We start from the raw sequence: 90651 nt of genomic DNA, 5'->3' as shown, positions 1-90651 counted from the left end.
TTACTTTATAAGAAGAAGTTCCATACTACTCCGAAACGCACAGTAAAGTCTCGATATGGATTGTTTGGTGCTGCGAAATAATTGTAACCTGTAAATGCTGAATTGAAATGCTCGGCTTTTATATAAATTCTTGTTTGACGAATTTTTGCATTTACAAAGAAATCTAATCGTGGGAATCCGCCATATTCTTTATCGGTTTGTACATAGAATTCTGCCAACAATGGATCGTAGCTATTCATATTATACTTTGTGAAGTAATTGAATGTTACACCTGTTTGTAAGTACATGGCTTTTTTAAATACGTGACTGGAATAATACAATGTATTGCGCGTAGTAAGCTGCGGAACGTTTAATATATTATTATCGTCTTGTACGTTTTGATATAATAAGGTATTCTGCAGTGCAAATTTGCCAACTTTTATTTCTTTGTCTAATTTAACTCTTAAATAACTTATTGTTTCGGTATTTTGAAATGGTTTGATTGGAACAAATTCGCCATCTGGAATTCCTGTTGCATCTCTTTTAAAATAGGTATAGTCGTTTATTGTTGAATAATCGACAGAAATATCAGCTATTTTTTTTGATTTTAACTGAAATGCTAATTGTTGGGTTTCTGTATTATTAAAATTGTTTCGCCAATTATAGTTTGTGTAGTTACTTTGATATAACAGCACATTATAATTTGGTGCTTTGGAACTGTGATTTATTGATGCTGTTGCTGATAAATCGCTATTTAGTTTAAATGTAGCATGTGCCTTTAAAAAATTTCCATCGAAATCTCCTGAAACATTTATTCCTAGCTCACCAAATAATTCAAACTTTTTAAATTGCTTGCGGTATTTTCCTCCAGCTGAAAACACATCGCCTTTTAATCTATTGGTTATTGTATTACCATTTAATACTACCACCTTGTTGTAACCATAATTATAATTATTACTGCTTACATTAAATTGTAAATCGCCAATAATATTGTTACTATAATTTAGTTGAAGTTGATTATAAAAATTTTCGAGTGTTACACGGTCTCTTTGGTTCGAACTTGCAAAAGCACTTCCAAAATAACTTGTACTTACACTAGTTTGATCGTATTGGTACGATTTATCTTTTAAAGATATAATATGACCTATGCTTAATTTATTTTTTGAAAGCGAGTCTTTTTTTCTGATAATACTATAATTATGCTCTAAATGAAACCGCTTTCCTCTTAATATATTTTCAGCATTTTCGAAATTTACTTCTAAAATTGAGCGATCTAAAAATTCCTCGACTCCATTTTCAAAATTCTCAATCATATCATCTCTTAGCCCCCCATTTTCTTGATTCAACAAGTCTTGCATTACTATATGCGCTCTTGCTAAGTAGCGATTGTTTTTAGTTTGATAGTTTGTTGTAAAACGAAAATTCCCTGTACTTGTTAACAAGTGCTGGTATTTACCTAAGGACCGAAGGCCTTTGTAAGCTATTGAAAAATTTAATTGAGGCGATGTGTTAACTGTGAAAAAAGAATCGGCAAGTTGCCCTTGCTCAAAAGCAGATTTATACAATAGCTCTGTTAATGGTGTTGGCACGCGATAGTAATTAACATCTTCTATCTCCATATAATTAAAGTGCCTTGCTCTTGCACCAAAACTCGGCATTAGGCTAGTGTTTTCAAAATTATACGTTAGGCTATTGTAGGTTTGCCCTAAGTTTGAAAAAGGTATTAAACCAAAATTGTCTTTTCGTAAATAATTAAACTTGTATTCTTTTCGAATGGTTAAGGTAGTATCTACAAATGTTGTATCGTTTTTATGGGAGATAATTAAATAGTCTGATATTTTAGCTTTTTCTTGCTTAGCTCCTCTATTATTTAAATCTGGATTTAGAGAGTCTTGCTTTCTTAAGCGCTCCATTTGTTCTTTTGATAGTTTAGGTTTTGTTTGTGCACTTACATTATTAAACAAAAACACCAAAAAAAATACTAAAATTAATCTTATCATAACTTAATTTTCCACAGCAAAAGTAATTATTTGAACGCTAATTTTAAGTAAATATTTTAAATAAAGAAAGCCAGCTAAAATAGCTGGCTTTCTTTATTGCTTTATATTCGATAAATATACCAAACAAAAGTAACTTGTAATTTTGAAGAAACTATTGTTTAACTATTTTTTTACTTATTGATTTGTCTTTAAAATTAATTTTCACAAAATAAATGCCTTTAGATAAATAACTAATATCAATCTTATTAGAATTATAGTTGCTTTGTATTTTTTTACCAATTACATTATATACTTCGATTCTATCTATATTGTGTTTGGACTTGATATTTAAAATATTTTTCACTGGATTAGGAAATATTTTAAGGTCAGCAAATTCAGCATCTTTAGTACTTAAAATTGAACAAGGCTGTAAACTAGCTCCAGTTTCTATTGTTCCTTGTGGTGTTAAATCTCTCCCTGTAAACGCGGGATAACTAAGTTCGTATTTAAAAGCTCTAAATGTTAAGTTACCTAATGGTGTATCTCCTTGAGCTATTATATCTCCATTATTTCTTTGAGGATTAATATATTCCCAAACTTTATTTTTTAGATTATCTATTTCAAATAAATAACCAGAATCTGAATCACAAATCAAAGTATTTCCATTGGGAAGTCTTTGAGCACTAGACATTATCCTTGAAAAAAAGTCAGTGAGAGTAGTTGGATCTTGATAAGACCAATCCAAATTTGTTGGTCCATAAGGGGCGCCAGTATAAGTATAGTTTCCACTCATATCCTTTTCAGGACTTATTATTTCTACTGTAGAATACTCGGTAGACCTACCGAAACCGTTATTAAATAATAAAATCTTACCTCCATCATTGTAAGTACTCGGAATCCAATGTGGCGTATGTTGTCCAAATAATTTTTGATCTGATTCTAATCCTTTTCCATAAGCAAATGGGTTCCCCCATCTGTAAAGTATGTCTCCTCCTTTATTTCTATTTCCTCCAGAATGTAAAGAAGCTTCTAATGTTGTTGTTGAATGATCTATTATATATATTTCATTCATTTGTCGTGCGCTAATTATAATTTCGTCTAGGTCTTCGTTATATTGAATTGAATTACAATGCAACCAATTAGCTTTTTTATCAGAGGTCCCCAAATAATTAATATCTAACAATTGCGGGCTATTAGAGACTACTCCAAAATTATCTTTGGTATTATCAAAGTCTTGGATTAAATGGTCCCAGATGTTCCATTCCCATACAATACTAGCTCCTCCATTTATTAAATCTGGCGCAATCTCAATAACTTGTTCATTGTATAAATCTGCATCATCTAACAATGCAGGATCTCTTCCTGCTTGTATAGCTTCAGCTGCAGTTTTTTTTGTTAAAGCGAGTATTAAAATATTTCCGTTAGACATAGGGTATATATCATGATGCTGAGTCAAGCTACTTGAAGAGTATGTGTAGCTCCAAATTACATTATCATCCCAATCTATTTTTTCAATAATTCCACCTATACCAGGAATTGATATATCGGTATTTTCTATAACCCCTGTTCTTAAGATACTCCCATCTTCTAAAAGGTATACAGATTTTCCATCAATGTAATTACTAGTCCACTTATTAATTATTTCTCCACAATTATTAATTAAATAAGTAGACTTATGACTTGTAAATAAGGTATAGCCATTATAAGCTTCAGCAGAATTGCTAATTATGCCAACCGTATTTTGAGAGTATAAATTAGCAATAATTGAAACAATAGCGAAAAAGATATAATACTTCTTCATAGCAGTTTAAAGTATTAAGTTAAACAGTATTATAAAAATACTGATGTAAATAAAAAAGTTCAACAATTATATTGCTGAACTTTTTATATAATAAAATTGTTTATTCTTATTAATTACTTAAAGTAAATTCTGTTGCTTCAGATGCACCAAAACTTCCTCCAGTTTTTATAACGTTTCCATTATTTGTAAGCGTATAAGAACCATTTCCGTAAGTACAGCAAATACCATCAGAATACACATCATAAATAGTAAATGTATATGTACCGTTTGGTAAACAGAATTTATGAGAAGCATCTGTTTGACCACCAGCATATGCTGCTGAGTAAAGTACTGTTCCAGATGAATCTTTAATATCCCATGATGTTTCAGCAGAATAAGAATCAAAAACTATGTCTAAAAAAGTTTCTGGATTTGGGCATACCTGCTCTAAATTTAATGTAATAGGATCTCCTACAAATAAACCTTCAGAATCCATAAACTCTAAAGTTAATGTGTCTCCGTTAGGATCAATACTCGCTCCATCAACATCAACATTAAACACTCCAGCATTACTATTTGCAGGCACTGTTACTGAAGCAGGCACTGTGTAAGTTGAAGCACTAGCCGATGTTTGATCAGCTACAACACTAATTGTAAATGATCTATCTGCACTTGCTACTTGAGATGTAAATATTTTTACTTCTTGTGATGCAGTTCCTGTCGGGTCAACGCCAATATTGAATCCAGTCTCAAAAGAAACATAATCAATATTAGAAATGGCAATAACATCTTCATTTTTCTCACAGCTTACAAAAGCAATTAGAGAAACAAACAGAAAGAATAAGTTAATTTTTTTCATAATGTAATTTTTTAATTATTTATTGAGTTAGTCAAGCCAAATATAATATTTATTTTATAAATATCATATTCAGAATCGTTTATATATGCAGTATCTGCACAGTTTTTAGTTATAAAATTTATTCGATAACAACTTTCTTATTAAAAATTGCGTTACCGTTCTGGATATTTAAAAAATATACTCCAGAATAAAATGCTTTTGTATCAATTGAATGATTAATCTTTGACGATGCTTCTTTTAAGCTTTTCTTATATACTTCACGTCCTTGTAAATCATACAAACGAATTGTAGATTTTTCACTTTTAGAATCAAAGTTTAAATTTAACTTATCATTTGTTGGATTAGGCCAAACCGTTACATTAGATATTAATTTATCTGATACGCCTAATGTTAAATTAGCTCCTGTTAAAATTAAAGAAAATGCTTGAGAACCATTAGTTAACGTTCCTTTATGAGTTACCGTTAATGTATAATTTCCAGCTACAGAAGTGGCAATATCAATTCTTTCAATATTATCAACATTATTATCTCCTTTAATGGCAGCAGCAGCTACATTAGTATTATCTAACTTCCATGGAGTAAAAGTTGTAGCGCCTGAATCTTCTATTCTTAAATCTAAATCATTAACTAATCTAGGTGTTAAAACATTACCTGGGCTTGAAGATGTATCTCCTGCAGGGTCTGTCCAACAAATGGTAGCACTAATTGGTCCTGTTCCTGCTGAAGAGAATTGGTATGTATATGTACCACTATTATTTAAGGTTAGCTCATCTATTTTAGCTGTTCCATCATTATCATCTTTAATTGCATTAGCTGCATCTTCAGCGTTAAGTAAACCCCAGCCAAAAACAGGATCTGGTCCTACTTTATTTCCGCCATCAATTGCTGTATGACAAACCAAGCCTTTTAATGTTGCAGCTCTCATATAATTTGAGTTTAGCTGATTATAATACTCTTGTAGTAATAAACAAGTTCCAGCTACATTAGGTGATGCCATTGATGTGCCTGAAAAAGTTGAGTACTCTGTGTTCGACCCAGATGTTGGTGAGTATACATTAGTTCCATCACCTGCAATATCTGGTTTAATTCTAAAATCATCAGTAGGCCCTTGGCTACTTCCTGAATTTATTGCTAAAACTGTTATTTCTCCAGTCGTTGCATTAAAAAATGGGTTTGCATTTGCAACTACCAAATTATTTTTAGCGGTTTTATTTCCTGTTAATTTATCATAACCTGTACCCAAACCTCCAGTATATGTATCAGTTCCTTCATTACCAGCAGATTTTACAGCTAAATAGAATGGAGAAGAGAAGGCTACTTGATCCCATGTTCTAGCATTAGCTGTATAAGCTCCAATATTAGCAGCTGTGATTTGCTGTGTCCCTCCGTTTGTAAATATAGGAACACCGTAAGAATGATTGGAAATCAGTAAGCCGTTTGAAGCTTCATTAAGAGCTTCAGTATCATCTATAGTCCAATCAAAAGATCTCAAAGTTGCTTTAGGGGCCATTCCTTTAGCACTTGCATCTGCTCCTTTACCCATTAGAGTACCAGCTACATGTGTTGCATGATCACTTATTGGTCCAAAAAAACCTCCAGGAAATTCAGGATATTCAACTCTAGATTGTGGAACTATTTGATCGTCCTTAAATTCATCATGAGTACCACGCACGCTTTCTTCATCCCATACCCCAATATTCATATTTTCTCCTTCCAAACTTAACCCCAAGCTTCCTCCAGGTTGTATTCTATTAGTTTTCGTACCAATGGCACTATTTACATTGTGGGTTGTTCTATAAATAGGGTTCCCATCTACAATATCATAAATATCGTAAGTTTTACCTTTATTTTTATACTTTCTACCAAGTGCTTTATATGATTTCAAATAATTTTCAATCCTGCTTTCTCTTTCTAAATACTTATTAAGTAACTCAGCTTTAAGGTCATCTATATTTTCTTTATTATAAGTTTCAGTAATTTTTTTTATTTCAGCATCTGTTTGCGCCGCTACTATAAAACCAAATAATAACAATAAACTAAAAAGTAGTTTTCTTTTCATTTCTTATTTATATAATTCATTAATAAAATAATTTTTAATGGTTGGTAAAAAATTAGTTAATTATTAATCTATAAAAAAAATGGAGTAGTTTTTAGTGCTTAAAAACTACTCCATACTATATAATTTATAAATTAAGACTAGTCCTTAGTTATTGATAGACTCATCAATATTAGGATTAGCATCAATTTCTTTTTCTGGAATTTTTAAGTAAAATAATTCGCTATCAGCTGGTACAGTAAGTACAACTCTATGCTCAGGATCTCTTACAATAGCACTTCTTGTTCTTTTAGCATCAAACCATTCAACTCCAAATTCTCCATATAACTCTTTACGTCTTTCAAGTAAAATCTCATCCATAAGAGCCGCTCCAGTACTTGTAGATTTTACAGCACTACCATCTCTAGCAGATTGTAAAGCAAATAATAAATCTTGTGCAGGACCGTCATTACCCATTCTTGCTTGAGCTTCAGCATCAATTAATACCATTTCAGATTTTCTCATAATTGGTAAATCAGTATCAAAAGTAAATGCAAACTTTGTTGTAATAAATTCTCTGTAAGGAGTAGAAGAACCATAAATATCGAAAAATAATCTTCTAACATCTGTAGCAGCAAACTCAGAAACAAAATTTGTATTTACATAAGTTGCTTGATAAGATAGTGTTAAGTGATCTGTCATTACGTGTGGTGCCGCATAAAAGAAATTAGTTTCATTAGCATCTTGGTACATACCCCATAACCATTCTTGATCTCCTAAATCAGTAAAACCTGCGCCCCAGTTTGTAGATACAACAGCTGATGCTGCATTACCTCCGTAAGCTGCTCTAGCAGACGAAGAAGCTAATGCCCAATCATCTTGAGTCACTAAAAGCACACGAGATAAGATACCTTGCGCTACAGCTTTATTAATATAACTTTTTCCTAAACGTGAATCTGGTAAATCAGCGATTGCCGCTTTTAAATCAGATAATATTAAAGCATATACTTCGCTAGTAGGACTTGTTGGATTACCTTCAGAAGCTCCAGTTGCTGGCTCAGTATAAATTGGTAACCTAGAAGCCGAAGGATCTGTAGTATAATTAGGTGCGAACTCTAATGCTAACTGAAAATAATGGAACGCTCTTAACGTTTTTCCAACTGCAATAAACTCTCTTTTAGATACATCATCTAAAGTACTGTTTTCAACACCTTGAATAAGAACATTCGCTTGGTTAACATTATCATAGTTATAATCCCAGTTAAAGATTGTACGTCTATAATTTGGCTCTCTATTTTCATGTCCATAATCAAAACGATACCAGTTTGGTGATTGGATAATATCATTACCTTTTACTGTTCTAGCAAAATACATCGCATATAAACCTCCAGTATCAACTGTAGTATACTGCGCTCTAAAGTTTCTTAGAATACCAGTAATATAAGACTCTACAACAGCACGATCAGCAAATACTACATCAGCAGTAACACCATTTGTGTTTTTTGGTTCTTCTAAAAATTCTTTTTGACAGCTCGTCATCAATGCGAAAGCTGTAAACATAAGGAGGAAACCTCTCTTTATATTTTTTAAGTTAAAATTACTTTTCATCTTTTTCTTTTTTTTTAAAATTGTAAAATAGCACCAGTTGTAATAGTTTTAGCTAACGGAGATCTGTTATTTGTTAAACCATTAAAAGCCTGTTCTGGATCAATTCCTTTATGCGATTGCCAAGTTAAAATGTTATCAGCTTGCAAGAATAATCTTACTTGACTGAATCCTATTTTTTCTAATACTGACTCAGGTAAGTTGTAACCAAAAGTTAAACTTTTCAATCTTATATAATCATTTTTAAATAAAAATCTTGTAGATCTAGATGAATGATTATTGTTTCCTGTTAATAATAAAGGATAATCTGTTATATCTCCAGGGTTCTGCCATCTATTAACTACATCTACATGATGATTAGATCCTGGATTTTGGAATTGATTAATCAATCCTGAATAATCAGAATCTAATAAATATCCACCAAAGCTAAAGTTAGCTAAAATACTCAAGTCAAATTGCTTATATCTAATTGTGTTAGTAAAACCACCATAAATATCTGGCAATGAAGACCCTTGTTGGTAACGTGTTGCTTGGTCATTATCTTTAGTCGTAACTTTATCAATAACATTACCATTTGCATCTAAAACATCCATATACCACATACCGAATCCGTCAGCAGGATCAACTCCAGCCCACTCATCAATATAAAAATCAAAAATAGAATTACCAACTTTCCAAAGTTTAGACCCATTGATAAATTCATCTTGAGTTAACTCTGTAATCTCATTTTTATCTAAAGAGAAGTTAATTCCAGAAGACCAGCTAAAGTCATCAGTACTAACGTTTATAGAATTAAGCGTTACTTCCCATCCTGAATTCTTGATACTACCAATATTAGTAGTAATTTCAGAAACACCTGTAGATGAAGGAATTGGTTTATCATAAATTAAGTCAACCGATTCTTTGCTATAATAATCTACAGTACCCGAAATTGTTCCGTTAAACAATTCAAAGTCCACACCTATATTTGTAGAAGATGTTTTTTCCCAGCTAATAGTAGGATCTGCAACACCACCTAGTAATACACCAGTATTACCTTCGTTATTCCATCCTAAATTAAACACAGATTGGTATGGGAAATAATCTTGCGCAAGAGGGTTAGAACCAGAAATGAATATTTGATTATTTCCTAATTCACCATATGATCCTCTAAACTTTAAATACGTTAACGTATTACTATCACTTAAAAAACCTTCATTAGATACTATCCAAGAACCACCGACAGAGAAAAAGTTACCCCATCTAGTTTCTTCAGAAAATCTTGTAGATCCATCACGTCTAAAAGATCCTTCTAAGTAATACTTCTCATTAAAGTTGTAAGTTAATCTTCCTAAATAACTATTTAATCTTTCCATAACTGTATTACCTTCAACACTTTCTGGGCTTGTTGCACCGTCTAGCACTTCTACATTAGGTAAAAATCCAGTTCCTTGAGCTCCTAAATCGTCAAATTCAAAAGTGTAGGCTTCAGTTATAAGGTCTGCAGAAAAATTATGATTTCCAAAAGACTTAGTGAAATTTAAAGATTGAACTGCATTTAAAGTAGTTGTAATATCTCTATCTTGATCTACTCTACCACCAAGGTTTGTAGCAAAACTAAATAAATCATCATCAAAACTAAATGAATCAAATAAGTAGTTTTCGTAACTAAGATTAGTTCTAAAAGTTAATCCTTCAAATAATTTTATCTCTGCAAAAGCGTTACCTAAATAACTTGTACGTCTTCTATTTTCTCTACCCAAGAAAATACTAGCTAATATGTTTTCACCACCATTTGAAGGTCTAACATTATTAACTGATTGCCCTGGAGTAAATCCATTACCTAAATCGTAAAAAACATCACCAGCAGTATCTCTTAACAGCTGACCATTACCATCTCTTGCATATACAGGATATACGTCTGATACATTATATATCCAAGAAATAGCTTGTGTTGTACTTCCAGAAGTTTGATCTGGAGTTCCAGAAGTTGAACGAGAAAAACTTGTATTAAAACCTACTTTGAATCTTTCACTTACTTGTGATTCTAAATTAACACGAGCTGAAATTCTTTCAAAATTAGACTTAATCACTGGTCCTTCATCATTTAAATAATCAAAAGACATAAAGTAAGTAGATTTATCATCACCACCAGATAAGCTAATGTTATGATTTACTCTTAATACATCATTTCTAATCACTTCATCTTCCCAACTATTTTCCCATAATTTATTAGCCGTAGTTAAGTTACCATTAGCATCTACAGGGTTTGCAACGTTGTAAGGGTTATATCCAAAATAATCTACAAGACCATTTGATGCATTTTGAGCCGCATCAGTTGCAGATTGACCTAATACAAATTGATTAGTATTTTTTAAAGCCTCCCATGTATATCTGAACTGGTCATCAACACTTGCCAAATCATGCAAACCTACCGTTGGGTTAGATAAACCAATTTGAGATCTGATTGTAACCTTAGGTGCAGAATTCTTTCTACCTTTCTTTGTTGTAATTACAATTACACCATTAGCACCTCTAGATCCATAAAGTGATGTAGAAGATGCATCTTTAAGAACAGACATTGATTCTATTTGGTCCTGACTTATAGCGTTAATGTTTCCATTATACGCAGCCCCATCTAAAATAATAAGTGGCGCAGCAGATGCGTTAAGACTACCAAAACCTCTAATACGTATAGTAGGGTTAGTACCAGGTTGTCCACCAGCGGTTATAAGACTTACACCAGGAACAGCTCCTTGTAATGCTCTTAATGGCGACGTTACTTGTTGATTTTCAATTGTAGTACTTGATACAACACCAACAGAACCTACAATTGATTGCTTAGTTTGTGTACCATAAGCAACAACTACAACTTCATCTAAAGCAGCTACATCTTCATCTAAAGACATATTAATTGTATTGCTTGCTCCGATAGTCGCTTCAGCATTCTTCATTCCTATAAATGAAAAAACAAGAACTTCACCAGCAGATCCACTAATGGTATACTTACCATCAAAATCTGTTTGTGCTCCCCTTGTCGTTCCTTTTACTATTACGCTTACTCCAGGCAATGGTAAACCATCAATAGATGATGTTACTTCTCCCGAAATAGATTTCTCTTGTGCATTAGAGAATTGAATTGAAAACGCCATTATTAGCGTTAACAACCATGTCAACTTTAATTTCATATAACAATTATTTTGAGTTAGTCAACCACAAACATCTTAATAATATATTAAATAAACAAAGAAATACCTTAAAAAAATGTTAAGAGAAGTAAGAATTAACATTTAGCATAATACGCATTTAACAAAAAAACAAACAAAATATTTAATATTACATCAAAATACATGGTAAAAATTCCGAATTTAACAACAAGCACTGTGATTTTCGCAAAAAACAACATAAATATATTATGTGTGCATAATAATTACCCATAAAAATTATAGATTTGACAATATTTATATATAAATGTTGCTAAATAATTACTCAAGCAAGGTGTTGGAGTGTGGAACTGACGAAGCGGGACGAGGCTGTCTTGCTGGACCTGTAACTGCTGCTGCGGTTATCCTTCCTCAAAATTTTTCTAACCATATTCTAAATGATTCTAAGCAACTTAGCGAAACAAAAAGAGATAAATTAAAACCTATTATAGAAACCGATGCCTTAACCTTTGGAGTTGCTCATGTTTTTCAAGAAGATATTGATACCATTAATATTCTTAATGCTTCAATTTTAGCTATGCACAAATCAATTGACAAACTTAAACAAGTTCCAGAATTTATAATAGTTGATGGTAATAAGTTTAAACCTTATAATAATGTATCATACAAAACTATTATTAAAGGAGATAGTAAATACTTAAGCATTGCCGCTGCTTCTGTTTTAGCAAAAACATATCGTGATATTTATATGAATAAAATTCATGAAGAATTCCCTATGTATAACTGGAAAAAAAATAAAGGATACCCAACTAAAGAGCACAGAGAAGCCATTAAAAAATATGGTATAACAAAATATCACAGAAAATCGTTTAGATTATTACCCAATCAATTAAAATTAGATATTTAGGTTTATTGTAATAATCCTAGTTTACTTTATAAGACTTTCTATATTTTTTAAAATGAAAAATATGTAGGTTTGTAAAAATTAATTACTTGCATGAGATTCTTTTGCCTAGCCCTCTTATTAATTACACTTAGTTGCTCGAACAACAAAAAAAACCGAACCAAGTTAATTCACTTTATCCCAAATGAAACATCGGTAATTATAAAAACTTCAAATATTGAAAGTTTAAAAAGCGATATTCAAAATAGTGACTTTATCCAAAAATTGGCAAAAGCAAATACTTTTAATCATACAGAAAGTAAATTAGAATCTCTATCTCTTCTCTTTCCAAAAGACGAAATGCTAATTTGTTTTTCAAATGGAGAAAACGACAGTCTTCAATATTCAATAATTACAAAATACCACAAAAATTTATTTAAAAGAGATTCTTTATCAAACTACATTGAAGAAACAATTACCTATAAAAATAAATCTATCATAAAATCTAAACTAAACAACAACACGTTTTATAGTACAGTAATTGATAGTATGTTTTTCGCATCGTCTTCAAAAAAAATAGTGGACGACGCTTTTTTAAATTCTGACACAACTATTGAATTAGAAAAAATTTATAATACAATAAGTAAAGACAAATCCTTATCTATTATAATTGAATCTGAAAATAAATTTATAAAATCATTTTTTATTGAAGATTCCATCAGCTTTAATAATTTTTCAAATTACTTAGCCATAGATACTGATATCAGTCAGGATGAAATTCTAATAAACGGTATAACAAAAGCAAAGGATTCTTCAAAAAGTTTAATTAACATTTTTAAAAACAACATTCCGCAAGAAAATCAAATTCAAAATATAACACCATCAAACAGTGATGGTTTTATGAGTTTTACATTTAGTGATTATAACCTTTTTAAAACCAACTTAAAAAAATTCAATAGAAAAGACTCTATCGTTTCTTCTACTCTTTTTGATAACATTACAGAAGTTGGAGTGATTTACGAAGACGAAAAGCATGCCGTAATATTAAATTCAATAGATGTTATTGCAACCAAAGACGCTTTACTAAGTGAGCTAAGTACTATTGATAGCTACAGACAAATTGATATTTTTAATTTTAGCGAACCTGATTTGTTTTCAAACACTTTCTTTCCTTTAATTACATCTAATAATGCTACAAAATATTGTGTATTAGATAACTTTTTTGTGTTTGCTGATAATTTAGAAATGCTTCAAAATATTATTGCTAATTATCAAAACAAAACTACTTTAAGCGAACAATCATATTTTAAAGACATTAAAGAAAACTTAAGTGACGAATCTTCATTATTAACAATAGTAAATCCATCGATTTTAAAAACCATTCTAAATAAAAATCTTCAAGATAATTCTAACTACAATTTAAATAAATATAATGCTTCGGCTTTACAATTTATTTATGACACTAATTTTGCTCATGTTAATGGCATTATTAAAAAAGCTAAGACTAGAGGTTACCAAAACTCTATTTCAGAAGTATTTAATATTAAATTAGATGCAGATTTATTAAACCAACCTCAATTTGTTACCAATCATATTACCAAACAAAAAGAAATTGTTGTTCAAGACGTAAATAATAGACTGTATTTAATTTCAAATAAAGGAAAGGTTCTATGGAAAAAACAATTGCAAGGGGCTGTTATAGGAAACATTGAACAAATAGACATATACAAAAACGGTAGGCTTCAGCTTGCATTTGCAACACCAAACAGAGTTTATGTAATAGATAGAAACGGTAAAGATGTAGCTCCATTTCCTGCAAAATTTAATGACAAAATCACACAACCGCTATCTGTTTTTGATTATGACAAAAAGAAAAACTATAGATTACTTATCACTCAAGGTAAAAATGTTTTAATGTACGATGTTAAAGCGAAAATTGTAAATGGCTTTACCTTTAAATCTGCCAACAAAAATATTTTAACCCAACCCAACCATTTTAGAATGAGTGGTAAAGATTATTTAACTTTTAAAACTGAAGACAAGCTTTATATTTTAGACCGCACAGGAAAAAATAGAGTAATACCAAAAACCTCAAATAGATTTTCAAACCAAAGCGTCTATCTATATAAAAATAAATTTACCACCACTACTCAAAATGGCAATTTAGTAACGATCGACACAAGAGGTAATACATCAATTCAAAATTTAAGGCTTTCAAATGATCATCATTTACAAACTACAAGCAAAACACTTGTTACATTAACAGATAACAAATTAGGTATTAAAAATAGAACTATTGAACTTGATTTCGGGAACTATACTCATCCAAAAATATTTTATTTAAATGATAAAATATATGTTTCAGTTACCGATTTACAATCTCAAAAAATACACCTCTACGATAGTCAAGCAAAACCTATAGTAAACTTTCCTGTTTACGGAAATTCTTTAATTGATTTAGATAATGTTGATAAAGACAGAAATCTTGAATTTGTCACAAAAGGAGATAGCAACTCTATTATTTTGTATCAAATGAACTAAATTATTATTAAATAGCACTTAAGGTTTTGCATTTGCAAACTAATTTTTATCTTTAAGGCAGCTATTAATCAAATAATTACAATGAAACCACATAAAAATGCATTACGCATTTCCTTTATTGGGATTGCTTTGGTATTTTTTATATCTAATACTTACGCACAAACTAAACAATTAAAACGACCAAAAAGTTCGGTTGGCATTTCTAGCGTTGATAACTTTGTAACACAATCTTTTGATATATATGATAAAGTATATAAATATGACGGTTACGCCGCAGCAGGGACACCACTTGACGATGATGATATTGATGTTTTAGAAGATGCATTGGACGATTTACAGGGTTTAAGTGATAGCGCTCCAGATATTTTAGGAGATATTGACGGCACAAGTGTTTTAAAACAAGCCAAAGCTACATTACAAATAAACAAAGCCAAAAAAGCACTAAAATACAGTATCAAAACCGCTAAAGAATTACTTCTAGGTCAGCGCGAACGTGATAAAAAAGAAGATGATTCTGGCAATACATCTACAAGCGAAGAAGGTTCAAGTAATTCTTCAGGAACTACTAATGGGAATAATGACACAGCTGAAGAGGTTAATACTAACATATCTGACAATTTAGAAATCTATAGCAAGTTTGATTATGTCCCAGGAGATAAATTATTATTTTTTGATAATTTTTCTCAAGATTTTGTTGGCGACTTTCCTAGCAAATGGAATACTAATGCCTCAGGCGAAGTTGTAAAAATTAGCAACAAAGGCAATTGGTTCGAATTAAAAACTGGATATGGTGTTTTTTATATCCCTGACGTAAAAGATTTACCTGAAGACTTTACCATAGAGTTCGACTTACTTACCAAAGGAATTAATCAACAAACATCTTCTACAGCTAGATTTTATGTAATTTTAAGTGACAATGATCAATTTAAAGACGGTGTAGAGCATTACGCCAAAATCTCTATTCCTTTAGGGCAGTATGCCGCTTTTGCATTTAGAGCTCGAAACTATTTTAATAGAAACGGAGGCTCAATAAATACAGATATAAAAGCAGATGTTAGAAAAGCTGTTCTTAACCAACCGCATATAGCTATTTCGGTTACTAAAAAACGCTTTAGGCTATGGGTAAACGAAACTAAATACATTGATATACCGAGGTTTATAGAACAAGAAAATGTACTTAAATATTTAAAATTTCATCTTAACAATCTCAAAGACGGACAAGAACATTTATATATAAGTAATTTAAAGGTGGCTAAAGGCGGTGTAGATTTAAGGCGCGAATTAATAAGTAAAGGAAAAATATCTACCAACGGCATTTTATTCGATTCTGGTTCTGCAAATATCAAACCTCAATCTTATGGAATTATTCGCCAAATTTCTCAAGTACTAATACAAGATGAAAATATCAAATTAAATATTATTGGCCATACAGATTCTGACGGTAATGATGATACAAACTTAAAACTATCAAAAAGCAGAGCTAATGCTGTAAAAGAAGCTTTAATTAAGGTTTATAAAATATCTGGTGATAGATTGCAAACAGAAGGAAAAGGAGATACTGAACCTGTTGATGATAATAATACCACTAACGGCAAAGCAAAAAATAGACGTGTTGAATTTGTGAAAATATAGATGATTATGAAAGCAAAAATTATAGGTTTTTTCTGTTTATTATTTATTAGTTACTCTTCAATTAGTCAAAATACTTGTAGTGCTTATTATCCTTTTGAGGAAGGTGCTAAATTTGAAATTACAAGCTTTAACAAAAAAGGTAAAAAAGAAAGCGTAGTTAATTACGAAATAACTACTATAGATAATAATGTTGCCACCATAAAGGCAAAAATATCTGATGCTAAGGGCAAAGAAGTAACCACTACAGAATACAACATAACCTGCAACGGTAATAGTGTTTCAATTGATTTTAAATCTTTAATGAATCCAGATTTATTTAAACAATACAAAGACATGGAAATGGAAATGTCTGGAACCAATATAGAATTTCCAAACAATTTAGATGTGGGGCAAACCTTAAAAGATGCTAACCTCAAAATGACGATGAATATGAGTGGTATTAAAATGAATATGAGCATAAACATGCTTAACAGAAAAGTAGATGCCAAAGAATCTCTTACAACAGTCGCAGGAACATTTGATTGTTTTGCTATAAGCTATAATACCGAAATGAAAATGGGCATGAAAATGAACTATAAAATTAAAGAATGGATTGCCAAAGGTGTTGGTGTTGTAAAAAGTGAAACTTATAATAAGAAAGGCAAATTAATGGGGTATTCTGAACTTACAAGTATAACTAAATAAATATTTAAAATATAACGATAACCAAATCTGAAGTCCTCGAATCTTGAACGTCAAAACTATATGTTTTGGCGTTCTTTTTTGGTGCTTATTTGCTTTGAAATTATTACTATTGTAGTCTTAATATTTTATACATGATTTCACGAAAAAACGCTTCAATATCAAAATTCATCATTCATAAAGTCGGTAATAAATTTAATGATACAAAAAATGCTTTTTCAGATAAAACAGTTGATTTTGATGAAGCGAGTTACGATTTAATGTTACCCTTCTTATTAAGGTCATTTGGTAGCGTGGTACAAAGCTATCGGTTTAACCATCATGCTAATATTTCTCTAAACGAAATTAACAGTTATGCAACACAACTTTTTAATGATGATGAAGCATTTGTTGATATTTCTAAACATGTAGTTACTCACTTATATGAGCAATCTACTTCAGCTCAAATAAAAACTGGCGACGTATTAGTCGTTATGTTTGAAGGCATAGAGTTTAGAGACATGACAACTAACGCTATTGGTATTTTTAAAATTGAAAGTAAGGTTAGTTTTTTTCAAACTTATTTAGAAAACAATAGTTACGATGTCTTAGTACAAAAAGGAATCAACTCAAAAAAAGTAGATAAAGGATGCTTAATTTTAAATCAATCTGACACTGAAGGTAACATTATTTTAAGTGTAGATAATAATGGATATGATGCACAATATTGGACGAATCAGTTCTTAAATATTAAATATGCCGATGATGCCAATAACCATACACAACAGTACATTGAGCTTTGTAAAGACTTCTCTACCGAAATTTTAAAAACCAGTTACGGTGCACAAGAGCAAAACACATTTTTAGCAAAAACCATCGACTTTTTTAAAGAAAATGAAATTGTAAATATAGAACGCTTTAAAGAAGAGCTTTTTGAAGATGAAAAACAAATAAGACAATTTGAAGATTATAAAAAAGAGTTTGAAGGCGAACAAAATATTGTTATTAGAAATCAGTTTGATGTCGCTGAACGTGTTGTGACTAAAGAAAAAAGAAAGATTAAAACAGACATAAAACTAGATACCAATATTCAAATAAAACTCGATATTGATGCTCCTGATGCATCTGCTGAATATTTAGAGCGTGGTTATGACGATGATAAAAAAATGCACTATTATAAAGTGTTTTTTAATGCTGAAGCTTAATTTCTTGGCTTTTTAATAAAAATAAACGACCTTGTAAAGGTTACAATTCATTCAATCATTATCATGAAAAAAATTCTTTTTTTATTAGCCTTAAGCTCATCTATTCATTCAATTACAGCTAGCACAAATACTACTTTTCTTTTAACTGAAATTAGTCAAGATTCACTTAGAATAACTGAACTTGACAAGTATTGGTCAGAACTTTCAAAAACTGTTAGAGAAGGTGAATTTGAAGCTTATGAGGCAGGTTATCATCCGGATGCTGTTGTAGTTTTTGCAACTGGTAAAAACAAAACCTCTGTACCTCTAGCCAAAGCACTTGCTGGCTGGAAACAAGGTTTTATTGACACTAAAGAAGGTAAAAATAAAAGTGATGTAGAGTTTCGTTTTTCGCAACGTATTGGCGATGCTACCACAGCTCACGAAACAGGGATCTTTAATTACTGGTCATCAGACAGCAATGGTAAAAATAAGGTACAGCATATTATACACTTTGAAATGTTGTTAGTAAAACAAAATGGTAAATGGGTTGGCATAATGGAACATCAAAAACACCGAGCTACTCAAGAAGAATGGGATAATTTAAACAAGCAAAATTCCAAATATTAAATCATCTCTAACAAATCATTCATGCTACCAAAGGTTTTAGTAGCTAATGCATCTAATTCGTTATCTAAATCGTGTGCTGTAAATCCGAAGACATCAAAGCCTCCATTAACCGCTGCTTTTATGCCAGACAAACTATCTTCAATCACTACACATTCATTAGGTTTATACCCCATGGTTTTTGCTGCTAATAAAAAAACTCCCGGATCTGGTTTCCATTTTTGGATGGTATAAGAACTAAAAATGTTATTCTCAAAATATGGTAATAATCCTGTTAATTCTAAATTAAGCCTAATTTTGTTTTCAGGCCCACTGGATGCTACACAAAAGGGAAGTTTTATATTTTGTAATACTCCTAAAACTCCTTGAATGGGTTTTATATTTGCTTTAAAAGCATCAAAACTACGCTTACGATACTCATCTTCAAAAGATTGAGGGATTTCAGAATCTATTAATTTTGAAACATGATTAACACAGTCCTTAAGAAAGCTTCCTTTAAAATGTTTTATGGCATAATGCAAATCGATGTTAGCTCCCAATTCGTTAGCCATATCTACAAATACTGCATTACTTATGGTTTCACTATCGACTAAAACACCATCACAATCAAAAATTACACATTTGTATTTTGACATAAACTACGGCGTAGAATTAGAAACCTGTAACAGTTTTCCATTATAATATTTGTTTCCGTTAAGCGAAAAATCAAAAATATACTTTGCCATTTCTAAAGCAGTAGTAGGTGCTTGATAACCAGGAAATGCTTCTTCTAGCATTTCAGTTTGCACTGCTCCTAAAGCAAGGACATTAAAAGCAACACCTTGCTCTTTGTATTCTTCGGCTAATAATTCGGTTAAGGTAATTACAGCCCCTTTACTAGAACTATACGCAGCTAATCCAGGGAATTTCATACTACCTTGTACGCCTCCCATAGAACTAATAGTTACAACATGACTACTCTTTTTCATAAATGGTAAAACAACGCGAGTCATTTCAGCTACCCCAAAAACATTGGTTTTATAAACTTGTTCAAAATCTACCATAGATGTTTCGGGAAAAGGTTTATTAAGTAATGTCCCTGCATTATTTATTAAAACATCAACCTGCTCCCACTCACCTTTAATATAATCCTCAACTTTAGCATATTCATTAGCATTAGATAAGTCAAAAGGCATTGAAACTACATTGTCTAACTGTAACCTTTTTATTGGTTTTTCATTTCGAGAAAGCGCCAGCACATTGTGCCCTGTTTTAGAAAATAACTTTACTAACTCGTAACCTATACCTCTACTTGTTCCTGTAATTATAATATTACTCATCGTTCATTTTTATTTCCTGAGTTGGTGCGTTAATCATTCCTTCTAATGCAGGAATCATTACATTCATAAAATCAGTCATGTGCTTATAATCCATTTTATCAGCTTCATCATCTACGTGATGGTAATAATCAAAATTGGTAAAATCAAATGTAGAAATAGCATGAGATGGCTTTTTAAAAGCTTTATAAAACGGATAATTATCAGACCTCATAAACAATTGAAATTCTTTAGCTTTTGGAAAAAAGCCAATAACTTCCTTTCCTCCATATTCATTTAATTTTGCTCCCATATTAGATTTTTCGTAACCCGACATGTAAGCCATAATTTCTTCTTTCGCTCTTGGTACACCAATCATTTCAAAATTAATCATAGTATACAAATCGAGGTTTTCTTTTTTAAGCCTTTTTGCTAAATGACTAGACCCCTTTAACCCCATTTCTTCAGCTGAATATAAAGTAAAGAGGATGCTTCGTTTATTACTTTTACTCTTTGAAAAATAATTCGCCCATTCTAAAACAGCTACAGTTCCAGAGGCATCATCATTAGCGCCATTTGCAATAACATCTCCATTAACTTCTTTTCCATTTCCAATATGATCATAATGAGCCCCAAGAATAACAAATTCATTCTTTAATTCTGGATCGTTCCCTTCAATATACCCTACAATATTATAACCAACAATATCTTTTAAATTAAAACTATCTCTATACGTCTTAAAATAAGGTTTTATATTATTTTTTTTGAAGTAGTTCTCAATAAACACAGCGGCTTTCTCAATTCCTTTACTACCTGTATTTCTTCCTTCTAATTCATCTGAGGCTAAATACTCCATACTTCTTTTAATAGATTCTAAAAAAATAAAATCGTTATTCTTTTTAAGTAGTGTAGCTTGCATTTCAGAATTTGAAGGAGTTGCTGATGTTCCATCAACTCCAGATTTACCATCAGCTGCTTTACGACTTATTGAGCATGAAACTAATATTAAAGTTAGAACAATTAAAAGTGTGTTTCTCATATTATTTTTATTTGAGCTTAAAGATAAAAAAAACCTGCTTCAAACAAACGAAACAGGTTTTTACTTTTGGGGACTTAACTTTTACCCTAACTAAAAGCCCAAAACAACAAAAGAAATGAAGTGCTATAAAAAAATACTAAAAACAATTCTAGCCTATATTTTTCAATCAAAAATTTAGATTTATCAAACATTCTCAATAATATTAATGGTTAATTGCATTGTTACATCTACAGTGCCATCATTTATTTTTATAATGACTGTAATTCTTTGATTGTTGTCATAATCAAAAGCTGAGGCATTAGCCACAAAAACTTCACCTGTAGTTTCTCCAATAGTTACACTATTTGCTGGGTTTTGAGAAACAATTGAATAGGTTAACTTATCTCCATCAACATCAGTAGCATTTAATGTTGTTATTAGATCTGAACTAATGTTTTCTCTAACATCTAACACCATATCTTCTAAAACTGGTGCATTGTTTTTTGGAGCGTCATCATTACTACATGCGCAAATTGTAGCTATTACCAATAATAGCATAAAGGTTTTAATTGTATTCATAATATTTAAATTTGGGGGTTAATATTTTTTATTCTTTTATAAGTTTTTTTGTTACTTGTCCTTTTTCTGTTTTAATATTTATAAAATAAAGTCCAGATGTTAAATTTTCAACATTATACTCCTCTATATTTTCATCAAATACTTTAATTGTTTTTCCCTGCATATCTAAAACAGATATTTTGCTAAATTTAAGCTTGCTTTCTATTGAAAACCGCTTTAAAGTTGGATTTGGATATAAGGCAATTTTGTTTTCTAATTCTAAATCGTTGATTGACAATAAAGGGTCTTGATATTTCCAAAGTTCAACACCTTGAGATCCATTGTTGGCTGAAAAAAACAATAAATCATTAGCAACAATCAAATCCCTTGGACTACTACTTCCAGAAGGATTAATATTGCTTACCATGCTAGTTCCTACACTAGTTCCGTCTGTCACCCAAAGTTCTACCCCATTAGTGCCGTCAGTTGCAGAAAAATATACTTTGCCATTATATTCTGTAAAACCATTAGGATTACTATCTGGAAAAGAAGGAGATGTATTTATATTCTTTACCATATTTGTTGTCGCAGAAAATCCAGTTGAAGACCATAACTCTATTCCATTAACATTATCATTGGCTGAAAAATAAAGCCTGCTTCCTGATACAAATAAATTTGAAGGATTACTATGGTTACTACCAGAAGCTATATTTTTTAAATTAGTAATAGATGTTCCTCCCAGTTTAAATATTTCTATCCCCAAACTTGGATGATTTGCAGTAAAATAAAGTGCATTATTAAATACAGTAAGATTTTCTGGATTATCTAAGTCTCCTGCTATAGAGTTTAAATCATTCATTCGTTGTGTACCAGCAGATGTCCCATCTGAAATCCAAAGCTCTCTTCCTCCATTTACTCCGTCATCAGCAGTAAAATATAACTTATTATTTAAAACAATTAAGTCTTCTGGGTTGGAGTCTGCTTGACCAGAGTTAACATCAAGCAATAAGTTAGTACCTGCATTTGTACCATCGCTTACCCATATCTCTCTTCCGTTTGTTATATTATCGGCAGAAAAAAATAGAAGATTATTTAAAACCGTATAATTTTCGGGTGAGCTACCTCCAGATGGGCTTATATCTTTTATCATTATTTGATCACCGCCCCCTGTCCAAGGGTTTCCATCAAAACCTAAAACTTCTTCGCCGTAAAAAGGAGTTGGTTGATTAAAAGCAGATGGTCTAGCACTAAAAACTAGTGTATTACCAAAAGTTGTTAATAGCCTTGGAGATGCAGATCCATTACCGTTTCTAATCTCTGGGTAATTAATAGTTCCGCTAGGAGTTCCATCTGTAGAATATAATTCATATTTAGTAAGAGAAAGATTTCTAATTGCTGAAAAATATACCTTGTTGTTGAATATATGAAATCCGTTAGGATTGGAATCACTTGGTCCTGATATAAAATCTCCTATTAAGCTTGTTCCTGCACTTGTTCCATCAGTCTCCCATAGCTCCATCCCATTTGTAATATCTTTTGCAGCAAAAATTAACTTACCTCCAAAAGCTATTCTGTTTTTTACAACATAAGTTGGCATTCCATCCGCAAAACCAAAATTAATATCCTTAACGATACTTTGAGCATAAATAAATGGGCACGCCAGCAATAACATAAAAAGTAGTGTTTTCTTCATAATAAATAGGTTTAAAAGTTTACTGTAAAAGTAGAATAGAGAATGTACGGGTGTACTACCCAAAAGGGTAGAAGTAAAAAACTGGCATATTTAAGAGATTAAATCAGGTTTTCCTTATTTGCTTTCTGAACAGCTTCAATATTAGAGTTAACCTGAAGCTTTATATAGATATTCTTTAAATGAAATTTAATAGTATTTTTACTGATAAACAATTGATCCGCTATACTATCATAAGTATTTCCTTTAACTAGTTGAGATAGCACTTCCTTTTCTCTAGGCGATAATTCTATTTTACTAGGTTGCCTTTGAAAAGAGCTAACAACCATTTTAGCTATTTTAATACTCATTGGTGCACCACCTGAAACGGATTCATTGAGAGCCCCAATAAGCTCATCAGGGCTAATATTTTTTGTTAAATACCCTGATGCTCCAGCACATAAAGCCTCAAAAACAATATCTGAATTTTCAAAAACTGTAACCATAATAATATTGGCTTTAGGCAATGCCTTTTTAATAAGCCTTGTTCCTTCAACACCATCAATACCTGGCAATTCTATATCCATTAAAAAAATATCAGCATTATCGTATTGTAAACGATCAATAGCCTCTTCGCAGTTATCATAACAATTAGTAAGCTCAAAACTTTCAGTAGCCTTTATTACCTCTGCAAAGCCCTCTCTTAAAGGCACATTATCTTCAATCAATACGACTTTATATTTCATTATTCAATTGAATTTTCTTTTAATTTACCTTTGAATATTATAGTAGTACCTTTTCCAATACTAGAATTAATAGTAAGTTGACAATCTATTTTATTTGCCCTAGCTTTCATGTGAGACAACCCATTTAAAGATTCTAAATCGCTCTCTAAAACTCCCATACCATCATCTTCACAAATAATTACTAGTTCTTGGTCATTATAATTAAATGAAAGCGCAACCATACGACTCTTTGAATGTTTTAAGGCATTAGTAAGTGCTTCTTTAAAAATAAAAATAAGCTGTTTACTCCAATGGTAAGGTAATTTTATATTATTTGAGATATTTTTATTTACAACAAACTTAACCTTGGTCTTATCAAACATATCTCCACCAAAATCCGATAAGTATGTGGTAACTTCTTCTAAATAATTACTATTAGATTTTAAAGAAAATATAAAATCTCTAGTTCCCTTATAAAGCCCATTCGCGTCTTCGCTAATTTGCTGAATCTTTGATTTTACTTTTGGGTTTCTTATTGAAACTTCACCGCTTATTAAATTTGACAACAATGAAATTCTTGCTAGTTTGTTTCCAAGATCGTCATGGAAGTCTTGAGCAATTTCGTCTCTAACATCAGATAGTTCTTTCTCTAATTTTATCTGTTTTTCAAAGGCCAGCTTTAGTTCATGATTTTTTTGTTTTGTTTTTCTCAATTGGATCATACTTCCAACTAAAACAATGCAAACTATAACAAGTGATGCAATTACTAATAAAACAATAAGTTTTTTAATTTGAGCTTCTTTAAGTTCTGTTTTATATTTTGTTTCTAATTCATTTATAACTTCTACTCTCTCTGTATTAAAGATACTGTCTTTCATTTTTGTATATATCCTAAAACTCTTATAGGCTTTATCCAATCTACCAGCCTGTTCATAAAGATCTGAAGCATCTAGATGCTGCATCATTAAACCAGCAACATCGTTAGAAACAATTTTTGCAAAAGAGGTATCCATCCATTTAACAGCTAATTCATTTTCACCTAAATCTAAATGATCCCATGACTTTGATAAATAGAGGCCGCTTAGATTTTTTGACCCCTTAATTCTTTCAGCAAAATATATTGCCGAATCTATAAACCTCAAAGCATTCCTAGCTTCTCCTTTATGATATGAATAAGCTTCCAAAGCACGATATGATTGTGCTAATTCATCATGCATTTTTAATTTTAAAGCGCCTCTTTTAGATTGCTCTGCAAAGATAAATACAGAATCAAGTAGTGATTTTCGCCCTGTGCTTGTATATTTTTTTTCATACTCATAAGCCAACCATCGATAATTTTTAATAGACTGGATAAACTCTTGCTCTTTAAAGATTAGTTTTTGAGCTCGCTTAATATAATCCCAATTTTTGGCGTCCTCATTCATCCTTGTGAATAAATACACAACTTTTTTTATAGCTTCAATTTCTTTATCAGAATCTTTTAGCTCTTCAGCTTTCTTCAAGGCTTTAAAAGCAAAATCTGATAGCCTTTCGTAGTCATTAGTTAACTTAAAATATCTTACTTTGTTTAAATAAATACTAAACTTAAATTGATTTTCACATTTAGTTTTAGCTGAAAATTCTTCAAGTTTATTTAAAGCTTCATGGGACTTCTCTAATTTCAATTGAGCCAAATAAAGCTTAAACTCTAACTCTAAGCTTTTAAATATACATGCTGGTATTTTTGTACTTTTTAGTTGATCTGCTAGCTTTGAAACCTCTAAAGAATCCCTATTGTTTATTATATTTATTTTCTCTTTATAATCCTCAAAATTACAATCGCAATCATTTTGTGCAACGGCAAAACCTGTAAAAAAACAAAAAAGAGGTAGTGCTATTATTAAAACGATTTTCATATATGACTTACTATTTCGAAAAACCTAAATGTACAAAAACAAAAAAAAGAAATCACCTACCCCTTTGGGTAGTTAAATCGCTTATTTAAAAACAAAAAACCTGTTTCAAATTAATGAAACAGGTTTTTAATTTTTTTATAAAATTCTGAATTAAATTCAGGATGGTATATATTATACTAACATAGTAACTGGGTTTTCAATGTACCCTTTTAATGTTTGGAGAAATTGAGCTCCAGTAGCACCATCAACTGTTCTGTGGTCACAAGCTAAAGATAATTTCATAGTATTTCCAACCACAATTTGCCCATTTTTAACTACTGGCTTTTCTACAATATTCCCAACAGAAAGAATAGCCGAGTTTGGTTGGTTAATAATAGATGTGAATGTGTCTATACCAAACATCCCTAAGTTAGAAACTGTAAATGTACTACCTTCCATTTCTGCAGGTGTTAATTTTTTGTTTCTAGCTTTTCCTGCAAGGTCTTTAACCGCTGCCCCAATTTGAGGTAAACTTTGTTCGTTAGCAAACCTAACAACCGGTACAACTAAACCATCTGGCACAGCAACTGCAACACCAATGTGTACGTGGTTGTTTAAGCGCATTTTATCTGCAAACCACTGAGAGTTTACTTGTGGATGTTGTTTTAAAGCTAAAGCACAGGCCTTAACAACAATATCGTTGTATGAGATTTTAGTATCTGGTATTGAGTTGAATTGTGCACGGAACGCTATAGCATTCTCCATATCAAACTCCACACTTAAATAATAATGCGGTGCCGTGAATTTAGAGTTTGTTAATGCTTTAGCTATGGCTTTACGCATTTGCGAATTAGTAACATCATCAAAATCTTCTTGACCTGTAGGGACAAATTTACCAACTGATGCTCCAGAAGCTGCTGGTTCGTAATTTTCAATATCTCGCTTAACTATACGTCCGTTTTCACCAGTACCTTTTACTTTAGTTAAGTTAATTCCTTTTTCTTCAGCTAATTTCTTAGCAAGAGGTGATACATATAAACGCCCGTTCTCTGTAATTGGAGTTGGAGTTGGAGCTTTTGATTCAGTTGTAGTAGTAACTTTAGGTGTTTCCTTTTCAGCTTCAGTCTTGGGAGCTTCATCTTTTTTATCAGCAGAAGATGTTGTCGAGAAATTGGCAGCCACACCAGAAACATCTGTTCCTGCTGGACCTATAATTGCTAATAGAGCATCTACTTTCGCAGATTCTCCTTCTTGTAATCCAACTTCCAATAAAGTACCAGATTGGAAAGATTCAAATTCCATAGTGGCTTTATCAGTTTCTATTTCGGCTAAAATATCGCCTTCTTCAACAGTATCACCTACCTTTTTTAACCAAGTTGCTACGGTTCCTTCTTCCATGGTATCACTTAATCGTGGCATGGTTACAACTATAACACCTTCTGGCAAGTCTTGCTTTACTTCTTCAGTAAAGTCAACATCTGAAACGTCCTTAGGCTCATCTTTTACTTCTGGAATTACATCAGATTTAGCAACTTCTGTATTCCCGTTTAATAGCCCAGAAATATCTTCATCTTTATCTCCAATTATTGCTAATAGCTCATCAACCTTAGTAGTTTCACCTTCTTGTACACCAATATGAAGTAAAGTTCCTTCGTTGAATGACTCAAACTCCATAGTGGCTTTATCGGTTTCTATTTCGGCTAAAATATCGCCTTCTTCAACTTTATCACCAACTTTTTTTAACCAAGCCGCTACGGTTCCTTCTTCCATGGTATCGCTTAAACGCGGCATATTTACTACTATTGCCATAGCTTATATTTTATGTTGAATAAATGGATAATCTTCTTGTTCGTAAACAACATCATACATCACATTCTTGTCAGGGAATGGAGATTCTTCTGCAAACTTTTCGCATTCAGAAACTAAGTCTTTAACACGTTTATCAATTACTTTGATGTCTGCTTCTGTAGCATATTTCTTTTCAAGAATAATATCTTTCACTTGTGTAATAGGGTCTATTTTCTTGTATTCTTCAACTTCATCCTTAGTTCTATAATGCTGTGCATCACTCATTGAATGCCCTCTATAGCGATATGTTTTAAGTTCTAAAAATGTTGGCCCTCCACCTTTACGCGCTCTTTGAATAGCTTCATCAAAAGCTTCAGCAACTTTTATAGGATTCATTCCATCAACTGGCCCACAAGGCATTTCGTAACCTTTACCTAGTTTCCAAACATCGGTATGATTTGCTGTACGCTCAACTGATGTACCCATGGCATAGCCGTTATTTTCGCAAACAAACACTACTGGTAAATTCCAAAGCATTGCTAAATTAAAAGTTTCATGTAACGAGCCTTGTCTCGCAGCACCATCACCAAAACAGCATAATGTTACAGCATCACTATCATGATATTTATCTCCAAAAGCAATACCAGCTCCTAAAGGAATTTGTCCGCCTACAATACCATGCCCTCCATAAAAGCGATGCTCTTTAGAGAATATATGCATTGAACCTCCTAAACCTTGAGATGTTCCTGTAGCTTTCCCGTAAAGTTCTGCCATAACACGTTTAGGATCTACCCCCATACCAATAGGTTGTACGTGGTTACGATAAGCCGTAATCATTTTATCTTTAGTCAAATCCATAGCATGTAAAGCACCTGCTAAAACAGCCTCTTGACCATTATATAAATGAAGAAACCCTCTTACTTTTTGTTGAATATATACTGCAGCTAATTTGTCCTCAAACTTTCTCCAGAACAACATATCTTCATACCATTTGAGGTATACTTCCTTAGTTATTTTTTGCATTGCTAGCGTTAATTTAATAAACGAATAACAAAAGTAATACTTTAGTCATTAATGAAAAAGCTGAAAATAGTAAATTTTAAACGAAAACGTTATAGCACAGATTTATCGAACACTAATGGCAACAAATTTGCCAATGAATTAGATTTTGCTACTTTGCCTGTTTCTCCCATAAAATAAATTTCAATTGGTGTGTCTTGCTTTACTTCATATTCGGCAATAGTTTGTCGACAGGCACCACATGGCGGAATAGGGTTTGTTGTTTTATTTTTTTTAGAACCGGCAGTAATAGCCATTCTTATTATTTTTGCTTTTGGGTATTTTGCTCCTGCATAGTAAATAGCTGTTCGTTCTGCACATAACCCTGATGGGTAAGAAGCATTTTCTTGATTGCTTCCTGTAATTATTTCATTATTATCTAAAAGAATTGCTGCACCAACGTGAAAACTTGAATATGGCGCATAGGCTTTTTCTCTTGCCTCTATGGCTTTATGCATTAACTTTATAACATCTTGTGGCAACTCACTTAAGTCTTCAAAGACATAAAGTGTTGATTCAATTTTTACTTCCTTCATAAACTACACAATGTTGAATAAAATCATGATACCAATATAAACAAAAAAACTATTGCTTTATGACAATAGTTTTTTATAAAATTATTTAACTTTTGATTAAAACTCGTTATAAGTCTCGGCACCAATATTAAATGTTAACGAAAAACGTAACGTGTTCTCCAAAGGGCTTTGCACTTTAGATGCTGAAAATAGGTATGATAAATCTATATTAACAACATTGTATTTAAACCCTGCACCGAGTGCTAAAAATTTTCTCGCACCCTTTTCTTCACTTTCATTAAAATAACCCGCTCTAAAGGCAAAAGAATCTTGATATAAATACTCTGCACCTAGAGACCAAGTAAACTCTTTTAATTCTTCACTAAACCCACCTGGAGCGTCTCCAAAAGATTGAAACATGCCAGATAAAAAGCTAACATCTTGAGATTGTCCGCTAATTATAACATCATCTTGAGTTTTGCTACCTAAAGTATCAACACCATCATCATAAACTCCATTACCATTAGTATCTGTATAATTATACTCATCTCCTAACATTGGTGGTGTTGGCACCAATAACTTCCCAACCTCAGCGGTTACAGCAATTTTATTGTAATCATCAAATATAAAATCGAACCCAGCTCCTAAACGTAACATAGTTGGCTGAAAATTTTCTTGTCCGCCTTCATCATATTTAAACTTTGGTCCAATATTTTGAATAGCAAAGCCCATTCTCCAACGTCCGTTAAAATCGTTATAAGCTTCCTCTTCTCCTTGATAAAATCCAGAAATATCTACTCCGAATGTGTTTGCAGCAGCTGTATCATTATTTCCTGTATCTAGTCTTAAATCAGAACGTAAATAACGCATAGCTACAGACATAGCAAACTGATCTGCTAATCTTAAAGCATATGATACATCAATTGTTAACTCATTTGGTCTTTGAATTAAAGCGTCGGAAAACTCATCTTGAACAAACTCAATATCTCCTAACGAAAAATATTTAAAACTAGCTGCAAATGAACTTTTTTCATCCAATCGATTAAAATAGGTGACATTTCCTAAAAAGATATCGTTAACCAATTTACTTAAGTACGGTGTATAGCTTACTCCAATACCAGATTGAGTTTCTGAAAACACATATTTTGATGGGTTCCATTGTTGTGAAAATGCATCAACTGATGTTGCTACACCCATATCTCCCATGGATGCTGCGCGTGCATCAGGGGCTATTAAAACAAATGGAAGTCCGGTTGTTATAACTCTAGAATCATCATTCGGTATTATTGTTGTTTGAGCATCAACTTTAAAAAAAACGGCAAACCCTATTAATAGCAATATTCCTTTCTTCATGAATTAGTTTTTATTTAACAAATATAATTTTTTCTTAGAGGATTACAAGTTTCTCTATTTTTTGTACTTTTTTATTTAGCAAGCTAGACCGTACTGTTAGCTTATATATATATACACCTTTTCCTATTTTATCTCCAAAATCGTCTCTTCCATCCCAAACAATATCTCGAGATAATGAGCTAGTTGTTTTTGTCCCTGCATTGGTTTGACCATTAAGTGTTTTTACCAATTTTCCTGAAACGGTGAATATCTGTATAGAAACGTCTAAAGGGTCTGAACTATTGTGATTAAACCAAAATTCTGTGTAATTTACAAAAGGGTTTGGGTAATTAAGAACATTGTTTATAACCAACCCTTCATCTTTATCGTGTACAATAAACTGAATTTCAGTAACTGACGAATTATTATAAACATCCCAAGCTTTTAAAGTTAAAGTATGAAGTCCTGGTTCTAAATCTCTAAAAGGAAATGAAACAACGCCTTTTTTATAATCATCAACTTCGGTTTGATAGTAATCGTTTAATATAAATGGGTTGGTTTCATCTCCATCTATAATGGCCACAATATCGTGACCGATACCACTTGCCGTATTAATACCATTATCATCTTCCAATTTAGCTAATAATGTTGGTGATTCGTTTGTAATTCCTCCTGACACAAAGTTTTCATCGTTCATATAAAGCGTAATTACTGGCCCTATATTATCTTCAGCCGCATTTTCGTTTAAACCTCCTATTCTAACAGTATTAAGGCTAACACCTGATTGATCTTGAAGCAGCTCTTCGTTTTTTGAATAGAAGCTAACTTTCCCAAAACCGACAGGAATACCAATATCTTTTGGTACCACAAAATCAAATTCGAATTGACCATTAGTAACTGAAGCTTGTCCTCTGAAAATAATTTCTCCTAAAGTTTCAAAGTCTAATTGTACTAATTGCCCATTTAATCTAGTACCATCATTTGCCAATGTTTGTCTATTTATATTCTTATCATAAATAGTTGTTGAAAGTGTTCCGCTATAATTGCTTAAAATAGCACCTGAAACATCTGTAACTTCTCCTGCTAGTTTTACATAACTTAGAGCTTTTAAAGTATCTGTAGCTTGAGTAACAGGCACATCGTTAATTCTTGTTAACCTAATGTTTGGCTTAGGAAATGCTAATTTCATAGCAGGGTCTCCAATAAAAAACACTAAGCGCCTTTGACTTTGATTTGAAATTGATGGTAAATTTTTTGTTAACCTTAAAGCTTCTGCCATTGATGGATACTCATAATCCTCAAAATTATCAGTATCATTAAACGAAAATAAGTATTGCTCTAATTCATTATTAAAGGTGATTCCAAAATTGACAAACACTTGCCTTGTAGTTGTAATTAAACCAATCGCTCCTGCTTTTTTATTCCAATAGGTAAACTCTCCAGCAGTATCTCTAAAAGGGTTATCAAATTTAGTAAACTCACAAGTTACCGTAACAAAACAATTGAGTTTACAAAAATTTCTAAAGCCTTCTACATCAGGTTTCGTTAGAATACGTTCTTGCGCCAATCCTTCCTCTCCACCATGCCCAAAATAATTAACCACTAATGCACCATTGTCTATAGCATTAGTTAAAGATTCTGTAACTTGTGGGTACCTGTTCCCTCCTGCTGAGGCTTCTTGTTTAAAAGCATCAGTATGAATTTTAATTACGTTCATAAATTGCTTTTCTTGATTAACAGTGTTCCCTACATTATCTGTAGTTTCTTGTAAAATGCCTTCCCAATCTTGATCAACATCATCTGAAATGACTACAAAATTATTACGCCAACTTCCGAAAGCTTCTTTTACGTAGTAACTTTCTATTTTATCAACCATTTCTTTGGCTCGTTGTGGAGTCTCGGCTAGTATTCTACCTACTGCCACATCTAATTTATCGCTTGTAGCCATCGTTCCTTCATTTGCATCCATCATCCCATAAAAGTCGTCTGAAACAAACGAATTGGTTAGATTAAAACTATTGTACGAATACCATGAAGGCATAATATTGGTATTATTAGCAATTCTATCTTTATAATCAAATGAGCCATCTCCAAATAAGCACAAATACTTTATTCTATTTTCTGGTGTACTGGCATTATCGTAAACATACTTTACTAAATTCCTTATTGCTCCAACATCTTGATTTCCTGTGCTAAACTCATTATATATTTCACTCAATCTTAAAACTTTAACATTCAAGTCATATTGATTCCTATTTATTTGAGCTAATCGTTCGGCTTGATTATACATATTATTTGGCGCAATAATAATATAATCGATATCCTGAAATTGGCCACTACTGTTCTGGAAAATAGTACCTTTTATATTTTGATTACTTATTCTTTTGTCATCACCTACTTTTGGTTCAAAATAATCTAATGGTGTTACAGCAACATAGGTTTTAAGTGATCCTAAGGTTGACATAAAAGACAGGTTATTACTTGCATCATCATTAGCATAACTTGTTACGTTATACAAATCGGTTACATCCCAAACCTCAGAAACTTGTGATGCATTTGAGATATTATATTGCCCAATGCCTGAAGCTGATACAACTGCACTATTTTTAAATTGAAATTGTTTATCTGTAAAACTTAAGGCTCTAGTCGCTTCAATTGAAATATAATCCAAATACCCTAAACCACTTGGGTTTCCTTGGTTGTCATAATTAAGATCTACACTTATATTAGATGAAGCTACATTTACGTTACCAATAAAAGACGATTCACTAGCTAAACTCGGGCTTGACGACCCTCCAATTGATAGTGTTGAAACGGCACTCCCATTAACACTAATTTGCATACTACTTTGTGTTGAAGATGCCGATGCTACATATACTTTAAGATTTATCGGACTAGACGTAACTAAATTAGGAAAATCGAACTCGAAAGTTTTAGCGTTTTCAATATCAAATCGATCTCCAAACCATCTCCTACCTAAAAAAGCAATATTATATTCATCTATTTCATGAAATTTGTAATCCTCAAAAGTATCAATAACCAAATCAGCATTCCCTATAGGCTGAATCATAGGCTGTATACGTTTACCAGAACCAGAACTTACATTTATATAATAATAAGTTTTATCGGTATAGCAATTAATATTGGTATTACTTTCTGAATTAAATTCTTTTGGTCCTTGGGCATAAAATAAAATATGATCTTCATTATTAAAAACACCATCTTCTTCTCCAATAAACCTTATAGCATTCTCGGTAATATCGAAAGGATAGGGTACGCCATTAGAATACGGAATCATGCATCCACCATTTCCGTATAACTTTATAGTTCTTGGATCTATACTATTTACGTTTACTCCTAAATCTTGTAAAAAACTTTTAGAAATTTTAAATACACCTGTTGTATCTACATAAAACTTAAACCATTCTCCAGAGCTTAATACTGAGTTTGTTATTACTCCAGATACACCATTACCCTTACTAAACAAAGATACATTACTAGTATTTGTATTATAATTTATTTGAAAAGATTGTACTTTTTTATAATTACCATTGGCATCCTTTATAATAGGGGTTAATTGAAAGTAAGCAAATTGTTGCGTCCTTGCTTTTGAATTTTTTAAAGCAAATTTTATTTCGCTACCAATAGTATTGATTTTTAAATCCTTTAATTCTTCTTTTGAAATTGTAGCATAACTAACATTACTAATAGATATTGAAGATTCGTTTATTGCATTTGAAATTTCCCATTGTGCAACAAATAGCAAACCTTCATTAAAATCAAAACTAAAATTATCAGTGTTAAAAGCTGGTATTTTTAATTCATAGTTTCCGCCAGAAATGGTTTGGTAACCATCCCAATTAACGGTAAACCTTTTTTGCTGCGAAAACATTGTTGCAGAAATAATTAAAAATAAAAGTAAAATTCTTTCTTTCATCGCTAGAATAACGGCTTTTGTAACATGTTATTATTAAAAAAAATAACAAATTTAAAAACCATAGCAAAAATACAATAATAAATTAGTAAAACACGCGTTTATTAAACACAAAACAATGATGAAAAACACCAAAAACATCGTTGTAATGTTAAAAAAATAGGGTGAAATGCATATTTTTTTGGTTAAAATGCAAAAAATTGCTTGTGTTATTCGGTTTAATTCTTATATTGCAGCACCAAAAATATTATTAGCTTACTTAAACGTATGGATATGAAAAAAGTAGTAGCACTAAAGGTTATGGTAGTTTTAGCACTATCTGTAACCGCTATTGGTTGTAAAAAATCTTCGAGCTCAAAGAATAGTTCTAGAGCAACAGGGTGGCAAATCAACGACAGAGAAGGTGGTTTTCAATACAATACCAATTTTAAAGAACAAGAAACTGCCCCAGGTTTAGTCTTCATAGAAGGAGGAACTTTTACAAAAGGAAAAGTACAAGATGATGTCATGCATGATTGGAATAATACTCCAACGCAACAGCATGTTCAATCTTTTTACATGGATGAAACTGAGGTTACCAATGTAATGTATTTAGAATACTTAGATTGGATTAAACGTGTTTATCCGCCAACAGACGATAATTTTAGAGCTATTTACCATGGTGCTTTACCAGACACTTTAGTTTGGAGAAATCGTTTAGGTTTTAATGAAATTATGACTGAAAACTATTTACGTCACCCAGGTTATGCTGAATACCCTGTTGTTGGTGTAAGTTGGATTCAAGCTGTTGAGTTTGCTAATTGGAGATCAGACCGTGTTAACGAATTTTACTTAGAAAAAGCTGGGTATTTAAAAAGAGATGCTAAAACTTTGGATGTAAATGCTGATGCTACTTTTAGTACAGATACATATATTAACGCGCCTACTTTAACTTATGGTGGAAATGAAGAAGTCATAAATGGTGACGGGCGTAATAAAAGAAATGTAAGAACTGATGCCGATGGTAACGAAACTGGTGTTTATGCTACTCGCGAAACTGGTATCATTTCTCCAAAATACAGGCTACCAACCGAAACTGAATGGGAATATGCTGCTCTAGGATTAGGCGAACTTAGAAGCTACAACCTTTATCGAGGTAGAAAAAAATATCCATGGGATGGTCAATACACACGCTCAGGAAAACGTAAAGTTCGTGGTGATCAATTAGCTAACTTCAAACAAGGAAAAGGAGATTACGGCGGAATTCAAGGTTGGTCAGACGATGGTGCTGATATTACTAATGCTGTTAAATCATACGATCCTAACGATTTTGGATTATATGATATGGCTGGTAACGTAGCCGAATGGGTAGCAGATGTATACAGACCTATTGTTGATGATGAGTTTAACGACTTTAACTATTACCGTGGTAATGTTTATACAAAAAATGCTATTAACGAAGATGGCTCTGTAAAAGTAGTTACTTCTGATGATATTGTTTACGATACGCTTTCTAACGGAAAAGTAGTTGCTAGAAATTTACCTGGTGAAATTCTACAAGTTCCAGTTGATGAAAACGAAACTTATTTAAGAACTAACTTTGATAAGAGTAATGCTATAAACTTTAGAGATGGAGATAGACGTTCTTCTCGTAACTTTGAAAGTTTTAACGATGATGAAGATTTAGAATCAGGAGACAAATCTGATACTGAAACTCGTCTAATGTATAATTCTCCAAAACACTCAATTTCTAGAGATTCATTAGGAAATATTATTAGAGAATACGATAAAAACGATAATAGATCTTCTTTAATTAATGATGAGGTTAGAGTTTACAAAGGAGGCTCATGGAAAGACAGAGAATACTGGCTAGATCCAGCTCAAAGACGTTATTTCCCGCAAGATATGGCTACAGACTATATTGGATTTAGATGTGCTATGTCTCGTGTAGGCTCAAAAAGCAAGTCTAAAAACAAAACAAAAAATTAAAAAGTTTCAAATAAATATATTTAAAAGTCCTAGCATTTGTTAGGACTTTTTTAATACTTTTAATTTATATAATTTATTAAGATACTACATATTGAAAATAGATCAAATACATAGTCTTTTCTTAGAGTGCAATTCGGTTTGCACTGATACTAGGAAAATTCAAAAAAACGATATTTTTTTCGCTCTTAAAGGCGATAATTTTAATGGAAACGTTTATGCAGAACAAGCCTTAAGTAAAGGTGCAAAATATGTAGTTATAGATGAAGCAAAATACAACACCTCAACTCATACTATTGTTGTAAATAATGTGCTTGAAACGCTTCAAGAGTTAGCTTCTTATCATAGAACATTTTTAAATGTTCCCATTATAGCTTTAACTGGCAGCAATGGAAAAACCACAACCAAAGAGCTAATAAACGCAGTACTATCTCAAAAAAATAGCACAACTGCCACTATTGGTAATTTAAACAATCATATAGGGGTACCTTTAACCCTACTTTCTATGAATTCAAATACTAAAATTGGAATTGTAGAAATGGGAGCAAATCATTTAAAAGAAATTGCATTTTTATGCAATATTGCCAAACCAGACTATGGTTATATAACCAATTTTGGAAAAGCACACTTAGAAGGTTTTGGAAGCGTTGAAGGCGTCATTAAGGGTAAAAGCGAAATGTATGATTATTTAATTGCTAATGATAAAACTATTTTTGTTAATGGGAATGATGCCATTCAACTTGAAAAAACAAATGATGCTAAAAGAGTTATTTTTGGGAATAATACTTTAGCAAATACTACTATTGATTTTATTGATGCGCAACCATTTGTTAAATGCAGATATAATGGCATAACCATAAAAAGTAAACTTATAGGAGATTACAACTTTAATAACATTGCAGCAGCCATTGCAATAGGGGAATATTTTGAAGTAGAAACTGAATCCATAAAAATAGCTATTGAAAACTACACCCCAACTAACAACCGTTCGCAAATAATTAATAAAGGGGATTACAAAATTATCTTGGACGCATACAATGCTAACCCTACAAGTATGCGTGCAGCGTTACTTAATTTTGAAAAGCAAACAGGATACAAAATAGCCATACTTGGAGATATGTTTGAGCTTGGTAATGATGCAGAACAAGAGCATCAAAATATTACAGATTTGGCTGTTTCTTTAAATATTGATAAAATTATTCTTATTGGCGAAAACTTTTATAAATCAGAAAGTAATTCTGCCAAAGTCCAACAGTATAAAGTATATGAAAACTTTAAAGATGACTTTAGCTTTTCTCAAATAGTACATGCTACACTATTAATTAAAGGATCTCGTGGTATGGCTTTAGAAAGAGTTTTAGAATTAATCTAACATCTATATATTAAAAAAAAGGTATCTGATTATTGGTTTATAGTCAGATACCTAAAATAATTCTCCTTAAGAATTAATTAATAGCATTACAAAGATGTATGAATATTAAATACTATGCAATACTCAATTTGAGTAATTACTGTATTTATACAAAATTCTTATTCATTTTAAGCATCCCAACTAACTCTCCTGTTGAAGATATATTTAATTTTTTAAGAATGTTTCTACGGTGAGTATCAACTGTGTTAGAACTTATATTAAGCCGTTCCCCAATCTCTTTACTTGAATGGCTTAAGACCAATAATCTAATAATATCACGCTCTCTGTTGCTAATACCATTAGTAAGTAGTTTCTGCGAAAAGTTATTAAAATATACCGTTTCGTATTCATTATTTTTGTTTAATAATTTAGCTGTAGCGGTAATATCTAGTTTTATTTTAGAATCTAGTACGGTGTAATGAGCTAGTCCAATTATAGGTTTTTCATCACTATCAAACTCAAGAGGTGTTGTATTTTGTACCACGTTAACATAGTTATCCTTTGCATCTTTAATCCGATAATTCCAAGTATAACACATTTTACTTCTTTCAGTAATATTAATATCGTTTAAAGTAAAATTCATAAGTTCATTTAAAGCCTTAAGCCATAAATCTAAATCTTCTGGATGCATTCTACTCCAAAAGTATCTCATACCACGGGTTTTTAATTCATTAATATCAAAACCCAAACAGGCATTCATATTTTTACTTATAAATTCAAAACTTAAATCTTGAGTATTAGTAATGCAAAAAAAAGTGGAGCTATATGGCAGATAAACATCTAGTTCTTTAATCTTTTCAATATGCTTTTCTAAGGATGGGTTTTCGTAGGATTTAAATATTTCTTTGTATACATTTTTAATGCTACTACTATCCATAAATGAGAGATTTTAATAAAAATAATGAAATTATTTTTATTGGCGAAAGCTTTTATGAAGTTACTCTCACCATTAAAATAAATATTACAAAAACATCAAACGTTTTATAATAATTATTCTTTTGCTATCTGATTTTTCAAATCATCTAACAGCACTTCTATTTTATTAATGATTTGCTCATTATTTAATACAGCTTTGTAAGATTCGCTTTGTTCTTGCACTCTATTATCATTAATATTGTCATCTCTTAATAACCAATTAAGATCTGCTTCAGGAAACTCTTCTATTATTTTATTTAAAAAATCTAAGGATACCTTTTTACCATTAATATACTGAGAAAGCTGGGAATAATTCATATCAAATTTTTCAGCTAAATCACTCAATTTATTATACTTAGTCTTAACTAATTGTCTTAGTTTATCTTCAAAACTCATAATTTAGAATCAATATGAATTATACAAATAATTAAATTTTTACTATTTTATTTAATTATTTGTATATATTTGTATAAATCTACTCATGTTTCACTCAAGTTATGACAAATTTAAACAAATTATACACATTATATGATGTGCATTCTAAGAAAGAACAGGACGCTTTAAAAGATTTACTCATAAATCATCTACCTAAAGAATATACAGCAAAAGTAATTCTTAAACTTTCTACTAATAATATAAATGTTGACTCTCAAACCGTCAGAAATACTAAAAACGGATTCAGCAAAAATATTTTAGTTTTTAATGCCATTATAGAAATAGCAAAAGATTATAAAGATATCTCAAACCGCTTAAGAGAGAACCTCCAAAAAACGAGTTAATGAATTAACAAAGCGTGCTTTGTTATAATATAAACACAACTTTTTAATAGCAGGGATTAATTTGCCAAAGATAAAAGGCTTAAGTGTGTTTTAAATACCAAACCTAAACTGTATACCCTACAGTTTAGGCGAGGTATACTTATTATTAGTATTATTTACTGGAAAAAACAAAACTTATACAAAAAAGTCCCGATGCAAATGTATCGGGACTTTTTTAATGTGGGCGCGAAGGGATTCGAACCCCTGACACTCCCGATGTAAAATCGGGATGCCCTGAACCAATCTATATACTATTGTTGATTAATTTTTCAATCATTTTTCTACTCTTCCAATTTTTAATTTGTAATTCTCTTTTTAAAGAATCTGAATTGGAATAAAAAACTTCTTGATATTTCAATACCCAATCTTTAGCTTTTGAAGTAAACCCTTTATGGTTTGATAAATGTTTTTCTAAACGAACATCGATATCTTTAGTTGAACCTATATAATATTTATCCAAAGTTTTTGAATATAATATATAGACGTAATAATTCATAAATATCAGTGTATAAAAAAAGCTTCCAGTAATGGAAGCTTTTTGTGGGCGCGAAGGGATTCGAACCCCTGACCCCTTGGGTGTAAACCAAGTGCTCTGAACCAACTGAGCTACGCGCCCTCTAAATTGGACTGCAAATATAACCTAGTTTTTAATATTGCAAAAACTTTTTCAATAAAAATTAAATAAATTTTCACTCTTAAACTAACTATTCATTTAAAGCGCTATTACTCTACTTCTTTCATCCCTATAACAACTTTAGTAACAACCTTTTGCCCCATCATTTCAAAATTCATATCAATAGTAGATAAAGTAGGTACTCCTGAAACTTTATCAATATTCATAACACCCGTTAAGCTTCCTGTAGAGGAACCAGAGATATCGCCTTTAACATCTATTACTACTTCTTTATCATTAATAGATTTAACAGTATAAGTACTATTAATTTTCATTCCGTTATTATCTTTTTCTGCTGTCCACGAATACCCAACGGTTACGGCCTCTTTAGGATAAACCACACTTTCAGCTTGACTGGTAAACTGGTCTGCATTTCCTGTTCCTTCTAACATCTTCATTTCTAAGACTTCTCCATAGATATTAGTTTTAGAAGATAAAACTGTTTCGAGCATAGGTTTCATTTGCGTACTCATCATTTTAGCCATTTCATCTAAATCTTCTTCCTTAAGATTCGAATCGTAACTTACTTTCATACCGGCTTGTTCCATATACATTTTAATACTCTTAAAGCCTATTTCTGAACTATAGACTCCATCATTAACATCAATGATTTCCATAGGCATTTCCATGGCCATATCCATAATCATAGCTCCTTCACCCATATTTTGCTTCATATCCATCTCCATTATATACTTATCACCTTTATTATAGTTTAGCCTTAAAAGTGTTGATTCTTGAGCAAATGATACAGTAGTTACAACTAGTAATAAAAGTGTAAAGAGATTCTTCATAATGTTTGTTTTGTTTTTATTTTTTGTTTTCAAATATAGTCTAAAAAAGGAATTGTACTAAATTACTTCTGCTACCACAAAAGTGCTGCCTCCTACGAATACAAAATCGTTTGAATTGACATGCTTTAATGCTTCTTTATAGGCTTCTTTTACAGAGTTGTAGGCTTTACCTTTTAAATTAAGTTTATCGAATATAGATTTAAGTTTATTGGCATCCAACCCTCTAGGTATATCTGGTTTACACAAATAATAAGTGGCCTTTTGAGGTAATAAATCTAGAATTGAATTTAAATCTTTATCATTTACAACACCAAAAACAATATGAAGCTGCTCAAATTTTTCATTTAAAAGCTGTCGCATTACGTATTGCAGCCCTTCTCTGTTATGTCCTGTATCGCAAACTACTTTAGGCTTTTTATTTAAAACTTGCCATCGTCCTAGCAATCCTGTATTTTTAATAACACTCAGTAAACCCTTTTTTATATTTTCTTCAGATATATTATACCCATTTCTATTGAGTTCCTTTATTGATTGGATAACTGTTTTAATGTTTTTTATTTGGTAACTTCCTAATAAATCTGATTTATATACTTCAGTTATCTCTTTATCTGCGAAAGCTATGTTTGATTTACTCTTTTTTGCTAAATCTTTAAAAACAGATTGAGTTTCTTTTTGAGTTTCGCCAATAACAACTGGAATATTTGGTTTTATGATTCCTCCCTTTTCAAAAGCAATAGCCTTTAGTGTATTTCCTAAAAACTGGGTGTGATCTATCCCAATATTTGTAATGACTGATACTTCTGGTGTAATAATATTAGTAGAGTCTAATCGTCCTCCTAAACCCACTTCAACAACGGCAATATCTACTTTCTTTTTTGAAAAATATTCGAATGCCATACCAACAGTCATTTCAAAAAACGATAATTGATTTGCTTCGAAAAAAGCTTTGTTTCGCTTTATAAAACCAATAACATATGACTTACTAACTTCTTTGCCATTTATTTTGATACGTTCTCTAAAGTCTTTTAAATGAGGAGATGTATACAAACCAACATTATAGCCTGCTTCTTGTAAAACAGAAGCTAGCATATGGCTAGTTGACCCTTTGCCATTTGTTCCTGCTACATGAATAGATTTAAAATCATTATGTGGTTGCCGTAAGTGATTAACCAGTAAAATAGTATTACTTAAATCTGTTTTGTAAGCCGATTTACCTTGTTTTTGATACATTGGCAGTTGAGAAAACATCCAATTTAATGTATCTTGATACGTCATTATTTATTGGCCAAGTTTAAAGTTTACCTTAACAAAACCGATTTGTTTTGCTGGCGCTTTAGAATCTGCTGGCCATTTATGAGACATGGCTATTTTTTTTGCAGGAACTAGCAAACATTGGGCTGTATTTGTTGTGCCTTTTACTCCAGGAGTAGCCTCAACTACATTGCCACTTCTGTTTACAACAATTCTAACGATAACCATTCCAGATTCGTTACAATCTTGCTTAAGTGTTTTGTATGTTGCTCGTCCTCTACCGTTTAAACCGTAACCTACGCCACCACTACCAGATCCAGAACCTGGTCCAAAATAACTTGGTGCATAAGGGTCGCCATTTAGTTGTCCTTTATCGCCTGCTTTATTATCGTTGCCTTCACTACCAGTTTCACTGCCTTCAGATTTACTAACACCTCCTATTAAAGCATCTAGTTTTTTCCTCTTTTCATCTTCCTCTCGCTTTTTTTTAGCAATTCTATCGGCTTCCGCTTTTGCTTTAGCATCAGCGATGGCTTTTGCTTTTGCTTCAGCTTCTTTCTGTTTTTTTATGGCTATGGCTTCCGAATTATCTTCAGTTAAAACCTCTTCTTTAGTGTCAGATGATTTTGTAGGTTCTGCTTTTGAAACATCTGGTTGCGGCGGCTCTTCTACTTTTCGAGGCTCAGATTTCACAGGTTTTTTAGGCTGTACATTCCCTTTACCAAAATCTGTTGTTCCAAAATTTACTGCAACACCGTACTCTTCTGGAGGGTCCATATGAGCACATCCTTTAACTACAAACAATAACAAAAGCAAAATCAGCACAATCAGCAATGTGATTCTAGCAGAATTCTTTTCATGTATTGTTTCAAAATATTTCATCTCTAATTAGGCTTTACAGCTAAAATGACTTTAAATTTATTTCTATTGGCGATGTCCATTACTTTCACAACATTCTCAACTGGCACCGATTTTTCGGCTCTTAAAACTATGGTTGGTTTTTCTTGAGAAGATAATGCTGCCAATAATTCATTCTCCAAAACACTTACGCCTACTCGTTTTTGATCGATATAATAGGTCAAATCTTTTTTAATACTTACCGCCACCGATCTTTTATTTTCGGTTTTACCACTTGCTTTGGGTAATATGATATCAATAGCATTTGTGGTAACCAAAGTGGAGGCTATCATAAAAAATATAAGTAACAGAAATACAATATCTGTCATGGACGACATATTGAACTCTGGCGTAACTTTATTTCTTCCTCTAAAATTCATCTATTCTAAATTTTTAATCATTTATTTCACACTACGTTGGTTCGTTTAAATGATCTAAAAACTCTAATGAGTTAGCTTCCATTTGATACACTACTTTATCTGTTCTAACTACCAAATGATTGTAAGCAATGTATCCAATAATTCCAACTATTAAACCTGCTACTGTGGTTGTCATTGCAGTATATAATCCGCCTGCTAAAACATCCATTTCAATGGTTCCTCCTGCATTAGCCAATTCAAATATTGCTAATATCATTCCAACTACCGTACCAAGAAATCCAATCATAGGTGCTGCACCAGATATTGTTGCTAGAATACTCACGTTTTTTTCTAAGCCATATATCTCTAATCGTCCAGCGTTTTCTATTGCTGTATTAATATCAGCAAGCGGCTTTCCTATTCTAGAAATACCTTTACCTATTAATCTTGATACAGGTGAATTTACTTGCGCACAAAGCATTTGTGCCGAGTCAATTTTACCGTTACTTACGTGGTCTTTAATTTGATTCATAAAATTGGCATCTATTTTTGATGCTGCTTTTATAGCAAATAATCTTTCAAAATAAATGTAAGAAGCCACAATAAGCAGTAAAAATAAGAGTGCAATTATAACTTGTCCTGCAGCGCCACCGCTACTTATTAATTCTATGATCGAAAGTGTTTTTTCAACCGATTCATCAGTAAGCACTTCTGCTTCATCTTGTGTGTTTAGTAATAAAATATTTAGCATATAATTCAATTTATTGCAACTGTATAACGTATCTTTTATTGTTAAAGTATAGCAAAAATGCTTTTTGCTAGATTCTCACTATTGAGAGAATGATCTGTTTATTTGAAATCTCGATAAAAAATCGAAACCTATTTTTTCAATTAAAATAAAGTTCTAGTAAACATAAAGGCTACTGAACCTACTAAAAAGCCAACTGCAGCTAACCAAGCAATCTTTTTTAAATACCAGAAAAAGTCAATTTTCTCCATTCCCATTGCCACAACACCTGCTGCCGAACCAATAATTAACATACTACCACCTGTACCCGCAGAAAAGGCTATAAAGTGCCAAAGTTCATGATCTATAGGCTCAGAAAACATACCTAAACTAGCCGCAACTAAAGGCACATTATCAATAACTGCAGATCCTATACCTAAAAATAAAACGACTAAATCTGACACTCCTCCTTCATGCAATTCAGTTCCCAGTTGTGGAGTATTTCCTCTTAACCAATCTGCAGCACCAAATAAAATTCCTAAAGATTCTAAAGCGGCAACCGCCATTAAAATTCCTAAGAAGAATAAAATACTTGGCAATTCAATTTTTGATAATGAATGGTGTACAGGACTGTGCATAGCATGAGCATCACTTTCCTCTGAATCAACTTCAGTCATACTAAACTTAGAATTACTGTAAATTTCAGCAAAAATTGCCACTACACCTAGAGATAGCATCATACCAACGTATGGTGGCAAATGTGTAATCACTTTAAAAACTGGTACAAAAACAATAGCTCCTAAACCAAGATATAGCATCGTTCCGCTAAACTTAGATTTTTTCTTAGTTGTAGTTTCTTTTTCAAGTTCCAAATCGCCTTTAAAGGCTGGTAAAAATGATGCGATAAATGTTGGTACAGCCATACATAAAAAAGATGGTAATAATAAATACCCAATTAAATGACCTGTAGTTACTTTTTTACCAATCCATAACATGGTTGTTGTTACATCGCCTATAGGAGACCAAGCACCACCCGCATTTGCAGCAATAATAATTAAGCCTGCATACCAAATACGAACACTTCTATCTTTTACAATTTTTTGAAGGATAGAAATAAGTACAATAGTTGCAGTAAGATTATCTATAATAGCCGATAAAATGAATGCTAAAATGGCGAAAATCCAAAGTATTTTACTTTTCTTTTTTGTTTTTATAAAGTCTTTAATTGTAGAAAAACCATCAAAATAATCAATGATTTCAACAATGGTCATGGCTCCTAAAAGGAATACTAATATTTCTGAAGTTTTACCTAAATGATGTAAAAGTGTTTCTTCCATAAGATGCATCTTATCTTCAGAAGCAAAATCTCCAAACCCTTCTAACAATGAATGTTTGGAAGAATCAAACCATTGGGGGAAGCTATCTATACCTAAAGCAATTAACGCCCAACAAATAGCCATCATGACCAATGCAGGAATTAGTTTATCAATTTTTATATTATGCTCAAGGGTAATGGCTAAATAGCCCATTACAAATACTAAAATAATCGCAGCTTCCATATATATTTGGTTTTTATATTAGTTGGTTTAAGGCAATCTCAAAAGCTGTTGCACTTATTCCTGTTTTACTTTGGTTTTTATTATAAACTTTTTCTATAGCTTCTTTAATTTTATTTGAGGTATCGTTAAATATCGCTTCATCTGTCATTTGTACACGGCGTTCCATAAAATATGCAAAAACACGTGCCATTCCGCAATTAGAAATAAAATCTGGTATTAAACTTACTCTATAATCTGTATGCTCCATTATAGGACCAAAGAAAATCTCTTTATCTGCAAAAGGCACATTAGCTCCACAAGATATAACTTCTAAGCCACTATCTATCATTTCATCAATTTGGTGAATCGTAATTAATCGTGATGCCGCACATGGTGCAAAAATCTCAGTGTTAATAGACCAAATTTTTTCGTTAACTTCTTCAAAAGGAATTAAATTTTCAGCAACAAGTGTGTTTCCATTTTTTGCTAAGAACAAGTTAGTAATTTCTTCGAAAGTAAAACCATCTTCATTAATTAATCCTCCTGCTATATCAATTATGCCAACTACTTTGGCTCCCATTTGCGATAAATAAAATGCTGCCGCTGCTCCTACATTACCAAAACCTTGTACTACGGCACGTTTACCTTTAATGTCTCCACCATAAATAGCATAATATTGTTTCACTGCTTCGGCAACACCAAAGCCAGTTATCATGTCTGCTACAGTATATTTTCTTGAAACACTTGGTGAGTATATTGCGTTTTCTATAACCTTAATAACCCCTTGTCTTAACTGTCCAATTCTATTAATTTTATCAGCTTCAGTAGGTTTAAAATGTCCATTAAAAACACCTTCTTGTGGGTGCCAAACACCGCTTTCTTCTGTAATAGGAATAACTTCGTGAATTTCATCAACATTCAAATCGCCGCCTGTACCATAATAACTTTTAAGTAATGGCGACACTGCGGCATACCAACGTTCTAATACACCTGTTTTACGAGGGTCTTTAGGGTCGAAATTAATACCCGATTTTGCACCTCCAATAGATGGACCAGATACGGTAAACTTAATTTCCATGGTTTTTGCTAAAGACAAAACCTCATTCATATCCAAACCTTTTCGCATTCTTGTTCCGCCTCCTGCAGCGCCTCCGCGAAGCGAATTTATAACCGTCCAACCCTCTGCATCCGTTTCAGGGTCTTTCCAATTAAAAACAATTTCTGGTTCTTTATTTTCGTATTTTTTTAATAATTCTTTCATTTCTTAATAATAATCATTTAATTTTTTGCTTAATCTTTTTAGTGTTTTTAGTATTTCTTCTTAAGCAAAGCTAAAGCTGATTCATATGAAAGGTGTTAAAATTATTAATTTAACAAATATAAAAAACTAAAAGTCCTTTAATATTAAATTTTAATAAATTTTAGGGAAGATATATTTTACCAGAACTATGGTCTTTATTCGCGCCTGTTACACTTTGTAAACAATTGGTCTCGTTTCTTAATTTTAGCACGCCTAAAAAACCAAAAATAATGGCTTCTTTAAATTCAATAATGTCGTTTGATGGGGTTACTATTTGATTACTAGAGCGTGATTTTATACTTTCAATAAGAAAGGTGTTATACGCGCCACCACCCGTTATAAGCAAGCTAGCATTAGCATCACCGTTTGTTACTTTTAAAATTTGAATAGCAACATGTTCAACAAAAGTTCTTAAAACATTTTTCATGTCTAATTCAAACGAATCTATTAAGGGGAATATATTAGTATTAACCCATTCTAAGCCTAAAGATTTTGGTGGGCTCTCTTTGTAAAAATCAAGAGCATTTAGTTGTTCTAATAGTTCATTATTTACAGTTCCTGTTGACGCTATTTTACCTTCATCATCAAAGTTAAAACCAAGTTGCTTTACATAATAATTTAGCACAATGTTTACAGGACAAATATCGTAGGCTATTCTTTTGCTTTTATGATCAAAAGATATATTAGCAAAGCCTCCTAAATTAATACAGTAGTTGTATTCTGAAAACAATAACTGGTCACCAATTGGAACTAAAGGCGCACCTTGGCCACCAAATTCAACATCCTGCACTCTAAAATCGCAAACTACTTTGTTGTTTACCAATCTCGCCATATTTGGCAAATTACCAATTTGATAGGTTAGTTTGTTTTCTGGTTGATGTAAAGCGGTATGACCATGAGAGCATATCGCATCTACATCGTTTATATTATTCTTTTCAATAAAGCTGTTGATAATATTGGACAAGTAAACTGTATAATCTTCATCAATTTGTTGCAATTCCTTTAAAGAATATGAGACTAAATTTTTAAGGATTTCATGCCAATAATTATTGTAAGCAACTGTTTCTGTATGAATTATTTTAAACTGCCATGTTTGCTCAAATTCAAACGTAACATATACCAAATCTATACCATCTAACGATGTTCCAGACATCACTCCGATAACATTATATTTCGATTTCATCATATTAAGTAGCTGTTAAACAATAACTAATTGAAGTTTGACTGTTACTTAGGTAAAAGTAATCATCTTAAATAAAATGATGAAAGAATTTACAAGCGAAAACTAAGCTATAATTTTTAAGAATTCACAATTAAAAGCTATATTTGTAAACATTTTTTACCAAAACAAGATTTTAATTACGAATTATGGATTTTAACCTTTCTGAAGAACATTTAATGATACGCGATGCTGCTCGCGAATTTGCACAAACCGAATTGCTTCCAGGAGTTATTGAACGCGATAATAAACAAGAATTTCCTGCAGAATTAGTTCAAAAAATGAGCGATTTAGGTTTTATGGGAATCATGGTCGATCCTAAATACGGCGGAAGCGGTATGGACGCCATATCTTATGTTCTTATTATGGAAGAACTATCAAAAATTGATGCCTCTGCTTCTGTAATTGTATCGGTTAATAATTCGTTGGTTTGTTATGGTCTTGAAGCTTATGGAACTGAAGCTCAAAAAGAAAAATATTTAACCAAACTAGCTACAGGAGAAAATATTGGTGCGTTTTGTTTAAGCGAACCCGAAGCTGGTAGTGACGCTACGTCGCAAAAAACAACAGCTATAGATAAAGGCGACCATTATATTATTAATGGCACAAAAAACTGGATTACAAGTGGCGGACGTGCCGATGTGTATTTGGTTATTGCGCAAACCGATCGTGATAAAGGATCTCATGGTATTAATGCTTTTATTGTTGAAAAAGGCATGGAAGGGTTTCATGTAGGGCCAAAAGAAGATAAATTAGGCATTCGCGGAAGCGACACACATACGCTGCAATTTAATGATGTAAAAGTGCCTAAAGAAAATAGAATTGGAGATGATGGTTTTGGTTTTCGTTTTGCTATGAAAACCTTATCTGGTGGACGTATAGGTATTGCTTCTCAAGCACTTGGTATTGCTCAAGGTGCTTATGAGTTGGCTTTAAAATATTCTAAAGAGCGTAAAGCCTTTGGCACCGAAATTTGTAACCATCAAGCCATTGCTTTTAAACTTGCCGATATGCATACCGAAATTGCTGCTGCCAGACATTTAGTTATGAAAGCAGCTTGGGATAAAGACCAAGGAAACAATTACGATATGTCTAGTGCGATGGCAAAATTATACGCTTCAAAAGTGGCTATGGAACACACCGTTGAAGCGGTGCAAATTCATGGTGGTAACGGCTTTGTAAAAGAGTACCATGTGGAGCGTTTAATGCGTGATGCTAAAATTACGCAGATTTATGAAGGCACTTCAGAAATCCAGAAAATTGTGATTTCTAGGAGTTTAATTAGGGGGTAGATTTTGCCTTATATTATTTGCTTTAAGTATTTTAGTGATTTTTCACTCTCCTACTGTTTTAGCACTTATTTCATATGGTCAAGTCACAAGATTTCTACTTTAATTTAATAGTTTTCTTTTTTTCATTGTTTTAAGAATAAAGTAAATCATTAATGAAACTAAAGCAGAATAAAACCAAAAGTCGTATTCCATAACGATTTTTCTGTTTTCAACTGTTTCGCCTATAAATTCAAAGAACCAAAATAATAGAAAAATTGCGGTTAACCCATTCTTTTCCTTTTTTAGAACCTTCTTTATTCTAAATGAGTGTCTGTGCCTCTTATAGTTCTTAAATGTGGGAATAAAAGCAGGAACATTGTTTGCCCAATCTAAATAATGCTTACCAAATTTATTTCTCAAAAAACTTTCTTCCGCGTACATAATCCGTTCATAGTAAAACGCATAGAATAATATAAATGCAATAATAAACCAAGAATTCTCGGTAAGCATAGCAACACCTAACCAAATAAAGAAATTACCAACATACAAAGGATGTCTTACCAATGAATATAGTCCAGTTGTATTTAGAACATCAGCTATTTGTCCTTCTTTTGTGTTTCTACCTGAGGTGTTTTTGGGAGAATGTCCCACTGTAATTATTCTAATTAACAATCCGAAAAGACAAATCCCTAAACATATAAACTTATAAGATTTGGTAAACCAAGTTTCAGTTGCTTCTTCAATTCCTAAATATTCTGTATTAATGTAAACTCCTAATCCAATTAATAAAATAATTAACGGTAAATAGCTTCTATTTTTGAATAAAAAATCGCCTTGTTTTTTAAGTTCTTCTTGTAATGCCATTATTAAAATTTAAATGTTAATCCCACTTGATATGAGTTATTTTCGCTTGAAAACGATAATTGAAAACGCTCTTTTTGATATTCTGATGTAAATAAATAAGTACTGCCAATACCGACTACAATACCACCAAGTACATCCCATGCGTCATGTCTATCGTTAAAACCTTCTGTTCTACTGTAAGCCACAAAACCTGCTAAAGCATAAGCAGGAATGCCATACTCCCAACCATATCTCCTTTGAATAAAAGCAGCACTTTGAAAAGCCACAGATGTATGACCAGACGGAAAGGCATGACCATCGGTAGCACCATCAGGTCTTGGTTTGTTAATTGCGTATTTTAAAGCATATGTAACTGCTAAGTTTGTACTAAATGCTTTTACAAATTGCCAACTCCCTTTTTTATCGCCTTTAATGAGTGTTCCTAAAAATGCAGTTGCAGGCAATGCCAATTGAATAACATCTCCTGCGTCTTGTATATCTTTTTCAAATCTTAATTCACTGGGACTATCATCCTGAGCTCTTATAGCTTTGAAAGAAAACAGAAGTAAAAAAATAAATAAATACAATTTGATATTTTGCATTGTGTATTAGAATTTATAGGTAAAACCAATTAAAAAGATGTCCCTCGTGCCACTGAAAGAGAGTTGAAAATGTGCTCTTTGATATTCTGTAATAAAAATTAAGTTACTCCCTAAACCAATAGCAGCTCCAGCCAGAATATCCAAAACATCATGTTTCTTTGCATCTACTCTACTTGCAGCAGTAAAACCAGCCAAGAGATAAGCAGGAATACTATATTTAAAGCCATAACGTCTGTGTATAAAACCAGCGCTATGAAAAGTAGTTGATGTATGACCAGAAGGGAATGAATTATTGTTACTTAAGTCTGGTCGTGGTTTGTTAATACTCCATTTTAAACTATAGGTAACTGCTTCTGTTAAAAGTAATCCTTTAGTAAATTGCCAGGGGCCTTCTTTATCTCCTAAAATATACGTAGAACCAATTGTAGCTACAGGAAGTGCTATCAATACTACATCACCAATTTTTTCTGTTATATGCGATTTAGTTGAATTGCTAGTATCTTGTGCTTCGAATTGAGAAACTATAGATAAGAATAAAACAAAAAAGACAGTTTTGAAAAATGAAATGTACATAAGTTGGGAATACTGATATTTCCCAAATAAACGCCTCTTTAAACACTTAATTTACATACTGTTAGTCCAGAATAAGTATTTAGGACATAATAGTATAAATTAAATTAATGTTTTTTTAAACTGTGATGGCGTTAACCCTTTGTGTTTCTTGAAGATAGCATTAAAATTTGATTTAGAATTAAAGCCAACTTCATTAGCTAAGCCAAAAAGTGTAAACTGCTCATTTTGGTCTTTTTTGAGGCTTGTAACGAAAGCTTCAACTCTATATTCGTTAACAAAATCTTGAAAACTTTTACCTAAATGGATATTTAAAACTTCCGAAATATACTGTCGTGGAATGTTGATTTCTTGAGATAATTTATGAATGGATAGTTTTGGATCTATATACAATTCTTTTGTTTTCATTGCATCTAATATGGTAATTTTATAGCTTTCAATTTGTTGCTTATTTAAATTAGAGCCCTTGTATTTATTCAGCTTAGATATTGGCATTAACGCTTTAGGGTTGACTATTAAATAATATGTGATGCCATAGAATAAAAATGCTATTATAATTAGAAAATAACTTTGGTATTCTGTATCATTAGAAGTGAGAACTTCATTAAAACCAATCAATTCAGCACAATCATTTACATAGTTCACCCCCATCAGCAATGTAATAGGTACGGTTAAATATAGAATCCAATATTTTGATTTATTTTTAAAAAGATCAATTATTATATAAATTAAGTAAGCTAAAAAAGTAACTTCTATAAGTTTTTCGAACAGCTCGATTAATAAAATTTCTTCAATCTGAAAAAGTTCAATGATTTCAATAATGAAATATATAATATTAGGTAAAAAAAAGAAAAAGTCTTTTTTGTTGAATTTTTCTTTGTCTGACTTGAAATACTTAAAAAACAGGAATAAAAATGTTATGAATAATGAGCTATCAAAAAGAAACCAACCTCTACTTTCTGCTAAAAGATTATTATCATCATCTCCAATTATAAATAACAATATAGAAACAATACTCCCTACTAATAACCAAAAAGTTGGCTTCTTATAAATTTTACGCTTCTTAAATAAAATAAATAGCAGAAACAGCCCTTGAATAAGAGCAATGATTTGAATGGTTTTCAACATTTTTGGCTAGTTTTATAAAACAACGCACATAATATAAATAAAATTGTATTTCCATTTCACACACATTCCACTGCACTCCTACTCGTCATTTCGTGAAAAGAGTGTTTCATTAACATCGTAGAGAAACATTTGTCAAGAAAAAAATAAAGAAAAACATGTATTAAACTTTCACTTTTTACCAAAGCAAAGTTATATAACACAGAACGTTATAGTACAAACGACAATATTTGTTAATTAGCTTTTATACCAATTCAAAAAAGAGGTTACAAAATGTTCTTTCTTTCTTGAGGACACTGGTATTTTTTTTCCGTTTTTAAGGTAAATAGTACCAGACTTCTCATACTTATCTATAAACTTTAAGTTTACTATAAAGGATTGATGCGGGCGAATAAAGTTTACCGCAATAAGCTGATCTTCAAACTCTTTTATAGTTTTAGATGCAACATGTTTCCTCCCATCATTACAGTAAAATGTGGTGTAACCTTTATCTGATTCGCAATAAAGTAATTCATTTAAATCTATAACCTGAAAGCTATCGTGTAGAGATACAATTAATTTAGTATCGTCATTACTCCATACTTCTTTTACTTTTCTAATTTGTTGTTTTTGTTCAGCTATAGGTAAATGTTTCACCTTTTCTAAAGCAACTTTAAGCTCATCTACGTCCACTGGTTTTAAAATATAATCTATCGCTCCACTCTTTAAGGCTTTTATGGCATATTCTTCATAAGCAGTGATAAAAATCACTTTAAATTGTAAGTGTTCTGTTTGCTCTAAAAACTCAAAAGCGTTACCATCAGTTAGATTAATATCTAAAAAAATTAACTCTGGTTTACAAGCACTAGCCACAACAACAGCTTCTTTTACTGATATGCACTCTCCAACAACCTCTACTTCTGCATCTATTGTTTTTAAAATATTAAGTAACCCTTTTCTAATATAGGCTTTATCTTCTACTATTAATGTTTTCATCATACCACAAGTGTTTTATGAGGAATTACTAAAGTAACAATAGTACCTTGCTCATTGTATTTTTGCCTATCTTCAATACTAATAGAACCTTCCATTTTAAAATCTTTAGATAATATTTTTAAACGCTCTGATGTTATTGATGATGATAATGATTTTTTATAACTTTTTTTATTTGCTTGTTGAGACTTATAACCTATTCCGTTATCTGTTATAAAACACATTAATTTTTTGTCTGCATATGTCAGTTTAACATCTATTTTCCTATTTGTTTCTTGACCTTCAAATGCATGCTCAATAGCATTTTCTACAAATGGCTGAATAAGCATTGGTGGAATTTCAAATAAAGACACATCGATAGTATCTTCGACTAAAACTGTAGACTGATAAGCGCTACTTTCTAAATTCTGAAGTGTTAAATAATTTTTAATAGCTGTTAACTCTTGTGACAAAGAAACCGTTTTATCTCTTGAGTTTTCTAAAGTAATGCGCAATAATTTTGAGAATTTTGACAAATAATTAATCGACTTTTTTTCTTCTTTATTCAAAATCATCCCTTGTAAGACTGACAATGAATTAAAGATAAAATGCGGTGTCATTTGCGAACGCAATAGTTTTTGTTCTATAACTGCATTTTGGGTCTTAGCCTTGGCATGGCCTAATTTCTGGTAGAAAATAACAGCACCCAATAACATTGAGATTAAAAGAACACCAATAATTGCCCATAAATAATTGCGCTGGGTTTTTTCTAAATTTATATTAGTTTCTGTTATTGTTTTTGTTAATTGTAATTCTCTTATGCTTGCAGAATCTAATGCTTGCCTGTGTTTGTATTCAGATTCTAATCGTGTTATTTTTTCAATATTTTTCTTATTAAATAAGCTATCGTTTAATATTTGATATTGTTGATGATTTTGAAGGGCTTTTTTATAATTACCTATATGATTATATATGTCAGAAAGTATTTTATTAGCATCTCTTTGAAAATTTAAAAGTTCAAGATTATCTGCAATCTTTTTACCTTTAAGAACGTGGGACAATGCGCTACTATATTTTTTTTTAATTACAAGGATTTTGGCTTGACCCAGAAAAGAATAGCATATGTTTCGTTGATTATCAACCTCTAAGCTCATTTTTTTTGCTGATTCAAAATATTGATATGCTGTGTCATATTCATTTAATGCTAAATAGACATCAGCAGTATTAATTAGTGCAATGGCTTCACCTCCTTTATCATTCATTTCTCTATAGACTTTTTTTGCATCATTAAGATATTGACGTGCCCTTTTATATTCTTTTTTTGCTGTATAAGCTAAACCTATATTATTATAGTTACTTGCAGTAGCATTTTTATAATTGCCTTTTAAATAGTTTATAGATTCTTTAAAACAATCTATTGCTTTATCATAATTTTCTAGCTCTGTATAAATAGGCCCCATATTACCAAAAACATTTCCTATTGCTACACTATCTACATGTTTTTGGGCTATTTCGAGTGATTTTTTATAATAATCCAAGGCTATTGTGTAATTTCCTTGGTAAGAATAAATAATCCCTAAATCACTAAAGCAACCAGAAAGTAATGTTTTATTTTTTGTTCCTTTTCCTTTAAGTAAGGCTTCTTTATAAATTGACTCAGCTTCATCATAATCCCCTATTAAAATATAAGACCATCCTACATCATTCAAAACACCAAATACTTCCTCTTTATCATTAAGTTTTTCACTAATCATTAAAGCCTTTTTGTAATGCGATATAGCTTGTTGTTGATCCCCTTTTTTATAATAGAAATGTCCCATTTCTTTATAACATTCTGAAATTCCTTTATCAAAACCAATAGATTTATTTAGCTTAAGTGATTCTTCATACAACGGAAAGCCTTCTTCATACTTTGTTTTTGAAGCGTTAATTATTCCATTTATAAGCATGTTTTTAGCTTTCCCCTTAGGGAAATTCAGCACACTTAAAATTTTGGCAGATTTTTTTAAATATACCTCGGCAGTAGTAGTATCTATTTTCCTTAAACTGAATGCCAAATTGTTTAGAAGGTTTACTCTAATCGTATCTTCTACTTTATGATTTTGCAATACCAGTTTAAGACTATCTATTTCTGCATTTTGAGCTAGAATAGTAGTTGAAATAGAAAAAGATAGCACTAAAAAAAATATAAAGGAATTGATGATTTTCATATTAAAGGTAGAATTTCAAGCTAATTACAATATAATTTTTAACGATAACAAATAAAATACTAACTACAAGCACTTTAAAAACGCTTATAGTTAGTAAAAGGTAAATCTAGTTTTAGATTACGCTTATATTTTTAGCTACAAAAAAATAAGGTAAAAAATTAATGCATATAATAAAACCAAGGACAACTCTAACCTATACCTTTCTAAAAAACTAAGCATATTCAACAAGGTTTATAATATTTATTAATTAACTACAACTTTTTTGGTAGCTATTCCTTTATCAAAATGAAGTTTTAAAATATAAACACCACTATTAAAAGTTGATGTTTTTATTTCATCACTTGTACCTGTAGTTATTTTAGCTCCATTAATATTGTAAATGCTATAGTTTTTTAATTTAATGTTATTTGGATACGAAATTTTTAAAGCATCCGCTTCAGTAATAACCTTTATATTATTTGTTAATTCAAAATCAGTATTACTTAATAGCGCATCTTCGGTTACAGGATTAAAACCTGTCCATAACGCTCCAACATCTGTAACATAAGCACCCATAGTATTTGGTGGGATATGTAAATGAATGCTACTACGGTTAAAAGCAAAAGTATCATTAGTACCTGTTGTAATAGTTGGTGGTGTTGTAGCCAATGAGGTTACACTAGTTAATGGGTTGTTTCCAAAAGCTAACAAACCAATAAAAGTAACATTACTAGGAATAGTAACATCAGATATATTATTATCTACAAAAGCACCAATACCTATATCAGTTACATTAGCTCCTAATGATAGATTTATTATAGGATTAGTTGCAAAAGCTGTAGTACCAATAGTAGTAACACTATCTGGAATAGTTACACTTGTTAAGTTATTAGTGTTAAATGCTGAAATCCCAATTTCTGTAACACTATTAGGAATAGTAACATTTGTTAAGCCTATGTTTTCAAATGCTGAATCATCAATTTTAATTACATCAAATACTATAGAACCTGCTGTAACAGATGCTGGTATAACAACACTAGTGCCATTTGCTGGGTCGTAATTTGAAACTTCAGCTGTTGTTGGAGAAGTTGCTTCAAAAACCATTTTAAAGCCTGTCCAAAGTGCTCCGCTATCAGTAACATACTCGTCTGTAGTATTATTTGGTATAACCAAATTAATGTTACTACGACTATAACTAGAGCTTCCAAAAGTATCAGTACCGCCACCTGTAGTTATAATAGGAGGTATTGCACCTAATGAAATAATTGTACTTAAGGGATTATTAAGGAAAGCAATTGGACCAATATTAGTAACACTTTCAGGAATTATAACACTTGTAAGTTGATTTGTATGAAAAGCAGAAATCTCAATATTAGTAACACTATTTGGAATAGTAACATGGGTTAAATTTTTACTTTGAAAAGCTCCACCAGCAATATTGGTTACATCATACGCTACAACACTATAGGAAACAATAGCAGGTATATTTACTACAGTTCCCCCAGCTGTATTATAGCCTATAACTTCAACTGTATTAGATGTAGAAGAAGTTACCTCATAAGTTATAAAATCTACAACAAAAGTATCTCCAACCGCTAATGCATTTGCTTCTGTTACCGAATTAAAGCCAGTCCAACCCCCAGCAGCATAGGCAGCTGATGTTCCTGCTGGAATCGTTAAATCAATAACAGAACGGTTCCAAAACGAATCATTAATCCCAGGAACAAATATAGTAGGAGGTATTATTGCTTGTGAAGTCACAGTTGCTAATGGATTATCTCTAAAAGCAGTGTTCTCAATATTTGTAACAGTACTAGGGATAGTAACATGAGTTAAATTATTACTTCGAAAAGCACCAACATCAATATTAGTAATACCACTAGGTAATGTAATACTAGTTAATTGATTAGAACTAAAAGCACTACTAAAACTAGTAACACTATTTGGAATTACAATACTCTGTAGTTGGTTTTGACTGAAAGCAGCTGAGCCAATACTGATAAGACTATTTGAAAGTGTTGCATTAGTTAATTGATTGCTTTGAAAAGCAAATTGACCGATACTGGTAACACTATTTGGAATAGTAATGCTCGCTATTTGATTCGTTGAAAAAGCATGATCACCGATACTTTCTATACCGTTTTCTATAGTAACACTAGTTAAATTATTATGCCAAAACGCATACTGGCTAATACTGATAACACTTGAAGGTATAGTTACAGTTGTTAAATTCTGATCACGAAAGGCTTGATTTCCAATAGTTGCAATATTACTAGGTAAAGTAAACGTAACGCTAGTTATTTTGCCTGCTGATATAATATAATTAAAAGCATCGTCTCCTATGCTAGTTACATTATAAGTTGTGCTACTATTAGTAATTGTGTTAGGTATAACTACATCTGTATTACCACTATGATTGTAGTCATGGACTTCAACTTCATTAGGTGAAAGTGAAGTAATCTCAAAGGTTATAAAATTATCAACAAAAGTGTCTCCAACCGATTGAGAATATCCTATTATAGATATACAAAAGGTGATTAAAATAAGTAGGTTTCTTTTCATATTTGATTTGTTTAAAGGTTTATAAAAAGCCAAACTACCTTTATAAAACAAATCGAGAAATAGTAAATCTTTTTTTGTAGGGTTTTAATCAATAAGCGTTAGAGTTGATTTTATATGCGTTTTATGTTGACAAAACAATATACTACTCTCTTATTGTTGTTTCAGAAAGAATAATGTTTACAAAGTTGATATTTTTTTAGAAGAGCCCATAGTCTATCACACCTAGTGTGATGGCATTACTATAAAAAATATTTTAAGAAAACATCCTTAAACTAATCACAAAGCACATTCAATTCTTGAGAATCAGATATGGTAAGATTTGGAACATCCTGCCCACTATAAATTTTGATACAAGACAAATCTGGGTTATTATACACCGATAAAAAACTTAATGCATTAAGGTTACTCACATCAAGTCCCGTTAGTAAATTACTAGATATCCACAATACAGTTAAAGCACTGTTTTGCTCTAAATTAAGTTCCTTAATTTTGTTATCTGAAAGCACTAGAGTTTCTAACAAGGTATTAGATGACACATCTATACTAGTAAGCTTATTTGTTTTTAAAAAAATGTTTTTCAAGTTTACAGCACCTTCAACATCAAAAGATTCTAAATCGTTATCACTTATATACAAGACCTCGATAGCTTCGTGGTTAATACTAAACTCTTTTAAGTAATTAAATGATGCATCCAACCTTTTTAACTTGGTGGTATTTGACATGCCCATAAGCGTAGTAAGCTCATTAGATTCTATATTTACCTTAAGCAATTCTGGGTTATTGCTTAAGTCGATGCTTTTAATATTATTAGCGAATAAAATCAAGGTATCTAGCAACTTATTGTACTTTAAATCGATTTGGGTAATGCTATTTTGTGCTGCTGATAATTTCTTTAAATCTACAAATCCTTCAATACCCGTTAAATCATTAATATCTAAATTATCTACATTAAGATCCTGAATGTTTTTTGCATCTGTTTTTAACATTTGCTTATTCACGGTATTATCAGAATCGATTCCTAGACTTATTAATTTAGCTTCAAAATTGGCATCTGGAATATTTAAGTATAAGTCATCAGATGGTGTATTTGTGTTATCATCTGAACAAGAGATAATTAAACACGATGGGATTACACAAATTAATTTTATAGCCTTACTCCAAGTCATAATCGATTTTTTTTCGCGCAAAGCTAAATAGAAAAGGGAGTTTTTCAGTATAAAAAAACGATTATTATTATCAATTTAACACAACAATAACATAGTAACTAAACGCCTGCAAACCCTTACTTTTTAAAGCGCTTACAATAAGACAGTTACATAAAAATATTATTTTAAGACTACTTTAGTTTTTTAAATCATCTAAAACCAAACGCAGTTCGCCATAGGTATATTTATTGTCAATCTGGTGTTTCAAATCTGATAGGTTTTCAAATTTATGCTTAGGGATAAGGGCTTTTAGCTCTTTATAGTGTGTTTCGGAAATTAGGTCGGTTATTTTTACTTCGCCCGTTGGTATAAAATGAGCTAAATGCCCAGTTATAGTATTAGAATTTAGTTCTCTTTGGTTTGCAATCTCATCAATAGATTTTCCTGATTTAAACAACTCTAAAGATTCTTTTTTAGTATCTCCTCGCTTTTTCTTGGGTTTTTCTACTTCAAATAGGTCTTCTTCAGTAGATATTTCTATATCATTTTCATCGCAATAGGCATGAATAACTTTTAGAATCTTGGTTCCATACTTTTCAACACGGGTTTTTCCCATACCATTAACCTGTAGCAATTCTTTTTTATTGGTGGGTAAGGTTTCGCATATTTCGTATAAAGCTTTCTGGGTAAATACCTGATAATGGATCAAATCATTTTCTTGTGCGATGTCATTTCTAAGCACTCTTAATAACTCAAATAATTCAACATTGGTAGTACCATCAATAACCGATTTTCGAGTTTTTTTAGGTTTTTCTTTTGCCAGAAAAATAGATTTTGCCCGCAATTCTAAAAAGGTTTTGACATTAAAACCTTTATCCAACTTTTGAAAGTACAGTAATTTGGTTGCTAAAAGCTCTTCTATCGTATCTAGTTGTTTATTAATATCTTTTTCAATCGCTTTATTATCCGTTGTAAAACCTAAAATTTTAAAAGGTTCGCTAATAGTGGTTTTGGTTTGCTCTCTAAAATAATGGACTGCTTTTACAAAACGTTCTTGAACATCTTTACTAGATTCCGGAGCTCCTGCCGATTCTGATAATGTTTTAAGTTGTGCTTTAAAACCATTGCCAATTTTCAATAAGCTAGTTACCTCTTCTTTTATGGTATTTAAGGGTGTTTCTAGCTGTCCTTCAATAATAGTTCTATTTTTATAATAAATATCTAAAATACGTCCTACAGGATATAAAAACTTATAAAAATCGAAAAGCTCTGCTATTAAATTCAATTGAAATTCAGCTTTCGATTGTTGTAATATCTCATCATTGGGCTGATTTTCTTCAGCACTTTTATTAAACGACAATACATTTGCATCGCTTATAATTTGGTTGGAGCTTATTTTACTTTTTAACACCAAACCTTCTAAAGATTTGCACCTGCTTAATGCCACATAGGTTTGCCCATGAGCAAAAGCCCCTTGGGCATCTATAATGGCTTTTTCAAAGGTTAAACCCTGGCTTTTATGAATGGTTATTGCCCAAGCCAATCGCAATGGCATTTGAGTATATGTACCTATTATGTTTTCAGAGATTTCGTTTGTCTCCTTATTAACCGTATAATTTATATTATCCCAAAGTTCTGGAGTGGTTACAATATTAAAATCATCATCAGGACAATTAATAACAACTTCATCCTTATCCAATAAAATAACCTTACCAATCTTTCCATTAAAGTAACGCTTTTCTGGTGAGCTATCGTTTTTAATAAACATAACTTGCGCTCCAACTTTTAAAATCAGCTCTTCCTTATTGGGGTAAGCATAATCTGGAAACTTACCTTCTACAACGGCATTATAAGTATGTGCTTTGGTTTTTAATTTGGTAAGCTCTGCTTTATTGGTTTGTTCTGCTCTATGATTATGAGTTGTTAAGGCAATGTAACCGTCTTTTTCGTCTGGTATAAAATTGGGTTGATAGCATTTATTTAATTCATCAGCCGAGGCTTGAGTAAGGGTGTCATTTCTAATTTCATTAAGAATATTAATAAACGTAGGATTGTCCTGTCTGTAAATATGCTTCAGCTCGATAGTTACAGCATGACATGCTTGATAGGCCTTGCTACTAAAAAAGAATCCGTTTTTATAATGTGCTTTTAATAATTGCCATTCGTCTTCTTTAATTACTGGTGATAATTGCTGCAAGTCGCCAATCATTAATAATTGAACGCCTCCAAACACTTTATTTTTATTTTTAAAACGTCTTAGTGTTTTATCAATGCCATCCAATAAATCGGCACGAACCATACTAATTTCGTCAATAACCAATAAGTCTAAAGACTTGATAATATTTATTTTGGTTTTATTGAATTTTCTGTTGAATCCAGAGGAAGGTCTCACTTCTACATCTGGTAAAATAGGACCAAATGGCATTTGAAAAAACGAATGTATAGTAACGCCTTTGGCATTAATAGCAGCTACTCCAGTTGGAGCAACTACTACCATACGTTTCAAAGATTTCATTTTTAACTTGTGCAGAAAAGTGGTTTTTCCTGTTCCTGCTTTTCCTGTTAAAAACACATTTCTATCTGTATTATTTACAAAATCCCAAGCTAAATCTAGTTCGTTATTTACATTCATAAACTACTAACTCACTTTTTTTACTAGTTTACCAACGGTTAGTCCTTGAACTAGTATCGAGAAAACCACGACTACATAAGTAATTACTAAAAACAAATCTCGTTGCATAGCCTCCGTAAGCCCTAATGCCAATGCAATAGAAATGCCTCCTCGTAATCCGCCCCAAGTCATAATCAAATTCGTTTTTGGAACAAAATCCAATCGTTTTTTAAAGAAACTTATAGGTAATAATAAAGATGTATATCTACATAAAAGTATAATAGGAATGGCTATTAATCCTGCTAAAATATATTTTCCATCGAAAGCTAAAACTAGCATTTCCATACCAATAAGCACAAATAATATGGTGTTTAAAAGAATATCTATAAGTTCCCAAAATTTATCGACATAACTTTCAGTAATCTCAGACATAGCACTACCTCTAACTGTATCGTTACCAACAATAAGTCCTGCAGTAACCATAGCCAATGGCGCAGATAAATGAAGCTTATGTGCAATTACGGTTCCACCCATTACTGCAGCAAGTGTTATAATAACTTCAATATCGTAATCGTCAATAGATTTCATTAAACGATAGGTTATCCAACCTAAAATACCGCCTAATAAAATACCGCCAAACACTTCTTTTCCAAAAAGACTAAAAACATCAAAAGCTTCTACTTCTCCAGTCCCTAAAGCGGCAATTTGAAAAATAGTAAGAAACACAACTACACCAACACCATCATTAAACAACGATTCTCCTACAATTTTAGCTTCCAGTTTTTTTGGTACTCCTGCTTTTTTCAAAATACCTAAAACCGCAATTGGGTCGGTTGGAGAAATTAAAGCACCAAATAGTAAGCAGTAAATAAAATCGACATCTAAATCTAGCAGCTTTAAAAGGTAAAACACAGTAATACCTACTAAAAAAGTAGACACTAATACGCCAAAAGTTGCAAACACAAAAACGGGCCAACGCTGTACCTTTAGTTGTTGGAAATTTGTATGCAAAGCCCCTGCAAATAGCAGAAAACTAAGCATAATATCTAACAATACGGTTTTAAAATCTATTTGTGTAATAATATATTTTTCAGCATTTAAAAGTGTAGAATCAAAATAACTTAAGGCAAAAACACCAAGAGTAAAAACAATAGTAATAAGCATTAACCCAATAGTGTTTGGTAACTTTAAAAAGCGTACATTAATGTACCCAAAAATTGCCGATAGCGTTACTAAAACTGTAATTATAAAAAAGTAGTCGTTCATTTCTCCTTTGTTTAGTTATGCTAAAGTAAAATTTTAAAATCTATATCAATGAACTCATCTGAACTTTTTTAATTTGCTAAAAAAATTAAATGAGTCCAATAATTTATGTTAAGTAATGCTAATATTATCGACTGAAACTTTTAGATTTATATCTTTAAATAAAATTTAAAACCACATGCAAAAAACATATTACGATCCTGCTGATTTAAGAAAGTTTGGAGATATAACAGAATGGAGCGAAGAACTTGGAAACAAATTTTTTGAGTATTACGGAAAAGTATTTGAAGAAGGTGCTCTTACAGCCCGTGAGAAATCCTTAATTGCTTTAGCCGTTTCACATACCGAGCAATGCCCTTATTGTATAGATGCTTATACTAAAGACGGATTACAGCGCGGGGTAACAAAAGAAGAAATGATGGAAGCCATACATGTTGGAGCTGCCATAAAAAGTGGTGCTACTTTGGTTCATGGTGTACAAATGATGAATAAAGTTAAAAAGTTAGACGGTTAGAGTTTTTTTAACAACCACTAAATGTCTCCTCGAGCGCAGTCGAGAGGTATTCATAAGGTCTCGACTGCGCTCGACCTGACAACAAAGTAAATAATGGTTACAAAGTCCCTACATAAACGCGAAAGCGACTTGGCTAATAGCAATAGGCAATTAGAAATTTTATCGAATGGTATTTTTCAAAACGGAGAATTACCAACCTTTAAAGCTAAAATTGCTGAAACTAATCAGTTTCCGCTTAAAGCAAAAAAATTAGAAATCCTACAAATAAACGTTGGTTATATGTGTAACCAAGTTTGCGAACATTGCCATGTTGATGCTGGTCCTGATAGAAAAGAAATTATGACACGTGAAACTATGCAACAATGCTTGGTTGTTATTAAAAACACTGGAGCGCACACTTTAGATTTAACTGGAGGTGCTCCTGAAATGAATCCAGATTTCAGATGGTTTGTAGAAGAGGCAGCAAAGGCGGGTATTAAAGATTTTATAGTACGCTCAAATCTTACCATTATTAGGGCCAACAAAAAGTATTACGATTTACCAGAGTTCTTTAAAAAACATAATGTGCATGTAGTAAGCTCGATGCCACATTGGACACGTGGGAAAACGGACAAACAACGTGGTGATGGTGTATTTGATAAATCAATAAAAGCGTTACAAGAATTAAATGCAATTGGCTATGGTATGCCAAATAGTGGTCTTAAATTAGATTTAGTTTATAATCCATCAGGGGCCTTTTTACCAGGAGATCAAATGTCTATGGAAAAAGATTTCAAAAAGGCTCTATTAGAAGATTTCAATATTCAGTTTCATAATTTATTTGCCATTACAAATCTACCAATCTCAAGGTTTTTAGATTATTTAATTGCTTCAGAAAATTATGAAGACTATATGTATTCGCTCGTAGAAGCTTACAACCCTGCTGCTGTTTCAAATGTAATGTGTACGAATACGCTTTCCGTTAGTTGGGATGGTTATTTGTATGATTGCGATTTTAATCAAATGCTAGAACTACCTGTAAATAGTAAATCTAAACACATTTCTGAATTTAACGAAGACTTATTAGAAGGCAGGAAAATTGTTATTTCGCAACACTGCTATGGTTGTACAGCTGGTGCAGGAAGTAGTTGTCAAGGTGTGGTTGCTTAATATGAAACAGATTATATTATACATATTTATTTGTTTTTCGGCCTCTGGGTTTTCCCAAAAGTCAATTTCAGAGGTATTAGATAAATATAATGAAGAAAGCATTCCGTATATTACTGTTAAAGATTTATTCAAAAAAGAAAAAGAAGTTATTCTTTTAGACGCTAGAGAATCATCAGAATTTGAAGTCAGTCATTTAAAAAATGCTCTTTTTGTTGGGTATGATAATTTCAATCTAAAAAGAACAATCAAAAAAATCAATAACAAGCAACAAACTATTATCGTTTATTGTTCGTTAGGAATACGATCAGAAGATATTGCCGAAAAACTCAAAAAGGCTGGATATACTAATATTTATAATTTACATGGTGGTATTTTTGAATGGAAAAACAATAATTTCCCTGTTTATAATTCCATAGGAAAAGAAACAGATAGTATACATACATTTAACCACGAATGGAGTAAATGGTTAAAAAAAGGTATTAAGATTTATGACTAAAGAACTCATTATTGTTTTTGTAAAAAACATTAAACTAGGCAAGGTTAAAACACGTCTTGCAAAAACCATTGGTAATCAAGGGGCTTTTGAGGTGTATAGCGAACTCGTTAAAATTACAGAAAATGCTACTGAAAATATTCCTATAGATAAACGTATTTATTTCTCTGATGCAGTTATCAAATCAAAATGGGGAGCTCATTATAAAGCGGTTCAAGAAGGTAATAATTTAGGCGAGCGTATGAAAAACGCATTTATAAAAGGTTTTGAAGATGGCTATAATCGTATTGTACTAATTGGTTCCGATTTACCTGAAATTAATTCTAGTCATATAAAAAACGGATTGCAAGCATTAAAAACTAATAATGTAGTTTTTGGACCTGCAATCGATGGCGGTTACTACCTTGTTGGTATGACTAAGATGTATGATTTTATTTTTGACAACAAACCTTGGAGTCAATCTAATTTATTGGACGTTACCTCAAAAGAATTAAAACAAAATAACACCTCTTTTGCTTTACTTAACTCTTTAAACGATATTGATACGTTTGAAGATTTAGAAGCATCAGCATTTTACAAATCAAATATTAAATTACAACAACGAATACAACAATTAAATGATTAAACACATAAACGAAACCGTTGAATACTTGCAAAGTAAAGGTTTTGAAAACCCAGAAGTAGGTATCATATTAGGTACTGGGCTAGGAAAACTTATAGAAGAAATAGAAGTTTTAATTGAAGTGAGTTACAACCACATTCCAAATTTCCCAACTGCTACTGTCGAATTTCATAAAGGCAAGCTTGTTTATGGTAATCTCGAAGGAAAAAAAGTAATGGTAATGCAAGGTCGTTTTCATTTATATGAAGGCTACACGTTGCAAGATGTTACATATCCAGTGCGCATTATGGAAAAACTAGGTATTAAAACTTTATTAGTATCTAATGCAGCTGGAGCCATAAATTTAGGTTTCAAAAAAGGCGAATTAATGCTTATTGAAGATCATATAAATCTGCAAGGTAGCTCTCCATTAGCATTTAAAGGTGTTGAAAAATTAGGCGAACGCTTTACTGATATGAGTGCACCGTATGATAGTGGCATTAATTCAACATTCAAAACCATTGCTAAAAATAATAATATAAAACTTCACGAAGGCGTTTACGCTAGTGTTGTTGGACCACAACTAGAAACTCGAGCAGAATACAGAATGCTTAAAATTATTGGCGCAGATGCTGTTGGTATGAGTACCGTTCCAGAAATTATAGTGGCAAATCATTTAAAATTAAAGGTAGCGGCAGTGTCAGTTTTAACCGATGAATGCGACCCAGATAATCTAAAACCTGTAGATATTTCAGAAATTATTGCCATGGCTACAAAAGCAGAGCCCGATATGATAACATTATTTAAAGAATTAATAAAAACGATATAATAATCAGTCTTTAGTTTACAGCCAATTTAACTGAAGACTAAAGAATGAAGAATGCAATTATGAGCTACTTAGAAACCACTCACGACGTATATAAAGAAGCAGCATTAACTCCTGATGTTGGCTTATGTTGTACTACAAACCCAATATGGGAATTACCAGGATTAAAAATTCCTAAAATTATGCAAGAGATGAATTACGGCTGTGGTTCAACTGTGCATGCACGCGATTTAACCAACAATCCAAAAATGCTTTACGTAGGTGTTGGAGGCGGTATGGAATTATTACAATTCGCCTACTTTAATCGCCAAAAAGGAGGTGTAGTTGGTATAGATGTTGTCGATGAAATGCTGGAGGCCTCGCGTAAAAATTTTAAAGAAGCTGAAGCACAAAATCCTTGGTTTAAAAGTGAATTTGTTGATCTTAAAAAGGGTGATGCAATGCATCTTCCTGTTGAAGATAATAGTATTGATGTCGCTGCACAAAACTGCTTATTTAACATTTTTAAAGCTGATGATTTAAAGAAAGCTATTGCTGAAATGTATCGTGTTTTAAAGCCTCATGGCCGTTTAGTAATGAGTGATCCAACTTGCGAACAACCTATGAATGAAGAATTACGTAACGACGAACGTTTACGAGCTTTATGCTTAAGTGGTAGTTTACCCATTGCTGAATATGTAAAAGCTTTAACTGATGCTGGTTTTGGAACTATTGAAATTCGTGCACGTAAACCTTATAGAATTTTAGACCCTAAAAATTACCCAACGGATGAGTTAATTTATATAGAATCTATTGAGGTAGCTGCAATTAAAGATCCGATGCCAGAAGACGGTCCATGTATCTTTACAGGTAAAGCTGCAATTTATTATGGGGACGAAGATTATTTTGATGATAATGCAGGACATATTTTATTAAAAAACCAACCTTTAGCTATTTGCGATAAAACTGCTGGAGCATTACAAGCTATAGGTAGAGACGATATTTATTTTTCAGAATCTACTTTTCATTACGATGGTGGGGGTTGTTGCTAAACAACTTATTATAAAACAATTAAAAAGAGCGACTAATTAGTCGCTCTTTTTTTAACATCTAAATTCTTTAAAGCAAAAGTAAGCTATCATAGATATTATCGTCAAAAAACTAAGTAAAATAATTTTCTATGATTCTTGTACTTTTATTCCTTTCTGCATGTTTTTTAGCCTATAGCAATGGTGCTAATGATAATTTTAAAGGAGTTGCCACACTTTTTGGCAGTGGAACTACTAATTACAAAAAAGCCATTAATTGGGCAACCATAACTACATTTTCAGGATCTGTTGCAGCCATCTTTTTAGCCAATGAATTAGTAAAGAATTTTTCAGGAAAAGGATTAGTTCCTAATGAGCTTATTACCATGCCTATTTTTGCTATTGCTATTGCTTTTGGTGCAGCTCTAACTGTTTTTATTGCAACTAAAATAGGGATGCCAATTTCTACAACGCATAGCTTAGTTGGTGGTTTATTTGGTGCCGGAGTCATGGCAGTAGGTTCTCAATTTAATTTTGAAAAACTTGGAAGCACATTCTTAATGCCTTTAATAGTTAGCCCTTTAATGGCTGCTATATTAAGTTTAATCGCATATCTTATTTTTAAGTTTTTCAGAAAACAACTGGGAGTTACTAAAAAAACAAACTTAAGTATTCATAAAAAACAGACTATAAATATCGCATCTGTAAATATGGATAACTCTTCAACGTTAAAATCAAACGCCTCTTTAGAAGCTACAATAAATGATAAAGTAGAAACTTATGAAGGTGAAATTTTAGGGTTAAGTTCACAAAAAGCTTTAGATAGTTTACATTATTTAAGTGCTGGAGTTGTTAGTTTTGCCAGAGGTTTAAATGATACCCCAAAAATAGTTGGGCTACTTTTAATTATTAACACTATTGATATTAAATGGAGTATGATTATTATTGCTATTGTTATGGCTATTGGTGGATTACTTAATGCTAAAAAAGTAGGTGTAACTATGAGTAAAAAAATCACACCTATGAATTCCGGTCAAGGCTTTACCGCCAATTTAATTACAGGTTTATTAGTAACAACAGCTAGTGTTCATGGATTACCAGTTTCTACAACTCACGTATCAGTAGGTTCTATTTTCGGTATAGGTACGGCTACTAAAAAAGCTGATTACAAAATGATAAGTAAAATATTATTATCTTGGTTATTAACACTACCAATTGCAGCAATTATAAGTGGTATACTCTTTAAATTATTAGAGAATCTATAAAGAAAATGAAGTACACAATATTTATATTTTTAGTTATTATTTTATCTGGTTGCTCTGGGACAAAGCGGGTTGTTGAAACTCAAAAACCAAAAGAGCAAACAGAAATAATAGTGAAGACTAAAGATTCAATCATTCAAGAAAAGCCTATAACTATTATAAATGATTCTGTAATTGTAAATAAAGACAAAACAGTTAAGCGTGAAGAAGAAATAGAAAAAGGCAATGATTTTAATCAAATTGTTACCAAACGATTCATTACAACACATCAATTATGGGATGAATTATTGAGCAAGCACATTTCAGATAAAGGAAATGTAAACTACAAATCGTTTAAAAACGAACATAAAAAATTACTCGATTATATCAATGTTTTAAACTTAACATTTTCAAGCGATGATTTTAGGACATTCTCTAAAGAAGATAAACTAGCCTATTGGATAAATGCTTACAACGCTATGACTATTGATTTAATTCTACGCAATTACCCAATAAAAAGCATAAAAGACATTGATAAACCTTGGGATAAACGCTTTTGGAAATTAGGTGAAAAATGGTATAATTTAAACGATATTGAACATCAAATTTTACGAAAAATGGATGAGCCTCGTATTCATTTTGCCATTGTTTGTGCATCGGTTTCATGCCCTAAGCTACTAAACAAAGCTTATAATGCCTTAAATTTAAATGAACAACTAACCAATGTTACCAAAGAGTTTCTTTCAGACACCTCAAAAAACAACATCTCAGAAAACAAAATTGAACTATCTAAAATTTTCCAGTGGTTTACCAAAGATTTTAAACAAAATGGGAGTTTAATTGATTTTTTAAATCAATACTCGAGCATCAAAATTTCAGCGAAAGCGAAAAAAAGTTTTAAAACCTATAATTGGAATTTGAATGATTAAATAAAGCTTTAGCTCCATTTGAAGAGCAAAATATGAAACACCAAATCTCCATAATAATACCTATATTAAATGAAGCAGATAATATTTACCATTTGCTAAATCATCTTTTAGGAAACTCATCAAAAGAAAATGTTTTAGAGATTATTATTGTTGATGGTGGAAGTACAGATGGCTCTCAAAATATTGTTTCAAAATTCAATAACATTGCGCTTCTTCATTCAAAAAAAGGTCGTGCAAAACAAATGAATTTAGGTGCAAAAAAAGCTAAAGGAAGCATTCTTTATTTTTTACATGCTGACTCTATTCCTCCTAAAAATTTTGACAAACACATAATTGAACAAGTTAAAAAAAACAACGATGCTGGTTGCTTCATAATGAAGTTTAACAGTAAACACTGGTGGTTAAAACTTGCAGGACAACTAACACGATTACCTTTTAGATTTTGCCGTGGTGGTGACCAAAGTTTATTTATTACAAAATTACTTTTCAATAGCATTGGTGGATATGACGAAAACTTTAAAATATATGAAGACAATGATTTAATTGGTAAGCTTTACGCTCGTAAACAATTTGTAGTTATTCAAAAATGGCTAACTACATCACCAAGATGTTATTCTACAAATGGTATTTGGCGCTTGCAGTTTCACTATTGGACTATTCATTTAAAAAAATGGTTTGGTGCTTCGCCTGAAAAACTGAATCAATATTATTTAAAATATGTAAGTGTTAAAAAATGATAAAATACACTTAATGAAACACTAAATGTTACAATTAGGTTATATAATCGTCTACTTTTATAGCAAACAGATTTTTATATGAAACCAAATTTACATCTTATTTTAATTACCCTCATTTTTTCTCAATTAATTCAAAGTCAAGAGTCTATACATGCTAAACTTATTGATTCTACTACTCAAAAGCCCATCCCGTTTGCTACCGTTGAGCTTAATAAAAAGTCTGGTGTTATTACTAATGGGAATGGTATTTTTCATATGCATTTAAATAGAAAATCTACAAAAAAAGACTCTCTTTTTATTAACTGTTTAGGTTACGAAACTAAACGTGTTGCTATTCAAAAATTTACGGACAGCATTATAGTTTTAAGCCAAAAATCCATTGAGTTAGATGAAGTTTTAGTTTCAAACAAAAACTATACTATTGAAGAAATTTTAGAAAAGATAAGTCAAAACTTAGCCAATAATTACGACTTTGATTTCACAAAAAGTAAATTGTTTTATAGAGAATCTTATTTAACCAATATTTTGAAAAACAATATTGATATAAAAAAATCTACTATTCCTGAATTTAGTCAAAAATTCGTTGATAGCATACTAAATATTATGCCTAAAAGCTCTGATAATTACACCGAAATTTTAGGAAATTTATATGAAAAGCCTATTCCAAATAATGCTCAAAAGTTAGATATTATAAAAGCTTCTAATCTTTATGATAAAAACAACGAAATTACTTTTGAAGGCTTAGAAGAAAAATTTAATGCTATTTTTAGAAAGCATGTAAAAAGAGACTCCTATTTTAAAATAAAATCTGGATGGTTTGGCACTAAAGAAGAAATTGATTCTTCGCTTTTTGGAGACGAAAAAGAAGCTAAAGAGGTGGAACAAACAAAAGAGCTTATAGAAGCGCAAAAAAAGAAAGAGCGTGAAAGAAAAAAGAATTTTTTAAGATATAGAAAAGGCTCTATTACCAATTTAGAGTATAGTAGTTTTATATACGAAGACTCTCATTTAAATTTTTTAGAAAAATCTAGACGTTATGATTTTGAGCTTTTAGACTATATTTTCTTAAACGGCAATTTTGTTTATAAAATAACATTTACACCTAAAAGAAAAGAGGACTTTAAAGGGACTATTTATGTGAATACTGATGATTTTGCGATAGTTCGTGTGGATTATGAAAATGTAAAATCTTTAAAAAAGTTTAGACTTTTAGGTATTTCATTAAATGAATATTTAAAAAAGGGAACTTTTATTTACTCGAAAAATAATGCTGACAAATATGCCCTTAAATATGCAGAAGTAGAAATGGGTAGTAAATTTGGAATTAAAAGGCCTTTGAAAATCATTGAAAAAAATAAGAATACAAAAGGGCGAAGAAAGCAAAATGAAATTTCGACTGATATTCATTTTATAGTATCAAACATTACAAAAAAAGAATTGGTTGTTTTTGAAAACGAAAGTATTACCGAAGCTTCGTTTAATAGCTATACAGAAAAAGCAAAAGTAAACCCTACATATTTACCAAAATACGATCCGGAATTCTGGAAAGGGTATAATGTTATTGAACCTAATCAGGCTATAAAAGATTTTAAAAGTATTGAGTAGTTTTAACCTTTATTTCTACCTTTTTCGTTTGGGTACAAAGACGGTAAATCATCACTTTGAAAAAACTCTTTTGTAATAATATTAATAGCTGACAATTTTCCTGTAAAGGCAGCTCCAGTATCAATATTCCAAATATTTACCGCTTGCATTGGAATATCAACATTAAAATTGATTGTTGGCGTATGTCCAATATAAATTTCGTTATAATGCTTTAATCGTTTTGGATACAATTCTGAATCTTTTTCAATACGCTTATCCATTGTCAATGCCATCTCAAAAAGTGTTCTGTCAAAGTAAAGGCTCGCTTTAAAAACTTCTTTTTTCACACCATGCATTGATGTAAACCCAGCATGAACAAACAACCTGTTTTCATTATCAATAAAATAAAGGGGCATATTTTCGAAAAACGCTAAGTGCTTCTTTTTTTTATCTTCTGAAAAACCTTCATAACTATCAATAGTTTCTTTACCACCATGCATATACCAGGTTGGGTTAACCTCATCATTTTTTAACCAGTTTTCACACCAAACATCATGATTTCCTTTGATGAAAACACAATTTATTTTCTCAGAAAGCTCAATTAAAAATTGAATGACTTGTGCAGATTCACTCCAACCATCTACATAATCGCCAACAAAAATGAGTGTGTCTTCATCTTTAACCTCTAACTTATTTAACAGCTGAATTAAAGCTTTTAAACCACCATGAATATCTCCTATTGCAAATGTTTTCATTAATTAAATTTTCGATCAAAAATAGGGGATTCTTTTTATAACTATTAAAAGAATATTAAATTAAAAATACTGCCCAATCCCAAATACAAATCCTTTAGTAGAGTTTTTAGTTATACCGTGCCCGTAGTCTATCCTAAAAATAGCATTATATATTTTTTTATGGATAAAACGAAGCCCTAAACCTGGGTATACTTTAATATTTTCGTTTTTGCTAAAGTCACCAAAATCTCCTCCTGGATTCCGCCAAGAACCAGCGTCAACAAAAGCATTACCTTGTAAAACAAACCAATTTTTTTCATAAATTGTATGGCGAAACTCGGTATTAAGAACTATAACACCAGTTCCTCTATCAATAGTATTTCCAACACCGCGAACGTTTAAATTATTATCTACAGAAAAAGGAGCAAATGGTGTTTTATCATTTTTTGACAAACCTAACCGTAACCTATTAGCCCAATTACTTCGTGAGCCAAAGCGTTTAAAATAGAAAAAGTCATTCCACGCTATAAAAAAGTCTGGTAATGCATCGTCTGTAGAAGTAACATACTGAAAGTTAAATTGATTTTTTACTCCAGATACATACTGATAAGAATAATCTAAATTATTATATTCATAAATACTTTTTAACAACCATTTATGCACATTTAATTCTTGAGGAACCATAGGGTTAGTTGCTCCAAATTTATATGCATAATCTTCAACAAAATAGTTTATACCTAACTCTATTTTATTATTAAAATTAAACTCATATAAACCCAAAACTTCTATGGATTGATTATTATACTTATAATCAGCGGTTGTTCCATCAAAAAAAACAGGCTCCTGCGTTGTTAAATCTTGAAAGTTTACTGCCAATCCTAGCTTATTCGAAAACAAATAAGGTGCTCTAAAATTTATGGCGTAACTACTGTAAATATCTTTTTGATAAAAGCCTCCAAAGCCAATGTTTCTTCCAAACAAATTAAATTCGTGTAACCCTAGTCGATAAGCAAATTCATCATTATTTGTGGTATAAATATTTGCAGATGGGATTAAAGTGAAATTTTCCTCAATATTATAAAACACGTTATATTGCCCGTCTTCAGAATGAAACACTTGATAGTATGCATGGGATATAGATGGCAAACGCTTTAAGCGTTTTATATCTTGCTCAATAACTAACGTATCTAACTTCTCTCCTGCTTTAATAGTAGAAATGTTTTTTATAAAAGATGATTTTAATCTTTTATTACCTTGAATCTTTAAATCGGCAACTATATGATTCTGCGAAAACAAACTCACACTAAATAAACTTGCGAATATGATGATTAGAGTTTTATTCATTGCGCCTCAAATGTTTTTAGAACCACCCAATTCACCCAATTATCTTCGCTAACATCCATCAAAGTGAAATGATAATTGTTACCTGCAATTAGTAATGGGGGCATTTGCGTAGTTATATTTAAAACTACATTTGATGTGTTGTAATACTGAAAATGATTATCGTAAGTATAAGTACCTGAAAGTAAATTATCTTGAATATCTGAGACAACTTCAAAATAAATAGCATTATCGCCTAAAGGATTATCTGCCCATGTAAAATTTGGCATTCCTGCTTCATCCTGATTTATTGAAACATTGTCATTCCAAACGGTAGGTTTTGTAATTTGTTTAGATCGAATAGGGTTTGATATTTTTATCTCATCATCCAATTCATAAGTAACTATAATCCATTTTTCAACGGCAGTAGTTTGAGTAAACTTTCCTAAATATCCATTAAAAAAAGGGTTGCTTGTAATGGTTATTTGCTTATAATTCGAAAAATCATTTTTATCAACTTGGGCTGTTTCAGTTTCATAAAGCCGAATATTGGTTGCTCCTGTTTTTGGGTAAAAGAAAGTTAAAACATTATTAGTATCTACATCACTAGCAGAACACGCTATTACAGCGCCCTTCTCAACAGGTTTATTTAAAACATAAGCCGCTAAAGTATCAAGTAATAAATCATCATCATTATCTTTTAAACAAGATGTAAAAACCAAAAGGCCTAAAATTATGTACTTAAATTTATTCATTTAGAATGCTCTATATACTGCTTGCGCAATAAATCTTCTACAGGTTTATTTTGTGGTGTAAAAAACGCATCTTTAACTCCACCACTGTCTTCATGTTTATGAAACCATTTCCAAATAAAACCTCCTGCAAACCAATCTTCATTCCAAAAGGTTTCAAATAACGCTTGAGTTGTATTGGTTTGAGCTTCTAAATTAACTACATTCATGCTTCTATCACTTTTCCATGGCTCTTTCCCTGAATAATCTACACTTCTATAGCCAAATTCAGTAAACAAAACGGGTTTATTGTATGTCTCTGAATACTTTTTTATAACAGCTTTATGTGGTAACCACCCTACTTTTAACTGATTAATAGTAGGTGTTTTTTCTCCACTTACAGGAAAATAAGCATCAACTCCAATAAAATCTAAATCGTCCCAAAATGGTGTGCGTTTAAATTCATCCCAATTTGCCGCATAAGTTAATTTCCCCTTGTAAATATTCTTTATTTCTACTATTAGGTTATTCCAATACTTAGGCCTGTTTTCTATAAATTTTTCAAGTTCTGTACCAATACAAAATAGCTCTGCTTTTACATCTTGAGCTAGTTGAGCATGCTCTAAAATAAATTTTGAATATGAATTTTCTAAGGCTTTCCAATTAGCTTCAGAATTCATTTCAATATATCCAGTAAACTCACCGTGCCAAACCCAAATTTGAGGTTTCAACATAATTTTAATATGCTTTTTTCTAAGCTCTAAAATATACTGTTTCGCTCCTGCTTTTGTTTCTCCATACCATTGCCTTTGGGTATTAAATACAATTTCTGGATGCTCTAAATCCCTTATAAAACCAAAAGGCATGATTGCAGCATAATTTGCATTTACGTTAACAACAGGTCTTACATGGCTTTCATTAATGGCTTCGGCTGAAGCCACAAAACTCACTCCATTAATTTTTTTGCTTTGCGAAGTACAACCTTGAATTGTTATAAATAAAAAGACAATTAGGAGCTTACAAACTTTCATAAAATTTGATTTAAACCCCTAATTTACTTATTAATCATTAAAATAATGCTCTTAAGCCCAGATTAAATGATTGTCCTAGACCAGAATTGCTTCCTCTAACAAAATTACTATAAAGTACTTCTAAGTTTAAAGTTTTACTTAATTGGTACTTTCCTCCAAGTCCTAAAGCTGTGAAATCTTGTTCAAAATCTCCAACACGTTGTTGGTGTTGAACAAATCCTAAGATGGTGAATTCTTGGTTTGGAAAATAGCTTAAAAATACGCCAGGAGCTAAAACAAATGTTTTATCGGCAAAACTAGTTTTCTCTCCAAAGTTATATTCGGTATTTAATTCTGTAAACAATTGCCAGTCTCCACTTGGGAAAGTATAATCGTAGAAAAATCTATTTTGAAATGTATAAGCTGTTTGATCTAAAAACACACCATCTTCAACTTCATTATCTACTAAAGGAATATGAAACGCAGTTTGAATAGTAAAATTATTCACATTTTTAAGCGGATTGAATTTAATAGCTGGTGCAATTGATGTAACTCCTGAACGTGCAGTTCCTCGCTCTCCATCAAATTTAAAAATATCAAATGCTTTTCTATTCCCAACCACATTTGATCGCATTTCAATTAATAATCCAACATTTAATTTGCTGTTTTCTGAAACTCCTGTAAAAACATCAATAGTTGATGTAAAATAGGTTTCTCTTGGCTGATTTTTAGAAACATCACCACTACTATTTGCTACTTTAGTTTGTGTATATAGGTTATTAAAAAACTTAATATCCCATTGTCCTTTTTTAAGTAACTTAGATGGTGTATATGTTTGAATATTACTTTTTGCTTGATCATCGTTATCTTCGTCTTGCGAAAAACCTGTGAAGGTTATTGCAGAAAAGATTAGTAGTGCTATAATTTTTTTCATTTTATTCATTCTTAATTTACTTTTTTATTGTTTGTTTAATTTCCAATCATATGGAAAATAGCTTAGTTTATACTTTCCTTCTAATTTTTCAGTTCTGTATTTATTAATAAAATCGATTTCAGATTCACCCTTCATAGTAAAATCACCTTTATACCATTCCATAATTTGTGAAGCTTGAACACGTTTCTTTTTAGTGTTTACTCTTAAAAAATCTCCGTTAATAGCTTTTTTAGTTTGCGTCTCTAATTGCGCATCTAACGTATCTGGTAAATAAGCTTTATTTATTAATGGAGGGCACCCAACTGCGCCACAAACTAATACAAAATGAAAGCGTGCATCATTAAACTGAGCTCTTAATAATTTATGCTCAATATCATTTAGTGTGATATTTTTTCCTGCTAAACTATACTTAGTTTTATCAAAAAAACCAGCATTATCTAATGGAGAATTAGTTGGATAATTTTCGATAATTCCTTTTATGACAGATAAGTTATAAGCATTAATCCAAAAAGCTTGATAATTTTTTGCATCATTCTTTGAAACCGAAATAGCTTCAGCAAGATTTAACAACTCATTTAAGCCTTCTTGGTTTTCATAAACTTTAGAATAAGCGACTTTACCATTACTAACATAAGTTTCAAAAAAAGTATTAGTTTTATTGAAAAAGACATTCACATCTTGCGAAAACCCTTTAGTGCTAACTAAAATTATTACTAATATTATTATTTGTTTTTTCATTTGATTCAATTTATCATTTGCAAAGTAATAACTCCTAGGTCGTATAAAATGTTAGATAGCTTACATTGATAAAAAAAGTTTTTGGCGTCTTTAAAATCTTTAAATCCTTACAATACAATTTCAATTTATAGCTATTCTAAATTAATAAGCTTAAGTTAAGTTATTATCTTTAACTTCGACCTAATACAGCATAACTAACAAAATCATGGAACACATTGTTATTATAGGAAACGGAATTTCTGGTGTTACAACAGCAAGGCATATAAGAAAACTTTCTGATAAAAAAATTACCATAGTATCTGCAGAAACCGATTATTTCTTTTCTCGAACGGCACTTATGTATGTATACATGGGTCATATGAAGTTTGAACACACGCAACCTTACGAGTCTTGGTTCTGGAAAAAAAACAGAATAGAGCTCAAGAAAGGCTATGTAAAGACTGTTGAAACTAAAAGTAAAACCTTGCATTTTGCAAATGGCGACGCATTACAATACGATAAATTAGTAATTGCTACTGGAAGTAAACCAAATAAATTTGGATGGCCAGGTCAAGATTTAAATGGTGTTATGGGTATGTACCACAAACAAGATTTGGATAATCTCGAAGAATATGCTCCTAATAATAAAGTGTGTAAACGTGCAGTAATTGTTGGTGGTGGCTTAATTGGTATTGAATTAGCAGAAATGTTACATTCTCGTCATATCCCGGTTACTTTTTTAGTTAGAGAATCTAGCTTTTGGAATGGTGTTTTACCTGAAGGAGAAAGTGCTATGATTAACAGAGAAATATTAGAAAATGGTATTGATTTACGATTAGGTGTTAATTTAAAAGAAATTAAAGCAGATAAAAACGGCAAAGTTAAATCTATAATTATTGCGGAAACTGGTGAAGAAATTGAATGTAGTGTAGTTGGATTAACAGCTGGAGTTTCTCCAAATATCGATTTTATTAAAGATTCTGAAATTGATACTAATCGCGGTGTAAAAGTAAATCGCTTTTTAGAAACTAACATTCCTGACATTTATGCTATTGGTGATTGTGCAGAACAGCATGAGGCAATAGACCAACGCAGACCCATTGAAGCTGTTTGGTATACCGGAAGGATGATGGGAGAAACTGTTGCTCAAACCATTTGTGACAATCGTATCGAATACAAGCCTGGGCATTGGTTTAACTCAGCAAAATTTATAGATATTGAATATCAAACCTATGGTTGGGTTTGGGCACAACCAAAAGATAATGAAGCTCGCTTTTATTGGGAGCACGAAGATGGGAAAAAGTGTATTCACATAAACTACGATAAAAATACACGAGAGTTTATAGGTATCAATAATTTCGGAATTAGAATGCGTCATGAGTTTTTTGACAAAGTTTTAACCGAAAAACGCTCAATAGATTATGTTTTAGAACATCTATCAGATGCTAATTTTGACCCTGAATTTTATAAGCTTTACGAGCCTGAAATCGTTGCCAAATTCAATCAAGAAAACAACACTAATATTCAACTTAAAAAGAAAAGTTGGAAACGTATTTTCCAAACTTCATAAATAGATCATGAAAAACATTCAAAAAATAGGGCTTGGTTTATTTTTAACAGGTCTTGCTATATTTATTTCGCTCATATTTATTGGTAAATATGAAATTACTCCACAATTGTTAGATGAAACAATATCTAACAGAGGTATTAAAAGCGAACTCTTTATCAATGATTTAAAATCTAATGTTGTTGATAAAGGATTTTCTAACCCATTTACATTTTCTTCAAAAATCACATCTGCTTTAGAAACAGCAAATGAAATGCATAAGCAAAATAACGAATGGGATAAAGTAATTTGGAGCAAGCCTCATAGTTTTGCTTACGAAATAGCTAAAAGTGCTGGAGTTAGTCCAATAAAAGAAAACAAAGGACTATTCTGGTGGCTAACATTCGGTTTAGGTATTATAGGGTCACTTATGTTTATTATTCCTAACGTGATAACTTTAGGACCAGCAGGAATAAAAAATAATGGCATATTTCATAGTGCATCAACTAATAGAGGATGGATTGGCTGGTTTGCTTTTATCTTTCTAGTTGGCTTTTATATTTTACTGTATTTTAGGCCAGATTATATTGTAAATTGGGTTTACCTTGTAGACCCAATTAGCAAAAGTTTAAGTGGGAACCCAGCAAGCCAATGGTTTTTGTATGGCTTTTTATATTGTACTGTAATGACAGTTATGGCCATTCGAATGTATATAAAATATCGCCATAACAAATATCAAGTATTACGAACAACTTCAGTTCTATTCTTTCAAATTGTCTTTGCTTTTTTAATTCCAGAAATTTTAGTGCGTTTTGAAAAACCATGGTATGATTTTAAAAATGCATTTCCTTTAGATTACGATTTCTTTTTTAAATGGAATTTAGACGAACTTATTGCAAGTGGCGGTTTTGGACTATTCATTCTTATTTGGGGAATTATCCTAACTTTAGTTATTGTACCACTAATGGTATATTTCTTTGGAAAACGGTGGTACTGTTCTTGGGTTTGTGGTTGTGGCGGTTTAGCTGAAACCTTAGGAGATCCTTATAGACAGTTATCAGACAAATCTGTTAAAGCATGGAAACTAGAACGCTGGCTAGTTCATGGTGTTTTAGTTTTTGCATTAGTCATGACTGGGTTTACCTTGTATGCTTATTTTTCTGGAGCAGATGCAGTATTAGGGATTAAAACACAGACAATTCAAGATATTTATGGCTTTTTAATTGGTTCGATATTCGCAGGTGTTATTGGTACAGGGTTCTATCCTATTTTCGGAAATCGGGTATGGTGTCGTTTTGGCTGTCCTTTAGCTGCTTACATGGGGCTTGTCCAACGCTTTAAATCACGATTTAGAATTACAACTAATGGCGGACAATGTATTTCTTGTGGAAATTGCTCTACCTATTGTGAACAAGGAATCGACGTGAGAGCCTATGCTCAAAAAGGCGAAAACATAGTAAGAGCAAGTTGTGTAGGGTGCGGTATTTGTTCTGCAGTTTGCCCAAGAGGTGTTTTAAAATTAGAAAACGGACCAGGAAAAGGACGTATTAATCCTACTGATGTTTTATTGGGTAATGATGTTAACTTAATGGATTTGGTAAATCAAAAATAATGCGCTATTTAATTGTATTCTTATTGTTTTCCTCGCTTTCCTATGGTCAAAAAAGTTATCAAAAAAGTTATTTTGATAATGGTAATCTAAAATCCGAAGGTTGGATAAAAAATAATCAAAAAACAGGTTACTGGAAATTCTATTACAAAAATGGGCTTATCAAAAAAGAAGGGCATTATTCAACAAATAAACCTATAAAATATTGGTATTTTTACTCCGCAAATGGTACTAAAAAAAGTGAAGGGCATTTTAAAAAAGGTGAAAAGTCAAATTGGTGGTTATTCTATGATGATATGGAAAAAGTTAATCACAAATGCCAACTTAAACACAACCAGAAAAATGGTTATTGTTTAATGTACAAAAATGAAAAACTTATTTCAGCAGCTAAATTTAAAGCAGGAAAAAAAATTAAAGAATGGACAGATTTAAAAACATTCAAAAAAGAAAATAATTTATTAGACCTACAATGACACATATAAAAGTCATAATCCCTGCTTATAATGAAGCAGACTCCATTACGCATGTAATTAATGATATTCCAAATATAGTTGATGAAGTTATTGTAGTTAGTAACAACTCATCTGATGATACCGAAATGAATGCAAAAAAAGCGGGAGCTACAGTATTATTAGAAACAAGAAAAGGTTATGGATATGCTTGTTTAAAAGGGATGGATTACATTGCAAATCAAAATGAGAAACCAGACATTATTGTATTTTTAGATGGGGATTATAGTGATTATCCTGAAGAATTAACCAAAATTGTAAATCCAATTATTAAAGATAATATAGATTTTGTAATAGGAGCTCGAGTTAAGCGACTTAGAGAACAAGGTTCTATGACGTTTCCTCAAATTTTTGGAAATTGGCTAGCAACTACTTTAATGACTTTATTTTTTAGAGCGAAATTCACTGATCTTGGCCCGTTTAGAGCTATTAAATATAATAAGCTTTTGGCTTTAAACATGGAAGACAAAACCTATGGTTGGACGGTAGAAATGCAACTAAAAGCATTAAAACAAAAACTTACATATATCGAAATACCAGTAAATTACAGAAACAGAATTGGTGTCTCAAAAGTATCTGGTACGGTAAAAGGTGCTATATTTGCAGGCTTAAAAATTTTAGGTTGGATTTTTAAATACAGTATTAAAAAATGATTCTAGACACAATAATCATAGTAGTATACACTATAGCGCTATTACTTATATTTATGTATGCGTTGGCGCAATTAAACTTACTATTCAATTATTTATCTTCTAAAAAAAACAACGCTTCTTGTGAGTCTTACGATTTATCAAATCCAGACGAAATCCCTTTTGTAACTATACAATTACCTGTTTACAATGAAATGTATGTTATGGAGCGTTTGCTTGATAATATTGCTAAAATAGATTATCCAAAAAGCAAATTAGAAATTCAAGTTTTAGATGACTCAACTGATGAAACAGTTGAAACGACTAAGAGGCATATCAATAGGCTTCAAACCAAAGGTTTAGACATACAACATATTACTAGAACTGATAGAAAAGGGTTTAAAGCTGGAGCACTTAAAGAAGGTTTAAAAACTGCAAAGGGGGAATTTATTGCCATTTTCGATTCAGATTTTTTACCAAAAAAAGATTGGCTAAAACGTACCGTCCCATATTTTAAAGACGAAAACATAGGTGTTGTACAAACACGTTGGGGTCACATCAATCGTAACTATTCAGTGTTAACTAAAATTCAAGCATTTGCTTTAGATGCGCATTTTACGCTTGAACAAGTAGGTAGAAATAGTAAAGGTCATTTTATCAACTTTAACGGAACTGCAGGGGTTTGGAGAAAGACCTGTATTATTGATGCTGGGAACTGGGAAGGAGACACTCTAACTGAAGATTTAGATTTAAGTTACCGTGCACAATTAAAAAACTGGAAATTTAAGTATCTTGAAGATGTTGAAACTCCAGCAGAACTTCCTATAGTTATAAGTGCAGCACGTTCGCAACAATTTAGATGGAATAAAGGTGGCGCAGAAAACTTTAGAAAGATGATGTGGAAAGTATTAAAAAATAAAAACATTTCATCTAAAACAAAAGTTCATGGTTTACTTCATTTATTAAATAGCACTATGTTTTTAAACATCCTTATTGTTGCTGTATTAAGTATCCCAATGTTGTACATTAAAAACGAGTATGCTCATTTAAAACTCTATTTTTATGTCATGAGCTTTTTTGTAATAAGCACCTTAATATTTTTTATATGCTATTGGATCATGTACAGAAAAATGTATGGTGGTGGTATTAAAAATTTTATGAATTATATAGGGATGTTTTTTGTGTTTTTCTCAATAGCCATGGGTTTTTCATTGCACAATTCCATTGCTGTTTTAGAAGGCCATCTGGGGAAGAAAAGCGAATTTGTACGTACACCTAAATTTAATATTAGTACTATAAAAGATGGTTGGAAAAAGAATAAATACCTAAAAAAAACAGTTTCTATACACGTTATTTTTGAAGGTCTTTTAATGCTTTATTTCGCCTTTGGTATGTATAGCGCATTTGTAGTAGGCGACCAAGGTGGTGATTTTGGATTGTTCCCTTTTCACCTCATGCTATTTTTAGGCTTTGGTTATGTTTTTATTAAATCGCTAACTTCTAAAGTTTAAATCTCCTTGGTTTTTTTATCTAATTTAATCTGTAGCTCTTGTTTTAATTTTTCAACTAATTCTGGATAATCATAAGCTATATTGTTAGTTTCTTTTTCATTCGTAGAATGATCATATAATTCCACAAAGCCGTCTTTATGAAGCACCAATCTATGTGTTGAGGTTCTTAAAGTGGCTGCATAATTGTTATATGCTAAGGCAATATGACCAACTGAATCTTTCTCTTCTAAAACTTTTTTTAACGAAACACCTTGGGTGAAATTAGGTATGTCTAATCCGGTTAGCTCACATAAAGTTGGAAAAACATCAAGGGTTTCTACAATAGCATTGGTTTTAAAACCTTTCTTTTTAATTCTAGGATCATGAATTATCAAAGGAGCATGCAACGACTCCTCAAACAAGCTATGCTTACCCCATATAGCATGCTCACCTAAATGCCATCCATGGTCGCCCCAAAGAATAACTATAGTATTTTTATCTGCTCCAGTTCGTTTTAATTCTTCAAGAACTTTTCCAACTTGGGCATCGGCGTAACTAACACAAGCTGCATAATGCCGTCTAACCTCATCAGCAAATAGGCCATCATTATTTGGGTCTTTCCCCCATCTATTATATTGCTTAAATTCTCCTGAATTATGCCATGTAGTCTTTCCTATTGGTTTATTAGAATGCTTTATATCAGGAAATTCAGCATCTTCATATTTGTCCAAATAAGCTTTGGGTGCTCCAAAGGGTAAATGTGGTTTAATAAAGCCTACTGCAAGAAAAAATGGTTTTTCATCATAAGTTGTAAGCCTTTTTAATTGCTTTAATGCCTCTTCAGTAATGGCACCATCAGGGTAGATATTATCATCACCATCTACGGATTGAAAAACATCCATTTCACTAGACTTTACGCGAATTTCTCCATGTGCTAACCCGTGCATCATTCCCCGTGGATGCTCCCATTCTGCAACTGGCATAATATGCTTATCCCAGCCATTAGGTATTTCAATAATAGTACTATCATTCCAATTCACTCCCCCTCTTCCTCCTGGGTGATGAGATACTTTTCCAACTGATATTGTTGTATATCCTTGATTTTTAAACCATTCTGGCATACTTGGGTCAACCTGTTCTCCTTTTAATATTTTTCTTGAGCGTAAAAAAAGAGCATTGTTACCCGAAGCTCCATATTTACCAGTTAATAATGTATAACGCGATGGTCCACAACTTGGCGAATTAACATAATGTCTTTGAAAGGAAACTCCTTTGTCTGCAAGCTTATCAATGTTTGGGGATATTATATATTCTGCACCAAAGCTCTTTAACTCTGGACGAAGATCATCAACACAAATTAAAAGTATGTTTGGTTTTTTTTCAACTAATGCTTTTTTACAACTTGATATTAATAGGATTGGTATAACCAAACAAATAATCAATAATGATTTACTTCTCTTCATTATATTAATACTTTTAATTTATAGAAGTATTTACAGCATAGAAACTAAACTAACCCAAAAAGACTTAATTTCTATCGAATTAGCTTATCAATCCTTGTCGATTTTTTTGTATTTATTTTTGTTTTTCTTCCAATCAATAAGTTTAGATGGGTAGTACTTAACATTCATACGGTCTAAAAATGGTGTTTGATTTGCTAATCGCACTTTGTAATTTTCCCAATCTCGATTCTCTTGAGTCGTCCAACTAAGCTCAGAGTAACCAATAGCTCTTGGAAAAGCCAAATATTCGAGTTCTTCAATGTTACTAATAGTTTCAGACCAAAGTGGTGCTTCTAACCCCAAAATATTTTTTATTGGTATGCCTTCATAAGATTCTGGTGTCCATATATATGCAGTATCTACAGGAATATAAGCTGCCCAATGTAAACCGTGTTTGGAAAGTGTATCATATTTCATATCTAAATACGCTTTCTTAGCAGGCGACATAATTATCTTCATTCCCTTATCTACAGCAGCTTGAGCGTTTTTTTTGCTAGCCCAAAATTGAGCGATTGAGGTTGAATCTATATCTGCAGTTGCAACCTCATCCCATCCAATCATACGTTTGTTGTATTTTTGAACAATCTTCTCAACTTTATTTACAAAATATATATAGTCTGGCTTTTTAGTTACATGACTCTCGTCTCCACCAATATGAATATACGGTCCAGGAGTAAGCGCTGCTATTTCACGAATTACATCATCAATAAAAGTATAAACAGTGTCTTTACGCGTATTAAACGTACTAAAGCCAACCTCTGTGCCTTGATACAATTCTAGTTTTCTTCCATTTCCGTTTAAAATCGGGTAAGAAACTGAAGCTGCATTAGTGTGCCCAGGCATATCAATTTCTGGTATAACTGTAATATGATGCTTTGCTGCATAATCAATAATTTCAGTATAATCTTCTTGAGTATAAAATCCTCCTGATTCTCCACCTACTTCTGTACTTCCTCCTATTTCAGTTAGTTTAGGCCATGATTTAATTTCAAGACGCCAACCTTGATCATCTGAAAGGTGCAAATGCAATACATTGTACTTATAGTATGCCAAAATATCAATATACTTTTTTACATCTTCTACACTAAAAAAATGGCGTGCCACATCCAACATGCTTCCTCTATATTCAAACTGAGGGTTATCAATAATTTTCCCTGTTGGGATAGTCCATATTTTAGTTCCAGCTACCAGCGTATCATTACTTGTTTCAGGAATAATCTGTCTTAAAGTTTGAATGCCCCTAAAACTACCTGCTGCTGTATTTGAATTTAGAATTATTGAGTCTTGAGTAATGTGCAATTGATACCCTTCTTTACCTCCAACATTAATACTATCAGATTGATTAATATAAATAACGGTTTCAATACTTGGTAGATCATTTACATTTACCTGCACATCTAAATTTGTTTTTGCTTTAATCTTTTTTGCTAAAAACTTACCAACCTCATCAAAACCTTCTACATTTTTAGAAGTATATATGGCGGTATATTTATCAAGTGCAAACCCGTTATTAGATGGAATTACTTGTAAAGGTTTTGGGATAAAGTTTTCTAAAGATAAATCAGTTTTCGGAAAGTTAATTACCCGCTCCTTTTTTTGCTTTGAACAAGCCATAAAAATAATTACAAAAAATAAAGTTACTAAGGTTTTAATTGCTCTTGATCTTACCATAATTTAAATTGAAACTAACTATATTATACATTACATAAACAAGCTAACGAAGTTATCTAATTTCTCTCATAAAATCAAGTAAGTGTATCTATATAAAAACCGACAAACAATTAATATTATATTTACTGTATGCTTTTAAACCCTGTCTTTTTTAAATTAAACAAAACACCACTACTTTTAGCGTTAGTAAGCTTACTACTATACATTTCTTTTGCTTATGATTTGATTCGTACAGATTATATAAAACTGGTTATGCTATATGGTGCTTTATGGTTTTTGTTTTACAAATTGGTACAATTTTTAAAAACAAACATTAAACTTTTAACTTGGTTAGCATTTGGACTTAGAGCCATATTTATTTTAGCTATACCAAATCTATCTCAAGATTTTTATCGTTTTATTTGGGATGGCAGAATGCTTTTAGAAGGTTTTAACCCTTATTTATTTACAGTAGATTCTTTTATTAGTAAAGGTGAGTTTCCTGTGGCTCAAGCACAAGAATTATACAATGGCATGGGCACTTTAAATGCTAGCCATTTTACTAACTACCCTCCTATTAATCAACTTTGTTTTGTTATTGCTGGGTTGTTTACAGGAAAAAGTATTTTAGGATCAGTAGTTATAATGCGTCTCTTGATTATTATTGCAGATTTTGGGACGTTATACTTTGGTAAAAAATTGCTCACAAAGCTAAAAATTCCTGCATATAATATCTTTTGGTATATTTTAAACCCATTTATAATCATTGAATTGACTGGAAATCTTCATTTTGAAGGTGTTATGATTTTCTTTTTAGTTTGGAGTTTATACTTATTGCATATTGGCAAATGGCAATTTGCTGCTATTGTTTTGGCTTTATCAGTTTCTGTTAAATTAATTCCACTGATATTTTTACCTTTATTATTTCAAAAGCTTGATTGGAAAAAAAGCATCGGGTTTTACTTAATCTTAGGCTCTATAACCTTATTACTTTTTGCTCCATTTTACGCTTCTGAATTTATAAATAACTATACTGAAACAGTTGCTTTATGGTTTCAAAATTTCGAATTTAATGCAAGTATTTATTATATAGCTAGAGAAATTGGTTACTCATTTAGAGGCTATAATGAAATTGCAATTATTGGAAAAATGACGCCAATAGTAGTCATCTTTTTTGTTTTAATAATTACTTTTTTTAGAAAAAACAAAACAACGATTCAATTAATAACAGCAATGCTATTGGTTTTATCTTTTTACTATTTCACAACCACAACTGTACATCCATGGTACATTGCTACTCTTCTAATATTATCAGTATTTACTAAATATAAATTCCCGTTAGTATGGAGTATAGCAATTATACTTAGCTATTTGGCTTATATAAATGTTGATAAAGCCGATAAGTCTGAAAATCTATGGGTTATTGCTTTAGAATACTTAATTGTTTATAGTGTATTCGTATGGGAAGTTTTTTTAAATAAAAAAAAGGAGGTTAAAAAACCTCCTTTAGAAAAAATTTAATAGGCTACTCGCCTAATAGTTTTTAAAACATAAACCTCAGCACCATCACCTGCTTTGGTTTTTGCCGTAACTGCGTATGTTATTGAAAAAATTTCACCATTAAAGGTATCTGACTTTAAATCAAATTGTTCTAAAATTTCAGCGCTTATATCGCTAAACTCTATTGTTTTGGCATCTTCATTTCCATTAGCTATTGTAGTAAAAGAGTAAGTTTCACCATCAAATCCATTGAAAGTAGCATTGGTAGCTATTTCATCTTGTGCATTAGTGGCTGTAGTAAAGCTTAATGTAAAAATGCTTACTAGCACTAAAAGATAATTTCTCATAATTAAAAGTATTTTAATGTTTATAAATGATTTGGGTAATAGGAGTTCACTCCTATTCAATTTTTAATAACTTTTGCGCAAAATGTTATCCTTAATTATTTAGATATACGCACATAAAAACCAATTGGTTTTTAAACATATAAACATTAACACGTCATTAAGACAAACATCGATAAACAACATACTTTGTTAAGGTTTCATGTGTTGATACAAGATATAGAATTGTTTTCAATTTACTTAAAAAAAGGATTTTTTAAAAAATCTAAATCAATTTAAGACTATCTATTCTGTAAATAAAAACATCATTTTCTTTACTATCTAATACTTCAGAAAATGTTAGTTTAAATGATTTATCTATAAAGGAATCATCTTCTTTTAAATTGTATTTGTATAATGCCTTGGGATGAATTTCTTCAAAATCTATTAGTAAACCATCTTCAAATAGAAATGAATAAAAATTGTTTTTAAAAACTGCCGTTTTCATAATAATATGTGTAATCACTTATTTAGACAAGCAAATGAAACGCATATATTTTAACAGAAAGTTTTCTAAATATTAAATAAAGTTAAAGCATTTTAAGCATATTTAACTCTTGCTCGGTTAAATGCTTCCAACTACCACGTGGAATATCTTTTTTAGTCAAATGCCCAATAGCCACACAATCTAAACTTTCTATCTCATACTTTAAATAATCAAAAATAGTACGGATAATGGTATTGCCCGTATTTTTGATTTTTAAACCTATTTCTTTTTTCGAAGCACCATCAATATAGCTAATCTCCTCAACAGCAATCAGTTTCCCTTGAACTTTAAAACCTTCTTGAACTTTTTTTAAATCTTCAAGTCTTAAATTTTTATTTAATTCAATATGAAACAAACGTGCAACGCCATTTTTAGAATTAGTAAATTTATCGACTATAACATCATCATTTGTAAATAACAACAAGCCTTTTGAGTTTCTCCCCAAACGCCCAATAGGTTTAATACGTGAGGCTGTAGCATTTGCCACCAAATCCATTACAGTACGTCCTTTTCCTTCGCTAGTTGTAGTAGCAAACCCTTTAGGCTTATTAAGTAAAACGTAAGCTTTCTTTTCTGGATTAATTCGAGCTCCATCATAGCGAACTTCATCTCCAATTTTTACTTTGTAACCCATTTCTGTAATTACCTTTCCGTTTACAGAAACCAATCCTGTAGCTATATGCACATCCGCTTCACGACGTGAACACATACCAGAATTAGCAACATATTTGTTTAAACGAATCTCATTCGGGTTAGATGGCTTTTTAGGTTTAGGGTCAGTTCTTTTAAAAGTTGCATTACCTTTAGCATAACTCTTTTTAAAGTTCTTTTTAGAACCTTCTACTTGAGTTTTTCCTTTTCTTTGTCCACCTTGTTGTTTACTCATTACTTTAATTTTGCTGCAAAGATATAGCTAAAATTACTATTGACGATTTAAGAATGAAGAATTGTTTTTAATCGTTAAACTTAACCGTAGATTGTCGTTCTCTATTCACAGATAACTTAGTTACATCTGGACGCGAGTAATGACCAACTGGGTCAAAATTTTGGCGCTCTTGCAGCACCCTATTAAAATCAATAGTTTCAATTATCAAACCTTCTTTATTTAAAACAGGTTCTATAACCCATTCGCCGTCAGGTCCTGCAATA

At 31.5% G+C, this 90651-nt stretch carries 77 protein-coding genes and 1 tRNA gene (1 of these 78 cut by a window edge); 26 read left to right on the top strand and 52 right to left on the bottom strand.

The window, feature by feature from the left end; translation table 11 throughout:
- Positions 1 to 5 precede the first annotated feature (5 nt).
- The 6 genes from M3P09_RS03840 to M3P09_RS03815 all read right to left on the bottom strand — a co-directional run bounded on the left by M3P09_RS03840 (position 6) and on the right by M3P09_RS03815 (position 11404).
- The gene (locus M3P09_RS03840; RefSeq protein WP_249972096.1) at positions 6 to 1979 is read right to left on the bottom strand and encodes a putative porin; all 1974 of its coding nucleotides are present in this window, start codon (positions 1977 to 1979) and stop codon (positions 6 to 8) included.
- Positions 1980 to 2130: 151 nt separating this feature from the next.
- Positions 2131 to 3759, bottom strand: a complete 1629-nt coding sequence (locus tag M3P09_RS03835; protein ID WP_249972095.1) for an aryl-sulfate sulfotransferase — start codon at positions 3757 to 3759, stop codon at positions 2131 to 2133.
- Positions 3760 to 3868: 109 nt separating this feature from the next.
- Complete coding sequence (locus M3P09_RS03830; RefSeq protein ID WP_249972094.1) at positions 3869 to 4597, bottom strand: hypothetical protein; 729 nt, start codon at positions 4595 to 4597, stop codon at positions 3869 to 3871.
- A gap of 118 nt (positions 4598 to 4715) precedes the next feature.
- Entirely contained in the window at positions 4716 to 6656 is a 1941-nt protein-coding gene (locus tag M3P09_RS03825) for a S8 family serine peptidase (protein WP_249972093.1), read from the bottom strand.
- A gap of 144 nt (positions 6657 to 6800) precedes the next feature.
- Complete coding sequence (locus tag M3P09_RS03820) at positions 6801 to 8240, bottom strand: RagB/SusD family nutrient uptake outer membrane protein (protein WP_249972092.1); 1440 nt, start codon at positions 8238 to 8240, stop codon at positions 6801 to 6803.
- A gap of 14 nt (positions 8241 to 8254) precedes the next feature.
- The gene (locus tag M3P09_RS03815; protein ID WP_249972091.1) at positions 8255 to 11404 is read right to left on the bottom strand and encodes a SusC/RagA family TonB-linked outer membrane protein; all 3150 of its coding nucleotides are present in this window, start codon (positions 11402 to 11404) and stop codon (positions 8255 to 8257) included.
- A gap of 283 nt (positions 11405 to 11687) precedes the next feature.
- Here M3P09_RS03815 and rnhB point away from each other — a divergent pair, with 283 nt between their 5' ends.
- From rnhB to M3P09_RS03785, 6 genes are all read left to right on the top strand, one after another.
- Entirely contained in the window at positions 11688 to 12287 is a 600-nt protein-coding gene (rnhB, locus tag M3P09_RS03810) for a ribonuclease HII (RefSeq protein WP_249972090.1), read from the top strand.
- A gap of 261 nt (positions 12288 to 12548) precedes the next feature.
- Complete coding sequence (locus tag M3P09_RS03805; RefSeq protein ID WP_249972089.1) at positions 12549 to 14804, top strand: ribonuclease HII; 2256 nt, start codon at positions 12549 to 12551, stop codon at positions 14802 to 14804.
- Between the two features lie 81 nt (positions 14805 to 14885).
- Positions 14886 to 16436 carry an OmpA family protein gene (locus M3P09_RS03800; RefSeq protein ID WP_249972088.1) on the top strand — a complete coding sequence of 517 codons (1551 nt, stop codon included), beginning with the start codon at positions 14886 to 14888 and terminating at the stop codon, positions 16434 to 16436.
- Positions 16437 to 16442: 6 nt separating this feature from the next.
- Positions 16443 to 17120, top strand: a complete 678-nt coding sequence (locus M3P09_RS03795; protein WP_249972087.1) for a TapB family protein — start codon at positions 16443 to 16445, stop codon at positions 17118 to 17120.
- 131 nt (positions 17121 to 17251) lie between these two features.
- Positions 17252 to 18301: a nucleoid-associated protein gene (locus M3P09_RS03790; protein ID WP_249972086.1), complete on the top strand. Its 1050-nt coding sequence runs from the start codon at positions 17252 to 17254 to the stop codon at positions 18299 to 18301.
- A 63-nt stretch (positions 18302 to 18364) separates the two neighbouring features.
- Positions 18365 to 18910, top strand: coding sequence for a Cif family virulence factor (locus M3P09_RS03785; protein WP_249972085.1), 546 nt, complete (start codon positions 18365 to 18367; stop codon positions 18908 to 18910).
- Here the strand turns inward: M3P09_RS03785 and M3P09_RS03780 are convergent.
- The 12 genes from M3P09_RS03780 to porU form a co-directional block, all read right to left on the bottom strand.
- Positions 18907 to 19542 carry an HAD family hydrolase gene (locus M3P09_RS03780; RefSeq protein WP_249972084.1) on the bottom strand — a complete coding sequence of 212 codons (636 nt, stop codon included), beginning with the start codon at positions 19540 to 19542 and terminating at the stop codon, positions 18907 to 18909. The two genes, M3P09_RS03785 and M3P09_RS03780, sit on opposite strands and share 4 nt — an antisense overlap.
- A gap of 3 nt (positions 19543 to 19545) precedes the next feature.
- Positions 19546 to 20226: an SDR family NAD(P)-dependent oxidoreductase gene (locus tag M3P09_RS03775; RefSeq protein WP_249972083.1), complete on the bottom strand. Its 681-nt coding sequence runs from the start codon at positions 20224 to 20226 to the stop codon at positions 19546 to 19548.
- Complete coding sequence (locus M3P09_RS03770) at positions 20219 to 21241, bottom strand: M28 family metallopeptidase (RefSeq protein WP_249972082.1); 1023 nt, start codon at positions 21239 to 21241, stop codon at positions 20219 to 20221. The genes M3P09_RS03775 and M3P09_RS03770 overlap by 8 nt, the downstream gene beginning before the upstream one ends.
- 183 nt (positions 21242 to 21424) lie before the next feature.
- The gene (locus tag M3P09_RS03765; protein ID WP_249972081.1) at positions 21425 to 21799 is read right to left on the bottom strand and encodes a cadherin repeat domain-containing protein; all 375 of its coding nucleotides are present in this window, start codon (positions 21797 to 21799) and stop codon (positions 21425 to 21427) included.
- 28 nt (positions 21800 to 21827) lie between these two features.
- On the bottom strand, positions 21828 to 23471 hold the full coding sequence (locus M3P09_RS03760) for an ELWxxDGT repeat protein (RefSeq protein WP_249972080.1): 1644 nt from the start codon (positions 23469 to 23471) through the stop codon (positions 21828 to 21830).
- Between the two features lie 98 nt (positions 23472 to 23569).
- Complete coding sequence (locus M3P09_RS03755; RefSeq protein WP_249972079.1) at positions 23570 to 24193, bottom strand: response regulator transcription factor; 624 nt, start codon at positions 24191 to 24193, stop codon at positions 23570 to 23572.
- The gene (locus M3P09_RS03750) at positions 24193 to 26067 is read right to left on the bottom strand and encodes a sensor histidine kinase (protein ID WP_249972078.1); all 1875 of its coding nucleotides are present in this window, start codon (positions 26065 to 26067) and stop codon (positions 24193 to 24195) included. The genes M3P09_RS03755 and M3P09_RS03750 overlap by 1 nt, the downstream gene beginning before the upstream one ends.
- 171 nt (positions 26068 to 26238) lie before the next feature.
- Positions 26239 to 27855 carry a pyruvate dehydrogenase complex dihydrolipoamide acetyltransferase gene (locus M3P09_RS03745; RefSeq protein WP_249972077.1) on the bottom strand — a complete coding sequence of 539 codons (1617 nt, stop codon included), beginning with the start codon at positions 27853 to 27855 and terminating at the stop codon, positions 26239 to 26241.
- A 3-nt stretch (positions 27856 to 27858) separates the two neighbouring features.
- Positions 27859 to 28857, bottom strand: a complete 999-nt coding sequence (gene pdhA, locus M3P09_RS03740) for a pyruvate dehydrogenase (acetyl-transferring) E1 component subunit alpha (protein WP_099564564.1) — start codon at positions 28855 to 28857, stop codon at positions 27859 to 27861.
- A gap of 89 nt (positions 28858 to 28946) precedes the next feature.
- Complete coding sequence (gene cdd, locus M3P09_RS03735) at positions 28947 to 29429, bottom strand: cytidine deaminase (protein WP_099564565.1); 483 nt, start codon at positions 29427 to 29429, stop codon at positions 28947 to 28949.
- A 96-nt stretch (positions 29430 to 29525) separates the two neighbouring features.
- Positions 29526 to 30761 carry a type IX secretion system outer membrane channel protein PorV gene (gene porV / locus M3P09_RS03730; protein WP_099564566.1) on the bottom strand — a complete coding sequence of 412 codons (1236 nt, stop codon included), beginning with the start codon at positions 30759 to 30761 and terminating at the stop codon, positions 29526 to 29528.
- A gap of 34 nt (positions 30762 to 30795) precedes the next feature.
- A complete protein-coding gene (gene porU, locus M3P09_RS03725) occupies positions 30796 to 34677 on the bottom strand; it encodes a type IX secretion system sortase PorU (protein WP_249972076.1) in 3882 nt (1293 codons plus the stop codon).
- Positions 34678 to 34941: 264 nt separating this feature from the next.
- Here porU and gldJ point away from each other — a divergent pair, with 264 nt between their 5' ends.
- Entirely contained in the window at positions 34942 to 36642 is a 1701-nt protein-coding gene (gene gldJ, locus M3P09_RS03720; RefSeq protein ID WP_199099684.1) for a gliding motility lipoprotein GldJ, read from the top strand.
- A 91-nt stretch (positions 36643 to 36733) separates the two neighbouring features.
- The gene (locus tag M3P09_RS03715) at positions 36734 to 38011 is read left to right on the top strand and encodes a UDP-N-acetylmuramoyl-tripeptide--D-alanyl-D-alanine ligase (protein ID WP_249972075.1); all 1278 of its coding nucleotides are present in this window, start codon (positions 36734 to 36736) and stop codon (positions 38009 to 38011) included.
- 145 nt (positions 38012 to 38156) lie between these two features.
- Here the strand turns inward: M3P09_RS03715 and M3P09_RS03710 are convergent, their stop codons facing one another.
- Together M3P09_RS03710 and M3P09_RS03705 are read right to left on the bottom strand one after the other, a co-directional pair.
- Positions 38157 to 38927, bottom strand: a complete 771-nt coding sequence (locus M3P09_RS03710) for a LuxR C-terminal-related transcriptional regulator (protein ID WP_249972074.1) — start codon at positions 38925 to 38927, stop codon at positions 38157 to 38159.
- Between the two features lie 113 nt (positions 38928 to 39040).
- Positions 39041 to 39361 carry a helix-turn-helix domain-containing protein gene (locus M3P09_RS03705; RefSeq protein ID WP_099564571.1) on the bottom strand — a complete coding sequence of 107 codons (321 nt, stop codon included), beginning with the start codon at positions 39359 to 39361 and terminating at the stop codon, positions 39041 to 39043.
- Positions 39362 to 39462: 101 nt separating this feature from the next.
- Between M3P09_RS03705 and M3P09_RS03700 the strand changes: the two genes are divergently transcribed.
- Positions 39463 to 39744 carry a hypothetical protein gene (locus M3P09_RS03700; RefSeq protein WP_099564572.1) on the top strand — a complete coding sequence of 94 codons (282 nt, stop codon included), beginning with the start codon at positions 39463 to 39465 and terminating at the stop codon, positions 39742 to 39744.
- Between the two features lie 283 nt (positions 39745 to 40027).
- On the opposite strand, the gene M3P09_RS03695 is transcribed toward M3P09_RS03700, so the two are convergent.
- The 10 genes from M3P09_RS03695 to M3P09_RS03650 all read right to left on the bottom strand — a co-directional run bounded on the left by M3P09_RS03695 (position 40028) and on the right by M3P09_RS03650 (position 48505).
- On the bottom strand, positions 40028 to 40279 hold the full coding sequence (locus M3P09_RS03695; RefSeq protein ID WP_249972073.1) for a GIY-YIG nuclease family protein: 252 nt from the start codon (positions 40277 to 40279) through the stop codon (positions 40028 to 40030).
- 45 nt (positions 40280 to 40324) lie between these two features.
- A tRNA-Val gene (locus tag M3P09_RS03690) sits at positions 40325 to 40399 on the bottom strand.
- Between the two features lie 107 nt (positions 40400 to 40506).
- Positions 40507 to 41247, bottom strand: coding sequence for a DUF6263 family protein (locus tag M3P09_RS03685; protein ID WP_249972072.1), 741 nt, complete (start codon positions 41245 to 41247; stop codon positions 40507 to 40509).
- A 57-nt stretch (positions 41248 to 41304) separates the two neighbouring features.
- Positions 41305 to 42522: a bifunctional folylpolyglutamate synthase/dihydrofolate synthase gene (locus M3P09_RS03680; RefSeq protein WP_249972071.1), complete on the bottom strand. Its 1218-nt coding sequence runs from the start codon at positions 42520 to 42522 to the stop codon at positions 41305 to 41307.
- A gap of 3 nt (positions 42523 to 42525) precedes the next feature.
- Positions 42526 to 43380, bottom strand: a complete 855-nt coding sequence (locus M3P09_RS03675) for an energy transducer TonB (RefSeq protein ID WP_249972070.1) — start codon at positions 43378 to 43380, stop codon at positions 42526 to 42528.
- Positions 43381 to 43382: 2 nt separating this feature from the next.
- A complete protein-coding gene (locus M3P09_RS03670) occupies positions 43383 to 43775 on the bottom strand; it encodes an ExbD/TolR family protein (protein WP_099564576.1) in 393 nt (130 codons plus the stop codon).
- Positions 43776 to 43806: 31 nt separating this feature from the next.
- Positions 43807 to 44505: a MotA/TolQ/ExbB proton channel family protein gene (locus M3P09_RS03665; protein WP_249972069.1), complete on the bottom strand. Its 699-nt coding sequence runs from the start codon at positions 44503 to 44505 to the stop codon at positions 43807 to 43809.
- A 140-nt stretch (positions 44506 to 44645) separates the two neighbouring features.
- A complete protein-coding gene (gene nhaD / locus M3P09_RS03660; RefSeq protein WP_249972068.1) occupies positions 44646 to 46040 on the bottom strand; it encodes a sodium:proton antiporter NhaD in 1395 nt (464 codons plus the stop codon).
- 13 nt (positions 46041 to 46053) lie between these two features.
- A complete protein-coding gene (locus M3P09_RS03655; protein ID WP_099564579.1) occupies positions 46054 to 47280 on the bottom strand; it encodes a Glu/Leu/Phe/Val dehydrogenase dimerization domain-containing protein in 1227 nt (408 codons plus the stop codon).
- Positions 47281 to 47440: 160 nt separating this feature from the next.
- A complete protein-coding gene (locus M3P09_RS03650) occupies positions 47441 to 48505 on the bottom strand; it encodes an anhydro-N-acetylmuramic acid kinase (RefSeq protein ID WP_249972067.1) in 1065 nt (354 codons plus the stop codon).
- 182 nt (positions 48506 to 48687) lie between these two features.
- On the opposite strand from M3P09_RS03650, the gene M3P09_RS03645 reads away from it, so the two are divergent.
- Positions 48688 to 49830, top strand: coding sequence for an acyl-CoA dehydrogenase (locus M3P09_RS03645; RefSeq protein ID WP_249972066.1), 1143 nt, complete (start codon positions 48688 to 48690; stop codon positions 49828 to 49830).
- A 99-nt stretch (positions 49831 to 49929) separates the two neighbouring features.
- Here M3P09_RS03645 and M3P09_RS03640 read toward each other — a convergent pair whose 3' ends face one another.
- The 10 genes from M3P09_RS03640 to M3P09_RS03595 all read right to left on the bottom strand — a co-directional run bounded on the left by M3P09_RS03640 (position 49930) and on the right by M3P09_RS03595 (position 63673).
- Positions 49930 to 50673: a methyltransferase family protein gene (locus M3P09_RS03640; RefSeq protein WP_249972065.1), complete on the bottom strand. Its 744-nt coding sequence runs from the start codon at positions 50671 to 50673 to the stop codon at positions 49930 to 49932.
- A 2-nt stretch (positions 50674 to 50675) separates the two neighbouring features.
- On the bottom strand, positions 50676 to 51254 hold the full coding sequence (locus M3P09_RS03635; protein ID WP_249972064.1) for a phosphatase PAP2 family protein: 579 nt from the start codon (positions 51252 to 51254) through the stop codon (positions 50676 to 50678).
- Between the two features lie 6 nt (positions 51255 to 51260).
- Entirely contained in the window at positions 51261 to 51827 is a 567-nt protein-coding gene (locus M3P09_RS03630) for a phosphatase PAP2 family protein (RefSeq protein ID WP_249972063.1), read from the bottom strand.
- A gap of 99 nt (positions 51828 to 51926) precedes the next feature.
- Complete coding sequence (locus M3P09_RS03625; RefSeq protein WP_249972062.1) at positions 51927 to 52952, bottom strand: helix-turn-helix domain-containing protein; 1026 nt, start codon at positions 52950 to 52952, stop codon at positions 51927 to 51929.
- A 234-nt stretch (positions 52953 to 53186) separates the two neighbouring features.
- On the bottom strand, positions 53187 to 53927 hold the full coding sequence (locus tag M3P09_RS03620; RefSeq protein ID WP_249972061.1) for a LytR/AlgR family response regulator transcription factor: 741 nt from the start codon (positions 53925 to 53927) through the stop codon (positions 53187 to 53189).
- Positions 53924 to 56110, bottom strand: coding sequence for a tetratricopeptide repeat protein (locus M3P09_RS03615; protein WP_249972060.1), 2187 nt, complete (start codon positions 56108 to 56110; stop codon positions 53924 to 53926). The genes M3P09_RS03620 and M3P09_RS03615 overlap by 4 nt, the downstream gene beginning before the upstream one ends.
- 243 nt (positions 56111 to 56353) lie before the next feature.
- The gene (locus M3P09_RS03610) at positions 56354 to 58651 is read right to left on the bottom strand and encodes a leucine-rich repeat domain-containing protein (protein WP_249972059.1); all 2298 of its coding nucleotides are present in this window, start codon (positions 58649 to 58651) and stop codon (positions 56354 to 56356) included.
- 272 nt (positions 58652 to 58923) lie between these two features.
- The gene (locus tag M3P09_RS03605) at positions 58924 to 59817 is read right to left on the bottom strand and encodes a leucine-rich repeat domain-containing protein (RefSeq protein ID WP_249972058.1); all 894 of its coding nucleotides are present in this window, start codon (positions 59815 to 59817) and stop codon (positions 58924 to 58926) included.
- Positions 59818 to 59992: 175 nt separating this feature from the next.
- Positions 59993 to 62428: a helix-turn-helix domain-containing protein gene (locus tag M3P09_RS03600; protein WP_249972057.1), complete on the bottom strand. Its 2436-nt coding sequence runs from the start codon at positions 62426 to 62428 to the stop codon at positions 59993 to 59995.
- 6 nt (positions 62429 to 62434) lie between these two features.
- The gene (locus M3P09_RS03595; protein ID WP_249972056.1) at positions 62435 to 63673 is read right to left on the bottom strand and encodes a cation:proton antiporter; all 1239 of its coding nucleotides are present in this window, start codon (positions 63671 to 63673) and stop codon (positions 62435 to 62437) included.
- A gap of 175 nt (positions 63674 to 63848) precedes the next feature.
- Between M3P09_RS03595 and M3P09_RS03590 the strand changes: the two genes are divergently transcribed.
- The 10 genes from M3P09_RS03590 to M3P09_RS03545 all read left to right on the top strand — a co-directional run bounded on the left by M3P09_RS03590 (position 63849) and on the right by M3P09_RS03545 (position 72772).
- A complete protein-coding gene (locus M3P09_RS03590) occupies positions 63849 to 64184 on the top strand; it encodes an arsenosugar biosynthesis-associated peroxidase-like protein (protein WP_099564589.1) in 336 nt (111 codons plus the stop codon).
- A gap of 93 nt (positions 64185 to 64277) precedes the next feature.
- Positions 64278 to 65333, top strand: a complete 1056-nt coding sequence (gene arsS, locus M3P09_RS03585) for an arsenosugar biosynthesis radical SAM (seleno)protein ArsS (RefSeq protein WP_099564590.1) — start codon at positions 64278 to 64280, stop codon at positions 65331 to 65333.
- 1 nt (position 65334) lies between these two features.
- On the top strand, positions 65335 to 65829 hold the full coding sequence (locus M3P09_RS03580) for a rhodanese-like domain-containing protein (protein WP_099564591.1): 495 nt from the start codon (positions 65335 to 65337) through the stop codon (positions 65827 to 65829).
- Complete coding sequence (locus M3P09_RS03575) at positions 65822 to 66451, top strand: TIGR04282 family arsenosugar biosynthesis glycosyltransferase (protein WP_249972055.1); 630 nt, start codon at positions 65822 to 65824, stop codon at positions 66449 to 66451. The genes M3P09_RS03580 and M3P09_RS03575 overlap by 8 nt, the downstream gene beginning before the upstream one ends.
- The gene (locus M3P09_RS03570) at positions 66444 to 67256 is read left to right on the top strand and encodes a purine-nucleoside phosphorylase (RefSeq protein WP_099564593.1); all 813 of its coding nucleotides are present in this window, start codon (positions 66444 to 66446) and stop codon (positions 67254 to 67256) included. The genes M3P09_RS03575 and M3P09_RS03570 overlap by 8 nt, the downstream gene beginning before the upstream one ends.
- Before the next feature lie 59 nt (positions 67257 to 67315).
- The gene (arsM, locus tag M3P09_RS03565) at positions 67316 to 68284 is read left to right on the top strand and encodes an arsenosugar biosynthesis arsenite methyltransferase ArsM (protein ID WP_249972101.1); all 969 of its coding nucleotides are present in this window, start codon (positions 67316 to 67318) and stop codon (positions 68282 to 68284) included.
- A gap of 128 nt (positions 68285 to 68412) precedes the next feature.
- Positions 68413 to 69525 (top strand): inorganic phosphate transporter, encoded by a 1113-nt coding sequence (locus M3P09_RS03560; protein ID WP_249972054.1) that lies wholly within the window; start codon positions 68413 to 68415, stop codon positions 69523 to 69525.
- Positions 69526 to 69530: 5 nt separating this feature from the next.
- On the top strand, positions 69531 to 70430 hold the full coding sequence (locus M3P09_RS03555; protein ID WP_249972053.1) for a DUF547 domain-containing protein: 900 nt from the start codon (positions 69531 to 69533) through the stop codon (positions 70428 to 70430).
- 32 nt (positions 70431 to 70462) lie between these two features.
- Positions 70463 to 71167, top strand: a complete 705-nt coding sequence (locus tag M3P09_RS03550) for a TIGR04283 family arsenosugar biosynthesis glycosyltransferase (protein WP_249972052.1) — start codon at positions 70463 to 70465, stop codon at positions 71165 to 71167.
- Positions 71168 to 71245: 78 nt separating this feature from the next.
- Complete coding sequence (locus tag M3P09_RS03545; protein WP_249972051.1) at positions 71246 to 72772, top strand: carboxypeptidase-like regulatory domain-containing protein; 1527 nt, start codon at positions 71246 to 71248, stop codon at positions 72770 to 72772.
- Between the two features lie 2 nt (positions 72773 to 72774).
- On the opposite strand, the gene M3P09_RS03540 is transcribed toward M3P09_RS03545, so the two are convergent.
- Genes M3P09_RS03540 through M3P09_RS03515 form a run of 6 tightly spaced genes read right to left on the bottom strand, consistent with a single transcriptional unit; the run spans position 72775 to position 78218 of the window.
- Positions 72775 to 73506, bottom strand: coding sequence for a metallophosphoesterase family protein (locus M3P09_RS03540; RefSeq protein WP_249972050.1), 732 nt, complete (start codon positions 73504 to 73506; stop codon positions 72775 to 72777).
- 60 nt (positions 73507 to 73566) lie between these two features.
- Positions 73567 to 74829 (bottom strand): POTRA domain-containing protein, encoded by a 1263-nt coding sequence (locus M3P09_RS03535; RefSeq protein WP_249972049.1) that lies wholly within the window; start codon positions 74827 to 74829, stop codon positions 73567 to 73569.
- The gene (locus tag M3P09_RS03530; RefSeq protein ID WP_249972048.1) at positions 74826 to 75560 is read right to left on the bottom strand and encodes a hypothetical protein; all 735 of its coding nucleotides are present in this window, start codon (positions 75558 to 75560) and stop codon (positions 74826 to 74828) included. Before M3P09_RS03530 ends, M3P09_RS03535 begins: the two co-directional genes overlap by 4 nt.
- Positions 75557 to 76567, bottom strand: coding sequence for a glycoside hydrolase family 113 (locus tag M3P09_RS03525; RefSeq protein ID WP_249972047.1), 1011 nt, complete (start codon positions 76565 to 76567; stop codon positions 75557 to 75559). The genes M3P09_RS03530 and M3P09_RS03525 overlap by 4 nt, the downstream gene beginning before the upstream one ends.
- A gap of 37 nt (positions 76568 to 76604) precedes the next feature.
- Positions 76605 to 77480 (bottom strand): hypothetical protein, encoded by an 876-nt coding sequence (locus M3P09_RS03520; protein WP_347709790.1) that lies wholly within the window; start codon positions 77478 to 77480, stop codon positions 76605 to 76607.
- 24 nt (positions 77481 to 77504) lie between these two features.
- Positions 77505 to 78218, bottom strand: coding sequence for a DUF547 domain-containing protein (locus M3P09_RS03515; RefSeq protein WP_099564603.1), 714 nt, complete (start codon positions 78216 to 78218; stop codon positions 77505 to 77507).
- A 205-nt stretch (positions 78219 to 78423) separates the two neighbouring features.
- Between M3P09_RS03515 and M3P09_RS03510 the strand changes: the two genes are divergently transcribed.
- The 5 genes from M3P09_RS03510 to M3P09_RS03490 are packed head-to-tail and all read left to right on the top strand — an operon-like array spanning position 78424 to position 84001.
- Positions 78424 to 79767, top strand: a complete 1344-nt coding sequence (locus M3P09_RS03510) for an NAD(P)/FAD-dependent oxidoreductase (protein ID WP_249972046.1) — start codon at positions 78424 to 78426, stop codon at positions 79765 to 79767.
- Positions 79768 to 79774: 7 nt separating this feature from the next.
- Entirely contained in the window at positions 79775 to 81355 is a 1581-nt protein-coding gene (locus M3P09_RS03505) for a 4Fe-4S binding protein (protein ID WP_249972045.1), read from the top strand.
- Positions 81355 to 81825, top strand: coding sequence for a toxin-antitoxin system YwqK family antitoxin (locus tag M3P09_RS03500; RefSeq protein WP_249972044.1), 471 nt, complete (start codon positions 81355 to 81357; stop codon positions 81823 to 81825). Before M3P09_RS03505 ends, M3P09_RS03500 begins: the two co-directional genes overlap by 1 nt.
- On the top strand, positions 81822 to 82514 hold the full coding sequence (locus tag M3P09_RS03495; RefSeq protein WP_099564607.1) for a glycosyltransferase family 2 protein: 693 nt from the start codon (positions 81822 to 81824) through the stop codon (positions 82512 to 82514). Before M3P09_RS03500 ends, M3P09_RS03495 begins: the two co-directional genes overlap by 4 nt.
- Positions 82511 to 84001 (top strand): cellulose synthase family protein, encoded by a 1491-nt coding sequence (locus tag M3P09_RS03490; RefSeq protein WP_249972043.1) that lies wholly within the window; start codon positions 82511 to 82513, stop codon positions 83999 to 84001. Before M3P09_RS03495 ends, M3P09_RS03490 begins: the two co-directional genes overlap by 4 nt.
- Here the strand turns inward: M3P09_RS03490 and M3P09_RS03485 are convergent.
- The gene (locus M3P09_RS03485; RefSeq protein ID WP_249972042.1) at positions 83998 to 85443 is read right to left on the bottom strand and encodes a sulfatase; all 1446 of its coding nucleotides are present in this window, start codon (positions 85441 to 85443) and stop codon (positions 83998 to 84000) included. The two genes, M3P09_RS03490 and M3P09_RS03485, sit on opposite strands and share 4 nt — an antisense overlap.
- Positions 85444 to 85530: 87 nt before the next feature.
- The gene (locus M3P09_RS03480) at positions 85531 to 87153 is read right to left on the bottom strand and encodes a beta-N-acetylhexosaminidase (RefSeq protein WP_249972041.1); all 1623 of its coding nucleotides are present in this window, start codon (positions 87151 to 87153) and stop codon (positions 85531 to 85533) included.
- A gap of 129 nt (positions 87154 to 87282) precedes the next feature.
- On the opposite strand from M3P09_RS03480, the gene M3P09_RS03475 reads away from it, so the two are divergent.
- Positions 87283 to 88653: an MptA/MptB family glycosyltransferase gene (locus M3P09_RS03475; protein WP_249972040.1), complete on the top strand. Its 1371-nt coding sequence runs from the start codon at positions 87283 to 87285 to the stop codon at positions 88651 to 88653.
- On the opposite strand, the gene M3P09_RS03470 is transcribed toward M3P09_RS03475, so the two are convergent.
- The 4 genes from M3P09_RS03470 to M3P09_RS03455 all read right to left on the bottom strand — a co-directional run.
- Positions 88650 to 88979 carry a hypothetical protein gene (locus tag M3P09_RS03470; protein WP_099564612.1) on the bottom strand — a complete coding sequence of 110 codons (330 nt, stop codon included), beginning with the start codon at positions 88977 to 88979 and terminating at the stop codon, positions 88650 to 88652. The genes M3P09_RS03475 and M3P09_RS03470 overlap by 4 nt on opposite strands.
- A 262-nt stretch (positions 88980 to 89241) precedes the next feature.
- Positions 89242 to 89463, bottom strand: a complete 222-nt coding sequence (locus M3P09_RS03465; protein ID WP_249972039.1) for a hypothetical protein — start codon at positions 89461 to 89463, stop codon at positions 89242 to 89244.
- Between the two features lie 82 nt (positions 89464 to 89545).
- Complete coding sequence (locus M3P09_RS03460; protein WP_099564614.1) at positions 89546 to 90388, bottom strand: pseudouridine synthase; 843 nt, start codon at positions 90386 to 90388, stop codon at positions 89546 to 89548.
- A gap of 67 nt (positions 90389 to 90455) precedes the next feature.
- Positions 90456 to 90651: the final stretch of a carbon-nitrogen hydrolase family protein gene (locus M3P09_RS03455; protein ID WP_249972038.1), read on the bottom strand. Its footprint extends 758 nt past the window's final position; the window shows 196 of its 954 coding nt (coding positions 759–954); its start codon lies beyond the right edge, outside the window; it ends in the stop codon at positions 90456 to 90458.

This window comes from Jejuia spongiicola, from assembly GCF_023502325.1.
In the GTDB taxonomy this organism is placed as follows: Bacteria; Bacteroidota; Bacteroidia; order Flavobacteriales; family Flavobacteriaceae; genus Wocania_A; species Wocania_A spongiicola.
Note: the sequence above shows the minus strand (reverse complement) of the source record. Positions and strands in the feature narration are given on the sequence as shown.

Coding starts and splice junctions, on each gene's coding strand:
- M3P09_RS03590 (WP_099564589.1), top strand. CDS start 63,849: ATGCAAAAAACATATTACGATCCTGCTGATTTAAGAAAGTTTGGAGAT.
- M3P09_RS03570 (WP_099564593.1), top strand. CDS start 66,444: ATGATTAAACACATAAACGAAACCGTTGAATACTTGCAAAGTAAAGGT.
- M3P09_RS03745 (WP_249972077.1), bottom strand. CDS start 27,855: ATGGCAATAGTAGTAAATATGCCGCGTTTAAGCGATACCATGGAAGAA.
- M3P09_RS03505 (WP_249972045.1), top strand. CDS start 79,775: ATGAAAAACATTCAAAAAATAGGGCTTGGTTTATTTTTAACAGGTCTT.
- M3P09_RS03840 (WP_249972096.1), bottom strand. CDS start 1,979: ATGATAAGATTAATTTTAGTATTTTTTTTGGTGTTTTTGTTTAATAAT.
- M3P09_RS03475 (WP_249972040.1), top strand. CDS start 87,283: ATGCTTTTAAACCCTGTCTTTTTTAAATTAAACAAAACACCACTACTT.
- M3P09_RS03770 (WP_249972082.1), bottom strand. CDS start 21,241: ATGAGAAACACACTTTTAATTGTTCTAACTTTAATATTAGTTTCATGC.
- M3P09_RS03675 (WP_249972070.1), bottom strand. CDS start 43,380: ATGAAATATTTTGAAACAATACATGAAAAGAATTCTGCTAGAATCACA.
- M3P09_RS03470 (WP_099564612.1), bottom strand. CDS start 88,979: ATGAGAAATTATCTTTTAGTGCTAGTAAGCATTTTTACATTAAGCTTT.
- M3P09_RS03765 (WP_249972081.1), bottom strand. CDS start 21,799: ATGAATACAATTAAAACCTTTATGCTATTATTGGTAATAGCTACAATT.
- M3P09_RS03550 (WP_249972052.1), top strand. CDS start 70,463: ATGAAACACCAAATCTCCATAATAATACCTATATTAAATGAAGCAGAT.
- M3P09_RS03540 (WP_249972050.1), bottom strand. CDS start 73,506: ATGAAAACATTTGCAATAGGAGATATTCATGGTGGTTTAAAAGCTTTA.
- M3P09_RS03670 (WP_099564576.1), bottom strand. CDS start 43,775: ATGAATTTTAGAGGAAGAAATAAAGTTACGCCAGAGTTCAATATGTCG.
- M3P09_RS03700 (WP_099564572.1), top strand. CDS start 39,463: ATGACAAATTTAAACAAATTATACACATTATATGATGTGCATTCTAAG.
- M3P09_RS03650 (WP_249972067.1), bottom strand. CDS start 48,505: ATGATGAAATCGAAATATAATGTTATCGGAGTGATGTCTGGAACATCG.
- M3P09_RS03595 (WP_249972056.1), bottom strand. CDS start 63,673: ATGAACGACTACTTTTTTATAATTACAGTTTTAGTAACGCTATCGGCA.
- M3P09_RS03465 (WP_249972039.1), bottom strand. CDS start 89,463: ATGAAAACGGCAGTTTTTAAAAACAATTTTTATTCATTTCTATTTGAA.
- arsS (WP_099564590.1), top strand. CDS start 64,278: ATGGTTACAAAGTCCCTACATAAACGCGAAAGCGACTTGGCTAATAGC.
- M3P09_RS03500 (WP_249972044.1), top strand. CDS start 81,355: ATGCGCTATTTAATTGTATTCTTATTGTTTTCCTCGCTTTCCTATGGT.
- cdd (WP_099564565.1), bottom strand. CDS start 29,429: ATGAAGGAAGTAAAAATTGAATCAACACTTTATGTCTTTGAAGACTTA.
- M3P09_RS03580 (WP_099564591.1), top strand. CDS start 65,335: ATGAAACAGATTATATTATACATATTTATTTGTTTTTCGGCCTCTGGG.
- M3P09_RS03560 (WP_249972054.1), top strand. CDS start 68,413: ATGATTCTTGTACTTTTATTCCTTTCTGCATGTTTTTTAGCCTATAGC.
- nhaD (WP_249972068.1), bottom strand. CDS start 46,040: ATGGAAGCTGCGATTATTTTAGTATTTGTAATGGGCTATTTAGCCATT.
- porV (WP_099564566.1), bottom strand. CDS start 30,761: ATGAAGAAAGGAATATTGCTATTAATAGGGTTTGCCGTTTTTTTTAAA.
- M3P09_RS03835 (WP_249972095.1), bottom strand. CDS start 3,759: ATGAAGAAGTATTATATCTTTTTCGCTATTGTTTCAATTATTGCTAAT.
- M3P09_RS03830 (WP_249972094.1), bottom strand. CDS start 4,597: ATGAAAAAAATTAACTTATTCTTTCTGTTTGTTTCTCTAATTGCTTTT.
- M3P09_RS03665 (WP_249972069.1), bottom strand. CDS start 44,505: ATGCTAAATATTTTATTACTAAACACACAAGATGAAGCAGAAGTGCTT.
- M3P09_RS03615 (WP_249972060.1), bottom strand. CDS start 56,110: ATGAAAATCATCAATTCCTTTATATTTTTTTTAGTGCTATCTTTTTCT.
- gldJ (WP_199099684.1), top strand. CDS start 34,942: ATGGATATGAAAAAAGTAGTAGCACTAAAGGTTATGGTAGTTTTAGCA.
- M3P09_RS03800 (WP_249972088.1), top strand. CDS start 14,886: ATGAAACCACATAAAAATGCATTACGCATTTCCTTTATTGGGATTGCT.
- M3P09_RS03485 (WP_249972042.1), bottom strand. CDS start 85,443: ATGAAGAGAAGTAAATCATTATTGATTATTTGTTTGGTTATACCAATC.
- M3P09_RS03535 (WP_249972049.1), bottom strand. CDS start 74,829: ATGAATAAAACTCTAATCATCATATTCGCAAGTTTATTTAGTGTGAGT.
- M3P09_RS03490 (WP_249972043.1), top strand. CDS start 82,511: ATGATTCTAGACACAATAATCATAGTAGTATACACTATAGCGCTATTA.
- pdhA (WP_099564564.1), bottom strand. CDS start 28,857: ATGCAAAAAATAACTAAGGAAGTATACCTCAAATGGTATGAAGATATG.
- M3P09_RS03605 (WP_249972058.1), bottom strand. CDS start 59,817: ATGACTTGGAGTAAGGCTATAAAATTAATTTGTGTAATCCCATCGTGT.
- M3P09_RS03655 (WP_099564579.1), bottom strand. CDS start 47,280: ATGAAAGAATTATTAAAAAAATACGAAAATAAAGAACCAGAAATTGTT.
- M3P09_RS03600 (WP_249972057.1), bottom strand. CDS start 62,428: ATGAATGTAAATAACGAACTAGATTTAGCTTGGGATTTTGTAAATAAT.
- M3P09_RS03705 (WP_099564571.1), bottom strand. CDS start 39,361: ATGAGTTTTGAAGATAAACTAAGACAATTAGTTAAGACTAAGTATAAT.
- M3P09_RS03495 (WP_099564607.1), top strand. CDS start 81,822: ATGACACATATAAAAGTCATAATCCCTGCTTATAATGAAGCAGACTCC.
- porU (WP_249972076.1), bottom strand. CDS start 34,677: ATGAAAGAAAGAATTTTACTTTTATTTTTAATTATTTCTGCAACAATG.
- M3P09_RS03620 (WP_249972061.1), bottom strand. CDS start 53,927: ATGATGAAAACATTAATAGTAGAAGATAAAGCCTATATTAGAAAAGGG.
- M3P09_RS03695 (WP_249972073.1), bottom strand. CDS start 40,279: ATGAATTATTACGTCTATATATTATATTCAAAAACTTTGGATAAATAT.
- M3P09_RS03525 (WP_249972047.1), bottom strand. CDS start 76,567: ATGAAAGTTTGTAAGCTCCTAATTGTCTTTTTATTTATAACAATTCAA.
- M3P09_RS03785 (WP_249972085.1), top strand. CDS start 18,365: ATGAAAAAAATTCTTTTTTTATTAGCCTTAAGCTCATCTATTCATTCA.
- M3P09_RS03755 (WP_249972079.1), bottom strand. CDS start 24,193: ATGAAATATAAAGTCGTATTGATTGAAGATAATGTGCCTTTAAGAGAG.
- M3P09_RS03520 (WP_347709790.1), bottom strand. CDS start 77,480: ATGAAAAAAATTATAGCACTACTAATCTTTTCTGCAATAACCTTCACA.
- M3P09_RS03510 (WP_249972046.1), top strand. CDS start 78,424: ATGGAACACATTGTTATTATAGGAAACGGAATTTCTGGTGTTACAACA.
- M3P09_RS03640 (WP_249972065.1), bottom strand. CDS start 50,673: ATGGCATTACAAGAAGAACTTAAAAAACAAGGCGATTTTTTATTCAAA.
- M3P09_RS03460 (WP_099564614.1), bottom strand. CDS start 90,388: ATGAGTAAACAACAAGGTGGACAAAGAAAAGGAAAAACTCAAGTAGAA.
- M3P09_RS03825 (WP_249972093.1), bottom strand. CDS start 6,656: ATGAAAAGAAAACTACTTTTTAGTTTATTGTTATTATTTGGTTTTATA.
- M3P09_RS03750 (WP_249972078.1), bottom strand. CDS start 26,067: ATGAAAATCGTTTTAATAATAGCACTACCTCTTTTTTGTTTTTTTACA.
- arsM (WP_249972101.1), top strand. CDS start 67,316: ATGAGCTACTTAGAAACCACTCACGACGTATATAAAGAAGCAGCATTA.
- M3P09_RS03635 (WP_249972064.1), bottom strand. CDS start 51,254: ATGCAAAATATCAAATTGTATTTATTTATTTTTTTACTTCTGTTTTCT.
- M3P09_RS03555 (WP_249972053.1), top strand. CDS start 69,531: ATGAAGTACACAATATTTATATTTTTAGTTATTATTTTATCTGGTTGC.
- M3P09_RS03780 (WP_249972084.1), bottom strand. CDS start 19,542: ATGTCAAAATACAAATGTGTAATTTTTGATTGTGATGGTGTTTTAGTC.
- M3P09_RS03610 (WP_249972059.1), bottom strand. CDS start 58,651: ATGAAAAGAAACCTACTTATTTTAATCACCTTTTGTATATCTATAATA.
- M3P09_RS03480 (WP_249972041.1), bottom strand. CDS start 87,153: ATGGTAAGATCAAGAGCAATTAAAACCTTAGTAACTTTATTTTTTGTA.
- M3P09_RS03545 (WP_249972051.1), top strand. CDS start 71,246: ATGAAACCAAATTTACATCTTATTTTAATTACCCTCATTTTTTCTCAA.
- M3P09_RS03630 (WP_249972063.1), bottom strand. CDS start 51,827: ATGTACATTTCATTTTTCAAAACTGTCTTTTTTGTTTTATTCTTATCT.
- M3P09_RS03625 (WP_249972062.1), bottom strand. CDS start 52,952: ATGTTGAAAACCATTCAAATCATTGCTCTTATTCAAGGGCTGTTTCTG.
- M3P09_RS03790 (WP_249972086.1), top strand. CDS start 17,252: ATGATTTCACGAAAAAACGCTTCAATATCAAAATTCATCATTCATAAA.
- rnhB (WP_249972090.1), top strand. CDS start 11,688: ATGTTGCTAAATAATTACTCAAGCAAGGTGTTGGAGTGTGGAACTGAC.
- M3P09_RS03575 (WP_249972055.1), top strand. CDS start 65,822: ATGACTAAAGAACTCATTATTGTTTTTGTAAAAAACATTAAACTAGGC.
- M3P09_RS03820 (WP_249972092.1), bottom strand. CDS start 8,240: ATGAAAAGTAATTTTAACTTAAAAAATATAAAGAGAGGTTTCCTCCTT.
- M3P09_RS03530 (WP_249972048.1), bottom strand. CDS start 75,560: ATGAATAAATTTAAGTACATAATTTTAGGCCTTTTGGTTTTTACATCT.
- M3P09_RS03645 (WP_249972066.1), top strand. CDS start 48,688: ATGGATTTTAACCTTTCTGAAGAACATTTAATGATACGCGATGCTGCT.
- M3P09_RS03775 (WP_249972083.1), bottom strand. CDS start 20,226: ATGAGTAATATTATAATTACAGGAACAAGTAGAGGTATAGGTTACGAG.
- M3P09_RS03710 (WP_249972074.1), bottom strand. CDS start 38,927: ATGGATAGTAGTAGCATTAAAAATGTATACAAAGAAATATTTAAATCC.
- M3P09_RS03760 (WP_249972080.1), bottom strand. CDS start 23,471: ATGAAGAAAACACTACTTTTTATGTTATTGCTGGCGTGCCCATTTATT.
- M3P09_RS03685 (WP_249972072.1), bottom strand. CDS start 41,247: ATGAAGAATCTCTTTACACTTTTATTACTAGTTGTAACTACTGTATCA.
- M3P09_RS03680 (WP_249972071.1), bottom strand. CDS start 42,522: ATGACGTATCAAGATACATTAAATTGGATGTTTTCTCAACTGCCAATG.
- M3P09_RS03795 (WP_249972087.1), top strand. CDS start 16,443: ATGAAAGCAAAAATTATAGGTTTTTTCTGTTTATTATTTATTAGTTAC.
- M3P09_RS03515 (WP_099564603.1), bottom strand. CDS start 78,218: ATGAAAAAACAAATAATAATATTAGTAATAATTTTAGTTAGCACTAAA.
- M3P09_RS03815 (WP_249972091.1), bottom strand. CDS start 11,404: ATGAAATTAAAGTTGACATGGTTGTTAACGCTAATAATGGCGTTTTCA.